Source organism: Stappia sp. MMSF_3263 (assembly GCF_030733745.1).
In the GTDB taxonomy this organism is placed as follows: Bacteria; Pseudomonadota; Alphaproteobacteria; order Rhizobiales; family Stappiaceae; genus Stappia.
Genome location: NZ_JASHIK010000001.1, coordinates 507,316 through 606,119, shown reverse-complemented (window position 1 = coordinate 606,119; position 98,804 = coordinate 507,316). Strand labels below are relative to the sequence as shown.

At 64.7% G+C, this 98,804-nt stretch carries 89 protein-coding genes, 1 tRNA gene and 1 pseudogene (1 of these 91 running past the window's edge); 42 read left to right on the top strand and 49 right to left on the bottom strand.

Annotated features, from left to right (window positions below):
* Window positions 1-51 precede the first annotated feature (51 nt).
* Entirely contained in the window at window positions 52-249 is a 198-nt protein-coding gene (locus tag RBB46_RS02845; RefSeq protein ID WP_306027328.1) for a CsbD family protein, read from the bottom strand.
* A 380-nt stretch (window positions 250-629) separates the two neighbouring features.
* On the opposite strand from RBB46_RS02845, the gene RBB46_RS02840 reads away from it, so the two are divergent.
* The gene (locus RBB46_RS02840) at window positions 630-1,691 is read left to right on the top strand and encodes an AI-2E family transporter (protein ID WP_306027327.1); all 1,062 of its coding nucleotides are present in this window, start codon (window positions 630-632) and stop codon (window positions 1,689-1,691) included.
* Between the two features lie 33 nt (window positions 1,692-1,724).
* Here RBB46_RS02840 and RBB46_RS02835 read toward each other — a convergent pair whose 3' ends face one another.
* On the bottom strand, window positions 1,725-2,681 hold the full coding sequence (locus RBB46_RS02835) for a LysR family transcriptional regulator (RefSeq protein ID WP_306027326.1): 957 nt from the start codon (window positions 2,679-2,681) through the stop codon (window positions 1,725-1,727).
* Window positions 2,682-2,847: 166 nt separating this feature from the next.
* Here RBB46_RS02835 and RBB46_RS02830 point away from each other — a divergent pair, with 166 nt between their 5' ends.
* The 5 genes from RBB46_RS02830 (at window position 2,848) to RBB46_RS02810 (ending at window position 7,138) form a co-directional block, all read left to right on the top strand.
* Window positions 2,848-3,399 carry a hypothetical protein gene (locus RBB46_RS02830; RefSeq protein ID WP_306027325.1) on the top strand — a complete coding sequence of 184 codons (552 nt, stop codon included), beginning with the start codon at window positions 2,848-2,850 and terminating at the stop codon, window positions 3,397-3,399.
* Window positions 3,399-4,193, top strand: coding sequence for an alpha/beta fold hydrolase (locus RBB46_RS02825; protein WP_306027324.1), 795 nt, complete (start codon window positions 3,399-3,401; stop codon window positions 4,191-4,193). Before RBB46_RS02830 ends, RBB46_RS02825 begins: the two co-directional genes overlap by 1 nt.
* A gap of 26 nt (window positions 4,194-4,219) precedes the next feature.
* Window positions 4,220-5,284 carry a TRAP transporter substrate-binding protein DctP gene (gene dctP, locus RBB46_RS02820; RefSeq protein WP_306027323.1) on the top strand — a complete coding sequence of 355 codons (1,065 nt, stop codon included), beginning with the start codon at window positions 4,220-4,222 and terminating at the stop codon, window positions 5,282-5,284.
* Between the two features lie 70 nt (window positions 5,285-5,354).
* Complete coding sequence (locus tag RBB46_RS02815; protein WP_306027322.1) at window positions 5,355-5,837, top strand: TRAP transporter small permease; 483 nt, start codon at window positions 5,355-5,357, stop codon at window positions 5,835-5,837.
* Window positions 5,834-7,138 carry a TRAP transporter large permease gene (locus RBB46_RS02810; RefSeq protein ID WP_306027321.1) on the top strand — a complete coding sequence of 435 codons (1,305 nt, stop codon included), beginning with the start codon at window positions 5,834-5,836 and terminating at the stop codon, window positions 7,136-7,138. Before RBB46_RS02815 ends, RBB46_RS02810 begins: the two co-directional genes overlap by 4 nt.
* A gap of 43 nt (window positions 7,139-7,181) precedes the next feature.
* Here RBB46_RS02810 and RBB46_RS02805 read toward each other — a convergent pair whose 3' ends face one another.
* The 7 genes from RBB46_RS02805 to RBB46_RS02775 form a co-directional block, all read right to left on the bottom strand.
* A complete protein-coding gene (locus tag RBB46_RS02805; protein ID WP_306027320.1) occupies window positions 7,182-7,994 on the bottom strand; it encodes an ABC transporter ATP-binding protein in 813 nt (270 codons plus the stop codon).
* The gene (locus RBB46_RS02800; RefSeq protein ID WP_306027319.1) at window positions 7,991-8,959 is read right to left on the bottom strand and encodes an iron chelate uptake ABC transporter family permease subunit; all 969 of its coding nucleotides are present in this window, start codon (window positions 8,957-8,959) and stop codon (window positions 7,991-7,993) included. The genes RBB46_RS02805 and RBB46_RS02800 overlap by 4 nt, the downstream gene beginning before the upstream one ends.
* A 22-nt stretch (window positions 8,960-8,981) precedes the next feature.
* Window positions 8,982-9,944: an ABC transporter permease gene (locus RBB46_RS02795; protein ID WP_306027357.1), complete on the bottom strand. Its 963-nt coding sequence runs from the start codon at window positions 9,942-9,944 to the stop codon at window positions 8,982-8,984.
* A 53-nt stretch (window positions 9,945-9,997) separates the two neighbouring features.
* Window positions 9,998-10,903 (bottom strand): siderophore ABC transporter substrate-binding protein, encoded by a 906-nt coding sequence (locus RBB46_RS02790; protein WP_306027356.1) that lies wholly within the window; start codon window positions 10,901-10,903, stop codon window positions 9,998-10,000.
* A 53-nt stretch (window positions 10,904-10,956) separates the two neighbouring features.
* Window positions 10,957-11,934, bottom strand: coding sequence for an alpha/beta hydrolase (locus RBB46_RS02785; protein WP_306027318.1), 978 nt, complete (start codon window positions 11,932-11,934; stop codon window positions 10,957-10,959).
* Complete coding sequence (locus tag RBB46_RS02780) at window positions 11,931-12,224, bottom strand: DUF2218 domain-containing protein (protein WP_306027317.1); 294 nt, start codon at window positions 12,222-12,224, stop codon at window positions 11,931-11,933. The genes RBB46_RS02785 and RBB46_RS02780 overlap by 4 nt, the downstream gene beginning before the upstream one ends.
* 86 nt (window positions 12,225-12,310) lie before the next feature.
* Entirely contained in the window at window positions 12,311-14,491 is a 2,181-nt protein-coding gene (locus tag RBB46_RS02775; protein ID WP_306027316.1) for a TonB-dependent siderophore receptor, read from the bottom strand.
* Between the two features lie 304 nt (window positions 14,492-14,795).
* Between RBB46_RS02775 and RBB46_RS02770 the strand changes: the two genes are divergently transcribed.
* Complete coding sequence (locus tag RBB46_RS02770; RefSeq protein WP_306027315.1) at window positions 14,796-15,659, top strand: AraC family transcriptional regulator; 864 nt, start codon at window positions 14,796-14,798, stop codon at window positions 15,657-15,659.
* Between the two features lie 560 nt (window positions 15,660-16,219).
* Window positions 16,220-17,914, top strand: a complete 1,695-nt coding sequence (locus RBB46_RS02765; protein WP_306027314.1) for a methyltransferase domain-containing protein — start codon at window positions 16,220-16,222, stop codon at window positions 17,912-17,914.
* A 69-nt stretch (window positions 17,915-17,983) separates the two neighbouring features.
* Here RBB46_RS02765 and RBB46_RS02760 read toward each other — a convergent pair whose 3' ends face one another.
* Both RBB46_RS02760 and RBB46_RS02755 read right to left on the bottom strand, forming a co-directional pair.
* Window positions 17,984-18,808 (bottom strand): IclR family transcriptional regulator, encoded by an 825-nt coding sequence (locus RBB46_RS02760; RefSeq protein ID WP_306027313.1) that lies wholly within the window; start codon window positions 18,806-18,808, stop codon window positions 17,984-17,986.
* A complete protein-coding gene (locus RBB46_RS02755) occupies window positions 18,798-19,244 on the bottom strand; it encodes a thioesterase family protein (protein ID WP_306027312.1) in 447 nt (148 codons plus the stop codon). The genes RBB46_RS02760 and RBB46_RS02755 overlap by 11 nt, the downstream gene beginning before the upstream one ends.
* A gap of 55 nt (window positions 19,245-19,299) precedes the next feature.
* Between RBB46_RS02755 and RBB46_RS02750 the strand changes: the two are divergent.
* The 8 genes and pseudogenes from RBB46_RS02750 to RBB46_RS02715 all read left to right on the top strand — a co-directional run.
* Window positions 19,300-20,256, top strand: a pseudogene (locus tag RBB46_RS02750) (FAD-dependent monooxygenase); the annotation flags it as partial.
* A gap of 147 nt (window positions 20,257-20,403) precedes the next feature.
* Window positions 20,404-22,035, top strand: a complete 1,632-nt coding sequence (locus RBB46_RS02745; RefSeq protein ID WP_306027355.1) for a benzoate-CoA ligase family protein — start codon at window positions 20,404-20,406, stop codon at window positions 22,033-22,035.
* A 95-nt stretch (window positions 22,036-22,130) separates the two neighbouring features.
* A complete protein-coding gene (locus RBB46_RS02740; protein WP_306027311.1) occupies window positions 22,131-23,111 on the top strand; it encodes a TAXI family TRAP transporter solute-binding subunit in 981 nt (326 codons plus the stop codon).
* Window positions 23,112-23,181: 70 nt separating this feature from the next.
* A complete protein-coding gene (locus RBB46_RS02735) occupies window positions 23,182-25,143 on the top strand; it encodes a TRAP transporter fused permease subunit (protein ID WP_306027310.1) in 1,962 nt (653 codons plus the stop codon).
* Between the two features lie 47 nt (window positions 25,144-25,190).
* Window positions 25,191-25,886 carry a fumarylacetoacetate hydrolase family protein gene (locus RBB46_RS02730; RefSeq protein WP_306027309.1) on the top strand — a complete coding sequence of 232 codons (696 nt, stop codon included), beginning with the start codon at window positions 25,191-25,193 and terminating at the stop codon, window positions 25,884-25,886.
* Between the two features lie 4 nt (window positions 25,887-25,890).
* Window positions 25,891-26,538 carry a maleylacetoacetate isomerase gene (gene maiA, locus RBB46_RS02725; protein WP_306027308.1) on the top strand — a complete coding sequence of 216 codons (648 nt, stop codon included), beginning with the start codon at window positions 25,891-25,893 and terminating at the stop codon, window positions 26,536-26,538.
* Between the two features lie 33 nt (window positions 26,539-26,571).
* Window positions 26,572-27,678 (top strand): cupin domain-containing protein, encoded by a 1,107-nt coding sequence (locus RBB46_RS02720; protein WP_306027307.1) that lies wholly within the window; start codon window positions 26,572-26,574, stop codon window positions 27,676-27,678.
* Window positions 27,675-28,352, top strand: a complete 678-nt coding sequence (locus RBB46_RS02715) for a maleylpyruvate isomerase N-terminal domain-containing protein (RefSeq protein WP_306027306.1) — start codon at window positions 27,675-27,677, stop codon at window positions 28,350-28,352. The genes RBB46_RS02720 and RBB46_RS02715 overlap by 4 nt, the downstream gene beginning before the upstream one ends.
* 361 nt (window positions 28,353-28,713) lie before the next feature.
* Here the strand turns inward: RBB46_RS02715 and RBB46_RS02710 are convergent, their stop codons facing one another.
* Entirely contained in the window at window positions 28,714-30,087 is a 1,374-nt protein-coding gene (locus RBB46_RS02710; RefSeq protein ID WP_306027305.1) for a TonB-dependent receptor, read from the bottom strand.
* A gap of 179 nt (window positions 30,088-30,266) precedes the next feature.
* Here RBB46_RS02710 and RBB46_RS02705 point away from each other — a divergent pair, with 179 nt between their 5' ends.
* The 4 genes from RBB46_RS02705 (at window position 30,267) to RBB46_RS02690 (ending at window position 34,487) form a co-directional block, all read left to right on the top strand.
* Window positions 30,267-31,340 (top strand): hypothetical protein, encoded by a 1,074-nt coding sequence (locus RBB46_RS02705; protein WP_306027303.1) that lies wholly within the window; start codon window positions 30,267-30,269, stop codon window positions 31,338-31,340.
* A gap of 18 nt (window positions 31,341-31,358) precedes the next feature.
* A complete protein-coding gene (locus RBB46_RS02700; protein WP_306027301.1) occupies window positions 31,359-33,341 on the top strand; it encodes a VWA domain-containing protein in 1,983 nt (660 codons plus the stop codon).
* Window positions 33,338-33,973, top strand: a complete 636-nt coding sequence (locus tag RBB46_RS02695; protein WP_306027300.1) for a hypothetical protein — start codon at window positions 33,338-33,340, stop codon at window positions 33,971-33,973. The genes RBB46_RS02700 and RBB46_RS02695 overlap by 4 nt, the downstream gene beginning before the upstream one ends.
* 82 nt (window positions 33,974-34,055) lie before the next feature.
* Window positions 34,056-34,487, top strand: coding sequence for a hypothetical protein (locus RBB46_RS02690; protein WP_306027299.1), 432 nt, complete (start codon window positions 34,056-34,058; stop codon window positions 34,485-34,487).
* Window positions 34,488-34,492: 5 nt separating this feature from the next.
* Here the strand turns inward: RBB46_RS02690 and RBB46_RS02685 are convergent, their stop codons facing one another.
* From RBB46_RS02685 to RBB46_RS02675, 3 genes are all read right to left on the bottom strand, one after another.
* A complete protein-coding gene (locus RBB46_RS02685; protein WP_306027354.1) occupies window positions 34,493-36,235 on the bottom strand; it encodes an alpha/beta hydrolase in 1,743 nt (580 codons plus the stop codon).
* Window positions 36,236-36,455: 220 nt separating this feature from the next.
* Window positions 36,456-37,469 carry a hypothetical protein gene (locus RBB46_RS02680; RefSeq protein WP_306027298.1) on the bottom strand — a complete coding sequence of 338 codons (1,014 nt, stop codon included), beginning with the start codon at window positions 37,467-37,469 and terminating at the stop codon, window positions 36,456-36,458.
* 201 nt (window positions 37,470-37,670) lie between these two features.
* Window positions 37,671-38,381 carry a LuxR family transcriptional regulator gene (locus RBB46_RS02675; RefSeq protein WP_306027297.1) on the bottom strand — a complete coding sequence of 237 codons (711 nt, stop codon included), beginning with the start codon at window positions 38,379-38,381 and terminating at the stop codon, window positions 37,671-37,673.
* A 193-nt stretch (window positions 38,382-38,574) separates the two neighbouring features.
* Between RBB46_RS02675 and RBB46_RS02670 the strand changes: the two genes are divergently transcribed.
* The 3 genes from RBB46_RS02670 to RBB46_RS02660 all read left to right on the top strand — a co-directional run bounded on the left by RBB46_RS02670 (window position 38,575) and on the right by RBB46_RS02660 (window position 42,197).
* Window positions 38,575-39,858 carry a hypothetical protein gene (locus RBB46_RS02670; RefSeq protein ID WP_306027296.1) on the top strand — a complete coding sequence of 428 codons (1,284 nt, stop codon included), beginning with the start codon at window positions 38,575-38,577 and terminating at the stop codon, window positions 39,856-39,858.
* A 114-nt stretch (window positions 39,859-39,972) separates the two neighbouring features.
* Window positions 39,973-40,434, top strand: coding sequence for a hypothetical protein (locus RBB46_RS02665; protein WP_306027295.1), 462 nt, complete (start codon window positions 39,973-39,975; stop codon window positions 40,432-40,434).
* A 1,061-nt stretch (window positions 40,435-41,495) separates the two neighbouring features.
* Window positions 41,496-42,197, top strand: a complete 702-nt coding sequence (locus RBB46_RS02660; protein ID WP_306027294.1) for a hypothetical protein — start codon at window positions 41,496-41,498, stop codon at window positions 42,195-42,197.
* Between the two features lie 167 nt (window positions 42,198-42,364).
* On the opposite strand, the gene RBB46_RS02655 is transcribed toward RBB46_RS02660, so the two are convergent.
* Window positions 42,365-42,439 (bottom strand) — tRNA-Thr (locus tag RBB46_RS02655).
* Between the two features lie 35 nt (window positions 42,440-42,474).
* Window positions 42,475-42,642 carry a hypothetical protein gene (locus tag RBB46_RS02650; protein ID WP_306027293.1) on the bottom strand — a complete coding sequence of 56 codons (168 nt, stop codon included), beginning with the start codon at window positions 42,640-42,642 and terminating at the stop codon, window positions 42,475-42,477.
* Between RBB46_RS02650 and RBB46_RS02645 the strand changes: the two genes are divergently transcribed.
* On the top strand, window positions 42,641-42,862 hold the full coding sequence (locus RBB46_RS02645) for a hypothetical protein (RefSeq protein WP_306027292.1): 222 nt from the start codon (window positions 42,641-42,643) through the stop codon (window positions 42,860-42,862). The genes RBB46_RS02650 and RBB46_RS02645 overlap by 2 nt on opposite strands.
* Before the next feature lie 81 nt (window positions 42,863-42,943).
* On the opposite strand, the gene RBB46_RS02640 is transcribed toward RBB46_RS02645, so the two are convergent.
* Window positions 42,944-43,423, bottom strand: a complete 480-nt coding sequence (locus tag RBB46_RS02640; RefSeq protein WP_306027291.1) for a protoglobin domain-containing protein — start codon at window positions 43,421-43,423, stop codon at window positions 42,944-42,946.
* A 205-nt stretch (window positions 43,424-43,628) separates the two neighbouring features.
* Here RBB46_RS02640 and RBB46_RS02635 point away from each other — a divergent pair, with 205 nt between their 5' ends.
* A complete protein-coding gene (locus RBB46_RS02635) occupies window positions 43,629-44,168 on the top strand; it encodes an Rrf2 family transcriptional regulator (RefSeq protein WP_306027289.1) in 540 nt (179 codons plus the stop codon).
* Here RBB46_RS02635 and RBB46_RS02630 read toward each other — a convergent pair.
* The 6 genes from RBB46_RS02630 to RBB46_RS02605 form a co-directional block, all read right to left on the bottom strand.
* The gene (locus RBB46_RS02630) at window positions 44,117-44,617 is read right to left on the bottom strand and encodes a response regulator (protein WP_306027288.1); all 501 of its coding nucleotides are present in this window, start codon (window positions 44,615-44,617) and stop codon (window positions 44,117-44,119) included. The two genes, RBB46_RS02635 and RBB46_RS02630, sit on opposite strands and share 52 nt — an antisense overlap.
* A 50-nt stretch (window positions 44,618-44,667) precedes the next feature.
* Entirely contained in the window at window positions 44,668-44,844 is a 177-nt protein-coding gene (gene ccoS, locus RBB46_RS02625) for a cbb3-type cytochrome oxidase assembly protein CcoS (protein ID WP_306027287.1), read from the bottom strand.
* Window positions 44,844-47,066, bottom strand: a complete 2,223-nt coding sequence (locus RBB46_RS02620) for a heavy metal translocating P-type ATPase (RefSeq protein ID WP_306027286.1) — start codon at window positions 47,064-47,066, stop codon at window positions 44,844-44,846. Before RBB46_RS02620 ends, ccoS begins: the two co-directional genes overlap by 1 nt.
* 51 nt (window positions 47,067-47,117) lie before the next feature.
* The gene (locus RBB46_RS02615) at window positions 47,118-47,642 is read right to left on the bottom strand and encodes a FixH family protein (RefSeq protein ID WP_306027285.1); all 525 of its coding nucleotides are present in this window, start codon (window positions 47,640-47,642) and stop codon (window positions 47,118-47,120) included.
* Window positions 47,643-47,759: 117 nt separating this feature from the next.
* Complete coding sequence (ccoG, locus tag RBB46_RS02610; protein WP_306027284.1) at window positions 47,760-49,217, bottom strand: cytochrome c oxidase accessory protein CcoG; 1,458 nt, start codon at window positions 49,215-49,217, stop codon at window positions 47,760-47,762.
* 434 nt (window positions 49,218-49,651) lie between these two features.
* Complete coding sequence (locus RBB46_RS02605; protein WP_306027283.1) at window positions 49,652-51,535, bottom strand: amidohydrolase; 1,884 nt, start codon at window positions 51,533-51,535, stop codon at window positions 49,652-49,654.
* Between the two features lie 380 nt (window positions 51,536-51,915).
* On the opposite strand from RBB46_RS02605, the gene RBB46_RS02600 reads away from it, so the two are divergent.
* Both RBB46_RS02600 and RBB46_RS02595 read left to right on the top strand, forming a co-directional pair.
* Window positions 51,916-53,931, top strand: coding sequence for a tyramine oxidase (locus RBB46_RS02600; RefSeq protein WP_306027282.1), 2,016 nt, complete (start codon window positions 51,916-51,918; stop codon window positions 53,929-53,931).
* A gap of 115 nt (window positions 53,932-54,046) precedes the next feature.
* Window positions 54,047-55,096: an AraC family transcriptional regulator gene (locus RBB46_RS02595; protein ID WP_306027280.1), complete on the top strand. Its 1,050-nt coding sequence runs from the start codon at window positions 54,047-54,049 to the stop codon at window positions 55,094-55,096.
* A 19-nt stretch (window positions 55,097-55,115) separates the two neighbouring features.
* On the opposite strand, the gene RBB46_RS02590 is transcribed toward RBB46_RS02595, so the two are convergent.
* The 7 genes from RBB46_RS02590 to ccoN all read right to left on the bottom strand — a co-directional run bounded on the left by RBB46_RS02590 (window position 55,116) and on the right by ccoN (window position 61,468).
* On the bottom strand, window positions 55,116-56,903 hold the full coding sequence (locus tag RBB46_RS02590; RefSeq protein ID WP_306027279.1) for a peptidoglycan-binding protein: 1,788 nt from the start codon (window positions 56,901-56,903) through the stop codon (window positions 55,116-55,118).
* A complete protein-coding gene (locus RBB46_RS02585) occupies window positions 56,872-57,294 on the bottom strand; it encodes an SH3 domain-containing protein (protein WP_306027278.1) in 423 nt (140 codons plus the stop codon). Before RBB46_RS02585 ends, RBB46_RS02590 begins: the two co-directional genes overlap by 32 nt.
* Before the next feature lie 7 nt (window positions 57,295-57,301).
* Window positions 57,302-57,799, bottom strand: coding sequence for a hypothetical protein (locus RBB46_RS02580; RefSeq protein WP_306027277.1), 498 nt, complete (start codon window positions 57,797-57,799; stop codon window positions 57,302-57,304).
* 212 nt (window positions 57,800-58,011) lie between these two features.
* A complete protein-coding gene (ccoP, locus tag RBB46_RS02575) occupies window positions 58,012-58,890 on the bottom strand; it encodes a cytochrome-c oxidase, cbb3-type subunit III (protein ID WP_306027276.1) in 879 nt (292 codons plus the stop codon).
* A 4-nt stretch (window positions 58,891-58,894) separates the two neighbouring features.
* A complete protein-coding gene (locus RBB46_RS02570) occupies window positions 58,895-59,050 on the bottom strand; it encodes a cbb3-type cytochrome c oxidase subunit 3 (protein ID WP_306027275.1) in 156 nt (51 codons plus the stop codon).
* Window positions 59,051-59,066: 16 nt separating this feature from the next.
* Entirely contained in the window at window positions 59,067-59,801 is a 735-nt protein-coding gene (ccoO, locus tag RBB46_RS02565) for a cytochrome-c oxidase, cbb3-type subunit II (RefSeq protein WP_306027274.1), read from the bottom strand.
* A 14-nt stretch (window positions 59,802-59,815) separates the two neighbouring features.
* The gene (ccoN, locus tag RBB46_RS02560; RefSeq protein ID WP_306027273.1) at window positions 59,816-61,468 is read right to left on the bottom strand and encodes a cytochrome-c oxidase, cbb3-type subunit I; all 1,653 of its coding nucleotides are present in this window, start codon (window positions 61,466-61,468) and stop codon (window positions 59,816-59,818) included.
* 357 nt (window positions 61,469-61,825) lie between these two features.
* On the opposite strand from ccoN, the gene RBB46_RS02555 reads away from it, so the two are divergent.
* Complete coding sequence (locus tag RBB46_RS02555; protein WP_306027272.1) at window positions 61,826-62,392, top strand: GNAT family N-acetyltransferase; 567 nt, start codon at window positions 61,826-61,828, stop codon at window positions 62,390-62,392.
* A 38-nt stretch (window positions 62,393-62,430) separates the two neighbouring features.
* Here RBB46_RS02555 and RBB46_RS02550 read toward each other — a convergent pair whose 3' ends face one another.
* Entirely contained in the window at window positions 62,431-63,525 is a 1,095-nt protein-coding gene (locus RBB46_RS02550) for an AbrB family transcriptional regulator (protein WP_306027271.1), read from the bottom strand.
* 131 nt (window positions 63,526-63,656) lie between these two features.
* Here RBB46_RS02550 and hemN point away from each other — a divergent pair, with 131 nt between their 5' ends.
* Window positions 63,657-65,006 (top strand): oxygen-independent coproporphyrinogen III oxidase, encoded by a 1,350-nt coding sequence (hemN, locus tag RBB46_RS02545; RefSeq protein ID WP_306027270.1) that lies wholly within the window; start codon window positions 63,657-63,659, stop codon window positions 65,004-65,006.
* A gap of 104 nt (window positions 65,007-65,110) precedes the next feature.
* On the opposite strand, the gene RBB46_RS02540 is transcribed toward hemN, so the two are convergent.
* The 7 genes from RBB46_RS02540 to RBB46_RS02510 all read right to left on the bottom strand — a co-directional run bounded on the left by RBB46_RS02540 (window position 65,111) and on the right by RBB46_RS02510 (window position 70,932).
* Window positions 65,111-65,824, bottom strand: a complete 714-nt coding sequence (locus RBB46_RS02540; protein ID WP_306027269.1) for a Crp/Fnr family transcriptional regulator — start codon at window positions 65,822-65,824, stop codon at window positions 65,111-65,113.
* A 228-nt stretch (window positions 65,825-66,052) separates the two neighbouring features.
* Window positions 66,053-66,391: a response regulator gene (locus RBB46_RS02535; RefSeq protein WP_306027268.1), complete on the bottom strand. Its 339-nt coding sequence runs from the start codon at window positions 66,389-66,391 to the stop codon at window positions 66,053-66,055.
* Between the two features lie 184 nt (window positions 66,392-66,575).
* Window positions 66,576-67,187 carry a response regulator transcription factor gene (locus RBB46_RS02530; RefSeq protein ID WP_306027267.1) on the bottom strand — a complete coding sequence of 204 codons (612 nt, stop codon included), beginning with the start codon at window positions 67,185-67,187 and terminating at the stop codon, window positions 66,576-66,578.
* Window positions 67,184-68,371 carry a nitrogen regulation protein NR(II) gene (locus RBB46_RS02525; RefSeq protein WP_306027266.1) on the bottom strand — a complete coding sequence of 396 codons (1,188 nt, stop codon included), beginning with the start codon at window positions 68,369-68,371 and terminating at the stop codon, window positions 67,184-67,186. The genes RBB46_RS02530 and RBB46_RS02525 overlap by 4 nt, the downstream gene beginning before the upstream one ends.
* A gap of 125 nt (window positions 68,372-68,496) precedes the next feature.
* Window positions 68,497-69,666, bottom strand: coding sequence for a pyridoxal phosphate-dependent aminotransferase (locus RBB46_RS02520; protein WP_306027265.1), 1,170 nt, complete (start codon window positions 69,664-69,666; stop codon window positions 68,497-68,499).
* Window positions 69,667-69,749: 83 nt separating this feature from the next.
* A complete protein-coding gene (gene mscL / locus RBB46_RS02515) occupies window positions 69,750-70,178 on the bottom strand; it encodes a large-conductance mechanosensitive channel protein MscL (RefSeq protein WP_306027264.1) in 429 nt (142 codons plus the stop codon).
* A gap of 73 nt (window positions 70,179-70,251) precedes the next feature.
* Window positions 70,252-70,932 carry a hypothetical protein gene (locus RBB46_RS02510; RefSeq protein WP_306027263.1) on the bottom strand — a complete coding sequence of 227 codons (681 nt, stop codon included), beginning with the start codon at window positions 70,930-70,932 and terminating at the stop codon, window positions 70,252-70,254.
* A gap of 109 nt (window positions 70,933-71,041) precedes the next feature.
* Here RBB46_RS02510 and RBB46_RS02505 point away from each other — a divergent pair, with 109 nt between their 5' ends.
* Together RBB46_RS02505 and RBB46_RS02500 are read left to right on the top strand one after the other, a co-directional pair.
* Window positions 71,042-74,566 carry a PAS domain-containing hybrid sensor histidine kinase/response regulator gene (locus tag RBB46_RS02505; RefSeq protein ID WP_306027262.1) on the top strand — a complete coding sequence of 1,175 codons (3,525 nt, stop codon included), beginning with the start codon at window positions 71,042-71,044 and terminating at the stop codon, window positions 74,564-74,566.
* 132 nt (window positions 74,567-74,698) lie between these two features.
* Window positions 74,699-75,298 (top strand): cytochrome P460 family protein, encoded by a 600-nt coding sequence (locus RBB46_RS02500; RefSeq protein ID WP_306027261.1) that lies wholly within the window; start codon window positions 74,699-74,701, stop codon window positions 75,296-75,298.
* Between the two features lie 28 nt (window positions 75,299-75,326).
* On the opposite strand, the gene RBB46_RS02495 is transcribed toward RBB46_RS02500, so the two are convergent.
* Window positions 75,327-76,010, bottom strand: a complete 684-nt coding sequence (locus RBB46_RS02495; RefSeq protein WP_306027353.1) for a response regulator transcription factor — start codon at window positions 76,008-76,010, stop codon at window positions 75,327-75,329.
* 364 nt (window positions 76,011-76,374) lie between these two features.
* On the opposite strand from RBB46_RS02495, the gene RBB46_RS02490 reads away from it, so the two are divergent.
* Genes RBB46_RS02490 through pip form a run of 5 tightly spaced genes read left to right on the top strand, consistent with a single transcriptional unit; the run spans window position 76,375 to window position 80,170 of the window.
* Entirely contained in the window at window positions 76,375-76,674 is a 300-nt protein-coding gene (locus RBB46_RS02490; protein ID WP_306027260.1) for a DUF4212 domain-containing protein, read from the top strand.
* A complete protein-coding gene (locus RBB46_RS02485; protein WP_306027259.1) occupies window positions 76,671-78,506 on the top strand; it encodes a sodium:solute symporter family protein in 1,836 nt (611 codons plus the stop codon). The genes RBB46_RS02490 and RBB46_RS02485 overlap by 4 nt, the downstream gene beginning before the upstream one ends.
* 29 nt (window positions 78,507-78,535) lie before the next feature.
* Window positions 78,536-78,832 carry a hypothetical protein gene (locus RBB46_RS02480; protein ID WP_306027258.1) on the top strand — a complete coding sequence of 99 codons (297 nt, stop codon included), beginning with the start codon at window positions 78,536-78,538 and terminating at the stop codon, window positions 78,830-78,832.
* 4 nt (window positions 78,833-78,836) lie between these two features.
* The gene (locus tag RBB46_RS02475; protein ID WP_306027257.1) at window positions 78,837-79,166 is read left to right on the top strand and encodes a hypothetical protein; all 330 of its coding nucleotides are present in this window, start codon (window positions 78,837-78,839) and stop codon (window positions 79,164-79,166) included.
* A gap of 53 nt (window positions 79,167-79,219) precedes the next feature.
* Entirely contained in the window at window positions 79,220-80,170 is a 951-nt protein-coding gene (pip, locus tag RBB46_RS02470; protein WP_306027256.1) for a prolyl aminopeptidase, read from the top strand.
* 13 nt (window positions 80,171-80,183) lie between these two features.
* Here pip and RBB46_RS02465 read toward each other — a convergent pair whose 3' ends face one another.
* The gene (locus tag RBB46_RS02465) at window positions 80,184-80,576 is read right to left on the bottom strand and encodes a secondary thiamine-phosphate synthase enzyme YjbQ (protein ID WP_306027352.1); all 393 of its coding nucleotides are present in this window, start codon (window positions 80,574-80,576) and stop codon (window positions 80,184-80,186) included.
* A 302-nt stretch (window positions 80,577-80,878) separates the two neighbouring features.
* Between RBB46_RS02465 and RBB46_RS02460 the strand changes: the two genes are divergently transcribed.
* Together RBB46_RS02460 and RBB46_RS02455 are read left to right on the top strand one after the other, a co-directional pair.
* Window positions 80,879-81,847, top strand: coding sequence for an alpha/beta hydrolase (locus tag RBB46_RS02460; protein WP_306027255.1), 969 nt, complete (start codon window positions 80,879-80,881; stop codon window positions 81,845-81,847).
* Window positions 81,848-81,891: 44 nt separating this feature from the next.
* On the top strand, window positions 81,892-82,764 hold the full coding sequence (locus RBB46_RS02455; protein WP_306027254.1) for a thioesterase family protein: 873 nt from the start codon (window positions 81,892-81,894) through the stop codon (window positions 82,762-82,764).
* A gap of 3 nt (window positions 82,765-82,767) precedes the next feature.
* Here the strand turns inward: RBB46_RS02455 and RBB46_RS02450 are convergent, their stop codons facing one another.
* The 5 genes from RBB46_RS02450 to RBB46_RS02430 all read right to left on the bottom strand — a co-directional run bounded on the left by RBB46_RS02450 (window position 82,768) and on the right by RBB46_RS02430 (window position 87,266).
* Window positions 82,768-83,271 carry a hypothetical protein gene (locus RBB46_RS02450; RefSeq protein WP_306027253.1) on the bottom strand — a complete coding sequence of 168 codons (504 nt, stop codon included), beginning with the start codon at window positions 83,269-83,271 and terminating at the stop codon, window positions 82,768-82,770.
* A 108-nt stretch (window positions 83,272-83,379) separates the two neighbouring features.
* Window positions 83,380-84,000 (bottom strand): 2-hydroxychromene-2-carboxylate isomerase, encoded by a 621-nt coding sequence (locus tag RBB46_RS02445; protein WP_306027252.1) that lies wholly within the window; start codon window positions 83,998-84,000, stop codon window positions 83,380-83,382.
* 59 nt (window positions 84,001-84,059) lie between these two features.
* On the bottom strand, window positions 84,060-85,715 hold the full coding sequence (locus RBB46_RS02440; RefSeq protein ID WP_306027251.1) for a cisplatin damage response ATP-dependent DNA ligase: 1,656 nt from the start codon (window positions 85,713-85,715) through the stop codon (window positions 84,060-84,062).
* Between the two features lie 13 nt (window positions 85,716-85,728).
* Window positions 85,729-86,151 carry a DUF4440 domain-containing protein gene (locus RBB46_RS02435; protein ID WP_306027250.1) on the bottom strand — a complete coding sequence of 141 codons (423 nt, stop codon included), beginning with the start codon at window positions 86,149-86,151 and terminating at the stop codon, window positions 85,729-85,731.
* The gene (locus RBB46_RS02430) at window positions 86,148-87,266 is read right to left on the bottom strand and encodes a ligase-associated DNA damage response exonuclease (protein ID WP_306027351.1); all 1,119 of its coding nucleotides are present in this window, start codon (window positions 87,264-87,266) and stop codon (window positions 86,148-86,150) included. The genes RBB46_RS02435 and RBB46_RS02430 overlap by 4 nt, the downstream gene beginning before the upstream one ends.
* A gap of 102 nt (window positions 87,267-87,368) precedes the next feature.
* Here RBB46_RS02430 and RBB46_RS02425 point away from each other — a divergent pair, with 102 nt between their 5' ends.
* Both RBB46_RS02425 and pdeM read left to right on the top strand, forming a co-directional pair.
* A complete protein-coding gene (locus RBB46_RS02425) occupies window positions 87,369-89,930 on the top strand; it encodes a ligase-associated DNA damage response DEXH box helicase (RefSeq protein WP_306027349.1) in 2,562 nt (853 codons plus the stop codon).
* Window positions 89,927-90,652, top strand: coding sequence for a ligase-associated DNA damage response endonuclease PdeM (pdeM, locus tag RBB46_RS02420; RefSeq protein ID WP_306027249.1), 726 nt, complete (start codon window positions 89,927-89,929; stop codon window positions 90,650-90,652). The genes RBB46_RS02425 and pdeM overlap by 4 nt, the downstream gene beginning before the upstream one ends.
* A gap of 58 nt (window positions 90,653-90,710) precedes the next feature.
* On the opposite strand, the gene RBB46_RS02415 is transcribed toward pdeM, so the two are convergent.
* From RBB46_RS02415 to RBB46_RS02405, 3 genes are all read right to left on the bottom strand, one after another.
* Window positions 90,711-91,517 (bottom strand): TIGR02186 family protein, encoded by an 807-nt coding sequence (locus tag RBB46_RS02415; RefSeq protein WP_306027248.1) that lies wholly within the window; start codon window positions 91,515-91,517, stop codon window positions 90,711-90,713.
* On the bottom strand, window positions 91,514-92,449 hold the full coding sequence (locus RBB46_RS02410) for a sulfite exporter TauE/SafE family protein (RefSeq protein ID WP_306027247.1): 936 nt from the start codon (window positions 92,447-92,449) through the stop codon (window positions 91,514-91,516). The genes RBB46_RS02415 and RBB46_RS02410 overlap by 4 nt, the downstream gene beginning before the upstream one ends.
* Before the next feature lie 218 nt (window positions 92,450-92,667).
* A complete protein-coding gene (locus tag RBB46_RS02405) occupies window positions 92,668-96,945 on the bottom strand; it encodes a peptidoglycan-binding protein (RefSeq protein ID WP_306027246.1) in 4,278 nt (1,425 codons plus the stop codon).
* A 373-nt stretch (window positions 96,946-97,318) separates the two neighbouring features.
* Here RBB46_RS02405 and RBB46_RS02400 point away from each other — a divergent pair, with 373 nt between their 5' ends.
* Window positions 97,319-97,777 carry a MerR family DNA-binding transcriptional regulator gene (locus tag RBB46_RS02400; RefSeq protein WP_306027245.1) on the top strand — a complete coding sequence of 153 codons (459 nt, stop codon included), beginning with the start codon at window positions 97,319-97,321 and terminating at the stop codon, window positions 97,775-97,777.
* Window positions 97,778-98,144: 367 nt separating this feature from the next.
* Window positions 98,145-98,804: the start of an acyl-CoA dehydrogenase C-terminal domain-containing protein gene (locus RBB46_RS02395; protein WP_306027244.1), read on the top strand. The gene runs 1,137 nt beyond the window's last position; the window shows 660 of its 1,797 coding nt (coding positions 1-660); the start codon lies at window positions 98,145-98,147; the stop codon falls past the right edge of the window.

Here is a 98,804-nt window from a genome sequence, read left to right as displayed (position 1 = left end):
CTCCGGCCCGGTCTTTTGCGTGCAAATCATTCCAATCGGATCGCTGCCACGTCAATTGCGTGTCAGCCAGTCGTCAATCTCCCGCTCGGCAGTTTCCTGGGCCCGGCCGTAGCGCTCCTGAATCTTCCCGGCGAGCTGTTTGCGGTCCCCCCGGATCACGTCGAGATCGTCGCCGGTGAGGCGACCCCACTCGGTCTGGACCTTGCCCTTGAATTGTTCCCAGCTTCCTTCAACCTGGTTCCAGTTCATGAAAATCTCCTTCGTTCTGGCAGAGCCATCCTTTGCGGCTCCATAAAGGCAACGCATTGCCGGGCGAGAAGTTCCCGGAGTTGTCCGGAGCCGATCACGTGCGCTTCGAACGCCTCGTCGACGGTGCAGTCGATCGCGGCGTCGGCCGGACGCGGGTGTTCTCCGCGCATGCCTTCCGGCGAGCTCGGAGGCATGCTTGAGTGGATAGTCCCGCTAGAAGGCATGCGCTTCACCATGATCACTCCTGCCAGGCAGTCCTGACCTCGCGATCACATGACCGCCACGGCGCGGGGGAACTTTCGCGTTCCAACTGCGTTCTGTCCTGACGAGCACCGGCAAGTGGCCGGAGCTCATCCATCCTTCAGGAGACATGGATCCCCTTGCAAACCGTCGATTTCGAAGCCCTCCTCGCCAACACATCGCGACTTGCGATTATCGCGATAGGCATCGTCACGGTGATCGCGGCGCTTGAATACGCGCAGATGATCCTGGCGCCGATCTTCCTGGCCATTGTCATCGGCCTGATGTTCGGCCCCTTGTCCGACCGGATCGAGCAGATGGGCATCCCGGGCTGGATTTCGGCGCTTGGCGTGGTGGCAACCTTCCTCACGCTCATCGCCGTGGCCGGAACCGCCTTCGCGGTTCCCCTGTCCGGCTGGATGGACAGGCTGCCCTCCATCTGGGACCGCCTGCAATCGGAGCTGACAAGCTGGAAGGGCGTGGTTGCATCCATCGGCGGCATCCAGGAAAACCTGCGAACGGCGATGGGTCAGGGAGCAAGCATGAAGGTCGACGTGGAGGACACGTCCGCGGTCGAGAGTGTCGTCTTCTTCGCACCCGCCTTCATGGCGCAGATCATCCTGTTCCTGGCCAGCATGTATTTCTTCATCGCGACGCGTAACGACATTCGCGAGGCAGCGCTTTCGCTTTGTGTGAACCCCAGGCTGCGCCACAGCGCCCGGCGCATCTTCGTAGACGTCGAAGCGCGCGTATCACGCTATCTTCTGTCGATCACCGCAGTGAACATTGTCCTGGGTCTCGCGGTGTCGGCCACACTGTTCGCGCTGGGTGTTCCCTCGCCATTGCTGTGGGGCATGTTGGCGGGTGCGCTCAACTATGTGATCTATATAGGCCCTGCGGTGATGGCACTGATCCTGACGGGTGTCGGGCTTGCAACGTCCGACAGCACGCTGGGCATCCTGCTGCCCCCGGCGGCCTATCTCGGCCTCAACCTGCTCGAAGCCCAGTTCCTGACGCCAACCGTGCTGGGCCGCACCATGACGCTGAATCCCTTTGTCGTGCTTCTGTCGATCGCAACATGGATATGGCTCTGGGGACCGGTCGGCGGCTTCATCGCCGTTCCCTCGCTGCTGATCTTCGACGTCGTCCTGAGAAACATCATGCCGAAGCTGCCTGAAGACACCTTGCAGCTTCGCGTGTGAGCGTAGCTCGACGACAAGGGTTGCCTGCCTGCGTCAGTCCTGCCCTGCGGACTGCGATGCCATATCGTCCGCATCAGGGGACTGGCGGCGACAGACCTCCAGCACCTGTTCACGCAGCCAGACATGCGCCGGCGACAGGTGCGTGCTCTTGTGCCACATCATCTGGATGTCGAGCGGAGGCAGGTCGATGGGCGGCGAGAAAGTGATCAGGTCGAAACGCGCGGTGAACAGTTTTGCAAGCCGTTCCGGCATCGTCGCGACGAGATCCGAGCGCTCGAGCAGAAACGGCACGCCGACGAAATCGGGTTTCGAGATGGCCACGCGGCGGATCAGATTCATCTTTGCAAGCGCCTCGTCGAGCACGGCCCGATACATGGTCGCCTCAGCCGGCTCGATCGCGACATGGTCGAGGTCGCAGAAGCCGGCAAGCGTCAACGGGCCGGCGATGGCCGGGTTGCCTCTGCGCGCAAGGCAGACCATCCGGTCGGAAAAAACCCGTCTGGAGATGAGGTCGCCCGGAGCATCGGGAAAATAGGACACCGTCAGATCGACGCTGCCTTCGCCGAAAACGCGGGCCAGTCGGAACGGATCCGGCCCGACGACACGCAACTTCACATGCGGCGCAAGCTCGCGAAATCTTTGTTGCAGCGACGGAATGAGAATCGCGTCGATATAGTCGGTCAGGATCAGCGTGAAGGTTCGCCGCGAATGGCGCGGATCGAACCCGCCACTGTCATCCACGAGCCCCTCCATTTCGCGAATGAGGATCTGGACACGCTCACGCAAGCCCCGCGCCAAGTCGGTCAGCACATGCTTGTTGCCCTGCCGTATCAGCAACGGATCGTCGAACACGTCGCGCAACCGCTTCAAGGTCATGCTCATGGCCGGTTGGCTCATTCCCAGCCGCGCCGCGGCCTGGCTGACATGCCGCTCGCGCAGGAGCGCTTCCAAGGCTCGCAGGTCCTTCAGGCTGTAGTCGACGCCAACCATTTCATACTCTTCAATTATTCGATTTTCGAATAGAAGCTATCAAAGCCAGCCAGTTGCCGCAAACATTCCTCGTCCTCCATTGTCCTTCCTGATAGCTCTCCGCATTTCTCCGGAGGGCTTGGCCGGTTGAATGCCGGATATGAAGGAACCGTACAAGGAGAGCAGAATGGCTCTGAAGACCATCCGGGTGAGCCGGGAAGAAATGCGCAAGCGCGTTGCGCTGTTTTCGGAACTGAAGGGGTTCGACGGCGGCCTGCCGGACAGCGATCATCCCGACTGCAAGCGTACGCTTTACAATGTCGTCGGCTTCCAACCGCCCGAGGGCGCGGACGTCGCAACGACATCGCCCGTGGGTGCGCAGGCAGCCGAGAATGCCTCGATCAAGATCTCCGAGGGATTCAATCTGGGTTATTGCCATGCCAAGCCGGGCAAGGGCCCGATGATGCACAATCACGACACCAACGAGACTTTCATTCCGATGACGGGCCGTTGGCGGTGTTCATGGGAGATCGACGGCCAGGTCGAGGCATTCGAGCTCGGGCCGCATGACGTGATCTCGTTCCCCCCCGGCGTGCAGCGCCGCTTCCAGAACATCACGTTCGACGAGCCGGACAAGGAACACCTCCTGATGTTCGTGATCAGCGGCAACCAGCCGAAGGCGGAGTTCTCACCAGGCTCCATGGACGAGTTGCGCGACCGCGGTCTTCTGAACACCTGATGGCCAGCGAAGCGATGTCGACGCACGAAGAGCAACTGGCCGCACTCGACGCGGCTTTCCCCAGGATGCAATTGCCGGAAAGCCCGCTGTCATTTCGTCGCGGGTCATCGGCGAGCGGGCGCGCCGTGCTGCTCCTGCCGGGTGCAAGCGGGACCTCGGAGTTCTTCTGCCTTGTCGCACCGCTTCTGCGCGACGGCGGCTGCGATCCGGTTCTCGTCGACTATCCCGGAACGCTCGAACCTCGCGCCCTGGCGCGGGAAACGGGAAAGCTGGCCGTCCGGCTCGGTCTTGCCTCGCCACTCGCCGTGGGATGTTCCTACAGCGCCTGGTGGCTGCAATATGTGGCGACGGCGGATCCTTTCGCCGCCCTGATCCTGTGCAACGGCTTCGTCGAAGCGGAGGACCTGAAAGGAAATCCGCTGTTCGACCACGCCGCGATCGCGGCCACGCCGGCGGCGGAGTTGCGCGAGCAATGGCGCGACCGCGCCGCCGGCGGACCGTCGACACCGCTTTCCGCCTTTCTGCTCAAGGCCATGACGGGATGGCTTGCGGCGGAGGACCTGAAAGGACGCCTGCTGCAGGTCACCACCTCGCGACCGGTTCCCGGTCCGGAGCGTTTTGCCGGGCCGGTCACGGTCATCGACTGTCCCGACGACCCGATCGTCACGGCTCCGGCACGGGCACGGTTCCGGAGAACATGGAAAGAGGCCGGTCACCGACAGGTGCCCGGCGGCCACTACCCTTATGTCAACGCACCGGAAGACTTCGCACGCGCCGTGCTGGCGTCTGTCTGACGGAAACAATCACCTGGGAGGGAAACATGAAACTGGGCACGTGGATCACGGGGTTTTGCGGCGTGGCGCTTCTGGCGGCCACCGCGATGGAGGCACAGGCGGACACGTTCCTGCTGCGCATGGGCGGAGGTCATACGACCGGCCTCACCTATGTGGCGACCTATGACACCTTCTTCGCCGACGAGGTGACGAAGCGGGTGAAGGAGAAGGCCGGACACGACATCCGCTTCATCAAGGCCTGGGGAGGCAGCGTCGCCAAGGTCGACGGCGCCATCGAGGCGGTTCAGCGCGGCACGCTCGATATCGGGCTTTCGCCGATCGGCTTCGAGCAATCGCGGGCGGCACTCCTCAACTACAGCGCCATGGTGCCGTTCACCACCGCCGACCCGGTGCTCCAGGGCCGGGTCGCGACCCGCATGCTCGACGAGGTGCCGAGCCTCCAGAAGAGCATGAAGCCCTACAACGCCCATATCCTGTCGATGATGGTCACCGAGGCCTATGGCCTTGCCACGAATTTCGACTGGACGTCCATCGACGAGCTCAAGGGCCGGCGCATCGCCATGGCGGGAACCAACGCACCGCTTTTCGTTCCCATCGAGGCCGTTCCGGTGAACCTTGGCATCGGCGAGCACTACCAGGCCATGCAGACGGGCCTGGCGGAAGGCAGCCTCTTCTTCATCTCTGGCATGGAGGCCTTCCGGCTCAAGGAGGTTGCCTCGACCTTCACCCGCACGGGCTTCGGGTCGCTCTCCACCTTCGTCGCCTTCATGAACGAGGACACGCGCGCGCGCCTGCCCGAAGAGGTGGTGAAGATCATCGACGAGGTGGCCGCCGAAGCCGCGATCATGGTGGCCGCGCGCAGCGCCGAACGGGACAAGGCGGTGGCCGAGCGGCTTGAGGCCGAAGGCATCACCGTGCGCGACCTTTCCGACGAGGAGCGAGCCCGCTGGGCCAAGGCCGTTGCCGGCATCCCGGCGAACTCGGTCGCCGGCCTCGCCGACAGGGAATACCCGACCGCCGATGTCCTGAAAGCCTATATCCGAATTCTTGCGGAAGAAGGCTACAGTTTCCCCACGGACTACACCTTCTGAGCCGAGGGAACCGGCCGGGTCCCTGCCCGGCCGGAAATCCGTTCGAGCCATTCGTCCAACGGGGAAAAACATGGAACGCTTCATCCACCGGGCGGCGGGCCTGCTGGCAGATGCCGGCAGCCTCGTCGTCTATCTTTGCGCGGCGCTGATCGTCTACGACGTGGTGGCAAGGCTTGCCTTCGGCCAGCCTTTCGCCGGAACCGCCGACCTCGTGGCCATCGCCCTTGTGCTTGTCACGTTCCTGCAGGCCATGAAAGCCCTGCTGCGGGACCGGCTTCTGCAGATGACGCTGCTTCTGGACAAGCTTCCGGGCCGGCTGCTCGCCATCGCGATGGCCGCGGCGAACGTGATCGGCGCCGCACTGTTCCTGTGCCTCGCAGCCTTTGCCGTGGAACCGATACTGCAGGCCTACCGCACCCATGAATTCTTCGGCACCGACGCCTTTCGCGTCACTGCCTGGCCGGTTCGCCTTGCGGTCGCCGTTCTGTGGTGCCTGCTCGCCATCGCCTTCCTGACGAAGGCGCGCGTGTCCCTGCAAAGGACTTCCCTATGATCGAACAAACTGCGGTGATCGCGCTTGGCCTCATCTTCGTGCTCTCGCTGGCGGGCGTCCATATCGCGCTCTCCTTCCTGATCGGCTCCACCGTCGGCCTCTATCTGCTGTTCCAGGACTGGTGGATGACACTGGGTCTGCTGCAGCAGACCGCCTTCGACGGCATCCGCGACTACAACCTGATGGTGATCCCGCTGTTTGCGGTGATGGGCCTTTTGATCGCCCGCTCGGGTGCGGCGACCGATCTGTTCACGGCCGCCAACCGCACCTTCAGCCGTGTTCCGGCCCGGCTCGCAGTGGCAACCGTGGCCGGCAACGCGCTCTTCGCGGCCGTCACCGGCGTCGGCGTAGCCGCGGCCGCCACGTTCAGCCACATCGCCTATCCCTCGATGCAGGCGGCAGGCTACAAACGCAGCTTCGCCGCCGGCTGCATCGCCGGCTCGTCGGTGCTCGGCCTGCTGATCCCGCCTTCAGTGTTCATGATCGTCTGGGCAATCCTGACGGAACAGTCGATCGGCAGGCTTTTCGCCGCCGGTGTCCTGCCTGGCATCGCCCTTGCCGTTCTCTTCGGCCTTTACTGTGTCGTGCGCGCGATCCGCAATCCGGAGATGGTCAGATCGGAGACGGCGGTGGCTGACGCCACGGCGACGCGGCCCGACCCGGTCGGCATCGGCGGCGTGCTGCTGATCATTCTGGTGACGCTCGGCGGCATCTGGGGCGGGTTCTTCACACCGACGGAAGGCAGCGCGGTCGGTCTTGCCGGCGCCTTGCTGCTGGCCCTGGCAAAGGGAATGAGCCGCACCGCCATCGTCGAGGCGACCCGCGAGGCAGGCATGGTCGTCACCCCGATCATGCTCCTGCTGCTGGGCGCGGCGATGTATTCCAAGCTGCTGGCGCTTGCCGGCATCCCGCAGCTCGTCGGCATGCTGTTCGAGACGATGGAGCTTGGTCCGACAGGGACAATCCTCGTCATGGCGGCGATCTGGCTGGTGCTCGGCTGTTTCGTCGACAGCATCTCGATCATGCTGCTGACGGTGCCGCTGTTCTGGCCAATCGCACAGGCCATGGGCATCGACCCGATGGTGTTTGCGATCGTCGGCATCCTGGTCATCGAGGCGGGCGTCCTGACACCTCCCTTCGGGATCGGCGCGTTTGTCGTCCTGGCCGCGATACCGGACAAGGAGCTGCGGCTTTCCGAAGTCTTTCGCGGGCTTGCGCCCTACTGGACCATGATCCTCGCCATCGCCGTGCTGGTCTATGTGTTTCCGGCGCTTGCGACCCTGGTACCCTCACTGCTCTAGAGGCGCGCGGCCGGACGTGAACGGGTCTGCGCCGGGTCGCGGATCAATCGCCAGCCACCAGGACCGGATCCTCGCCCGCTCCCCCTTCGGGCCCGCCCGGCAACGCGTAGGTGGTCACGTATTGCCCCTCCAGGCGGTGAACCCTGATCGGGATGTCGTAGATGCTGCTGAGGAAGGCACCGGTCATGACGTCCGCAGTGTCGCCGTGAAAGGCGACCCGGCCATCCTTCATGCCAATGATCCTGTCGGCGAAATTGGCGGCGATGTTGATATCGTGCAGCACGACGACCACCGCCTTGCCGAACGACCGCGAGGCGTTGCGCAGAAGATGCATCATCGAGACGGCATGGCGAATGTCAAGGCTGCTCAGAGGCTCGTCGAAGAGCATGTAGTCGGTGTCCTGCGACAGCACCATCGCCACATAGGCCCGCTGCCTCTGGCCACCGGAAAGCTCGTCGAGAAAGCTGCCTGAGATCGGCTGCAGGTCGAGGAAAGCCAGTGCCTTTTCCACATGCGCCCACTCGCTGGAGGACAGGCGTCCGCGCGAATGGGGGTAGCGGCCGAAGGCGACGAGATCGCGCACCGTCAGCCGTGCGGCGACCCGGTTTTCCTGTTTGAGAACGGAGAGCCGCCTTGCAAGAAGTTCGCCGGATGCGCGCGCGACATCGAGCCCGTCGACCGTGACGGTTCCCCGGTCTGCAGCAAGCAGGCGCGAGGCAAGGCCCAGCAGCGTCGACTTGCCGGCCCCGTTAGGCCCGATGATCCCCGTCAACCCGCCGCGCGGGATGGTCAGGCTGACGCCGTCGACGACGATGCGCCTCCCGTAGGACTTTGTCAGTCCGTCGATCTCGATCAACGCGCCATTCCCCTCAGCAGCATGATGATGAACATCGTCCCGCCGACGAACTCGGTGACGATGCCGACCGCCGAGCCCAGACCGAAAACCTGCTCGAGCACCAACTGGCCGCCGAGCAGGAGCAGGATGCCAACGAGCACCGCCCCGGTCAGTACCTGACCATGCCGAAAGCCGGGTATCAGCAGGTAAGTAACATTGGCAACGAGCAGCCCGAAGAAGCTGATGGGCTCGAACCCGTTGAGCGGGCCGACCAGTGCTGTCGCCACGGACACCTGGAGCGAGACCAGGATGAGGATCAGCGACACCATGCGGCGGTAGTCCAGTCCCAGGTTGATCGCCTGGTCTCGACCAAGGAGCAGGACATCGAGCCTGTCCCGCATTCGCCAGACGAGCAGGCAGACGCCGCCCGTCACGAGCGTCGCCACGAGAAGGAGGTCGGGTGCGACCCCGTTGAAACTGGCGAAGAGCCGGTCTTGCAGGACAACGAACTCGTTGGGGTCGATCACCCGCTGCAGAAGCACCATCAAGCCGCGAAAGAAAAGTCCGAAGACCACACCGACCAGCAACAACAGATGGAGGTTCTGCCGCGCGCCCAGAAACAGCCAACGATAGAGCAGCACGGAAAACAGGAGCATCGCGCCCGCCTCGACGGCGAAGAGCAACCTCGGATCGACGGAAGACAGGCGCGCGGTGCCCAGGACGAACACGAAAACCGTCTGTAGCAATGCATAGAGCGCATCGAAGCCCATGATGGACGGGGTGAGGATGCGGTTGCCGGCGATCGTCTGGAAGACCACGGTCGAGACCGCGATCGCCGTCGCCACAACACAAATCGCCAGCAGCTTGCGGGCGCGAAGCGCCAGCACATAGTCCCAGTTGCCCCGCACATCGAGCGTCATGAAGATAACGGCCACCGCAACGACCGTGCAGGCGAGCACCAGCAGAACCGTTCGCGGCCTCGTCACCGGGCCCGCCCCTGCCACCTCGTCACGCCGCACGGGTCGAGCGCCCCAGCAGCAGATAGAGGAAGACGGCGCTGCCAAGCACCCCGAAGACTGTGCCCGCCGGGATCTCGTAAGGTGCCACGATCAAACGCCCGACCATGTCGCAGACAAGGACGACCGCGGCTCCGGAAATCGCCATCCAGGGCAGCGTTCGACGCAGGTTGTCCCCGGCCGCCAGGCTGACGAGGTTGGGAACCACAAGGCCCAGGAACGGGATCGATCCGACCGTGGTCACGACCAGGGCCGAAACCAGCGATACGATAACGAGGCCGACCGCCATGGTCTTCCCGTAGTCGAGGCCCAGGTTTCGGCTCATGTCGCCGCCCAGCCCGGCGATGGTGAACCGGTCGGCCGCAAGATAGGCCGCGACACTCAGGACCAAGGTGAGCCAGAGCAGTTCATACCGCCCGGAGATCACGACGGAGAAGTCTCCGTTACGCCATGCGCCAAGCGACTGCATCAGCCCGTAGCGATGGGCAATGAAGGCAGTCACCGACCCGACGATCCCGCCGAACATGATGCCTGTGAGCGGAACCAGCAGTGGCGCACCTGGCGGCACCGCCCGCAGCAGGCGCAGGAACACGGCCGTGCCGGCGCAGGCAAAGCCTGCCGCGACCAGTGACTTGATCACCACCGGCGCCCCGGGGAACAGAAGCAGCATCACCAGCATGCCGAAACCGGCCGCCTCGGTGGTACCGGCAGTTGTCGGTTCGACGAAGCGGTTGCGTGTCAGCATCTGCATGATGACGCCGGCAATCGCCAGACAGGAGCCGGACAAAAGCAAGGCCATCGTGCGCGGCAGACGACTGTCCATCAGCGTCGACATCGCGGCCTCGCGCGTTGCAGGGTCGGCAAGACGGGCCGGCGTGAGGTCCGCAACGCCGATGAAAAGGCTCGCAGCCGCCAGGGCCCCCAGCACCAGAAGACCGGCCGTCAGGCCGCCGATTGTCGAGCGAAGTGTTCTTGCTTGCATTTGGGATGCCACGGGCACCTGCTGCCCTATTGGATTGCCTTGGCAATCTCTTCGACCATCGCCTGCATGGCGGTGAGGCCGGTGCCGCTGAGATACCAGTTATCGGGATCCAGATAGACCACTCGGCCGGCTTCCCAGACCCGTGTCTTGCGGACGATGTCGTTGTCGAGAAGAGCCTCGGCCGCCTGCCCTTTCTGTCCGGTGGCGGCATCGCGGTCAATGACAAACAGGTAGTCCGGGTCGGCCTTGAGGATGAACTCAAAGGATATGGCCTGTCCGTGCGTCGCCACCGTCAGGTCCGGAGCGGCCGGCCTGATGCCGAGTTCCGTGTGAATGACACCGAAGCGTGACCCGGGCCCGTAGGCACTCATGCGCCCGCCCGTCGTCATGATGACAAGCGCCGTGCCGACACCGCCGGCCTGCTCCTTCAGCTTTGCAACGGATGCCTCCAGCGCCTCAAGCCGCGAGGCCGCCTCCGGCTCCTTGTCCAGAATACGCGCCATGGACAGGATCTTCGCGGCTGCGTCCTTGAAGTAGTTGCCGGTGTCGACCGTCATATCGATTGTCGGAGCGATCTTCGAGAGTTCGCGGTACTGGGCCGCCGATCGCCCGCCGACAATGACCAGGTCCGGGGCGGCGGCGGCCACGGCTTCGAAATCCGGCTCGAACAGCGAACCGATCTTTGCGTAGCGATCCGCATCGTACTTCCTCAGATAGGCGGGCTTCACGCCCTCCGGCACGCCGGCCGGTTCGACGCCCAGCGCGTCGAGCGTGTCAAGTGCGGCCAGATCGAAGACGAGCAGGGTCTGCGGCAGGCGCGGCACCTCGGTAACACCCTGCGTATGTTCGATGCGCAGTGTTTCGGCATGCGCATGCGGGGCAAGGAGAAGCATCGGCCCCGCAGCCAATGCCAGCACCGGCAACAGAAGCATTTGGGCAAGAGCGATATAGGACATGTCTTCCATCCGTTGGATGTGTGGAACTGCTAACGGCCGGCACATTCAAGCGCGAGTCCGATCGCATCGAGGGCGGCGTCGACCTTGGCTGGCTGATGGGCGCGCGCCTCATATTCACGGTAGGCGAAGGCCACGGCGCGCCCCTTTCCCGCTTCGGCAACCCTTGCAAGGGAGCGGGCGTTGGTGACCATGGCGTTGTTGGCGATCCAGCGGCGGCGCGCCTCGAGCTCTTTCCCCTGAACCGGATCGAAGGGGCCGAGGTCTTCCTCCGCGCTGCCAACCGACACCTGCAGGCGCGGCCTGCGGCCTTCCTTCGGCGACGACGCCAGGAACGCGGCCATGTCAGCAAGCATCCGGCGATCGTCGACCCATAGCGAGGGACTGCTCGCGGCATAGCAGTCGAAAGCAGTCGGATCCGTAACGAGGCGGCGCAACACCATCAGACCGCCAAGCGAATGGCCGAACAGTGTTTGAGCGGCCGTCTCGACGCCCAGCGCTGAACGCACGCGCGGCTTCACCTCGCTTTCCAGCATGTCAAGAAAGGCGTCGCCGCCGCCAAGCTTCGGCCAGGGCTTTCCGTTCGGCCGCTCCGGCATCCGGTGGCTCCCCGTCGCGGAAGCGGCGGGAGGGGTCAGGTCGAAGACCCGGCGGTCGGGGCTCGCCCTGCCCGGCGGGTAGGCGATGGCGGCGACCGCGACCGGAGCGACGCCAACCCTGGTGGCAGCCGGATTGAGCATGCGGGCGATGTCGGTCAGAAGAGCGAAACTGTCCTCGCCGTCGAAGCTGTAGAGCACCGGATACCCGCCCTTCGGAGCCGGCCCGTCCGGACGCCACAGGAGCAGGCGGAACGCCTCTCCCGAGGCCTCGGAGACGAAGGGTATCTCCACTGCCCCCTCGATTGCCACAGGCCGCGAGACCTCTTCCGCCTGCGCACCACGCACGACAGCCGCCGCGAGAAGCGCGACGGCCGCAATCAACCATCCGGACCGGATCACGTTGCGCGTCATGCCTGGACCTTCGGCTCCCAGACGATGTCCGGCTTCTCCCGCCAGGAAAAGCGGGTCAGGTGGTCATGAACGACGAAATGCGTCCGCGCCAGCGTCTCCTGTGTTTCGGACACGCACTCGATTCTCAGAGCACCATCGTCCGCCCACATGCGGCAGTCGCCGAAGGGAAAGTCGACCTTGCCCGTCTGTGCGTCAAAGCTGACCTCGACCTTGTGGGCAAAGTGCTTGCACAGTTGCTGCAGGTAGCGCGAAGCATTGGCGGTCGCGACCGTTGTCTGGATGCCCGGCATGAATGAACCTGTCCGCTCTCGAGTTGTACCCGAATGGGGCGGATCATCCGCCCCGTTGCTGTGGTGTATCCGCGGCGCGGACGAGATCAGAACTTTGCCGACAGACGGAAGGTCGCGCTGCGCGGCTCGCCATAGAAGTTGAACACCGAGGTGCCGCCGACCCGCGAGTAGTACTTCTGGTCGAAGACATTGTTGACGTTCAGCGTGGCGGTGAAGTTGTCGTTGATCTTGTAGCCGGCCATCAGGTCGGCGGTGACGTAGCCCGGCGCCTTGATGGTGACGCCCTGCGACACGCTGGAGAACGAGCTGAAGGCAGTGACGCCGCCGCCAACGAAAACGCCCTCGAACGCACCCGCGGTCTCGTCGAATGTGTATTTGGTCCAGAACTGGAACATGTGCTGCGGCGTGTACGTGCTGAAGGTCTGCCCGGCCTGCGCAGAGTTCAGGAAACGACTGTCGGTATAGGTGTAGCCGCCGGCAACCTCCCAGCCCGGCAGCGGCGAGCCGGAGGCTTCCAGCTCGATGCCCTGCACCTCGACCTCGCCCTGCGCGACCGACGCGCCGGGAACCAGCGGATCGGCGATCGCCCGGTTGGTGTCGCGCAGGTTGAAATAGGCAAGCGAAGCGTTGACGCCGCTGTCGAAGAGCTCGGCCTTGAGGCCGACCTCGTACTGCCGGCCCTCGCGCGGGTCGAGGATGTTGCCGGCCGCGTCCGTTGCCGTCTGCGGCTGGAAGATCTCGGTGTAGCTCGAATAGGCCGAGAGCCAGTCGGTCACGTCGAAGACGACGCCGGCATAGGGCGTCACCTTGGCGTTGACCTGCTGCTTGCTGGTGATCGCACCGCTGACCAGGTTGGTCGTCGTGGCGTTGTACCAGCTGAGGCGGCCGCCGCCGATCAGGGTGAGCCGGTCGATCGGCTTGACGCGGAGCTGGCCGTAGATGCCGAAACGGTCGGTCTTCGTGCCCTGCTGAACCGTGTAGTTCACCGTCGGCTCGGGCAGCGCCGAGTTCCAGCCGTAGATGTTCTGGTTGCCGGCGATCACACCGGCGCCCTGCAGCATGGTGATGTCCTGGTTCTGGTAGTCAGCACCCAGGATGATGTTGTGCTCCTGGCCGAACAGCTCGAACGGTTTGCTGACATGCGCATCGATGGCGAGCGAACCCGCCTCGTAGTCGCGCGCCAGCCAGCGCGTGTCGGACGTGTCGCCGCCGCCGGAGATGATGTCGCCGTTCGGCGCAGCGTAGCCGTTCGCCCAAGCATAGAGGAAGTCGGCATCCGTGGCCTGATAGCGTGCGGAGAGCTTGGCGTGGCCACCGTCGTCGAACTTGTGTTCCAGTTCACCGATATAGTCGGTGACGCTGTTGTCGAAGCGGTTCCAGTCGGCGCCGGTGAAGGTGGAGCGCGGAAGATCGATCAGCGTGCCGTCCTGGAAGGTCGGAAGGCCGTTGAACGGCGTGATGTCGCGCACCTGGTGACTGACCGAGAAAGTCGCCGTGGTGCTGTCGCCAATATCGGCCTGGATGGTGCCATAGGCGACGCCGACACCGTTCTCGACACTGTCGACGAAGCCGTTCTCATGCTGCAAGACACCAACGAAACGACCGCGCACGGAGCCGGATTCGTTCAACCGGCCGGTGACGTCCACCTCGCCGCGCTTGTGCTCCCAGGAACCGAACGCTCCCTCGAAGCGGGCCTCGAACTCGCTCTTGGCCTGCTTCAGCCGCATGTTGATGGCACCGGCCGGCTCGCCGGCGCCGCCGAACAGGCCGGCCGGGCCGCGCAGGATCTCAACATGGTCGATGATCGCCATGTCGGGCTGTGTGCCGTAGACGCTGGAAAGCGGCGCCGGCAACCCGTTGAAATAGAGGTTGTCGAACTCGAAACCGCGCGAGAACAGACTGGACCGACCATTGTCGTTGTTCAGCACGACGATGCCGGGGGTCTCGCGCAGGGCCGTGTCGAGCGAGGTGTAGCCGCCGTCCTCGAGCCGCTCGCGCGTCAGCACCGTCGTCGACTGCGGGATCTCCCGGACGGAAAGCACATCCTTCTCGCCGACGCTGATCAGATTGGTCGTGTAGCTGTCGCTATCGTCGGTCTCGTAGCTCGCGCCCTCGATGACGATCCTGTCCAGAACCGTCGGTTCCGCGCCCTGCGCGAACGCCGCACTCTCAAGCACGAGGCTGACGGCCGTCGTTGCGAGCAGCATACCGCTCATCCGAATGGCGAAACCGCCAGCGACCATCCCGTGGCCCATCTTCGTAGCCATGCTCACCCCCATACACCGCCCGGGCGCATTTGCCGAGCGCAAACTTGATAAAAACACTCATGTTTGTTAGAGGAAGGCCTCGACGAATGCCACCGCCCTACCTTTGCGCAAACGTCAAAGATGTTTGCGCGTCTCGCGGTGCGCGCATGAAAGGCGGCCAGAGATGGCAACCGGTTGTAATATCAGAGACAACGACGTTCTCGCGACAGATCTGGATGACTGTGCCGCCGTGACCGGACCGGGATTCCGTCTGCTTCGGCCACTGACCTCCTCCAGCGGCGCGGTGTTGCACGGTGATCACCGCATGACCCGGCTGCGACGGGGTCTGAATGTTCACACCTCCGACACCGTGACGCTGCAGGATCTGGTGACAGCAATCGAGCAACCGCCCGGTCTGACGATCATGATCTTCCTCAGTGGCGGCGTGGATGCCACGATCGGCGGCGTCCCCCTCGACGTTGGCCGGCGCGGCGATGAACCCGTGCGCGGCGTAATGATTTCGCGGGCCCGGCCGGATCGCTTTGTCCGCCACGCCCACAAGGGCGATCACATGCGCAAGGTGATCGTCACCATGTCTCCGGAATGGATCGCCGAAAGCGGCTTCGAGGGCATTGCCGGGCATGAAATCGTCCAGGCATTCTGCAAGACGCATCTGGCTCGCTTCGATTGGGCTGCCAGCCCGGCACTGATTGCCATCGCCGAGCAGATGCTGCATCCCCCGCACAACGGAACCTATCCGGAAGGCCTCTATCTGGAGAGCCGGGCGCTGGATCTCGTGGCGGAGGCCTTCACGGCACTGGCAAGCGAGGGGCGGGTCATGACGCGCGGCCAACTCTCCCCCGTCGAGCAGAAGCGCCTGCAGTCGATCAAGGACGTCATGGCAAGGCCGGACGCCGAAGGTCTCCCGCTCGACCAGATCGCCAGGCTTTGCGGTGTCAGCGTCAGCAAGATGCAGCGACTGTTCCGCATCGCGCACGACAGCACCGTCTCCGAATACACCCGTCGAACCCAGCTCGTGCGGGCGCGGCAGTTGCTGGAGCGGGAAGGCATACCGGTTTCCGAAGCGGCTCATGCGGCCGGCTACACAAGCGCGGCCAATTTCGCCACCGCCTTCAAACGCGAGTTCGGACTGTCGCCGCGCGATGCGCGCCGAAGCGCCAGGGCCTGAATTCCACCGAACTGCGCCACCTCCCCGGAGCGCGGCCGAGCGCCGGGATGCGTGTCTTTCTTTCATCTATTCCAGATTAAAAATCTTGTAGATCGTTGTTAAAAGCCGCTCATTAAAATATCCCACAAAGCTGCACGTAATCGCTTGTCATAAATCTTTCATTTCGACGAAACTATAAAAATAACAAGGACGTGTATTTCATACGCTGAGGCCGCCTCGTCAATCTCCGCCCAGGACTTGCATCGTCCCTGACCGTCGTTATAGTGCGGTTCAAATCAGAGTTGCGCAGCTTCATCCACTGGCGCTTGGGCCCGACGAGGGTTCGTGCGCGCAACCTGTCGGCATGCGTGCCGCTCCTGTGACGGAGTGGCATCCAGCAGCGTGTGCCGGCGTCGCGATTGTCCCTGCATCTCACGATGCCGCCCCGGACCGACGGCGCTAGCAGCTATCGAACCGCGCGTGGCGTCCCCTCGTTCACGCGCCCAGGACACGCGCCTTGCGGGCTGCGGCAGCCATGTCGTGCCCACTTGATAAGCCGTGCCCACTTGAAGGAGATCAAGATGAGCTATGTCGCCCGAAAACCCGTCAATTCCGACCTTCAGCCCCGGGAACAGGTCTATGGCGAGAACCCGCTGGAAGACAGGGAGACCGATCTTTATCGCGGCGAGTATGTGATGTCCTTCGTCGAGAAGTGGGACGAGTTGATCGACTGGGACGCACGGGCCCAGAGCGAGGGGCAGTTCTTCATCGACGTGCTGCGCGCCCGGGGCAAGGAAACGGTTCTCGACGTCGCCACCGGCACGGGCTTCCACTCGGTGCGCCTGACCGAAGCCGGTTTCAACGTCACCTCCGCCGACGGGTCGGCGGCGATGCTGGCCAAGGCCTTCAACAACAGCCAGCAACGAGGCCTGATCCTCAAGACCGTTCACGCCGACTGGCGCTGGCTGAACCGCGACATCAACGGCAAGTATGACGCGATCATTTGCCTTGGCAATTCCTTCACGCATCTGCACGACGAAGCCGACCGCCGTCGCGCATTGGCGGAATTCTATGCCGCCCTCAAGCATGACGGCATCCTGATCCTCGACCAGCGCAATTACGACATGATGCTGGACCAGGGCTTTCAGTCCAAGCATAAATATTATTATTGCGGCGACAAGGTTACTGCCGAGCCCGAGCACATCGACGACAGTCTGGCTCGATTCAAATACAGCTTTCCGGATGGCTCCGATTACACGTTGAACATGTTTCCTATTCGCAAGAACTACATGCGAAAATTGCTCTCCGAAGCCGGATTCGCGCGTGTTCGCACCTATGGTGACTTTCAGGAGACCTATGCGGAGAGCGAGCCGGACTTTTTCGTCCATGTCGCCGAGAAATCGACGGTTCATCTGGTTCGCTGGGGAGGCGGCACGCGCGACAACGACGAAACCGACGTTCGCGACGTCGCCGAGGATTACTACGACAGCAATGACGCCGACACGTTCTACAGCACGATCTGGGGCGGCGAGGACCTGCATATCGGCCTCTATGACGAAACGAGCGAAATCCGCGAGGCGAGCAATGCCACGATCGAACGGATGGTCGAGCAATTGCCTGCGCTGAATGCCGACACGCGCCTGCTCGACCTGGGCGCGGGCTATGGCGGCGCGATGCGAAAACTGGTCGAACGAACCGGCTGCTCTGCAACGTGTCTCAATATTTCCGAGACGCAGAACGACACCAACAGGTATCGCAATCGCCGCGCAGGCGTCGCCGACAGGATCAAGGTCGTTCACGGCGTGTTCGAGGACATCCCGGAGGCGGACGCCAGCTACGACGTGCTGTGGAGCCAGGATGCCATCCTTCATTCCGACCAGCGCCAGACCGTGCTGCAGGAGGCCTGGCGCGTTCTCAAGCCCGGAGGCCACTTCATCTTCACCGACCCGATGCAGGCGGACGACGTGCCCGAAGGCGTGTTGCAGCCGGTCTATGACCGCCTCAACCTGACGAGCCTTGGTTCATTCCGCTTCTATCGCGAGGCGGCGCGCTCGCTCGGTTTCGAGATCCTCGCCCAGGAAGATTTGACCGGTCAGTTGCGCACCCATTACGCACGTGTCCGGGAAGAGCTCTTGGCCAATTACGACGCGCTCCGCGCGAACGAGGCTTCGGCGGAGTATCTCGACAAGATGGCCGTGGGACTGGAGAACTGGGTCAAGGCCGCGGATGCCGGGCATCTGGCCTGGGGCATCCAGCTTTTCCGCAAGCCGGAATAAAACCAAGCCTGCCGCGCGGACCGGTTCTTGCCGGAGCCGGCCCGCGCGGGCCTCACCCCATATCGCGAGTCAGCCGTCCTCTTGCGTGCCCGCCAGCGACTGTTTCCTTGCAAACTCCATCAGGCTGGCGACCGCGTCCGATTGTGGACGGGTGACGCCCTGATCGGTTCCGATCAGGGTCACGACCGCCTGTGCCTCGTTCTGCCAGTCGAGGACCGGGGCGGCGATCGCCACCAGACCGGGGATGAACCGTCCGTCGACGGTGGCATATCCGGCATTGCGAATCTCCTCGCGCAAGCTCGCCACCCCCTGCGCCGTTGCCGTGAGGTCCGAAATCAGCTCCGGGTTGCGCCTTGCATGACGCAGTTCGATGTCCAGCATCGGACGGATGACGCCGGGTGGCGCCCAGGCGAGAAACGCGCGGCCGGTTGCCGAATTGAGCAACGGCAAGGTGGTTCCAAGCCCCATTGACGTGATGGTCGGCGACGCGGTCCGTTCCCACCGGATGACGGTAGCCCCCTGATTGCCCCAGACCGACAGCAGTCCGGTCAGGCCCGTGTCGGCACACAGTTCCGGCAATTCCTCGGCAGTCCGGTTGACGAAGTCGTGGCGACCAAGGGCGGCGAGCCCGAGACGGACCGCCCCCGTTCCCAGATCGTACTTCCCCGACCGGCCGGCCTGCTCGACAAGGCCGGCATGGATGAAGGATGCCAGGTAGCGGTGCGCCTTGCTGAGCGGCATGTCGCAGTCGCGTGCAAGCTCCGACAGCGACACCGCCCGACCGTATCCGGACATCACCCGCAGCAATCTAAGAGCCGCGTCCAGCGACTGGATGCCGCCGGAGGGCTCGCCGGCAGGTTCAGTGTCCGGCGCTTCGTTCTTTTTATTTTTCATGACCTTCGAGTATCCGGCGCAAGGGGTCGAGTCTTGCCGCCATCATACCGGCCGCGCCTTGCGCGAACAGTCCCCTTGTTTCGCGGCCCCGCGCCATCAGGCTTTCGCCGGAACGCAGCTCATAGGCCAGGCGCAGCGCCTTTTCCCCCCATTCCTCGACGCTCATTTCGACGATCAGCCTGTCGCCGTTCCGTAGCGGCTTAAGGAACCGCGCCGACACATCCATCAAGCCGATCCCGAGCGCGCCCACCCGTTCGCACAACGCGTCGTGTCCGCCGAAATCCCACAGCCAGTCGTGAAAGGCGCGGTCGAGCCAGCCAAGGATATTGGGGTAGTAGGCAATGCCCGCCGGGTCACAGTCGCCGAAGCTGACACGTAGGGAAAAGCTGTGTTTTTGCTCGCTCATTCTTTCATAATCCAAAATCAGTTGCATCATGTGAAATTATACGTATCTTCCCGCGTCAAGCTTGTCGACAGGAAAGGGGAGGAACATGAGCGGACTTTCAAAGGTCGAGGTGCTGGGCGCAGGCCCCGCAGGGCTCTACACGGCGATCCTGCTGCGCCGGCTGATGCCGCATGTGCATGTGCGCGTGAGCGAGCAGAACCCGGAAGGTGCGACGTTCGGCTTCGGCGTGGTGTTCTCCGATCAGGCGCTCGATTTCCTGAAGGCCGACGACCCCGACATCCACGAACTCGTCACGCCCCACATGGAGCGCTGGCAGAACATGACGCTGAACCTGCCGAGCGAGCGGATCACTCTGGACGGGGTCGGCTTTTCAGCGATCGGACGGCTGGAGCTGATCGAGATCCTCCGCCGCCAGGCGGCGTCGCTGGGTGTCGAGTTGCGCTTCGCACATGCGGTCTCGTCGCTGGACGCGTTCGATGCGGACCTGATCGTCGGTGCGGACGGCCTCAACTCGCTCGTGCGGCAGGAGCTTCAGGCCGCGTTCGAGCCGAGGCTGGATCATTTCGACAACCACTTCGCCTGGTTCGGCACGCCGCGCGCCTTCGACACGCTGACCCAGAGCTTCGTCCGGACCGGCAAGGGCGCGCTCAACGCGCATCACTACCGCTACGCTCCCGACCGCAGCACCTTCATCGTCGAATGCGACGACCAGACCTACCGCGCCTATGGCTTTTCAGAGATGAGCGAGGCGGAAAGCGCCCGGATCTGCGGTGAGATATTCGCCGAGACGCTGCAGGGCGCGCCGCTCGTCACCAACCGCTCGCTGTGGCGGCAGTTCCCGCGGCTGTGGTGCAGGAACTGGGTCGCCGGCCGAAACGTCCTGCTCGGCGACGCCGCCCATACAGCACATTTCTCCATCGGCTCGGGCACGCGGCTTGCCATGGAGGACGCGATCGCGCTGGTCCGTGCGCTTGCCTCGCATGAAGATGTCGACGCGGCGCTGGCCTCCTACCAGAACGAGCGCCAGCCGGTCGCCCGCAAGATTGTCGATGCCGCCAACACCTCGGCCGCCTGGTACGAGACCTTTGCGGAAAAGATGGATCTGGCCCCGCTCGACTTCGCCTTCGACTACATGACCCGCTCCGGACGGGTCGACATGGAACGCCTGCGCGGCCTCGCGCCGCGTTTCATGACGCGCTACGAGGCCTTCAAGGCGACGGCTGCCGACCAGCAGGTCACCGATGCCGTTGGCGACGACGCACCGGGCGCCACGGAGATCGGTTTCGACAAGACCGCTCACCCGAACTGCTCGGCCATCCTTTGGGACAATCTCGGGCGCAACCCGGACAAGGCCGCCGTGACCGGCCCCGGCGGCACCCTCAGCTACCGGGAGCTGATCGCCGAGGCATCGCGCTGGGGTCATGCCTTCATCGCCGCCGGCCTGGAGCGCGGCGCACGCATCCCCTTCTTCCTCGACGACACGCCGACCTATCCGGCAGCCTTCTTCGGCGCGGTGCGCGCCGGCTTCGTGCCGGTGCTGCTGAACATCCAGACCACGCCGGACGTGCTGAACTTCTTCCTCAAGGACACAGGCGCACGCATTGCCTTGTGCGAGGCCTCGCTCGCCGACCGGTTCGAGGGCGAGACGCTGAAAGGCACGGCGCTGGAAAAGGTGATTGTCGCGAACGGCCCGGCCGAGCGCGACAGTCACGTTCCGGCTGCCGATTTCCTATCGGACCAGCCGGACAGCCTCGTCTGCGCCGATACCGGCCCGGACGACATGGCCTTCTGGATGTACTCCTCCGGCTCGACCGGTCGGCCGAAGGGCGTTGTCCACCTGCACCACGACATGGCCTACACGCAGGCATCCTTCGGCACCCATGTCCTGAAGCTAGCGCCCGGCGACATCTGTTTCTCCGTGCCGAAAATCTACTTCGCCTACGGCTTCGGCAACGCCATCACCTTCCCGTTCTCGGTCGGCGCGACAACCTTGCTGATGCCGGGACAACCGCGCCCCGACGATGTCCTCGCCCTGATCGAGACATGGCGGCCGACGGTCCTGTTCGGCCTGCCGACGCTCTATACGGCGCTGACCCGGGCCGGAACGCTCGAGGCCCGCGACCTTTCCTCGCTGCGCCAGTCGATGTCGGCGGCGGAAATCCTCTCGCAGGAGGTCTACGATGCCTGGAAGGCGAGAACCGGACACGGCCCGACCGAGGGCCTCGGTTCGACCGAGCTGCTGCACATCTACCTCTCCAACAGCACCGACGATCACCGCATCGGGGCGGCCGGCAAGCGCGTGCCGGGCTACGAGATCCGCCTTGAGACGGCGGAGGGAAAGCCGGCGGTGCCTGGTGAGGAAGGCGTCATGTTCGTGCGCGGCCATTCTTCCGCGCCCTGCTACTGGAACCGGCCGGACAAGACCCGCGACACAATGCGCGGTGGCTGGATCCATACCGGCGACCGCTTCATCGAGAGGGATGGCCACTACTATTTCCAGGGCCGCGCCGATGACCTGATCAAGGTTTCCGGCCAGTGGGTCTGGCCGCTGGAAGTGGAACGCTGCCTCAACGAACACCCCGACGTGCACGAATGCGCCGTCATGGCCCATGAACTGCCCGACCGGCGCATGACGTTGCGGGCGATCGTGCGGCTGCGCGACACGGCAAGACAGGGCGAGGATCAGAGCGCCCGGCTGCGCGACTACGTCAAGTCGCAGCTGCAGCCTTTCAAGTACCCCCGCGTCATCGACTACATCGACGAGTTGCCGAAGACCGGCACGGGCAAGATCGATCGTCAGGCGCTGCAACAGGCACCCTGAACACGCACACGGGAGGCCTCATGGTCTCGCGCATCGCAGGACGGCGCACGCGAGACCGACAGGCATCGATACGATTTTTCAAAGGGAGGGAAGACATGAAATCGAAGCAACACACGCTGACACGATACGTGCTGGCTGCCGGGATGACGCTCGTCCTGAATGCAACCGCCGCCGCTCAGGTCGCGTCGATCTCCACGCCGCCGCAAGGATCGGTGTGGAACACGATGGCCTCGGTCATCGCCGGCCAGGCGCGCGAAAGCGCGAACATGCGCATGGTCGTGCAGCCCTACGGCGGCAATGCGCAGATGATGCAGTCGGTCAACGAGGGGCTCGCCGAGTTCTCGCTCAACGACGTCAACGACGTGATCTCCGCCTTTCAGGGCAGCGGCGAATACGACGCGGCGATGCCGAACCTGCGCGTCGTCGCACGGATCAACCCGTTCCCCGTCGGCCTCTATGTCAAGGAGAGCTCCGGCATGACGGCGGTCGCCGAACTGAAGGGCAAGAGCGTGCCCTCCGGTTGGGATGCCTTCCCGATTGCCCGCTCGCACATCTCGGCCATCCTGGCCGCTGGCGGGCTCACCTGGGACGACGTTCGCCAGGTGCCGGTGCCCGAGTTGATCCGCGGATCGGACGACATGGCCTCGGGCCGCGTCGACAGCGCCTTCTTCGCCGTCGGCGGCCCCAAGGTCGCCGAGGTCGATGCATCGGTCGGCGGCGTGCGGTTCCTGACCGTCGAGGCCAATGACGACACATTGGCAAAGATCCGGCAGGTCCGCCCGGCCTTCTACTTCTCGCAGGTTGCGCCGGCCCCGCCGCGCGTCGGCGTCAAGGAACCGATGGCCTTCGTGACCTGGGACAACATCCTGGTTGCCGGGACGCATGTCTCCGACGCGCAGGTGGAGACCCTGCTGACGGTGCTGTTCGACGAGGCGGAAGCGATCGGCACCGCCTATCCCCCACTCCGCGCGCTCGATCTGGCAAGCGCCTACAAGGAGTATCCCGGGCTTGAATACCATCCGGCGGCGGCGGCCTTCTTCAAGGCGCGCGGTGTGGAACTGACCCCGGTCGAGTGACCGGACGCATGGCCGGGCGGCTACAGCAGCCGTCCGGCCCAATCCCCCGCTGCATCCGTCAGGACACATGATGGCGATCAACGAGATTTCGAAAAACTCCGGCACTGCCGGAGATGGCGACGCGCGCGCGCCTCTCGGACTAAAGGCCCTGCTCGGCGGCACGCTGACGCTGCTTTCCCTGGCGCAGGCTGCCGATATCGGCTCAAGGCTCGGTTATTCCTATTATACCGAGCAGTTCCTGGCCATGGTGCTGGGCCTGAGCCTCGGCCTCGTCTTTCTCGGCAAGGGCGCGGCAGGACGGCGGCGCGCCGGCCGCTTGCAGCAGATGCTCGACCCTGTCCTCGGCCTCGTCGGCCTGGCCCTGTCCTTCTACGTGGCCTGGGCCTATCCATCGCTGGTCGGGCGCGCCATGATGCTGCCCTGGGATGCGCTGGTTGCGGGAAGCCTGCTCTTTCTGCTCGTGCTCGAAGCCTTGCGCCGCTGCGTCGGCTGGGTGCTCGTCATCGTCGTGCTGGCGATCTGCGGCTACGGCCTGATCGGCCATCTGGTGCCGGGCGTTCTGCAGACACGGGAAGTCGCGCCGGCGCGCATGGCGGTTTATCTGGCCTTCGACCCGAACGGGCTGCTCGGGTTGACGCTGAATGTCGCCGCCACCGTCGTCATCGCCTTCGTCTTTTTCGGACAGATCCTGCTGTATTCGGGCGGCGCCGGATTCTTCAACGACATCGCCATGGCGACGATGGGCCGCCGCCGGGGCGGGGCGGCCAAGATCTCCATCGTCGCCTCGGGCCTGTTCGGCTCGATTTCCGGCGTCGTCGTGTCGAACATCGTCGCCACCGGCGTCGTCACCATCCGCCTTATGGTCAATTCCGGCTTCCGCCGGACCACAGCCGCCGCTGTCGAGGCCGTCGCCTCGACGGGTGGGCAGATCGCGCCGCCGGTGATGGGCGCCGTCGCCTTCCTGATGGCCGATATCCTGCAAAAACCCTATTCGGAAATCGTCGTCGCGGCCATCGTGCCGGCCCTCCTCTACTATGTCTCGCTCTTCGCCCAGGCTGACCTCCTGGCGGCCAAGCAGGACATCCGGCCGATCGAGGGCGAGGAGATTCCGTCCGTATCGCAAGTGATGGCGCGCGGATGGGTCTTCCTTATTCCCTTCGCGGCTATCGTCGCGGCGTTGTTCTGGTTCAACCAGCGGGCGGAAACGTCAGCGCTTTGGGGCGCCCTCGCGGCGCTGGCGATCGGTCTCACCTGCGGCTACGGCCCGGCGCGGATGAGCCTGCGCAACCTGTGGGACTGCATGGCGGAGACCGGCGGGGCAATCACCGACATCGTCATGATCTCGGCTGCCGCCGGCTTCATCATCGGCGTGCTCAACGTCACCGGCCTCGGCTTCGCCGTCACCTATGCGCTGGTGGATCTGGGCCAGGGCAACCTCTTCATCCTGCTTTTGATCTCCGCCGCCGTCTGTCTCGTTCTCGGCATGGGCATGCCGACGGTCGGGGTCTATCTGCTGCTTGCCGTGCTGGTCGCCCCGTCGCTGATCGAATCCGGTGTCGAGCCCATCGCCGCCCATCTCTTCATCTTCTACCTCGGCATGATGTCGATGGTGACGCCGCCGGTGGGCATTGGCGCCTTTTTCGCCGCCTCCATCGCCAAGGCACCGCCCATGGCAACCGCCATCGAATCCATGCGCTTCGGCTGGACCGCCTACATCATTCCGTTCCTGTTCGTCTTCTCGCCCGCCCTGCTGCTGATCGGCGACCCGCTCGACAGTCTCCTGGCCGTCGTGACGGCAGTGCTCGGGGTCTACGCGATCTCGGCGGCCTTCATCGGCTGGCTGCACGGGCCGGCCGGCCCGTTGCTGCGGCTGGCGATCGCCGCCGCCGGCATCGCGCTGCTGTTGCCGCCGGGGATCGGCGGCGAGGCGACGCTCTGGGTCAACGGCGCGGGTTTTCTCGCCCTCGCCCTGCTGTGGCACGCGGGACGCAACGTCTCGAGACGCCGGATGGCCGAAGCTCCCGGCCGCTAGAACCGCGCCCATCCTCCCCGAACACAATGTCAGCGAAGGAAACACCGATGTCCTACATATTTCCGCCCGCTCCTGTCCCCACCGTACCGATCGCAGCCAGCGAGGCGCTGCTGCCGGTCCGCCGGATCTTCTGCGTCGGGCGCAACTACGCCGCCCATGCCCGCGAGATGGGCAAGGACCCGGACCGCGAGCCGCCCTTCTTCTTCACCAAGCCGGCCGATGCCGTGGTGATGAGCGGCGAGACGGTCGCCTATCCGCCGGAGACGGAGAACTTTCACTACGAGGCCGAACTGGTCGCGGTCATCGGCACGGCAGGCCGCGAGATATCCCGCGAAACCGCCCTTTCGCATGTCTTTGGCTATGCGATCGGCAACGACCTGACCCGCCGCGACCTGCAGCTCGCCGCCCGCGACAAGGGGCGGCCCTGGGATTTCGGCAAGGCGTTCGACCGCTCGGCCGTGATCGGCCCGGTCCATCCGGCGGAAGCCATCGGCCATCCGCACAAGGGCTTCATCCGGCTCGCCGTCAACGGGACGGTCAAGCAGGAGGCCGACCTTGCCGAGCTGATCTGGTCGGTGCCGGAAGTCGTCTCGATCCTGTCGCATTCCATCGTGCTGCGACCGGGCGACCTGATCATGACGGGCACGCCGGCGGGTGTAGGGCCTCTCGTTGCGGGAGACATCTGCACCGTTGCAATCGAGGGGCTCGGCGAGATCGTCACCACCATCGGCCCGCGCGAGTGACACGATGACCCTGACCCTGCACAACTTCTTCCGCTCCTCCACCTCGACGCGGCTGCGCGCCGCGTTGAACCTGAAGGGGCTGGACTACGGCTATGTCGCCTACGCGCTGCGCAAGGGCGAGACGCGCACGCCTCGGTTTCTCGCCCTCAACCCGCAAGGGCTCGTTCCCGCGCTCGAGCGCGAGGACGGACGCGTGCTGACGCAGTCAATGGCGATCATCGAGTGGCTCGACGAAACCTGCCCGCAGTCCCCCCTGCTGCCGGCCGATGCGGACGGGCGGGCGCGGGTTCGCGCGCTTGCCCAGATGATCGCCTGCGAAGTCCATCCGCTCAACAACCTGCGGGTGCTGGGGTATCTCGCCGAGCATTTCGACGCCGACGAGGCCGCGCAGAAGGCGTGGTTCACCCATTGGGTCACAGCGACGTTCGACGCGCTTGAAGCCACGTTGGTCCGGGACCGGGACACCGGGACCTTCTGCCATGGCGATACACCAGGCCTTGCCGATATCTGCCTCTATGCACAGGTCTGGAACAACCGGCGCTTCCAGATTGACACGAGCGCCTGGCCGACCATTGCCGGCATTTTCGACAGGCTAGACGGCATCGCGGCCTTCCGTGACGCAGCCCCGCCGAACCAGCCCGACGCGGCCTGACCCCGACCTTTCCAGACAGGAACGAGGATTGCCATGAACGACGCCATGACGCACGAAACCGTCGAGCACGCCATGCAGCCCGAAGACACGCCCGAGTTGCGTGCGCTGTATCGGGGCTTCGAGGAGAACCACCTCATCCCGCTGTGGACGCAGCTCGGCGACCTGATGCCGGTCCATCCGAAGCCGCGTGCGCTCGCCCATGTCTGGAAATGGTCGGACCTGTTGCCGCTGGCCGAAAAATCCGGAGAGCTGGTTCCGGTCGGGCGCGGTGGCGAAAGGCGGGCAATCGGCCTCGCCAATCCCGGCCTTGGCGGCAATGCCTATGTCAGCCCGACCTTGTGGGCGGCGATCCAGTATCTGGGGCCACGCGAAACGGCGCCCGAACATCGCCACTCGCAGAACGCGTTCCGCTTCGTCGTCGAGGGCGAAGGCGTGTGGACGGTCGTCAACGGCGACCCGGTACGCATGAGCCGGGGCGACCTGCTGCTGACCCCGGGCTGGAATTTCCACGGCCATCACAACGACACCGACCGGCCGATGGCCTGGATCGACGGGCTCGACATCCCGTTCTCGCAACATAATGACGTGGGCTTCTTCGAGTTCGGCTCCGACCGCGTCACCGACTATGCAACGCCCCGCTTCTCCCGCGGCGAGCGACTGTGGTGCCATCCCGGCCTGCGCCCCCTGTCAGGATTGCAGGACACCGTCAACACGCCGATCGGCGCCTATCGCTGGGAGTTCACCGACCGAGCGCTGAGCGAGCAACTTCTGCTGGAGGAGGAAGGCCAGCCGGCGACGGTGGAACAGGGGCATGCAGCTGTGCGCTACATCAATCCGACGACCGGCGGCGACGTGATGCCGACGATCCGCTGCGAGTTCCACCGGCTCCGGGCGGGCTGCGAGACGCCGACCCGGCGCGAGGTCGGGTCCACGGTCTTCCAGGTCTTCGAGGGGCGCGGCGCCGTGGTGCTCGACGGCAAGGAGCACAGGCTCGACGTCGGCGACATGTTCGTCATTCCCTCCTGGATCTCCTGGTCGCTGCAGGCGGAGACGCAGTTCGATCTCTTCCGCTTTTCCGACGCACCGATCATGGAGCGCCTGCACTTTGCCCGCACCCATGTCGAGACGGCCAGGCGATGAGCGCCGTGCCGGTGACCGACGGGCTCGAGGCGGCACGCGCGGCGCTACGCCAGCGGCAGGGAGCCGGCGCGCGCTACGACGCGGCGAACGCTCCGGTCCGCGAGCTTTCCTGGGCACGGCGCGGCACGGCATATTTTGCAAGGCTGCTGAACACGCTGAGCGACGCCGATCTCGATGCGCCCTCGGCGATCGAAGGTGTGCCCCGCCGCGAGATCGTCGCCCATGTCGGTTATCATGCGCGTGCACTCGGCGAGATCATCGCCTGGGCACGCCAGCACCCGGGTCTCTCCCTGCCGGTCAAAGCCTCCCTTGAGACAGGCGACATCCGCCGCAAGGCGACCCAGCCGGCACGGGCGCTGCGCAATCTCTTCGCCCATGCCGAAATTCATCTCAACGTCGAATGGCGGGATCTCGACGAAACCCAGTGGGATGCAATCGCGGAAGACGCGGGTGGACAGCGCTTCGCCATCCGGGAAACGCCCCGGATGCGCGCCCGCGTGATCTGGCTTCACGCGCTCGATCTCGACGCCGGTGGCCGGCTTGCAGACGTTCCGCCCGGCCTTGCCGAGCACATGGCGCAGCTGTTGCCCGCGCGATACGACGGCCGCCCCGACATGGTCGGCGCCACAACCTGCGAGACGCCGCCAGCACGCCCCGGCACAATCAACCTGTAGGCTTTTCCCGTCGCGCTCCCCTGCCCGACGGCAGCCAACCAAAACTTATTGGCGGGCTTACCACGGGGACAAGATGCGGAACCCAACTGCAACAGACATGACCTGTACCATCCTGATGGTGGCGCTGATCGCGTAGATATCGGGAGAGCTGCGTGCGCAGGACGCGCCGGACGAGGCCGGCACACTCCCGGCGACGATTGACCTGAGCGGGCCACGCGCCTAGAAGATTGCCCCGAACCAGCACCCTTCCATGTCGCAGGCATTGACCCCGGCTCCGCGGGCAAAGAAGACGGGTGCCGTTCAGGATGCCGAGACCACCGTCAGGTACGGGGAGAGGTGCCAGACATCGATCGGCAGGCCCTCAGTCAGCGCCGCAAGCGACTGGTCCGGAGCACCGAGGTCCAGAACGGCATTCACCCTGAGCGAGCGGACCGCACCGCCGCGCGCAACGATCCAGCCGGGCCGGTAGGCGTTGATGGCGGCCAGCACCTCGTCGAGCCGCCGGTCCTCGGCAATGTAAAAGCCTGAACGCCAAGCCTTCGTCACGTCCGCCGACCTCGACGAACTGCGGCCAGGTCGTGCACCAGCCGAAGGAGTTGCAGACCTGTGTCGGGCCACCGACATAGGGCGCCGCCGCCGGTCCGTTCTCGCCGGCATGGTAATTGCCACGCTTGCGGTGCGCGTAGCCGAGGACGACGTCGAGGTTCTCCTGCTGGTAGCCGGCGACGATGCTGCCAAACCCGTTGGTCGGCTCCAGCAGGCCGGGACGGTCCATTCCCGAGGCGGACGGTACCGCGACCGGAGGAGCGGAGGGCGATGTCGGGAAGGCGTAACCGCCCTTGGCGCCGGCCGTCGGGCTCGACGAGTTGGTTCCGAAGCCGCCCTTGATCCGCACGCCGAAGCTTCTGCCCGGATCGACGATGTCCCTGGCGTCGAGGGTACGCATCGAGACCGTGCCGGCAATGCCGTTGGAGGCGGCGTCCGACCCCTTGGTGATGTCGATGCCGGCGATGAAGTCGGGATCGACGAAGGTCCGGTTCCCGTGACCCTGATAGCCTTGCGGCACCACCACGGAATTGGTGCTGCCGTCGATTTTCGTGGTGACGCGGCCCATCCCCTGCAGGCCGCGAATGTTGATGTCGACACTGCCGCCGCTGTTGCGCGCGTGACCCGAAAGAACACCCGGCGTGCCGGCGAACATGTCGGAGGGGTCTGCGCCGCGATAGCGCTCGATGGTGGTCTGGTCGATATGCGCGACCGGCGCCGCCGTCTCATAAGGCGTGTAGACTCCCTCGGCGGCGGCGCCTCCGGTGACCTGGATCACGTCCAGCATCGTCGCGTCCTCGCCGGCGAGGGTCGAATGCGCGCCGGAAACGCGGTCCGAGACGGTCACCGTTCCGGATGCACCGAAGTGATAGGAAAGACCCGTGCCCGCCAGCAGGCGCTGCAGCGCCTCGGCGGTGGAGAGGTTTCCACGAACCGGCCGGGCGGAGCGGCCCGCGGCAAGCGAGGCCGGGTAGGCGATCTTCACGCCAGCCTGGCTGGCGAATGTGCTGAGTGCGGTGGCGAGAGGCTGCGCAGGGATGTTGAAGGCGGTTGTCTGGGCGAGGGTCTGCGCCTGGGCGGCAACGCCGGTTGCGGACGTTGCAAGGGCGGTCGACGCGATCAGAAGCGCCTTAGAGAATGGAAAAATGGCCTGCTGCTGCCGGCATGAACTCGGTCTCCGTTTACCCACCTGAGGGGTTGCGGCCGAACGGCCCGCAACGGTCCTCACTGGGTAAGACCGAATTCCTGAGAATAATCCTCAACAATAAATCGAAAAAATGATCGAAAGATCCACGGCCGGCGGGCCCGTCACCGAGTTGAGCAGCGGCAGGGTCGTGCCGGTCCCGCCATGGTGATGGCGGGCACGCCGTGCGCCCGCAGAGCGCGACCCTGGCATCATGGTTGCCCCGGACCGATAAGAGGCTGGTGATCTGCAATGGGCGTCTCCCCCATTTGAGGGAGGGCCGATCCTCCGCCTCCCGATATGCTTCAACTCGTCGACCACTGTTGGAGCATTTTCAAATGGCGGAGAGCACCAAGAGGCCGTCACTCTTGCGGAAGCTGCTGCGGAGTTCCGGGGCGCCGGGACACTCGCTTTTTCAGGCAGGTACGTTTCTTCTTCTGAGCACGCTTCCGCTGCTGGCCCAGACGGAAATGTCCGCCGAAGAGCAGGCCCGGCTGGCTGCCGCCGACAGTGACAAGGGAACGCTCGCAAGGCCGGTCGACCTGCCCTTTGAAGAGCCCTTTGACGGCAAGGGTCTGGCCGGGCACTGGAAAAACCTGAATGAGGACAAGGCTTCCTTTGTCATTGAGGACGGGATCCTGCTCGCACTCACAAGCGGCGGCAAGAACAGTCTCCTGAACCCTGAATCCAACAATGTCTTCGAGCTTCAATCATTGCCCCCGGACGGGGATTTCGACCTGTCGATCAAGGGCAAGATCGATCCGAAGACCGGTTACGACGAGGTCTGGCTCGGACTTCGAGACAGCCCGGACAATTTCATCGCGGCGCATCTCTATGTCCTGACCAGGGGGTGCGGGCCTGCGCTGTTCCTGAGGACGGTGGCCAACCAGCCGGTGATGCCGGATGGCGAACCGGTCACGACCGCCGCCAATCACAGCCTCTTCAACGGCCCTCTCATCAAAACCATCTGCGACAAGGCAGGAGCCCCTCTTGGCAAGCAGATCCTGTCCGATCTCTACGCCCGGGGTTTCGTCCTGACCCTGTCCAGGAAAGGCCTGCGCTACCGGACGTCGCTTTCGCTGACGGTGCCCGGCAGAGGCGCGGACAAGCCCGCGGGCGTCGAGACCGTCCACACGGATTGGCTTGCCCGCATGGCGCCCTTCGGCAAGCCCGTGTTTCTGCTTGGCCAGGGCAGCCGCGCCGGCGGCGGTGAAACGCTGGCCGAGTTCGACCACTTCAGCATCCGCCGTCCGCAATAGTGAGCCCGGAGGTTCCTTATGACTGCTCATTCTTTCAAGGCGTATGCGCTGCGGTTCGTGCTGCCCATCACGCTGGCTCTGGGCACCGCACTCCCGTCCCGGGCACAGGAAGCCGATCTCGGAGCGGCTGAAAACCTGGTGCGCCTGTTCTTTGCCGAGCATTCCAGCCGGTTCAATGACGGCGGCACCCCGCTTTTGAACGATGTCCCCGCCGCGAAGGAGTTTCTCGTCGACGGTCTGGTGCAGCAGGACCTGCAGGGCCTTCTGCAATTCGACCCGGTCTATGATGCCCAGGACGCAAGCATCTCGGATCTGAGCATTCGGCGGGATCCGGACATGCCGCTGCTTCAGGGCGCGGCCCAGATCCGGGTGACCTTCAACAATCTCGGTGCTCCGATCAGCCATGTCTATACACTCGTCACCGTTCCGGACGGTTCCTGGCAGATCAGCGACATCTACTCGGAGACCAACAACTGGTCGCTGGCCGATCTGCTGCAATCGAGCGGTGTCGATATCAGGTCGGATTCCGGCACCGAGGTCACGCTTCAGGATACCGCCGCTGGCGGCGGGGAACCGACGCAGGTGGTGGATGTCGGCCAGACCGGTTCGGACGACGTCGTCCCCGGCATGGAGCAGGGCGACCTGCCCGGCAACGGTCTGTCGCCCCGGGGCAGCGATCTCCTGTTTGTCCTCGATGGCTCCGGCTCGATGTGGGGCCAGGTCGACGGCGTTGCCAAGATCACCACCGCGAAACAGGCGCTCAAGGGCCTCGTCAGCGACCTGCCGCCGGAAACGAATGTCGGCCTGATGGCCTATGGCCATCGTCGCGAAGGCGATTGCAGCGACACGGAAATTCTCTACCCGGTCTCGAACTTCGACACCGAGCTCCTGAAGCCGGTCATCGAGGCGGTCACGCCGCGCGGGAAAACCCCCATTGCAGCCGCCCTGCAACAGGCGGCATCCGCCATGCCCGCGTCCGATCGGCCGGCGAATGTGCTGCTGATTTCGGACGGGCTGGAAACCTGCGGAGGCGATCCCTGCGCCACCGCCAAGGCCCTGGCGGAGCAGGGTATCAACACCCGCGTCCATGTGGTCGGCTTCGACCTGACGCAGGAAGAAAACGAGGCGCTTCAGTGCATCGCCGACAATGGCGGCGGCAACTACTATGCCGCCAACGACGCCGAGAGCTTCACCAAGGCGGTCAAGCAGGCAGTCGCGGACACCGCCGAAGCGGTCGAGCCTCCGGCCCCGGCGCCCGAACCAGAAGAGACGCCGGCCAGCACCATCGTGTTCGAGGAAACCTTCGACGGTCCGCAGCTCGCACCCGGCTGGCAGACGCTGAACGCGACCGACCGTCTCACCCGGTTCACCGGCAACGGCACGCTGTTCGTCTCCGCCCTGGAAGGCGAGACGCTCTATGACAACAGCAACGCGCTCAATCGCCTTGTCCTTGACGAGGCGCTGCCCGACGGCGATTTCGACCTGAGCCTGACATTCAAGCTGCATCAGCAAAGCGGACGGGAAAGTGTGATGCTGTCGCTCTTTGAGGATCCGAACAACCAGCTCGTTGCCATGGCCTGGATCTGGACCAAGGGCTGCGGCTCCTACCTGAACCTGTCGCTGATCCGCGTCTCGGGCGAGACCGGGGGCAAACCCGAGGAGTCCAGGTTCGACGTCAATCTTTTTAACAAGCAGATCGTCAAGCGCCTGTGCGACAAGGCAGGCCGCGCCTATGGCGACCTGGTTCTGGAAAGCCTTGCGACGGAAGGCGCGGTCCTGCGCCTGAAGCGGCGTGGCCGCGCCATCTCCGCGGCCCTCGAACTGGATCTGCCGGCCGCGGAAGGGCATGACGGCGGTGCCTATGTCCACGAGACCGATCCGCTCACGGTGCTGCGCCTTTCCGGCAAGCCGAGCGTGCTCGCCGGTCAGTGGAGCAAGGCGAAACCTGCGGAAAGCCATTTCGAGCTCGACAGGTTTGCAATCGAGGCCACACCGGAATGAGACGCGTCGTCGGCCGTACGCTCCTGATCCTGCTTGCCACGGGGCTCCTGTCCAAGGCCCCGGCCGCGCAGCAGGACGTCGGCGTTGAAGATCTCAGATGCGCGGCGGGCTACGGCTGTCAGGACGTCGGCACGTTGCAATGCGACGTCCTGGCAAGACTGGGGATCGCGAACGCGCGCGAGGCAAGGGACCTGTTTGCCCAGACCTATCCCGCGGCCTTTGTCGAGGTGGCCAGAAACACGGCTTCGCCGCCGGCTGAATGCCTCAGGGCATCAGGCTCGGGCGGTGGCACGTCGGCTGGCGGAACCACGCCGGAAGAGGATGGCGAGCCTGTCTTGCCTGACTTCGCCGGCCTTGATGGCTATGCCGAGACGCCGTGCCCGGGAAATGTCTCCGTAGATCCGATCTTCGTGCCCGGCCGGCCGGACATCCGCGTTCTTGCCTGTTTCAAGGGCTCGGACAATCTCTACCGGGAATGCGGCAAGGCCCCTGCGCGGGCCTATTGCCTGAAATTCGGCAAACCGGACGTTGCCTGTTTCGGCGACATCAAGCGGGTCGGCAAGGCTGCCACCGTCGATGCCTATTGCGAGACCGGTGAATGTCCGGCTTTCGGTTTCATCGTCTGCAAATAGGCGCAGCAACCGTGGCGACGCTCACCCAAATGGGGGAGGCCGCCACCCGGCTGAACCGTCAGTCTGCTGTCCACGAGATCTCTTGCCAACGATACTGGAGACTGACATGCGGACAATTTGGACGATTTTGCTGCTGGCGCTGGGAACGACGTTCCTGCTGCCCGCCCTTTCGGCCGAGGCCAAGACAATCTGCACGATCAAGGCCCAGAGTGCCTTCAGCAGCAACCACAAGACGCGGGCCGGGGCCGAAGCGCGCGCCTGGGTCAACTGGCAGGGCAAGATGCGCAACAGCCATGGCCGGCGGTTTTCGGTTGCCTTGGCACGTGTGACCAAGGGCTACCCGAAATTCGAAGGTACGAGGTTCAAGCACCGGGTCGTCGTTCGTGCCCAAGGCTGCTACGTGAAAGGTGTATCCTGCGTCACCGGATCGGGCATCACGCCCACCTGCGAATGCCAGAGCAATCGCCGTGCAGCCCTTCAGCAAGGATGCTCGGTCTATGCGGCAGGCCGCTGAGAACGCTATTTCAACCAGCCGACCGGTCCGGCCATCAGCCGGGCCGCCAGCTCCGACTGGCTGTGAACACCGATCTTCTGGAAACTCTTCTTCAAATGCCCGCGCGCAGTGCTGACCAGGATCCCCTGGGCGTCGGCAATCTGGTCCAGCGACCGTCCGCTGGCGATTTCCAGGACGATCTCCGCTTCCTTGCCCGTCAGGCCATAAGCCAGTTCAATCAGCGTCTTCCGCGTTTCGGACATGTCTTCGCCGGGTTGCACCCTCAAGAGAAGAAGGCTGGCGGGCCCGTGCCTCTGCAGGCCGGTCTGCCTGAGAGCCTCGGGGAAAAACTGGAAGCCGACCGGCTTGCCGTCCTGGACGATCAGTCGCTCACCGCCATCCCGAACACTTTCGGCCGCTTCATTGTCGGCAAGAAGCCTGTGGACGCGGGCCTTGCGGGAGACGGACTGTTCCGCCGACGTCCCGTCCTGGGGGAACAGGCCTGAAAGCGATGCTTCGAAGGCGCCATTGCAATGCAGGAGATCGTTTTGCCTGTCCAGAAGGGCAACCCCGATCTGCAGCCGCTCGATGACACTTTCCAAAAGGACGCCGAGCGTGGCGCTCATCATGACCTGCTTGTTCAGATTGAACGCCCGCTCCCAGTGCGGCATCAGCCTGCTGATGCGCTCGTGTAGTTCCTCCTCGTTGACATCACCGGAGCGCTCGGCATCGTGGATCATCCGGTAGATGATCTCGGTCCAGCGGCTGTCGTCGTCGATGGCGTTGTAACAGAGTTCGACCAGTTCATCCGGTTTCAGCTGGCGCGCGCCGGTCTCGCTGATCCGGTTGAGAATGTCGGAGGCCAGCTCCTCGATGCCGACCTCGCTGAAATCCGCCTCGTCACGCCGGACCTGCTGAATCCAATCCAGGATGCGCCGGCTGATCGCGAATTTTTCCTCTTCCAGGAAGAGCGCCGACCGGGCGCCGTCGACGCGTTCCGAGGCGACGTCTTCGATACCGATCCCGGACAGGAACCTCTGGATGGGGGGCAGGAAGCCGCCGTCGCGAAGCATGGCATCCTCGCCGCCGAACACGACCAGGCAACGCGTTCCCGGCTTCATGCGCGCGTCGCGCGGCCAGGCCCAGGAACTGAGCATGCCTTCGAAGATCTGTTTCCAGTAGGCGGGCGTCGGGGTCGGCCAGCCGTACGGGTCCTCGAGCACCTGCTGGATGACACGGTGATCCGTACTCATGACATCGGCAAGGTGCCTGCGGTCCTTCAGATGGGCCCCGAGGAAGGAATAGAGATGATGCAGGATCTGTTCGTCAGGCGTATCCGCCCCTTTCAGCCGGATCCGAACCTCGGCAAAGGTCTTGCCGAACAGGGCGAGCGTCTTCTGGTTGGGCGGCGGCGAGATGAACACGATGTGCCGGGCAAGATCCGGCCAGGTCTTCATCACCTCCAGCGTCAGAAGCGCGGTGATGTTGGGCACCACGATCAGGCGGTCCTGCCAGGGCGTTTCGGCAAAGCTTTGTCCAAGCAGGTGGCGCATGTCCTCGACAGCCGATTTCCAGCCGTTGCGAGGATCGAGGTGGCCTGCGACAGCGTTCTTGTCGAAACTCCGCCCGTGTCCCCGGATGTCTCCGGAGTGAACGTCCCAGCCGGAGGCCCGGAACCCGGCGGCGAGCGACTGAAGCATTCCCGAATGCGTCGGCTGGCTGTGTCCCAGGAAAACGGTTTTCTTTCCGGAAGTGAGGCGGCGCGTCATGTTGACGGGCCAATGCCGGTAATAAAGCGGCGGCCCGTCCGGTCTCGGTAGATATTTTGCTTCCATGCGCAGATCTCGTCTCAGAACCACATCTGCCCAATGTGTCAGAAGTCCCCTTGCCAACGCCCGTTGCGAGACTGCAGCAGAAACACGCCGCTGCAAACCTATGAAAACCCATAGGGTCCGGTCCAAGACGCGGCGGCGCATGCGTATCGCCCCCCTATTCGACACTGTCCTTGAGTGCGAATTTCGCTTTCTCGAAATCGGTCAGCACGCCAGCGAAAAGCACGTCGACCCGGTCAGGATGCGCGTTGGCGCCGACGAGCTTGTCCTGGGCCATGAAGAACAGGACATCGTCATCCACCACGAAGCCGACGGTGTGGTAACGCTCCCGCAGATCGAGCAGGACGGCCTGGGTCGCCGGTGTCAAAACCCTCAGGACGGTGAGCTCGGGATCCGCGGTTCCCGTGCCGGAGACGTGAAAAGCCTCGTTGAAGGCCACGGTTCCGGTTTTGATGTCCCGGTCCAACAGGCCCTTGTTGAAGAGGCTTTCCGGCCGGATGACCGCCCTGGTGCCGATGCTGCGGCCGATCCTGTAGGCTCCGAGCAAGGAGTAGAAAAAACCGAAACCGCCGATACCGCCGCTTGCGTCCCGCCGCAGGACGGGATTGGCGGCCAGTCCGGCCTCCATTTCCATCACCCTGATCGCGAGCCAGAACGGCAGTCCGTCCTCGCTGCTCGTTCCCCAGAACTCTCCATCGAACTGCGCGCCGACAAACGATCCCACCTGGAGTTTCGTCAGTTCCGGCACACGTTGCTCGACGGCCAGTGCCCTTTCGGATTTCACCAGATGCGTGCGCCGGTCCGCACCATCCGACGTCATGACCGTGCCGAGCTGGCGCATGCGTTCCATGAACTTGCCGGTATAGCTCCAACCCTTCCTTCGGGCGAATTCGACCCGGCGCTTTGTCTGCCTGCCATCCCTGTTCTCAAGCTCGCCGGCCAGGAAAAACAGCGCAAACATCACCGTGGTGACCGCAACCGGGACGAACGGAAAGGCATCCGTCCAGATCGCCTGCACCATGGTCCAGAGCAGCGCCAGGATCGCCCCGATCGGCAGGAAGCGGCGGACAGGTGCCGGCAGGACAACACCTGTCCGGATATCGGAAACATCCGGGGTTTCCACGGAGATTTCGCCCTGGATGGGATCCCAGTGTGTGGCCCGCGCACTCATGAGCCGGCTCCCGGCAGGCGGTTCTGCAGGTAGATGAAACCGCCTAGCCCGACGATCACAAGGACGAATAGCGTGGTCATGCACGTCTCCGGAAACCTGAAACCCCGGAGACAACAGAACAGGTGATGCGCGGCGCTCCCTCTCCCATTTAAGGGAGCAGGCGTCCGGCGAGGGAAGCGGACGCCGACACTGCCGTGCCTTCTACGGGAAGATCAGACCGTTGAGCAACGCGATGGCAATGGCGTGTTCTCGGGTGGAGGCTCCAAGCTTGGTACGCGCGTTCTTCAGATGGAGCTCGACAGTAACCGGCCTGAGGCCGAGTTTCTCGGCGATCTGCTTGCTGCGCAGGCCCTGCGCCACCCAGAGAAGACATTCCCTTTCCCTGGGGCTGAGCGTGACATACCGTTGTTCCTCGTCCAGGGCGGATTGCAGGCGCTCATGGGCAAAGAAGGCTGCCAGCCGGAGCAGATCGGAATGCTCGGAAAATATCTTCTCGATGTCGTGACGAGGCAGGCTGGAGCCGAGGTTCCAGCCACCGGCGCCAATGGGGCCCGCCTGCCGCACGATGCATGACATGCCCGCGCGCATGCCCGTTTCCCCGGCTTCCTGGATGAGCCGGCGCTGGACGGCGGACAGAAAGGGATAGTCCGAAAGATAGTCGACGCCCGTACCCATGGGCTCCGCCGTTGCGCAGCAATAGGCAAAGAACGGGTCGATCCGGTCATACGCGGCTGCGCGGTAATGCGAGGTCCAGCTTTCCGGAAAGGTCGTGAACATCGACAGCCCGGCCAACGTGCGGTCGACATAGATGAGCTTGTCGAAGCCGAAAGCCTCGAAAAACTGCGCACTGGCGGTCCAGGCACTGCCGGAAGAAATTCCTTCAGGCAATTTCTCAATCAGGCTGAGCGGCACTGCGTCGATCCAAGCACGAGACTATGGATTTCCATATATTGGAGATCATAGGGTGCCGGGTTACATCGGACAACGGTTAGAGTTCGGGGGAATTTTTTCAGGATCAGGTCCTTGCTGACCGAAAAACGGCATGGGGGGGGCCGGTTACAGCGTGCCAGGCACCGGATCACAGACAGTCATTCTCGGAACGCTCTTGCTTGGGCCCCTGATCTACGCTTTTTGGCGCAGCCGCGGCGGGACGCGGGCCGACTATATCTACAACTCGGGCCGCACGGGTCTGATCGCCTCGGTAGCCGGCATCATCTGCGGCAATATCGGCATCGGCACCTTCGTCGCCCTTGTGCTCTTTTCCGCGGCGAGCCCGGTCATAGGCCTGTCTCTGGCGCTGGCCTACGGCGCCGGGCTGATGATCTGTGCCTTCGTGGCACCCAGCGTGCACCGGCTGTCTCAAGAGCATGGCGTCAGGGGATTGATCGACCTCATCGTGATCACGCACAAGGTGCGCCATCCGCTGTTGATCTGGGGCCCGGTCGCCTTTGTCTTTCTTCTGCGTGCCTCCGTTCAACTGGTTGCACTTGCGGTCATCCTCGCCGCCATCCTGCCCGTTTCGCCGATGGTCACCGTCGTGCTCGCAACCTTTCTGGCAGGTGCTTACACGGCGGTCGGGGGCTATCGGGTTGCAACGGAAACGGACATTCCGCAGGCGGCCGTGATCCTTGTCGGCATCGGTGCTCTGGCGCTGGCGAACATGGAGATGCTTCCCGGCGGCTTCGTGTTCTTCGATCTCGGGCCCTACCGGTTCCCGATCCTGATCGGCATCTGGCTGTTCATACCGGCCAGCGCCGTGCTGGCTGTCGACAACTGGCAGCGGATGGCGACCGCGCGGGACCCGTCGGTTGCAAGGCGCGCATTTCTGGCCGGGGCTCCGCTGTGCCTTGCCGGGTACCTGGTCATTGTCTGGCTCGGACTTCACAGCCCGCCGGGCGGCGACGTGATGCAGATCCTGCATGCCTCCGTGCCGCCGTCCTGGGCATGGCTCGTCGACTTGATGCTGGTCGCGGTGGTGATGTCGACAATGGACACCTTCGTGATGCCGCTGATGGCAGGGCTGGAGCGGACCGACCTGTCGCTGCGAAGACTGCAGTTGATGGTCGCCGCACTCTTCACCCTGCTCGGCCTGTCCGCGGCCCTGTTCGCGGATATCCTGAACTCGATCATTTCCGCGTTCAGTTCGCTGGCCGTTTTCCTTCCGGTCGTCTGGGCGTCGGTGCGCGGCCGCAGGGTCAGTGCGCCGGCGGCGATCGTGTCCCTGAATGCCGGGATCGCGGTCACCATACTGCTGACGACCGTGGACGTGAATTCAGCGGCTCTGCTTGGATGTCTCCTGTCCTGGCTTCTTTATGAAGCGGTGTCACGCCTTGCGCCTGCAGGCTCCGTCGCCACCCGCAAGGGTGCCGAAAGAAGCGCAAGCGTCTGAGACGGTGCAGGCTGCAAAGCCATTTTCCCCGAATACGCTCTCCCATATGGGGCATCCGCGTCCGGCACCCTCCATCTAGGCTTCTCCGAGTTTCGGCTCAAAGGAGATGATCTGATGAAACATGCTGCCCCCTTCGTCGTTGGCCTTCTTCTCGGCTTGACGGCAAATGTTGCTTTTGCGCAATCCTCTAGCGGTGGAACCGGTCAGCCGCAGGCATGTTCTTTCAACCATCCCATCGGGTGCTTCATCAAGACGGACACCACGGGGCCAGTAAAGTCCGTCTATTTTTTCAATGATTACAAAAAGAACAGATGCGGATCGCATACGCAGATTTGCCCTCAGGGTCGCAAATGCTTCACTCGCACGGAAAAACTGTCCCTGGACGGCGCGACGGGAGAATTCTATTCGCACCGGATCAATGGCTCGGTGACTGTGACGACGAGCTACGGTTTTTCCAGAAAGACATCCGGTGGCGGGGTCCCTGCGTTCATGCGCGCCAAAGTCAAATACGTTGGCAAGAACGGCAAGGCGAGAAACAGCACAATATCCTTCAAGGCCTCCCCCGAAGGATGCTGACAGTATACTACGGTGCGTTGTTTATCTCGGTCGATATGCGCGTCGCCTTTCCAAGCGGCGCGCACTGGCTCGACAGGCCGGATGGTCGGCTGCCCAACCACCTTCTTTGAGGAGCCCCTGGATTGTAGAAGTGGTCTGCCCAGACTTCGGGGCAAGGTGGCCGCCATGGCCAAAGCCGATTGGCCTGCTCCGCCACGTGGACCGGCTCCATCATCGGCACAGGTGATGGCTGAAAAGCCGATCATGCATTAAGGCTGAAACCGGACCATCTCATAGGGACAGACCACTTTTCGGACTGGATCATGGGGTGGCCTGTCGGTTGGACAGATCCGATGCGGCCGGCAACGGAGTGGCCAGTCTGGCTGCTGCGCATGCGTGGCGAACTCTCAAAACTGCCCACCTCAATTCACGGCGGTGACCAAGTCGCTTGACGAAAGCGGCGAAGGCGCTGTGAAGCACCTTCGAACATCCGGCAGGGTTGAACGCTCGACGCGCCGCGTGCACTGTGACGCCATTGCAAGCGGCGTGCTGTTCAGCCGAGGATTGAGAGCACAACGAATTGCCGAACCTGGACCACATCCGTCCTAGCCAGCCTGCTGATCACATGGCCCGCATCGGCAATGCCCGATGCCACGACGATGAAGCGACTGGAGACGGCCGCTTTCTATCTGGGAGCAGCCGACCATTGCCGGATCGAGATCGAGACGCAACGGCTCGAAGCCTATTCTCACCGGAACAGCGCGTTGGCCCCGGTGACGTGTGGCGCGATTAAACGTGTTGTCTCACAGGGGCGATGTTTCGCCATCAACCCGGCAGCTCGCATTGCGTTCTGACCGAGCGCATCATGCGCGAAGAAGGGATCATCGATTGAGGGGCGGGTTGTGAGAACATTCTTTCGATGGTTCGGGCTAGTTGTCCTGGTACTGCTCACCCTCGCCTGGTTGGGACTGGCGCTTCATTTTCTTTTTCTGTCGGCAGGTCCTGGCGCATCGTCTCCGCTTGGGGAGACCATCGGAGGTTGGCTGCGGTTGCCATGCTTCAAGCCCGCAGAACCGGCTGCCATGTACGTGATTGGATGCCTGGAAGCGAATGAAGCCGGCGACTATCTCGCAGGGTTCTTCGCGCCACTCGCGTTCTTGTGGCTCGCGGCGGCGGTGTTCATCCAGTCGAGCGAACTCAGAGAGCAGCGCCGCGAACTGGCCCTGACGCGTAACGAGTTTGCCTTGAATAGACAAGTTGCGACCGAGCAGGCCGAAGCGGCGAAAGCTCAAGCCGATGCTGCGCGAAAAGCTGCCGAAATGGCTGCTGAGCAGACCAGCATATTGCGGGATGAGTATGAAAGTCGCTTGCAGTATCGCGCGCTTGAGATGTTTCAGATCAAGTTAAAGGCAGCGGAAAACGCGCTGCGAGCTGCACGGTTCCCTCTAAAAGGGCAGTCCGCCAATGTTCCTGCCACTTTTGATCTCGACAACCTCAAGCCATGGTTGAACGAAGCAAAAAACGAGATCGACAAGAATGGGGTGCTCGTCGCTCCAACGCGCTGGCCTGAGCCTGCACCGATTGAGAAGGCGATGAGGGCGATTAGGGCGCTACTTGACGAAGCAATCCGGCATTTCAAGAGCGTCTCTGAGGTCGAACAGGCGCGGCATAACGCAGATCTTCAGAAACTTCAGGAACGTGTCGAGAGAGCAGAAGCTGGCATAGGCGAACTAGCCCGACTGGGGTGGTCGGCCGACCGCGAGGCCGGCTCCGCGGAGGCCTAAACTGATCCCGGGAGTTTGATTATTCTGTTGCCATTTGATTTTGCGCGCAGTGCCATTTGATTTGGCGCGCTACACCATGACGTGCCCATGTGTATGCGTCTTTGTAGGCGCAGCATGTATGCAAGCGACTGAAAAGCAAGGATGAATAACGATTTCAAGGGGATGGATGGTGCTGCCGGAGAGATTTGAACTCTCGACCTCTCCCTTACCAAGGGAGTGCTCTACCCCTGAGCTACGGCAGCGATGAGCGCGGGTTTATGCGCAAATTCCGGCATGGTCAAGGGGTCTTCACGGCATTTGCCGCCGCAATCCACGCGACAATCGCGACCCATGACAAAACCTGTGCCTTGTCATCGCCGCCGCTTTTCCGGCATATCGGCACAAGCGGCCGGAACGCCTGCTGCGTGCCCGGACGATCAACAGCAAAGACCTTGGATACGCGCATGCCAGATCGCCCGCAAAAGCCCGACAACAATCCCTCCGGCAACCGGGACCAGAACGGACAGGCGGCCGCGCGTGAGGCACGGCTGGCAGCCGCCTTGCGCGCCAACCTTCGCCGCCGCAAGACGGCAGGCCGGCAGGCCGGCGCGGACGACAACGCCGGAAACACCGCTGCACCGGAAACACCCGCCTCCCCGCAAGAGAGTGGCAGCGACAACAGCTGATACCGCCCGAGGCACCGGTCGCGGGTCGGCACCCGCCGAACCGCCCTCCCCTCTCGGCACCAAGGAGAAGCGCTTCGTTCCTCAATCCACATAGACGATGTAGTAGCTCGATGCAGCGATCGTCATGTCGAGAAAGACAAGGCGGCGCAACGCGGCCATCATCTCCGCGCGTCGCCCGGCACACCCGACCTCGGCAATCAGCACCTGCTCGAAAGCGTTCAAAAACCAGCCATACGAGGCGATGTAATCCGTCATGGTCACGCCGTGCCGGTGATGCTCCACGGCAATCGAGCGTACCTGTGTGCGGTAGACCTCGTCGATCACTCCGGTGAACAGCTTCCCCCAATACGAAAGCTGCTTGCCTTTCAGCTGCCCGATGTCGATTCCCTTCAGCTTCCAGCGTTCCTCGGACATGATCCTGTTGCTGTAGAAGTCGTCGAGAACCATCTGCATATGGGGAGCCAAGATCCCCCAAGCCTCCGCAGTATTGACCATGTCCTGCCGCGACACCTCGATAAAATCGACGAGATCGTGAACCTTGGCCCAATATTCCGCCTGCATGCCACCAGCCAGTCATTTTTTTGTTTCAATTTTTCATATCTATAAACAACGCACCCCCTCCGGCAAGTTGTTTTTGCATTCCTGCCACAAAATTTTTCGCTCATAAAACACATACTCAATATATATGATTACTTAAAAATTGCACTTCGGCAAATACCAGAATATTGTTTCGATTTAAACGGCTTGCAGAAAAAGGCCTGTCTGAATGAAGCTGACGAACAGAACCGATATCGCATTGAGAACACTAATATACTTAGCCATAAACGATGAAAGAATAGTTCCAATTGACGAAATAGTAGAGAAGAGCGCAAGTCATCGGTCTCAAGTCGTCTCGGCAGTGCAGACCATGCGCAAAAATGGCTATCTCAGATCGGTCGTGGGGCGTAGTGGCGGCATCGCCCTGGCCCGCACCCCGTCCGACATTTCGGTTTCGGAGATCGTAAAGCTTATCGAGCCCGATTTTTACCTTACGGAGTGTCATCTCAGAGGATGCCGCGTGCGCTGCACCTTCTATATGGCGTGCCGGCTCAAGGAGGAGTTCGATACCGCGCTCGCGCGCTTCTTCGACCATCTGGAAGGTGTCACCCTGGCCGACCTGGCCGGCAACCGTGAAGCCCTGCTCGCCGAGGTGGCGAAATCCCCCGCAGCCCGAGGCGAACCTTGCATGAACCCGGCGGTTGCAGGACCTGCCGATCAGGCGGCCTGGCCGTCCTCGTTGCCGTCCATGCTCTGCCAGATCTTCTGACGATTGCGGATCTCTCGCGGCGCCGGGCCGAAATAGCTCGGGGTCTTGACGAAATCGCGCGGCTGCATGATCACGCTGTTGACCCGCTGGTACAGCGCCTTGGCCGAAATCGGCTTGGAAAGCAACTCGTGCACGCCGAGGCGCCGCGCCTCGATGATGCGGCTGCGCTCGGTATGCCCCGTGACCATGATAATCGGAATATAGGCGAAGGGATTGTGCGGGTTACGGATCATCCGCACCATGTCGGCGCCATCGAGAATCGGCATCACCCAGTCCAGGATGAGAATATCCGGATTGGCGCGCTCCATGGCTTCCAGCCCGGATGCGCCGTCTTCGGCCTCGACGATACGCCTGGCGCCGAAACCCTGCAGCATCGTGCGCAGGATCGTACGCATATAGGCGCTGTCCTCGACAAGGAGAAATGTCAGGGATGCCAGATCAAGCGACACGTTGGACCTCCAGTGATCCTCCTTATGGCACGCGAAATCTGAAATAACGGTTAGCCGCCGCGATCATTCCCGTCTTTCTCGTCGGGCAGGTCGTCATCTTCCAGTATCCGGTACTTCGCTCCTTCCAGGTCGTCGTACTGACCTGCCTTGAGCGACCAGAGGAACCCCGCCAGCCCCATGAGGCCGAGCGCCAGCGCGACGGGAATAAGATAGATCAGCACATCCATCAGTTCCCCTCCCCAGGAAGGGCCCGGCTTCGCGCGCCATCAAGGCGCAACCGCAAGGCGTTGAGGGTAACAACGACGGATGACGAGGACATGGCCAGCGCCGCGAAAAGCGGTGTGACCAGACCGGCAACGGCAAAAGGCACTGCAACCAGATTGTACGCCGTCGAGAACCACAGGTTCTGGACCATGGCGGCGCGGGCACGCCGGGCATGACAAAGGGCATCGGCGACCGGCATCAGCCTGTCGCCGAGGAAAACCGCATCGGCGGCGGCCTGGGCGACATGCACCGCCGTCACCGGCGACATGGACACATGGGCGGCGGCGAGAGACGGGGCATCGTTGAGCCCGTCACCGACCATCAGAACCCGGGCGCCGTCCGCCGCGAGTTCGCCAATCCGCGCGATCTTGTCGGCCGGCTTCATGCCGGCCCGCCAATCGGCAATGCCAAGCCGTTCGGCAATGTCGGCCACGGGCGCGGCGCGGTCCCCAGACAGGATCTCCAGCCGGTATCCAAGCCCCCGCAGGCGGGCGACGGTCTCGATAGCGTCAGGCCGCAGTTTCTGGGCGATCGCGAAGGGCACGGGTGCCGCATCACCATCCCGGAAGAGGATCAGCGAGGCACCGGGATGGCTTGCAAGCGCAGCGCGCGCCGCCGTTTCGGGCAGGCCGCAGAAGCCGGCGCTGCCGAGCCGTAACTCCCGTCCGCCCAACTCGGCCACGACCCCCTCGCCCGGGCACTCGCGCGCACCCTCCACCGGCACGCTGGCGCTCGTGGCACGGGCAAGCGCCCCCGCCAGCGGGTGACGGCTCGCCAGTGCCAGCCGTCCGGCAAGCTCGCGCACAGCAACGGGCACCTCTGCGGCGTTGACAAGATCGGGTATCGCCAGTGTCAAGGTGCCGGTCTTGTCGAAGACGATCGTGTCGGCTTCAGCCAGCCGCTCCACCGCGTCGCCCGCATGGAGCAGCACCCCGGCGCGGAACAACAGGCCCGAGGTCACCACCTGGACGGCCGGCACGGCCAGTCCCAGCGCGCAGGGGCAGGTAATGATCAACACCGAGATCGCCACCACCAGCGCCTGCTGCCAGTCGCCGCCAAGGACAAACCAGCCGATGAAAGTCATGAGCGCGGCCAGATGCACAAGCGGGGAGTAGAGCGATGCCGCCCGGTCGGCGAGTTGCACATGGCGCGACTTCGCCTGGGAGGCCGCCTCCAGAAGACGGGTCACCTCATCCAGCAGTGTCGCGCCGGAAGCCGTCGTCACACGCACCGTCAGGTTGGCCGCGGCATTCAACGTTCCCGCATAGACGACATCGCCCGGCCCGGCGGCGGCAAGCGCGGTTTCGCCCGTCACCAGGCTCTGGTCGATTTCCGAGAGTCCCGTCTCGACCCTGCCATCCAGCGGCACGCGCTCACCGGCGCGTACATGGATCAGATCGCCCGGCGCCACCTTCGACAGCGGCACCTCCCGCAAGGAACCGTCCGGGCGCAGGAGAGCCGCCGTCTCGGCTTTCAGCGCCGCGATATTCTCCGCGAAGGCCCGCGTGCGACGGCGCATCATGTGGTCGAGATAGCGGCCGATCAGCAGGAAGAACAAGAGCATCACGGCGGATTCGAAATAGGCGTGATGCGCCGACTGAAGCGTCTGCATGACGGACAGGAACAACGCCAGGGACACGCCGATGACGATCGGCACGTCCATGTTGAGGCGCCGGGCGGAGATGGCCGAAAGGGCCGAGCGCAGGAAGGGGCGGCCGGCATAGACGGCGGCGGGAAGAGCGATCAGTGCCGAAAGCCAGTGAAAGAAGTCGCGGGTCTCGGTGTCGATACCCGACGCGTTGCCCGACCAGACGGACACCGACAAAAGCATGATGTTCATCATGGCGAAACCGGCGACCGCCAACGAGCGCAGCAATTCGCGCCCCGTCGCGTCGGCACGTTCGCGCATCTGCGCCGGATCGAAAGGGTGAGCGCGATAGCCGAGCCGAGACAATGTCGACACGACCTGCTCGGCGGATGTCTCGCCATCCCGCCAGTCCACCGCAAGACGGTGGCTGGTGAGGTTGAGGCGGGCTTTCTCGATGCCGGGCTGAGCGCCGAGGCCACGCTCGATCTCGACCATGCAGGCGGCGCAGGTGACGCCCTCCACCGCGAGATCCATGTGGGCGTGCCCCTCGGGCGTCAACGTGACAAAGGCATCCCAGTCGCGCTCATGCGCCGTCATTGCCGCGAAAACCCTCTTGCGCGCGCCGGCCGAGAACGGACGGCGCCTGCCTCACTGGTCGAGAAAGATGCGGTTGCGGGAAAGAAACTGCTCTCCCTCCCCGCCGGACTGCGCATCGAGATCGAGGATCCATCTGCCGGCTGCCACCGCATCGACCCGGCCAGAATAGCTGCCGGTCTCGCCTTCCTGAAGAGACACGCTACGGGCCGGCTCCGGGCTGGCCGGTCGCAGAAGCATGGCCGTCACCGCCAACCCCGTCAGTGGAGCACCGGCCGCGTCGCGCGCTGTCACCGATATCCGGGCCATGCCGTCGGCATCGCGCCAGACCTTGCCGGAGACATCCCAGTTAAGCTTGACCTGGGCACGCGAGGCAGCGATGCGGCCATTATAGGCCAACCCGTCCTCATACGCCTGCTCCGTCACCACGCCGGGGAAGGACGACAGGGCGAAGTAGACGAAAAACGCGTTGGCGACCAGCATCGCCGAGAAGAACCCGGCAAGCCAGAAGAACACCGTACGGCCGGTCACCGGCCTGATGTCGTCGCTGCGAAAGGTATGCTCTGTAAGATGTGCCATGTCTCGATCCTAGCGAACTCGGCGAAGCCGCAACAGCCGCAAGCCTCCGATCGGGATTACTACTCAGGCGTGTCATGACCGGCCCGCACGGGCCGGTCCCGGTTCAAGATTCAAGTCTCAGGGAGCCTTGAAGAAATCCTCGGCCCGGGCGACCGCGCCCATCACCGTCTCGGTGATGCGGAATGTCACCGGCGTCGATTTCTGCAGTTCCGCGGCGGCCGGCGAGAATACCAGGACACGCACTTCCCGGGTCGTATCCGGGCCGACGCCGACGACGGGCTTGCCCAGCACGTTTTCGGTGATGCCCACCGCCTCGATCCGGGTGCCCGCGGGCATGCCCTCGACCGACAGGATGAACTCGCGCGCCATCTGCCGCTTGTTGAGAAGACGGATCGTGTAACCGTTGCGGACCGAACCGTCGGACAGTTCCACATAGATAGGATTGCGGTCATGCAGGACACTTATGCCCTCGAAGGAGCGGGTGGCCAGCGCATAGGCCATGATCGCACCGACCAGGGCGATGATAACGGCGTAGGTGACCGTACGCGGCCGCACGATGTGCACGACGGCTTCCTTGCCCTCGCTGCGCCGCTTGATGTTTTCATCGGTGTCGTAGGCGATCAGTCCGCGCGGCTTGCCCACCTTGTCCATCACCGTGTCGCAGGCGTCGATGCACAGCCCGCACTGGATGCAGCCGAGCTGGGTGCCGTTGCGGATGTCGACACCGGTCGGACAGGCATGGAAGCACTGGTTGCAGTCGACGCAGTCTCCTGCCGGCTGGCCTTCCTCCTCCAGCTTGCGGTTGTGTTTCAGCGATCCGCGCGGCTCGCCCCGATCGTAGCGATAGGTGACATTGAGGGCTTCTTCGTCTGTCAGGGCCGCCTGGATGCGCGGCCACGGACACAGGAAGATGCAGACCTGCTCGCGCATATGCCCGGCGAGCGCATAGGTGGAGAAGGTCAGGATGCCGATCCAAAGATAGGCGGAGAACGGCGCGCTGCCGGTCGCCAGATCCTTCATAAGGGTTGGCGCATCCGAGAAATAGAGCACCCAGGCGCCGCCGGTCCACCAGGCGATCATCAGCCACAGCGTATGCTTGGCAAGCTTTTGCGTCACCTTCTGAACCGACCAGGGCTGGTCGGCCAGTTTCATGCGCTCGCGGCGGTCTCCCTCGGTGTAGCGCTCGACCCACAGGAACAGGTCCGTCCACACGGTTTGCGGGCAAAGATAGCCACACCAGACGCGCCCGGCGACGGCATTCATCAGGAACAGTGCCATCGCCGCCAGGATCAGCAGGCCGGTCAGGTAGTAGACCTCCTGCGGCCAGATCTCGATGAAGAAGAAATAGGCGCGCCGGCCGGCCAGATCGATGAGCACGGCCTGATCGGGCGCGTCCGGTCCCCGGTCCCAGCGGATGAAGGGCAGGAAATAGTAGATGCCGAGCGTAATGAAGAGCACGGTCCACTTGATGTTGCGGAACCGGCCATGCACCGCCATCGGATAGATCTTCTTCGCCGAGGCGAACCAGTCGTCCGGGTGGGATCCGCCGCCGGCGGGATCGGTTTCTGCACGCATTGTTCCGTCCATTTGTTCGGCCCTTTGTCCCGCCCCACGAGACACTTGCGAAACAGGTTCGCGAAGGACAGTCGCAGGTGAGTGCCAACGGTTTGCCGGTTCGTCAGCCCGGCCAATCTATCGCGGCACGCAGGCCCGCAGATTGCGACACGTCAACACCGCGACAATCCGTCACCGCGCCCCGGATCATTGCCGAGGCCGCCCCTCTTCCGGACGAGTAGCAGCTTTGCTCCGGACCGGCCTTGATCCGCGTCAAGCCGCGCCGCTCGTCAGCGCATCCGGCGGCCGGCAACAGCCTGCCGCTCCCAGCATGCGCCATCCCGGACGGAAATGCACATGCTCGCCTTTGCGGACCGAACACTCGACCGCCGCAAACGTAAAACGCCCGGGGTCTGCGGCCCCGGGCGACTGTAACGACCGTTGTCGGCAATGCGTCAGCGAGTGACGCCGGGCGTCTTGCTGGCAAAGCCCGAAGCGAAAGCATCGTAAAGGAGATCGGGCCCATGCGCATGGCTACCGGACGCTTCCACGCTGGCGGATGCGTGACGCAGGAAGTTGCCGAGCGCGTCGCTTCCATCCGGTCCCGGACGCATCTGCAGGCTACCCTGTTTCCCGCCGTCCTTGCGGGTATAGATGGTCTGCCCCCGCTTGATCGTCTCCTGGACCTTGAGCGTCTCGATCGTCTCCGGGTCGATGGCTGTCGGATCGGCGCTCAGCACGATCAGATCGGCGACCTTGCCGACCTCGATGGATCCCTTATCGGCTTCCTCGAAGTGCTGATAGGCCGGCCAGATGGTCATCGCCTTCAGCGCGGTCATCACATCCACGCGCTGGTGGGGCCCAAGAATGTCGCCGGACCGCGTCCGTCTCGTCACCGTGGCGTCGAGGATTCGCATGCTGTCGGGAAAGGCCACAGGCGCATCATGGTGGGAGGAAAACATCATGCCGCGCTCGCGCACCCAGCCCGTCGGGGAAATATTGTCGGCGTTCACCGGGCCGACGGTGCGATCACGGTGCCAGTCACCCCAGTAGAACGTATGCATCGGAAAGAGCGAGGGAAACACCTCGAGCTCATCGATCGCGGCAACCTGGTCCTTGCGCATGAACTGCCCATGGATCAGAACCGGCCGGCGATCGGCAACGCCGTGCTTTTCCCTCGCCGTTCCGACAGCCGCAATCAGCATGTCCGAAGCGCCTTCGCCATTGGCATGGGTGATGATCTGGATGTCATTCTCGAACGCCCAGTCAATGGCGCCGAACACCTGATCGGCGCTGGCGGCCGCATAACCGGCATAATCCCGGCGATACTGAGCCGGCGGATTGTAGTAGGGCCGGTCGCGCAGTGCCGTGAACCCCTGGGGCGAACCGTCGATGGTCAGCTTGGCGCCGGCGACGCGGAGGCCGTTCTTGTAGGTCCGGGAAACGGTCTGGGCGATATAGTCGCGGTCGACCAGCACGTCGGGATAGGTCACCACGTCAATCTTGATCCGGCCGGCATCGGCCGCAGCCCGCATCAGCTTGACGACATTCGTTGTCGAACGTCCTTCCTGGCCGGTGGTATAGCCGTAGCTCGCCAACAGCTCGGTTCCCGCAACGAAGAGTTCCTGACCGCCTTCCTGGTCGAGACCGGACAACAGCTTCATCAAGGCAGGAAAGAAGGCCGCTTCCTCAAGCACTCCGTTCGGTTCGCTGCCGCCCTCTTCCCGGCGGATCACGCCGCCGTCCGGGTCCTTGGTCCCGGCCGAGATGCCGGCCACTTCAAGCGCCTTCGAATTGAAGACGCCGATGTGACCGGACTGGTGAATGATCACCACCGGCACGTCCGCAGAGACCGCGTCAAGATCAGCGCGCGTGGGATGACGCTGTTCCTTCAGCTGCGCATCGTCATAACCGAAGCCGAGCACGGTTCCGAGCCGTTCGATCCGCTCCGGATAGGCCTTCCGCCACTCGCCAAGCGTCTGCTGCAAAGCGGGAATGTCGTTCACCTTGCCATCGGGCGCAGGCTGGGTGTTGGCCGATACCGCCTGCACGCCAATCATGAAGGCGTGGCCATGTGCATCAACGAAGCCGGGCAGCATCGCGCGCCCCTTCAGGTCGACGAGTTCGGTGCCCTCTCCCTTGTGCTTCATCACCTCGTCCGCAGGGCCAACCGCGATGATCTTGCCGTCCTTTTCCGCAACTGCCTCTGCGCGCGGCTCAAGGTCGTTCATGGTCAGGATCGGACCGCCGGACCAGATCCGATCGGCGACCCTTTCGGCGGCGAAAGCTGGCAACGTGCTGAACCCGGCGAGCAACATCGCCAGGAGAGACTTGGACATACTCTTCACAATCATCTCCAATTGCCCCCTCGCCCGGTTCGTCCGGGAAGCGCACCATGACGGGGTCAGAAGCCAAGGGTGCTCAGACACGGTGACGCCCAGATCGTTTCGGAAATGTGAAAAAATACGGCCGTTCGCCCGCCGCCGAGGGGCAATCCATTCGTGACCCGCAGCGGACGTCGCGCACCCGTAGCGTCAAGAGAATGCCAGGCAATTTCGCCGAACGACACTTTTCGGGTGCCCGCGGAGGAGACACGTTCTGGCCGGAAATGCACAACCTGACCGCGCCGACGCGCCTATCCTGCCGGACGCGGAAAAGACCGGCCAAACGATCCGGCGCCGCACACCAGACGGGTTCATATCGAGGAGGGGCAATCCCCATGACATCTCACCACTCGAGGTGCGCGGTCCGCGCGCCGCTGCTCGCCGGCACGCTGCTGGCAGCCGCTCTGTCGGCGCTGCCGGCGTCCGCCCACCCGCTCGACGCGCTCACGGAGGCGGAGATCAGCGAGGCGGTGGCGCTTCTGGCCGATGGCGACCACACCGGAGCCGGCACGCTCTATCCATATATCTCCTTGAAGGAGCCGGAAAAATCCGTGGTCCTGGCGTGGCAGGAAGGCAATCCGGAACCTCGCACGGTCGAGGTCCACTTCAAGAACGACAAGGGAGCCTTCGTCGCGGAAGTCGACCTTGCCGGCGACCGGGTGGTGACAGTGGAGCCGGCGGGCGGCGAGACGATGATCCTGCTGGCCGAGTTCATGACGGCGATGGAGCTTGCCACCGGCGACCCGGCTTTCGTCGCCGGTCTTGAAAAGCGCGGCCTCAAGCCCGATCAGGTCTTCTGCCTGCCGCTGACGGCCGGACGCTTCGGCCTCGCCGAGGAAGACGGTCGGCGCCTGATGAAGGTTCCCTGCTACGTGCTGCCGGAAGGCACGAATTTCTACGCCAAGCCGGTCGAAGGGCTTTACGCGGTGGTCGACCTGAACGCTCGCGATGTCGTCGAGGTCTTCGATACCGGCGCGCGCGCCGTGCCTGAAGACGGCTGGGGCTACAGCGAGGCCGAGGTCAAGGCGCGCACCGGCGCCCTGCGCCCGCAGGCCAGTCCCGCCGCGCTGTCGCAACCAGGCGGTTCCAATGTCACCATCGAGAATGGCCTGATCTCCTGGGACATCTGGCGTTTCCGGGCACGGGTCGACAAGCGGCCTGGCGTGGTTCTCTCCAACATCGACGTGCGCGAAGGCGAACGCTGGCGCAGCGTCCTCTACCAGGTCCATCTGTCGGAAGTCTTCGTGCCCTACATGGACCCGGACGATGGCTGGTACTGGCGCACCTACATGGACAGCGGCGAATACGGCTTCGGCATCTTCCTGACGCCACTCCGGCCCGGCGTCGATTGTCCGGCCTACGCCACCTTCCTGCCTGCCACGGTCCATACCGACGAGGGTGCGCCGCTCGCGATTCCCGACGCGATCTGCATCTTCGAGCGCAACATCGGCGATCCCGCCTGGCGGCATTTCGAGATCTTCGCCCAGTCGGAGACCGAACAGGTTCCGGCCGAGGGACGCCCGGCGACGCAACTTGTCGTGCGCTCGGCCTCGGAGGTGGGCAATTACGACTATCTCGTCGACTACGTCTTCCACCAGGACGGGCGCATCGACGTGATGGTCGGTTCGACCGGCCTCGATGCGGTCAAGGGCGCGGCGGTGAAGTCGATGAGCGACGCGGGAGCGGCGGAGGAAACCCGCTACGGGACGTTGATCGCGCCAAACCTCGTCGCGCCCAATCACGACCACTACTTCAACTTCAAGCTCGACTTCGACGTCGATGGCCAGGCGAACAGCTTCATGCGCACCGCGCTGGTCGCCGGAACGCCGGAAGACGGCGCCCCGCGCCGCTCGTTCTGGGTGACGGAAACGACGATGGCAAAGACGGAAACGGCCGGGCGCTACAAGGTCAATCCGAACACGCCCGCCATGTACCATGTGATGAACATGGGCGCGGACGGGCCGCTCGGCCACAAGCCCGGCTACATGATAGTGCCCGGAAACTCGGTCGCCTACGGCCCCTTCGACTTTGCCGGCGACGCTCCGTTCAAGCGCAATGCCTATATCGAGTACACGCTGTGGAACACGCCCTACAATGTGAATGAGCGCTATGCGGGTGGGCGCTTCGCCTTCCAAAGCGACGGTTCCGACACGTTGGCCGCCTGGACCGAACGCGACCGGCCGATCGCCAACACCGACATCGTCACCTGGTACACGATGGGTTTCCACCATGTACCGCACACGGAGGACTGGCCGGTGATGTCGACGATGTGGAAGGGCTTCACACTGCGTCCCTTCAACTTCTTCGCCCACAACCCGGCACTGACCATCCCGTTGCCCACCGAGAACTGACCACACAGCCCAGGCGGGCCGGACAGGTTCCGCCCCGCCACTCTCCGCACCCGTTCCCGCCGATTGACAGCGTCGCCGCCCGCGCCCACGATCAGGGCAGCGATCGGATCCGGCCATGCCTGCCCTGCCCCTTCCTCCTGCGACGATTTCCACCTCGGCATTGCCGCTGATTGCGGAGGCGATGCAGGCCAGCGGCGTCGATGCCACCCGCGCGTTCGCCGAAAGCGGGCTCGCACGACCGGATCGCATCAGGCGAGGTGCTGCAACCGCTGCCGTCGACCTGCCGCTTGCCCAGTTCACCGACCTGATGCAGGCCGGCGGCTCGCAGGCACCCGACGAGGGCCGCATGTGGCGCTGCGGACAGGCGATCGCCGCCCCGGCACTGGCCGAGCTGTTCCCGGCAGGCCTTGCGGCACGCCGGCTCGACGGCCTTCTCGACGGACTGCTCGCCGATCTCCAGTCGCTGCAGCACGGTACTGCGTTCAAGCGCAGCGTCGCGGACGACACCTGCATTCTCACCTATCGCATCATCGACCCGGCAATCTGGCCCCGCTCACGCGATGCGGAATTCACCCTCGCCTTCCTGGATGCCGTGGTGCGCCGTTTCGCCGGAGATACGGGCAATGACGCCTTCCCAGTGGCCCTTTCCTTCGAGCATGAGCGCGACACCGGGGCTCCGCTCGCACGCCTTGCAGGTTCCGCACCGCTCTATGGTCAGCCCAGCAACATGCTTGCCTTCCCGGCGCGGCTTCTCGAAACACCCGTGCACCCGACACCGGCCGATCCGGGCCTGCGGCGCGCAAGCGATCGGCGGCCTCCGGCCGCCCCTTTGGCCATCACGGAGCCGTGCTGCACGCAGATCATCGAGGCAATCTATTGGCGGCTCGGCCAGGGGCAGCTGAACCAGAGTAGGATCGCGGAAGATTGCGGCCTGTCGGAACGCAGCCTGCGCCGCCAGCTCGACCGCAGGGGCCAGTCGTTCCGCTCGCTGGTCGACGATGCCCGCACCGCCTATGCCCTGTGGGCACTTCGGGAGACGCACCTGCCGGTCGGCGAGATTGCCTGGCGGCTTGGCTATGACGACCAGGGCGCCTTCGCCCGGGCCTTCCGCCGCGCCGCCGGCACCTCCCCTTCCCGTTTCCGCCAGCAGAGTGGGCGCGATTGACGGCAGATCGGGCGGTCACTCAGTCCCAGTCTTCCGTTATCTCGGCGACACGGCGGCTATAGCCGCTGATGGTCAGGCTGCCGAGTACCGGATTGACAACGCCGTCGTGATCGATCGTCTCGCCTTCGGCGATGGCATGCATCGTCAGTATCTCGCCGGTCTTACCGGCAACATTTCCGGCAAGCAGGCGAATGCGCCATTCTGTCGTTTTCCAGTCCTGCGGGTTTGCCCCGGCAAGGCGGGCATTCTGCAGGCGCAGCACGCCGGAGCCGGAGATTTCGCCGTTTTGCGAAACGCGCAGGTCCAAGTCCCCCGATCCGGTGCCATTGCCGGTTTCGGTGTTTGTGAGCGTCACCTTGCCAACACCGCCGGTGAAGACGGCCTTGCCCTCGAAGGAGACATAAGGCGTCTCGCTGGCGGAACGTGGCGTGTTGTACTTGCGCTTGTCATGCGCGCGCAGGTCATTGCCGCTTATGTGAATCTTGAACTCGCCGTTTTCCGTCAGTCCCTGTCCGCCATACTGCTTGAAAAGCGTGCCATGGAGATGGGCCCTGGCGTTGCCGAAGCGGCGGCTGTAGCGCGCGACCGGCCATCCGCCGGGCGAGCTGTATCCGAAATTGACCCAGCCCGTTGCGAACGGCCCCTCATCGTCGTAGCGGCCCACGTTGGCCGTGGCGCGCTCGTAGGATTTCTCCCCCGTCTCGATCACCTCGTAGAATTCCGTGCTCCCCTCGCGCCTGACGAGTTGCAGCTTGTCTTCCCATTCCGATCCGCTCAGCTTTCCGGTTTCCCGGTTGAAGCAGACATCGGTCATTTCCAGAACGCGGCGCGTCCCCTGTCCGGTGAAATTGTACCAGGCGATCGCGCGGCCGGTTTCCCCCTCGCAGCCGGTCAGCCGATGATAGAGATAGGGTTCGCCCTCCCCGGCCGTTACCACGGTGGCCTCTTGCGCCGGCACTGCAGACGCCGGCGGCGTTTCCACACTGGGAGTACTGGCAACGGGAGCGCTGACAATGGGAGCGCTGGCAACGGGAGCGGGTGACGTTGGCGCACTGACGGCTCCCGCCTTGGCAAGAGCCTCCAGAACCGCGAAATGGGATGCTGGCAGTTCCGCGTTCACGACGAGGCCATGGCGTACCTGGAAGCGGTTGATCGCTGCGCGGGTGTTCGCATCGCTGACCCCGTCGACCGTTCCCGGGTCGAAGCCGAGGGCCACCAGGTAACGCTCCGCCAGCAGCGCCTTGCTGGGGCGCGCCTGCACCGCTTCAACCGCAGCAGGCGTGCTTGGGGCGGAAGCCCCAAGGCTCGCTGCCGGGGGGCATACGGAAAGCGCCCGAGAGGACCCTGCGAGCGACAACCGGGCATGGCTGCCATCGACCGCCGACAGCACCACCACGCCGCCCTTCGCGAGTTGGTCCATCAGATTGCGCACCAATCCCGCCTGCGCCCCGTTCCGCGGCTCAAAGCGTCCGTTCGTGAAAACGAAGCCGAACGGCCTGCCACCATCGATCGTGACCGACGCGGGGCCGGTCGGAGCGATACCGGCAATGGTGATCTCCAGGGAGGGAAACGCGCGACCGCAGGAAACCAACAGTCCGTTGCCACCGGCATCGACGCCGACAAGCGTATCTCCAGCAAGGCGCTCGGTGAACCAGCCTTGCGCCGCCGCGGAACCGCAGAGCCCCCAAAGAACGGCGGGCAACAAGGCAAGACATGACAGAAGGCGCATGCGGAACGGTCCTTCGATAAGTTCAGGATCGGCGAACAGGTAGATGTCAGCCAGCGAGGTCCGCCAACCAGTTGCCATGCACCCAGCCCTTCCTGCCGCGATAGGGCAGAAGCCGCTTCTTGACTGGTGAGGTGCAACCCGGTTCCGAACCGCCGAAGACGACGCCGAACCATTTGCCGCTCTTGTCGAAAGTGAAGACCTTGTCGCCATTCTTCAGCCGGCCGATCTCGCGGTACTGCGAGCCCGGACCGGAGCGCACCGCCAGAAAGCCGTCCCCGCCCGCCTTCAGGCCCGACACGACGCTCGTCGCGCAGGTCGGCAGGTCATCGCCGCCATATTCGTGGATCGGCACGTCGAGATCGTCGGCATGGACGGAGTATGCAGCGAGCACAGGCCCGAGCAACAGGCCAAGCGCAACGGCGGCAATGCCGCTGCGTAAACGAGAGGAAACGTGTGTCGAGATTTTCACTGTCGTGTCACTTTCTCAAGATCGTTCGTTCGCCAAGCAACTGGATGCCCCAGTCGAAGAGCCGGACCCGGATCGTCAGGTCCTGTTCGGGGAAAGCCCCATGAACGCCGAGTTGATGGTGGGATCCGTCATCAAGCGGCACCGACCCGCCCGTCGCCGTCAGCCCCTGTTCGCGCAACCAGGCAAGCACCTTGGGAAACAGCACGGCCGCGTCGAATGCTCCGTACTCCTCGCGGTACACGGCGCAACTCCGCAGTTCCCTGTCCGGAAGCGTATCGATGTAGATCGACAGATAGTCCGGTGTGGAGCCGGCGGATATCGCCATCGCCGTGCCGTCCGCGCTGATTTTCCGGCGCATGGGACGACGATCAAAGTCGTCCGAAAGGTGATCGTCGTTTCCGGAGAAAACCCTGCTGCACTGGGCGACATAGGTGCGCCACTGCTCCTGGAAGACCGCGAACTGGTCCGCTGCCTGCGACTGCCCCGCCAGGGCAGGCACCACCATTGCCGCAAGTCCGGCACACCAATACCGCATCAGTTCCCCACCCCGCTGTCCCGCCTGACGGAAATTGTGGTAGCGGGACACCTGCCATGTTGGGCGAAGATGCAAGCCGGGTGCAACCCTGCAGGCGCGAAAAAGATCAAGCGCGCGCACGAATGAAAAAGGCGCCCCGGAGGGCGCCTTCTGTCTCTTGGTCTGGAGAGAATGGTGAGGGCCTATTCGCCGCCGCCCAGCGCATGGACATAAACGGCAAGCGATTTGACCGTTGCCGGGTCGAGGCGCGGCGCCCAGGCCGGCATGACACCGTTGCGGGCGTTGGTGACCTGTGCCTTGATCGCCTCAACGGATTTTCCATAAAGGTAATTGTTCGACATCAGGCTCGGCGCGCCGACTTCCTTCATTCCCTTCAGGTCGTCGCCATGACAGGCGGCGCAGTTCTCGACATAGACCTGCTCGCCGGCGGCAAGGTCGGCACCGTCGTCAGGCGTCGCCCCGGCACGGCTTGCCACGAAGTTCGCCACCTGGGCGATCTGCTCCTTGTCGAGCATCTCGTCGCGGCCGAATGCGGGCATCTCGCCGAAACGGGCTTCGTCATGCCCGGAGCGGATGCCGTATTGCAGCGTCAGGTGGATATCCTCGAGCGTGCCGCCCCAGATCCAGTTGTCATCCTGCAGGTTGGGATAGCCCTCGGCACCCGTGGCGCCGCTGCCATGGCAGCCTGCGCAATTGTCGCCGAAGGCGGCGCGGCCGTTGGCCATCGCAAATTCCATCAGGGACTGGGTCGACTGGATTTCCTCGAGCGAGGCATTGATCAGCTGCTCGCCGATCTGCGCACGCTCCGCCATGCCCGCCTCGTAGGCGGCCAGCGCATTGGCACGCTGGCTGTCGCCGAGAACACCGGAGGTGTAGCCGGAAACCAGCGGCCAGGCGGGATAAACAACCCAGTAGCCGATGGCCCACACGATCGTGGCATAGAAGATGTAGAGCCACCACTTCGGCAGCGGGTTGTTCAGTTCCTTGAGGCCGTCCCATTCATGACCGGTCGTCTCGACGCCGGAAATATGGTCGACTTCCCTTGTTTTCATGTCAGCCATGTTCTCAATCCTCCCGCAAGGGGATTTGCGCGGCGTCGTCGAAGCGCTTGGCGTTTTTCGGCCACAGCGCATAGGCAAGGACGCCGGCAAACAGAACCACGAAGTAGACCAGGCCCCAGGTCTGGGCGAAGCCGGCGACGGTTTCGTATGTCTCGTTCATCACACGCTCCTTGCCGTCAGCGCAGGTTGGCCTTGTTGTCGTAGATCGAGAAGTCGACCAGCGTTCCGAGCATCTGCAGATAGGCCACCAGGGCATCCATCTCGCTCACCCGCTTCGGGTCGCCGTCGAAATCCCGGACGATGGCGTTGGGATAACGTTCCAGGAACGCGTCGACATTGTCGCTGTCGGGGTTGGCCTGGGCGACAAGGTCGCGGGCCGCCTCCCCGATCTGCTCCTCGCTATAAGGCACGCCGACCACGGCGTTGGCCTTCAGGTGATCGGCGATGTCCCGCGTCTCGACCTTGGCGTTGAGGAGGAAGGGATAGCCGGGCATGATCGATTCCGGCACCACCGAACGCGGGTTCGCGAGATGGTCGCGATGCCATTCGTCGGAGTACTTTCCGCCCACGCGGGCAAGATCGGGACCCGTGCGCTTCGATCCCCACTGGAAGGGGTGGTCGTACATGCTCTCCGCCGCGAGGCTGAAATGGCCGTAGCGCTCCAGTTCGTCGCGCATCGGACGGATCATCTGCGAATGGCACAGATAACAGCCCTCGCGGATATAGACGTTGCGTCCGGCCAGCTCGAGCGGGGTGTAGGGTCGCATACCCTCCACCTTCTCGATGGTGCTCTTCAGGTAGAAGAGCGGGGCAATCTCGACCAGGCCGCCGATCGCGACGACGACGAGAATGCCGATGACCAGCACAATCGAGTGCTTTTCGAAGACTTCGTGCTTGTTCCAAAGGGACATGATTGCCTCTCCCCTTATTCAGCAGGGGCCATGGAACCGGCCGGAACGGTGTCGGCTTCCTCAGCCTCGCCATGCCGGACGGTCATCCAGAGATTGTAGGCCATGATCAGCGAGCCGATGACGAACAGGGCACCGCCGAGTGCACGGATCACGTAGAAGGGATGCATCGCCTCGACGGTCTCGATGAACGAGTATTCGAGGAAGCCGAGCTGATCATAGGCCCGCCACATCAGACCCTGCATGATGCCCGAGACCCACATCGCGCAGATGTAGAGCACGATGCCGATGGTCGAGATCCAGAAGTGCCAGTTCACCAGCTTCAGCGAGTAGACCTGCTTCTTGTTCCACAACCAGGGGATCAGGCAGTAGAGCGCGCCGAAGGAGATGTAGCCGACCCAGCCGAGCGCACCGGAATGCACGTGACCGATGGTCCAGTCGGTGTAGTGCGACAGCGAGTTGACCGAACGCAGGCTCATCAAGGGGCCCTCGAAGGTCGACATGCCGTAGAAGGCGATCGAGACCACCATCATCCGCAACACCGGATCGGTGCGCAGCTTGTCCCAGGCCCCCGACAGGGTCATCAGGCCGTTGATCATGCCGCCCCACGAGGGCATCCAGAGGATGATCGAGAAGGTTGCACCCAGCGTCGAGGCCCATTGCGGCAGGGCCGTGTAATGCAGGTGGTGAGGACCGGCCCAGATGTAGAGGAAGATCAGCGCCCAGAAGTGCACGATGGACAGGCGGTAGGAATAGACCGGCCGCTCGGCCCGCTTGGGCACGAAGTAATACATGATGGCGAGGAAGCCGGCGGTCAGGAAGAAGCCGACCGCGTTATGGCCGTACCACCACTGCACCATGGCATCCTGCACGCCTGCCCAGACGATGTAGGACTTGGTTCCGAACACGGAGACCGGGATCGTCAGGTTGTTGGTGATGTGCAGCAGCGCGATCGTGACGATGAAGGCGAGGTAAAACCAGTTCGCCACGTAGATATGCGGCTCCTTGCGCTTCCACAGCGTGCCGAGGAAGACGAGCAGATAGGCGACCCAGACGATGGTCAGCCACAGATCTGCGTACCATTCCGGCTCGGCATATTCCTTCGACTGCGTGGCGCCGAGCAGATAGCCCGTGCCGGCAATGACGATGAAGATGTTGTAGCCAAGGATCACGAACCAGGGGGCAATGGTGCCAGGCATCCGCGCGCGGCTGGTGCGCTGGACCACGTAGAAGGAGGTCGCGAGCAGCACGTTGCCGCCGAAGGCGAAGATCACCGCGGACGTGTGCAGCGGCCGCAACCGGCCGAAGCTCGTCCAGGGCAGGTCCAGGTTCAGCACCGGGTAGGCGAGCTGCAGGGCGATGATCAGGCCGACAGTGAAGCCTGCAACGCCCCAGAACACCGCCGCCCAGGCACCGAACTTGATCGGGCCGAGGCTATAGTTTGGCTTGCCGTCGACTTCCTGTGGAGCCGGTGCACGACCGTCGAAATAGTGCTTAAAGATGACGAACGCGCCGGCTGCCGCCGCCAGCGAACCGATCGACATGTGAAACGCCATGACCTGATCGTAGGTCTTGCCCGCAATGATCAGGCAGGCGAAGGCAATCGCGACGAGGAACGCGGCAAAGAAGCCCTCCTCCATCGTGATGTATTTGGCTTGTGCTTGAGCCATTTTGCGCCCCGAGTATCTTGATGATCCAACCCCAGCGGGTCGAGACGGACGGTATGACCTGCACACCGGTTTCCGCCTTGATCCAGGTCAACCGACCTTGAGACAAACGCCCGGCAATTACATCAGCAAAAGCCCGGGTGCGACGAATTGTTTCTGAAATTCTTTCATTCCGAACAACGAACTAGGTACTATCACCTAAGATATTCGGCGGGTCTGCCCGACAGCAACACGCCAGGCGGCCCCGTCCCTTGACGGAGCATCATGCGGCGACCACATCGCGGTCGAACCACCTGCCGGGCAAAGGCCCGGCGTTCCCCGCCCTTTCCGGCATGCCCCAACAGATCGGAACACCCGTCCATGGTACCAGACGTCTCCATGCTGACATGCAGCACGGCTCGCCTTGTCCTGCGCCCCTTCAGGCTCGAGGACTTCGACGCCTACAGCTTTTACCATCAGCGCGAGGACGTCTATCGCTTTCTGTACAGCACGCCCCCCGCAGTAGAGGCGTTGCGGGCCAATTTCGAGGCCGCGATGCAGCCCGGGCTTGCTCGTGCCGGCGACGCGCTGCACCTGGCCGTCGAGCGCATGGAGGACGCGGCCGTCATCGGCGAGGTCTTGCTGAAACTGGCCGACGGCGCGGCGATGCAGGCCGAGATCGGCTACATCTTCAATCCGCGCTACGGCGGGTCAGGCTATGCGACCGAGGCCGTCGAGGCGATGATCGGCATCGGCTTTCGCGTATTCGGTTTCCACCGGATATTCGCCCGGATCGACACGCTGAACCATGGCTCGGTCGGGATCGTCGAGCGGCTGGGTCTCAGGCGCGAGGCGCATTTCATCGAGAACGACCGCTTCGATGGCGTCTGGGGCGATGAATTCGTCTATGCCACGCTTGCAAGGGAATGGCAGGCATCGCGCGCCTGACGAACCGGGAAAGCAGGACAGGAATGTCCCGCCCTTTCTCAGTTCGGTTTTTCCGGCGGCCCGAGCAACCGCCGCGTGATCAGTGGCAGCAGCAGCACCATGCCGACATAGCGTGCGAGCTGATGAGCGGCAACGAAGGCCGGGTCCAGATTGAGCAGGAAGGCGAGCAGCGTCATCGCCTCCAGCCCGCCCGGTGCAAAGGCGAGCAGGAGCTGGCCGAACGGCAGGCCGAAGAATGCCCAGATCAGGCCCGAGATCGCGGTCGCGATGCTCATGCCGACGATGAACGCGCCGAGCGACACCCCGATCATGCGCGCGAACTCGCGCGGCGAAAGATTGGTGAAGCGACAGCCGATGACGCAGCCAAGGCCGACAAGCGCCGGCAGACTGAGCCATTGCGGCATCTCCACCTGCATCCAGCCGGCGGCGTTGACAATCGCACTCAGAAAGAACGGACCGGTCAACCAGCCGGCGGGCACACCCGCGCGGTTGAAGACATAACCCGCGGCAAGACCGGCAGCGGCAAGCAGCGCCAGCATTTCGGGTGACAGCGGGTCGACCTGTGGCGGCAGACCCAATCCGTGCGTATCGCTGCCGACAATGACGGCAGGCAGCACCGCGACCAGCACGAAGACGCGAAAGCTCTGCGCCATCACCACCCGCATGGCATCAGCCTTCGGGTAGGAAAGCGTCAGGATCATCACATAGGACAGAGCGCCGGGGATCGCGGCGAAATAAGCGGTCGGCTTGTCCCAACCGGCAACCCTGCGCTGAAAGAGATATGTTGCCCCGAGGATCGCAACGACGGACACGACCAGCAGCGCCATGGTCACGGGCCACTCGCCGATGCGTGCAACCGTTTCCGGCTTCACGCCGGAGCCCATCGTCAGCCCCAGAACGACAAAGAGCGTATCGCGCAGGCCATTCGGCATGGCGCAGGGAACTCCGGACAGCACGGCCACGGCAACCAGCACCATGGCTCCGGAAAGCCAGGCCGCCGGAAGGCCGAGAACATGGAACATGGCGCCACCCAGCGCGCCGAGCGCGAGCGTCGTGGCAGTCTTCAGGACGAGGGAGGCTTGCGGTGAAATGATCGTGATCCGGAAAGCTGACGTGAATCGAAGGCATTTCATATTACGAATATCCGCTCGCCAGCGCATGCCTGAATTCCGCAACCAACCCCTGCGCCACGCGCAAGGCGGATCCGCAGGCCGGCTTGAGCCAGATCAAGGCAACGCGACCACGACGGGGCAATTGTCGGCCCATGACAGATCTCGACCACCGCTACGCGACCCGCTCGGTTCCCCGCTACACCAGCTATCCGACCGCGCCGCATTTTCATGCCGGAGTGACCGGCGCGACCTATGGCGACTGGCTCGCGGCGCTTGCGCCATCGAACGCGTTGTCGCTCTACCTTCACGTTCCCTTCTGCCGCAACATCTGCACCTATTGCGGCTGCCATACGAAGGCTGCGCGCAAGGACGGACCGCTGCACGACTACGCTGAGACACTGCTGTCGGAAATCGACCTCGTCGCGGCGCGGCTCGGCAGCGGGCGTCCAGTTACCCACATTCACTGGGGCGGCGGCACACCGAGCCTGATGCCGCGCGAGCCCTTCCTAGCCATCACCGCAGCGCTTCGCCGGCATTTCGACATCGGGGACGCCTGTGAACATGCCATCGAGCTGGATCCCAGGACGGTAACGCCAGAACTCGCCGAAACCCTGCGCGAGGCCGGCATCACCCGGGCCAGCCTCGGCGTACAGGATTTCGACCTGACGGTGCAAAAGGCGATCGGCCGGGTGCAACCCTTCTCGCAGGTGGCGCGTGCCGTCGACCGGCTGCGCGCGGTCGGTATCACGCAGATCAACTTCGACCTGATGTACGGCCTGCCGCACCAGGACGTCGACACGATCGCCGAGACCGTGCGATTGACCCGTGAGCTTGCTCCCGGCCGCATCGCCCTGTTCGGCTATGCCCATGTGCCCTGGATGAAGAAGCACCAGCGGCTGATCGACGAGACGGCCCTGCCCGACACCCGGGCACGGCTGGCCATGGCCGACTTCGCCCGCCGGGAGCTGGTCGACGCCGGTTACGAGGCGATCGGGCTCGATCATTTCGCCCTGCCCACCGACAGCATGGCCCTTGCTCTGCGCGCCGGCACGCTGCGCCGCAACTTCCAGGGCTACACCACAGATACCGCCGATACGCTGATCGGCTTCGGCTGTTCCTCCATCGGCCGACTGCCGCAGGGCCATGTCCAGAACATGTCGGACACGGGCGGCTGGTCGCGGGCGGTGCGTGACGGTCTTCTGCCGGTGGCGCGGGGATTCGCGCTGTCAAACGAGGACCGCGCGCGCGCCGCGATCATCGAGCGACTGATGACCGGCCATATGGCTGACCTGGCAGAGATCGCCCGCGCTCACGGCTTTGCCGAAGAGCATTTCGCCGGGGACCTCGTCTCGCTTGAGGAGATGATCGACGACGGTCTGGTCGAGGTCAGCGGCTCCCGGGTTACGATAACCGAACCGGGCCAGCAATATGCCCGCGTCGCGGCCGCCGCCTTCGACGCCTATCTGGAGCGGGGCACCGCGCGCCATTCGCTCGCCGTTTGAGGCCCGAACGCGTATCGAGACGCCGACAAAAAGAAACCCGGATACGAAGGTATCCGGGTCAGCCCGCGTGGAGGGAGCGGGCAAAGTCGAGTGCAGATCGTGTTTCAGTGAATGCCGGTGAGCTGGCAAAGACCGCAGACGCGATTGACGTGAATACGGTCCTGACGCTCGAGACGGATCACACCGCGCCGCTTCAACTCGGAGATCACCCGGCTGACCGTCTCGATTGTCAGGCCGAGATAGTCGGCAATTTCCTGCCGCGTCATGCTCAGCGCCAGGTCGTGGCCGTCGCATTCCGCGTCTCGCGGACCGATGCAATCCTCCCCGCCGCGGTTCGGCACCATGCGCAGCAGGTAACTGGCGACGCGTTCCAAGGCGGACTTGCGGCCAAGTAGCATGGCGTGTTCGTGCATCTTCTCCATCTGCGAGATCAGGCATTTGGAGACGTGACGCTGCAGCGTGTTGCAGCCATCGATCTCTTTCCGGTCGAAAGCGGAGACCCGGGCGGGCGTCAGCGTTTCCGCCGAGCAATCGTAGCGCGTGCCGGCGGCGATGCCGAAGATCATGCCCGGATTGAGAATCTCGACAACCTGCCGGCGCCCGTCCGGAAGCAGCTTGTAGAGCATGACGATGCCATCATCGAGTTCAAAGACCCGGTCAGCCTGATCCCCCTCGTAGAAGATAATGGAATGCTGCGCATGGCGCTGGGAGCGTGACTGGAGGCCTCGGCCGGCGTCGCCATCGGACCTGCGATCAACACCGGGCGGCACGACGGAGATCTGCGGGATACCGTCGCCGGTGCGTTCCAGATAAGCCATCGTCGTCCTCCTGAGACTGTTTGCACGGCTGCCGGAAAACCTACCAAGAGCGGCCCGTCCGCCTGCTCCGTGCTGTGCCTGTGTCCCGTCCGACACAGACGCTCCGTCAACCTGTCGTTATTCTAGGAGGAAGTCGTGATGACTGTAATTCGGTCGTTTTCGTACGACGTATTACCTAGAGCGACATTTGGGCGCAGTTTGGGAATACGTCTGAAACGCAAACTTTCATCAAAGATGGGCAACGAGCGCTTCTTCGGTCAGGGGCTTGCGCAACAGGATCGCCGGGATGTTCGTACCGAACAAATCGGCGATTGCACGGCTCGATTGCCCGGTGATCGCGATCACCTTGGGCGGACGCTTCATGGAATCTAGCCAGCGGATAAGCTGCATACCGCTGACACCGGGCAGGCCGAGATCCACAATCACCGTGTCCTCCTGGCGCGGGGGCTTGCTTTCGAAGAAGCTTTCGGCGTCGGGATAGATGATGGACTTGTGCCCGATCTGGTCGAGCAGGAGGCCGAGGGAGTCCCCCACTCCAGGGTCGTCCTCGACAATATGGATGATCACCGACCCTTGTCCCTGCCAGCTGGCGGCAAGCGGCAAAAAGCCCCGCCGACCGCACAATGCAATGGACCGGAGGTAGTGTACTCATCCGGTCACCAGACAGGGAATATAGTCCCTTCCTCTCCCCTCAAAAATCAGGAGGAACACGCAAGGCGGGGACTTCGCAACAACGGTCACGATAGGGCGTTCACTCGCGGGAAAGAACGATCCGAACCAGATCGGCAGCGTTGCGCGCGCCCAGCTTTTCCATGATCCGGGCACGATGAACCTCGATCGTGCGGGGGCTGATGCCAAGCGTGCGGCCCGCCTCCTTGTTGGATGCGCCGGCTGTAATTTCCTCAAGCACCTCGCGCTCGCGCGGCGTTAGCGTGTCGGCCCCGGGGAACGTGCGTTCCGGCAGCGTCTCGCCCGCCGCCTTCTGTGTCGCTGCGATGGCATCGCGCACGCGCGTCACCACCGTCTCCGCGTCGAAGGGCTTCTCGATGAAGTCGTGAGCGCCCTGCTTGATCGCCTCCACCGCCATCGGGATATCGCCCTGGCCGGAGATGACGAACACCGGTGTCCGGAAGCCGTCCTGCTGCAGCTTGCGCAGAATCTCGATGCCGGATTGCCCCGGCATGTGGACGTCGAGAATGACGCAGTCGCCGGGCGCTCCCCCGGTTCCCACAAAATCGAGAAAGGCCTCTCCGGTTTCGAACGAGGCCACGTCATAGCCTTCAAGATCGAGCACCAGCGTCAGGGCATCGCGGATCGCGGGGTCATCATCGACAATATGAATTGTCTGCGCGCTCTCGCTCATGCGGTAGGTCCTTTCATGGTTGGGACGGTGTCGGCGGACGCGCCGTTCTGTGCCGGCCTGCCGAGCGGCAGCCGCAGCACGAACGCGGCCCCTCCCTCGCCCCCGTTTGGCTCAACGGCGAGATCGCCGCCATGATTTTGTGCAATCGAGCGCGAAATCGTCAGGCCGAGGCCGAGCCCGCCCTTCTTGACGCTGGAAAATGCACTGAAAAGCGTCGGAACCACCTCGGCCGGCACACCGCCACCCGAATCGGTAATGCGGATGAACATGTCGTCACCCAGGACCGCGGCCGACATCCCAACGCGTTTGACAGGTGTGTTGCGCACGGCTTCGAGTGCGTTCCTGACCAGGTTGATCAGGATCTGCTGAACCTGGACCGGGTCGACACTGATAGGCGGCAACCCGTCCGCGACGGAATTCGTGATGTCGATGCCGCTGCAATCCGTGCCCAGCGTCACCAGTTCAAGGCATTCATGCACGAGCTGGGCGATGTCGACCTGCCGGCGCTCGGGGTCGCGCTTCTCGACGAAACGGCGCATGCGCTGGATGATGTTGCTCGCCCGCTCGGCCTCGCGCACGCCCTTGTCGACGATCTCGACGAGCTTCCCGTCGGGATGGTCGTCGCTGACCTTCCGCTTGGCGGCCTGCAGGTAAAGCATGATCGCGGTGAGCGGCTGGTTGAGTTCGTGCGCGATCGCGGCACCCAACTCGTCGAGCGCGCTGATCCGGGTCATGCTGACGAGCTGTCCCTGCACCTCGGCAAGGCGCCGTTCGACGACCTTGCGCTGGCGAAGATCTCGCAAGATGCCGATGAACTGACGCCCTTCCGGCGTTGCCGCCTCACCGACCGACAGCTCGAGGGGGAATTCCGTTCCGTCACGATGGCGGCCGCGAACCTCGCGTCCGATACCGATGATACGCTTCTCTCCGGTATCGAGGTAGTGCCGCACATACCCGTCATGCGCCTGGGCATAATCCGAAGGCATGAGGAGCTTGACGTTCTGGCCCCGCACCTCTTCGGCTGAAAAACCGAACAGTGTTTCACAGGCCTTGTTGAAGAGGATGATCCGGGCACGGTCATCCATCACGACAATTCCGTCGACGGCTGTTTCAAGCACGCTCTCGAGACGCGCCTCTGAGACACTCGGAGGAACAGGCGAACCCTGACTGTTGTCTTCGCGCATGACTGGCCCAATCCAACCCGGTTCCGTTACCCGACCGCCAGGGGCCCGCTTCCGGAAATGTCTTCAACAGTCCGAAATTTTTTCACGTGTACGCAAAAATCCGTAACGCAATTACGTGTGCGTCGTCAACGCGCCAGCCAAGCGGAAAGCCGCTGCGATGCCCGCTCCAGATCGTGCCGCGAACGGGCGAAGCACAGGCGCAGGAACCCCTCGCCGCCCTCGCCGAACGCGCTTCCCGGAGCAAGGCCAACGCCCGTCTCCGCCACGATGCGCTTTGCGGTCTCGCGGCAGTCGGCATGGCCATCTATGCCGAAAAAGACGTAGAAGGCGCCTTGCGGCTGCGCGAACCGTACCCGATTGCTCCCTCCGAGCGCTTCGCGGATGACCGCAAGGCCCTCGTCGGCACGACGAACCTGCTCGGTGACGAAGTCTTCGCCCTCGCCCAGCGCGGCCACCGCCGCGCGCTGCATGAACTCGGCAACGCCGGATGTCGAATACTGGATGAGGTTCTCGACCACCTGCCCCATGGCCGGCGGCGCCGCCAGCCAGCCGACGCGCCAGCCGGTCATCGCCCAGTTCTTGGAAAACGTGTTCACGTAGAGAATCAGGTCGTCCGGCTCCGAAACATCGAGGAACGAGGGTGCGCGCGCCTTCCCTCCTGGAACAAAGCGGCTGTAGACCTCGTCCGAGATGATCCACAGGCCCCGGCGGCGCGCCTCATTCAGAATAGCCGCCAGGGTCTCGCGGTCGGCCATCCAGCCGGTCGGATTCGAAGGCGAATTGAGATAGATGGCGCGGGTGCGCGGCGTCACCGCGTCGAACAGGCGCTGCACGTCGAGCGTCCAGCCCTCCGGCGAGAATCCCAGCGGAACGGCGACGGCCCGCGCGCCCATCACACCGATCGCGGCGGGGAAATTCGGCCATGCGGGCGATGGATAGACGACCTCGTCGCCGGCGCCGGCAACCGCCTGGACGGCGATCTGGATCGCCTGCATGCCGGACCCGGTGACGAAAAAGCGCTCGCTGCCCCAGTCCCGGCCGAAATGACGCAAGTGATAACCGGCAAGCGCCTCGCGCAGCGCCGGGATGCCCCGCTGGTAGGTGTAGAAGGTCTCGCCGCGAGCCAGCGATTCCTCCGCAGCCCGGCGAATGAAACCCGGCGTGGGAATGTCGCCCTCGCCAACCCAGAGCGGGATCAGGTCTTCGCGCTCGCGCGCGAAATTCACCACTTCGACAATACCGCTTTCGGGCGCGGAACGCGCCTCCGGCCTCAGGGCCGCAATCACATCAGGCATGGGTCAGGCTCTTGGCGGGAGTGGCGGAGCACCCGGCGCTCGGAACGCGGTCCCGCGTTGCCGCCGCCGGGCGCGAGCCGCAATCAGCGGGATTTCAACAAGTCGCGGATCTCGGCGAGGAGTTCCTGGTCCTTGGTCGGTGCGGGCGGTGCGGAGGGCGCCGCCTTTTCCTTTTCGCGCAGTCGGTTGACCCCCTTGACCACGACGAACAGGGCGAAGGCGACGATCAGGAACTTGATGATGGCATTGATGAACAGGCCGATGTTCCACGTCACCGCGCCGGCATCCTTCGCCGCCTCGATGGTGAGGTAGGGACCAGGCGTCGCGCCTTCGCTCAGGATCACGAAAAGCTGGGAAAAATCGATACCGCCGATGATCAGGCCGATCGGCGGCATGATCACGTCGTCGACCAGCGACGAGACGATGGCGCCGAACGCCGCGCCGATGATGATGCCCACGGCCATGTCGACCATGTTGCCCTTGACGGCAAACGCCTTGAATTCCTTCAGCATGATGGTTCCGTCCGTTGCTGTTCGAGGTCGTGACCGGCGCCGTGTGCGCGCGCCCGGTCCTGCCAGTCGTCATTTAGCATGGCACCGGCGATCCTGAAATTGGAGAGTTTTCGGGGGCACCCGCGATCCCTACCGCGTCGATTTCCCGGGCAAACCGCGCGTGGATGCCGGCGAGCACCAGTCGCAAAAGGTTGCGCAGAACCTCTTCTTCGCCTTGCCGGCGATCCGGGTCGTTGATCGGATCGAGCGGCAGCAATGCGTGAAACCGGGCAGCCCCCGGCCGCGAGATCATCGCGCGCAGGTCCGCAGGCGGCCGCTCCGCGAGCCGCTCGATCGCCGCACGGACGTCCTCCTCCGCCTCGCCCTCTGTTGTCGTCAGCCGGTCGAGCGCGGCCAGCGCCTCGTGCCGCAGGATCACATCGAAACGTGCGGCCAGGTCCCGTCGTGCCGCGAGAGCAGCGCCCGGCGTGTCGTGGGCCGCCAGCAGGTCATGGGCGGCAAGGCGCGCCGCCCGCGTCACCCAGACAAGGCAAAGCGGCGCCGCGCGGTGCCGCGCCGCATCGAGCCTGTCCTGAAATCCAGGGGAAGAGAAGAGCGCCGGCCAGCCGCGTCCGGTCCGCATCCTCGCATAGTCCTGCATGACCCGGTTGCCAAGGTAGCCCGCCTCCAGGGCAAGCGCGCCGGCGAGATCGCCACGCTCGGCAAGCGCGACCGCGCGATCCCCGCGCAGCCAGCGCCGAAATCGTTCCAGCACCTGCATCTCCTATCGCCGTCCGGCCAATGGACAGCACCGGGCAACTGTGCTCCGATCGGCGAAAGCTGGCAAGGAGGGGCCGGCAGGCAGCGCGGGAGGAACGGCACGGATGCTGGAGGGATGGGTCGTCGTCGTCGCGGCGCTCGGCTACGTGCTGCTGTTGTTCGCCATCGCCAGCTATGGCGACAGGACGGCACGCTGGACAACGTCCGGGCACGGCCGCCCGCTCATCTATGCCCTCTCCATTTCCGTCTACTGCACCTCCTGGACCTTCTTCGGCTCGGTCGGCACGGCGACGCGCAGCGGCCTTGAGTTCCTGACAATCTATATCGGCCCGATCCTGGTCTTCGCGCTCGGCTATCCCTTGTTGCGCCGGATCATCCGCCTTGCCAAGAGCGAGCGGATCACCTCGGTGGCCGACTTCATCGGCGCGCGCTACGGCAAGAGCCAGCCGGTCGCGGCTGTCGTGGCGATCATCGCCGTCGTCGGCATCGTCCCCTACATCGCACTGCAATTGAAGGCTGTGTCGCTGTCCGTGACCACGATGATCGGCCGCGTCGACCTGTCCGGAGGCTCTCCGGGCCTGCCTTACCTTGACGATGTCACCTTGATGATCGCCATCGGCATGGTCGTCTTCGCCTGGCTCTTCGGCACTCGCCACATCGATGCGACCGAGCACCAGGAAGGGCTGATGCTGGCGATCGCCGCCGAAGCGGTGGTCAAGCTCTTCGCCTTTCTCGCGATCGGCATCTGGGTCACCTATTTTCTCTATGACGGGCCGGGCGACCTCTTTTCGGCGATGGCCGCCGACACCCGCGTGGTCGATGCGATGGCGGGCGAGTTGTCCGGCGGCAACTGGGTGGTAATGACGCTCCTGTCGGGCATCGCGGTCATCCTGCTGCCGCGTCAGTTCCATGTCACGGTGACGGAGAACAATTCAGGCGCGGAACTGCGCCGCGCCACCTGGTTGTTTCCGCTCTATCTCGTTGCCATCAATCTCTTCGTCGTACCGATCGCGGCGGCCGGAATGATCATCCTCGGCCCCTCCACCAACCCGGACACCTATGTGCTGGCGCTGCCGATCGCCGCCGACAATCCGTGGCTGGCGCTGATCGCCTTCGTCGGCGGTCTTTCGGCCGCGACCGCCATGGTGATCGTTGCCAGCGTCGCACTGGCCATCATGATCTCCAATGACCTGGTCATGCCGCTGGTGCTCCGCCGCTCCAGCGAGGACGCCATCATCTCCTCCAAGGGCGAGGACATGAGCCGTCTCCTGCTGCTGACGCGGCGGGCGGCCATCTTCGTCACGCTGCTGCTGGCCTATGCCTATTACCGCGCCGCCGGCGACACCGCCGCGCTGACATCCATCGGCCTGTTGTCCTTCGCCGCCATCGCACAGTTCGCGCCCGCCTTCTTCGGCGGCCTGGTCTGGCGGCGGGGCACGGCGCGCGGCGCCATCGCAGGCATGCTGTCGGGCTTTGCAATCTGGGTCTACACGCTGTTGCTTCCGACCTTCGCCCAGTCGGGCCTGATGTCCGACGGTTTCATGGAGAACGGTCCGTTCGGCATCTGGCTGCTGCGGCCACAGGCACTGTTCACGCTGGCCTTCGACCCGCTCACGCATGGCGTCTTCTGGAGCCTGGCAATCAATGTCGGCGCCTATGTGCTGGTCTCGCTGTCGCGTGCGCCGGAGCCGATCGAGCGCCTGCAGGCCAATATCTTCGTGCCGGCGGAACTGTCGCCCGCGCCAGGGCTGCGGCTGTGGCGGACATCGGTCACCGTCGGCGACCTGCAGGCGACCATCGCCCGCTATCTCGGCGAGGAACGCACCGAGCGCTCCTTCCAGCGCTTCACCCGCGAGCGGGGGCGCGATTCCGATCCGGCCGCGCTCGCCGACGCCCAGATATTGCGGTTTTCCGAGCAACTGCTCGCCAGCGCCATCGGCGCCGCCTCCTCGCGGCTGGTGCTGTCGCTTCTGGTCAAGCGGCGCGATGCCTCCAGCAAGGGCGCGCTGAAACTACTCGACGATGCGACCGTTGCCATCCAGTACAATCGCGACCTCCTGCAAACCGCGCTCGATCAGGTGCGGCAGGGCATTTCCGTGTTCGACCGCGATCTGCGACTGATCTGCTGGAACCGCCAGTTCCGCGAATTGCTCGGGTTGCCGGCGGAATACGGCCAGGTCGGAACACCGCTCGACGCTATCCTGCGCTACAACGCCAAGCGGGGCGAATTCGGCAATGATTCCGTCGAGGCGACTGTCGGCGACCGTATCGACAAGCTCGCCGTGCGCCACGAGACGTTCCAGGAACACATGATCAACGGCGGCCTCGTTCTTGAGGTGCGCACCAGCCCGATGCCCGATGGCGGCATCGTCACCACCTACACCGACATCACCGAGCGCGTGCTCGGCGAGGAGGCGCTTGCGCGCGCCAACGAAACGCTGGAACGACGGGTGCGCGAGCGGACGCTGGAGCTGACGCGCGTCAACGAGGAACTGACGGAAGCCACGGCGCTCGCCGACGAGGCCAATCTCGGCAAGACCCGCTTCCTCGCAGCCGCGGGCCACGACATCCTGCAGCCGCTCAACGCCGCGCGCCTGTATGCCTCCAGCCTGATCGAGCGCTTCTCCGAAGGCGAACTGAAGCATCTGGTGCAGAATGTCGGCGCCTCGCTGGAATCGGTGGAGGAGATCATCGGCGCCGTTCTCGATATCTCGCGGCTCGACACCGGCGCGTTGAAGCCGGAGGTCACGGTGTTCCGCCTGGAGGAGATTCTCAATCCGTTGCGCACAGAGTTCGAGCCGGTCGCGCGCGAAAAGGCGCTCGACCTGCGCATCCTGCCGACCAGCATCAGTGTACGGTCCGACCGGCGGCTGCTGCGCCGCCTGCTTCAGAACCTGGTCTCCAACGCCATCAAGTATACCCGCTCGGGCCGGGTCCTGGTGGGGGTGCGCCGGCGGCGCGGCAAGGTCGTCGTCGAGGTGTTCGACACGGGCATCGGCATTCCCGAATCGAAGCAGAAGCTGATTTTCCTGGAGTTCCACCGCCTTGATGACGGCGCACGCGAGGCGCGCGGCCTCGGCCTTGGCCTGTCCATCGTCGAGCGCATCGCCCGCGTCCTGGATCATCCGGTCGAACTCGTCTCGCGCGCGGGCCACGGCTCGCGCTTTTCCATCGAACTGCCGGCCGCCGCCTCGGTACCGGTGGTCCTGGAGCCCCCTGCCCCGCTGGCCAACGCTTCCGCGCTGCGCGGCCTGCACGTGCTCGTCATCGACAACGAACCCCAGATACTCGACGGCATGCGGGTGCTGCTCAGCGGCTGGGGATGCCGTGTGACAACCGCGCTGGATCCTCGTGAAGCGGCGCGCAAGGCCAGCGAGAACAGCGACCGACCGGATGTCCTGGTGGTCGACTACCATCTCGACGAAGGCACCGGAGTGGAAGCCGTTGTCCAGCTTCGCTGGCGTTTCGGCGTCGAGATTCCGGCGATACTGGTCACCGCCGACCGAAGCCAGGCGGTCCGGGCCGAGGCCGCGGCGAAAGGCATGGATATGCTCAACAAGCCGCTCAAGCCCGCCGCCCTTCGCGCCTATCTTTCCCGGCTTCGCGGCGCGGCGACCGCCGCGGAGTGACGCAGGTCACAATTTCCTTCAAACGACCGTGTAAAGGCTTGCATTGTCCGTGACCGGCGAACCACGGAACGTGTTGACGCGCGGCCTCATTTCGCGATGCCTGCGTCTCTGGATCGCTGCGGGGAACACCACATGAAACGACGTCTGCAACTGGTTCTGGCCGGCCTGGCGCTTGCCCTGTCCGCCCACGCCGCACAAGCGGCCTGCGAAGCCGGCAAGGCGGGCTACGAGCTGACACCGGCGGAAGCGACTGCCGTCTATGACTGCCTCAAGGCCGACCTTCTTGATGGCTACCTGCAGGGGGACAAGCGCTGGATTCCCGCGGACTACGTCGCCTCCTACCGCTCCTGGACGCCCGCCAGCGCCTTTCCGGCCGCACCCGGTTTCCACGGCGAGCGGCTCCTGATGACTTATGTCAACGAGATCGGCGCCGACACCTATCTTGAATACAAGGACGAGGGCGTCATCGTTCCCGCCGGCACGGTGATCGCCAAGGAAAGTTTCGCGGTCGACGAGCAAGGCAAGGTGCAGCCCGGTCCACTGTTCATCATGGAGAAGGTGGAGGCCGGCCGATCCCCGCAGACCGACGACTGGTTCTACATGGCGGTCGCGCCGAACGGATCGCCGATGGCAATGGACGTGATCTCCGCCTGCAGCGAATGCCACCAGCAGAATTTCGGCGCCCAGGGTGGTCTCGGCTATCCGGTTCCCGGCGCGCGGATCGCACGCTGATCCCGCCGCCGGCGGGCGAAGGAGCGGCTCAGCGGGCGACTGCTGCCTGCCACTGGCCCAGTTCGATCCTGGAGGCCGCGATCACGGCCTGCGTCCGGCTTTCGACGCCGAGCTTCTGCAGGATCGCCGAGACATGCGCCTTGACGGTCGCCTCCGAGACGCTGAGTTCATAGGCGATCTGCTTGTTCAGCAGTCCCTCCGACAGCATCATCAGCACCCGCACCTGCTGCGGCGTCAGCGTCGCAAGACGGTGAACCATGTCGAGAAGCTCGTCGTCATCCTCGCTGAGATCCACGTCCGGCGGCGTCCAGACCCCGCCCGCCATGACGTTGAGGACAGCATCGCGAATCACCTCGATCCCAAGCGATTTGGGAATGAAGCCGGACGAACCGAGCTCCATGCAGCGGCGGATCGTCGAGACGTCCTCGGTCGCCGAGACGATGACGACCGGTACGCTCTGGTATTGGGCACGCAGATACATCAGCCCGGAAAACCCCCGCATGCCCGGCATCGACAGGTCGAGCAGAAGCAGGTCCACCTCTTCATGCTTCTCAAGTCGCGTCGCCGCATCCTCAAGTGTTCCCACCTCGGATATCCCGGCTTGCGGATAGAGCGTCTCGAGCGCCTGTCGCAACGCGCCGCGAAACAGCGGATGATCGTCGGCAATCACGAAATGATAGCTTGCGTTGTCCGACACGCCGGCTTCCTCCATCGACGTCGGCCGAGACACGCCGCGCGCGAGTTGTCGCGCCGCCCCCTCGTACCTTTCCTTGACCGGCGCGCCCGCAGGCAGGCCCGCAAAGGCCAGCGCCGGTCTCCCCCCAGAACCGACCCTTCCGGCTCCCCCCCGTCTGGATCAGTTTCGTTTTGCATTATCGTCACTGGCCGCGGCGGCTTCAAGCGGTAGCAGGCCGCCAGCATGGCCGGATCGGTATAGCCAGTCTGTCACGGCCATGTCCTTGCACAATTTTCCACGGTGGCACAGTCGTATATGTGTCGAATGCCGGGCCATACTGGTTGCGATGCGAATCACGCATCGCAAGGGCAACATGGTTCCCGTCGGGAGATTCTGGCGAATGACGCAGCTTTCGGAACAGCCGCCCGCGAACGCGCGGCGATGGTGGCAGCAGACGATGCGGCTCGCCTTGCTGACCCTGGCTGCCCTGGCCGTCTTCGCATTCGCGGTCCATGCCTTCGTCGGCGCGCTCGACACGCTGGTCTTCTTCGGCTTCCCGCTCGGCTACTACATGGCGGCACAAGGATCGGTCATAGCCTTCGTCGTCCTTGTGTTCTGGTTCGTCGCCTGGCAGGAGCGCATCGACCGGAAGGCCGGCGTGGCGGAGCCCTCCCCCCGCGATCCGGAGGGCAGCCTGTGAACCCGCCTGGCGCACCGGATCCGTTCCTCGACAATCTCGGCCGCATCTACGGAACGTTCATCGGCGGTCTCCTCGCCATTGTCGGCACGCTGGCGATCCTTGAGCAGCTTGGCCTTCCGGACCAGATCATCGGCTATGTCTTTGTCTTCGTGACGCTTGCCATCTATGCCGGCATCGGCATCGCGGCCCGCACCATGCGCGTCTCTCAATACTATGTCGCGGGACGCCAGGTGCCGGCGGTCTACAACGGCATGGCGACCGCAGCCGACTGGATGTCGGGCGCCTCCTTCGTCGGAATGGCCGGAACGCTCTACGTGCTCGGTTATGACGGGCTGGCCTATGTGATCGGCTGGACCGGCGGGTTCGTCCTCGTCGCCGTGCTGATCGCGCCGTTCCTGCGCAAATTCGGCGCCTTCACCGTGCCGGACTTCCTTGGCGCCCGCTTTGGCGGGAACCTGGCGCGGATGATCGGCATTCTCGTCCTTTTCGCCTGTTCCTTCACCTATGTGGTGGCGCAGATCTACGCCACCGGCCTGATCGCTTCCCGCTTCCTCGGCTTCGCTTTCGAAACCGCGGTCTATGTCGGGCTCGGCGGCATCCTGCTGTGCTCGATGCTCGGCGGCATGCGCGCCGTCACCTGGACACAGGTTGCGCAATATCTTGTGCTGATACTTGCCTATCTGCTGCCGGTCGCCATCCTGTCCGCACAGGAATTCGGCTTCCCCCTGGCCCAGGCGACGTATGGCGGCGTCCTCCAGCGGATTGCCGAGCTCGAGCAGCAGATGCTCGCCTCCGGCCTTGCCGACCCGGCGACGCTGGTGCCGCATCTGCAACCTTTCACAACGCTCGATCCGCTCAATTTCTTCGCGCTGATCGGCTGCCTGATGATCGGCACCGCCTCCCTTCCGCATATCCTGATGCGCTACTTCACGGCGGCAAGCGTGCGCGACGCCCGGCGTTCGGTTGCCTGGACCCTGCTCTTCGTCGCCATCCTCTATGTCACAGCGCCGGCCTATGCCGCCTTTGCCAAGCTGGAGGTCTATCAGAACGTCATCGGCGCCGGGCTCGATGCATTGCCGCAGTGGATCTACACCTATGGCAAGCTCGGGCTTGTCGACATCTGCGGGCAGAGCGCGGCCTCGGCCGACGCGGTGCGCGAGGCCTGCTCGGCGCAACCCGGCAACACCGGCGTTCTGCGCCTCCCCGATCTCGCCATAGACCGCGACGTGATCGTTATCGCGATGCCCGAGATTGCCGGACTGCCCTATGTGATCGCCGGGCTCGTGGCCGCGGGCGGTCTCGCCGCATCCCTGTCCACTGCCGACGGGCTGCTGCTTGCAATCGCCAACGCGCTCAGCCACGACGTTTATTACCGCATGGTCGACACCCGCGCGCCGGCAAGCCGGCGGCTGTTCATCGCCCGCCTGCTGCTGCTGGGCGCGGCGATCCTTGCCGCCTATGTCGCTTCCCTGCGCCCTTCCGATATCCTGTCGATGGTCGCCTGGGCCTTTTCGCTTGCGGCAGCCGGCCTGTTCCCTGCGCTGGTGCTCGGCATCTGGTGGCGGCGCTGCACCGCAGCTGGCGCCATTTGCGGCATGATCGCCGGCTTCGGCATCACCTTCTACTATCTCGCGATGACCCAGTTCGGCGGCATGGAAGAGTGGTACGGGGTGAAGAATGTCTCGGCGGGCCTGTTCGGCGTTCCGCTCGGCTTCGCTGTCGCGATACTTGTCAGCCTGGTCACCCCGGCGCCGTCGCGCCACGTGCAGGCACTGGTTCTGGAAATCCGCAAACCCTCGGGCGAGCCCGTCCTGCGCGACGGCGCTTCATGACGACACCTGGAAACGAGGGCTGAGGCCGGATGAGCCTGTCGGTCTTCATGATCGTGAATTTCCTGCTGGCGACGCTCATGTATCTGCTGCTCGGGCGGCTGGTGCTGCGCCTGCTGCTCGGATCGCAGGAAGACGGCATCGTCCAGCGCGCTTTCGCGCGCGGCACCGATCCCCTCGCCGCCGCCGTCCGCCTGGTCACGCCCCGGCGCGTACCCGACACGTTGCTGCTTCTGTTTGCCGCCGTCTGGCTCATTGTCCTGCGCGTCGCGCTGGTTGTCGGGTTTTCCGCGGCCGGCCTTCTGGCCGGCGCCGGCACGGGGGGCTAACGGAGTGGCACGCGATCACGGTCTTCTTGCCGCAACCGCTCTGCTTGCGCTTGCCAACGGCTTTTTCAATCCGCTGCTCGCGCCCCAGACGATGGCTGCCGTCATCCTGCTCGCCCCGCAGCCCGTCGCCGCCCTGCCGCAGGCGCTGGCGTTTCTCTCCATCGTCCTCGGCGCCCTGCTGACGCTCGTTGCCGGCGGCGTTCCGGCCGCCCTTTACGAACGCGTCCTCGGCCGGCAGCCCGGCGACCCCGGCACGGCGCTGGTGTGGCTCTGCGCGACCGGGCTGCTCGCCCTGCCTGCAATCGCCATGGCCGGCAGCCTGTTTTTGCGTTAGTTGAATCCCGTCCAGCCGAAGGCCGAAACCGGCCGCCTCAAGGAACGCATCCGATGACCGACGCGCTGTTTCCCCCGCTGCAGCCCTACGCCACAGGCCACCTTCCCGTCAGCGAGTTGCACACGCTCTACTACGAGGAGTGTGGCAACCCGCAGGGCATCCCGGCAGTGCTGCTGCATGGCGGGCCGGGCGGCGGAGCGGGCGAGATCATGCGCCGCTTCCACGACCCCGAGCGCTACCGGATCATCCTCTTCGACCAGCGCGGTTGCGGCCGCTCGACACCCCATTCGGAACTGCGCGAGAACACCACCTGGGACCTGGTTGCCGATATCGAGCGGCTGCGGGAGCACCTTCGCATCGACCGCTGGCAGGTCTTCGGCGGGTCCTGGGGGTCGACACTGGCGCTCGCCTATGCCCAGACCCATCCCGGGCGGGTGTCCTCGCTGGTCCTGCGCGGCATCTTCCTGCTGCGCCGCGCCGAGCTCCTCTGGTTCTACCAGGAAGGCGCGAGCTGGCTCTACCCGGATCTCTTCGCGCCCTACCGGGACTTCATCCCGCAAGCCGAGCGCGGCGACCTGATCGCCGCCTATCATCGCCGGCTGACCGGACCGGACGAGGCGATGCAGGTGGCGGCCGCGCAACGCTGGGCGGTTTGGGAAGGCTCGACGCTTTCGGTCCTGCGCGATCCGGCGCGCGAGGCCGCCTTTGGGGAAGCGCGCTACGCCCATGCCTTCGCCCGCATCGAGGCGCATTACTTCGTCAATGGCGGTTTCTTCACCCATGACGACCAGTTGCTGCGCGGCGTCGATGCGATCCGCGACATTCCCGCCGTGATCGTCCATGGTCGTCATGACGCGGTCACGCCGCTGAAGAATGCCGTGGATCTTGCCCTCGCCTGGCCGGAAGCGGTGTTGCGCATCATCGAGGATGCGGGCCACGCGGCGAGCGAGCCCGGCATCGTCGCGGCACTGGTCGGCGCCACGACCGCCTTCGCCAAGGGCTGACGAAGGGCCGCTTTCAGGTCCCCAGATAGCGCAGCGTCAGGCTGCGCTGATGCGGTTCGCGCCGGTGCTCGATCAGGTAGACCTCCTGCCAGGTGCCCAGATCGAGCCGCCCGGCCACCACGGGCACCTGCAGGCTGACGCCGGTCAGCGCGCTTTTCACGTGGGCCGGCATGTCGTCGGGTCCCTCCGTGGTATGCCGCCAGCCCGCGTCTTCAGGCGCCAGCCGCGACAGGGCGTCGGCCAGATCGGCCTGCACGTCGGGGTCGGCATTTTCCTGGATCGTCAGCGATGCGGAGGTGTGGCGCAGGAAGACCGACAGTTCCCCGTCGCGCGCGCCCTGCTCGGCAAGCCAGGCATCGAGCCCCCGGCCGATCCCGTAGAAACGGGGGCCTTTGGTCGCCACCATCAGCCGGCCCATGCGCTGGCGCAGGTCGAGCCCGTCATCCTCGAAGGTCCAGCACTCATAGGGTTGCGGATAGCGGGTCTGGCGCATGGTTCGGCTTGCCTCCTGGAGGAGGCAGAGTATGCGATTGCGCGCAAGCCAGCGCAAGCCGATGGGCGGCCGGAGGGCAAGGATCGCTCAGTGCCGGGTCAGGCCTGCAACGTCAATCGGTTAACTTGGGTTGCAGGGCTTGGCATCGCCCCCCGCAGCCATTAGCCTGCACCCGCTTATCCCTTATTCGAGCAAGGCAACGGGGCGGTGGCCGCATGGCTGCATACGATTTCACCAACACGTCTTTCGGCCAGGCGACCGAGGAAACGCGCGACTTCAATCGCGACCTGCTGCGACGCCTGACGCTGCTGCCGGACCAGTGGTCCTATCCGCCATCCGTGATCCGCGAACGAAGGGCGGAAGGGCTCGGTCCGTTCCCGCGGCCGCCGCGCTCGCCCGATGCCCGTGAAATCGAGATCGACGGCCCGCACGGCAAGGTGCGCCTGCGCCTTCTTGCACCGAAAAACCGCCCTTCCACCGGCGCCTATCTCCACATCCACGGAGGTGGCTGGACGTTGGGCGCGGCCGATGAACAGGATCCCCGCCTTGCCGAACTTGCCGAGGCGACAGGGCTCACGGTGGTTTCGTGCGACTACCGGCTGGCACCCGAGCATCCCTATCCGCAAGGTCCCGACGACTGCGAGGCGACAGCCCTGTGGCTGCAGCGCGAGGGGGCCGCTCTTTTCGGCGGCACGCGCTTTGCCATCGGCGGCGAGTCTGCTGGCGCCAATCTTGCCGTCGTGACGGTGCTGCGCCTGCGCGACAGGCACGGCATCTCCGGCCTGTTCGGCGCCGCGGTGCTGGTCTGCGGCTGTTACGACCTTCGCCTGACGCCCAGCGCCCGCAACTGGGGCGATGCAAAACTGGTTCTCAACACCCGCGACCTGACCATGTTCGCGCGCCACTATCTTGCCCACGGCCACGATCCGGCGACACCCGACGTCTCGCCCCTGCTGGCCGATCTTGCCGGGCTCATGCCGGCGCATTTCGTTGTCGGCAGCGAGGACCCCCTGCTCGACGACACGCTTTTCATGGAAGCCCGCTGGCGCGCCGCCGGCAACAGCGCGGATCTTGCCGTCCATCCGGGCGGCTGCCACGTGTTCCAGCATTTCGACCTCGAGATTGCCCGTGCCAGCAACCTGGCCATCGACCGGTTCCTGAACGCAACGCTTTCTCCCGCCTGAACTTCACCCTCCAAACCATTCGACACGCTCCCGGGGAGCCGACCATGCCTGCATTCGAAACATTGTTTTCCTTCGTGAATTGCTGGGAGTGCGACGAGAACGATCATCTCAACGTGCAATTCTACCTCGCCCGCTTCGAGGAGGCCGACCGGCAATTCCGACTGATGACCGGCCTCAGCGACGCGGTCGCCGGGGCCCGGCGTGCCCGCCACATCCGCTATCATGCCGAGCTCTATGCCGGCGACACGCTGATGGCGACCAGCCACATCGCCTTCGACGGTCCCTACATGCTGACCGTGGTCCACGAGTTGCGACGCACGGTCGACGGTGTTCTGGCCGCCACCGCCATCGACGGGTATGCGCCCTCCGACGGCATGGCCCGGGAACTGCGCCGCCGGTTCCAGGAAGCCAGCGCCCCGATGCCCGACAAGGCGCAGCCGCGCAGCCTGTCCTCGGCGCCCGAGGCAACCGGCGTCACCGCCCGCCAGGTGGAGGCAGCCGGTGCCAATGTCGTCCACCGGGCCACGGTGCTGCCGCGCAACACCGGTCCGGATGGCCGGGCCGACGATGCTTTCGCGCTCACCTGCTTCACCGAAGGCGCGCCGCATGTGTGGAACCGCACGCCGATGACCGACGGCTGGCTGACCAAGCGTGGCCTGGGCCGTGTCGCTGTGGAAATGAAGCTTGTCTGGGCAAGCCCGCTGAAACAGGGCGAGCCGGTCCTGACCTTGAGCGGACTGACCGGCGCGAGCCGGACGACCTTCACCTTCCGCCACTATCTCTACGAGGCGCGGACCCACCGTCTCGCGGCGATCTGCGACGTGGTCGCGCTTACCATGAATCTTGAAAGCCGCAAGGCGGTGCCGTTGCAGGAGGAGATTCGCTCGGCGATCCTCAAGGGCCTGTTGAAGCGCTGAGCGCTACTTGCCCATCCCTTCGTATTCGTCGCGCAGGGTCTTCATCAATCCGAAGAAGCGGCGCATCGCCTGCTCTGTGAAGTCGAGCGCCTTGTCCAGCTCGGCTTCCTCTTCGGGGCTGAAGCGCGGACGCCCGTCCTCCGTGCTCGGCGGCGTGCCGGGTGCCGTTTCCGGCAAGGTGCGGGGCGACGTTCCGGGACGGTCGCTGTCCGTCCCTCCCGACAGCCTGGCGTTTTCCGCGCGCAACGATGCCACTTCCCCGGCAAGGCGCGCGATCTCCGCCTCGAGAGCAAGCTGCGCGTCGGGAACGGGCACGCATCGCCAGCTATCGTTGCGAAGGCTGCATTCGGCCACCCGGCCGTTCTGCCGGTCGAGCCGGAGGTATCCCTCTCCGGCAGGGGCCAGCACGTAGCGGTCGTCCGCCTGCGGCCGGTCCGCCGTTTGTGCCACGGCAGGCCAGGCAGCCGCGCCGAGCATGGCAACAAGCACCAGGGTCGCAATCCGCATGACGTGTTTTCCTCGTCTGGCCGGCACGACGCGCTGCCGCTCGCCGTCCCGTGATCATGGCGCCTCGCCGTGGCAAAAGCACGACCATGCGTGCGTTCGAATGACGGTTCAGGGTTGCCCGTAAGGGCCACGGCCACTGGAAAGCGCCGCCTCCAGCAGCTCCAGCCGGTCCTGCCCCCAGAAGATCTCGCCGTTCAGCACATAACTCGGCGATCCGAAAACCCCCTCGGCGATCGCCTCGGACTGGTTCTCCATGTAGCGTTCGACAATCTGCTTCTCGCCGGCGTGGGAGATCACGGCGGTCGCATCCAGCCCGAGCTTGCCGAGAATAGATTTGTGCGTGTCTTCCTCGGCGATGTTCTGCTCCGCCACCCAAAGAGCCTCGAACACGGCCTGCGTGTAGGCAGCCACCGGTCCGCCATCGACGGCGATCGCCAGCGCGATGCGGTCGGCAAGATCCGGATTGACCGGGAAATAGGCCGGCTGCAGGGTCAATGGCAGGTTGCGGAACTCGCGCCAGCGCTGCAGTTCGACCAACCGGTAGGCCTGGCGCACCGGATGGCGCTTGGCCAGCGGCAGTCCGCCGGTTTCGGCGAAGACCGTGGTCAGCGACACCGGGCGGAAGCGCACCGCGTAGCCCTGCTTGTCGGCCATGGCGAGAAATGCCGTATGGCCGAGATAGGCCCAGGGTGAGGCATGCGTGTAGAAATAGTCGATGACGCGCTGCATTCAGGCTGTTCCTTGCTCAGCTTTTTCCGCCGGCACCCTGCGACGGGACGCGCCGGCGATCAAGCGCCGTCTGTCGCGCCATCCATGATCAGCGCCAGCAAGGTGTCGATCCGGTCTGCCTCGACCGGCGGCTTGTCCCAGCGCAGGCGCGAAATGCGCGGAAACCGCATCGCCAGGCCCGACTTGTGGCGACCGGATCGGTTCAGCCCTTCGAACGCGACTTCCAGCACCAGTCCGGCCTGCGCCTCGTGCCGCACCTCGCGCACCGGACCGAAGCGGTTGACCGTGTTGTTGCGCACGAAGCGGTCGATCTCCAGCAGTTCCTCGTCGGTGAAGCCGAAATAGGCCTTTCCGACGGGTACGAGTTCCTCGCCGCCGTCCTCGCGCGGTCGCCAGACGCCGAACGTGTAGTCGGAATAATAGGAGGAGCGCTTGCCGTGGCCGCGCTGTGCATACATCAGCACGGCATCGACCCGAAAAGGATTGCGCTTCCACTTGAACCACTGTCCTTTGGGCCGGCCGGGCAGATAAGGCGCCTCCCAGCGCTTCAGCATGAGGCCCTCGATCGCCGCGGCGTCGCCGCCGGCATGAAACGCGGACGGGTCGGAACGTGCCTTTCCGAGCGCCTCCCAACCGTCGGCCGCGACCAGCGGCGAGAGGTCGATGCGCGGATGGTCAAGTGCAACGAGGAACCGTTCCAGCATTCTCCGCCGTTCACGAAAGGGACGCTGGCGCAGATCCTCGCCATCGAGCGCCAGAAGATCGTAGGCCCGGATCGTCGCCGGGTGATCGCGCATCATCTTCGCCGTCACCGTCTTGCGATTGAGGCGCTGCTGCAACGTGTTGAAGCTCTGTGCCAGTCCGTCGATCACGACCAGCAACTCGCCGTCTATGGCGGCCTCGAAGGTGAGCGTTTCGACAAGATCGGGAAAGGCCGCGGAAATGTCCTCGCCGGTTCGCGTGTAGAGCCGGCGACGCAAGGCGCCCGTCCGGTCCCGCCCGGCAGCAGCCTGTACGCGGATGCCGTCCCACTTCCACTCGGCCGCGAAATCGCCCGCATCAAGCGTCCCGGTCTCCCGCACTTCCAGCGGATGGGCGAGCATCGCCGGGCGAAACGGCACCGGATCATCGGTTTCCGGCCGCTCGCCCTTGCCGGTCGCCCAGGCGAAAAGGGCCTCGTAGGGTGGGGCGAGCCCGTGCCAGACTTCCTCGACATCGTCGGGCGAGAGCGGGCCCAGGTTCGCCACGGCGGTCTTGGCGAGCCGCGCGGAGGCGCCGACGCGAAGCCCGCCGGTGACCAGTTTCAGCAGCGCCCAGCGGCCGGTCTCGTCCAGCGTGTCAAGCCAGGCGGCGATCAGCCCGGGCACCTCGCCGCGGCCCGCCCTTTCCAGCCGTTCCACCACCTCGCCGAGCGGCGGCGACCTGCCGGATCCGGCCGCCTCGGAGTGAGGCCAGATCAGCGCGATCGTCTCCGACAGGTCGCCGACGAAGTCGTAGGAGAGCGCGAAGAGATGCGCATCGACACGCTCGGCGGCAAGCGCGCGCAAGGTCGCCGGCTTGGCGTTGCGGAACCTCAGATTGCCGGTCAGCGCGGCAAGCGCGTAACCACGCGCCGGATCGCTCTCGCGCGAGAAGTAGTCCCCAAGCAGCGCCAGCTTCGCCGAGCGGCGCGGCTCGAAGGACAACCTGTCCAGCAGGGTGGCGAAGCGGTGCATCCCGGCGGACCGGTCAGGGTTCGTTGACGATCATCGCGATGCGCCAGGTGTCGCCGTCATAGATCAGGTGATAGTGGCAGGTGAACTCGATCACCGGCTCGCCCTCGGCATCCGATTGCACCCAGGCAAGCGTTGCCATGCCCGCGTCTCCCTCGACATGGGTCGAAAGCACGTCGAAGGCGGAACTCACCACGCCCTCCTTGTCGAGTGCGGCGAACAGCTTCTCGATGTTCTCGAGCAGTTCCTCGTCGTCCTGGAAGACATTGCCCTTGCCGAATTGCCAGATCACCGCCGGGTACGCGAAACAGTCGGCGACGCTTTCCGCGTCGAAATCCTCGAACGCCTCGCGGTAATCGTCGAAGAGGTCGAGCAGACCCTCGTCGAACCCCTCGTCAGGCTCCTGCAGGCCCTCGGGCCCTGAAATCTCGTCACTCATGTGGCACTCCCGGTCCCGGCGGTCGCATCCGCCCGTATCTCGGCCAAAGTCCCGGCCTCTCGCTCGACGGCATCCGTCGTGTCGCCCTCATCGCCATAGCCGATCAGGTTGAGCGGCCGGGCGTCCAGGCCCTGGCTACCGCACCAGTGCACCAGGGCCTCCTCCGCTCCGTGCGTCACCCATATCTCGCGCGCGCCCGTCTCGACAATCGTCTTCCTGAGATCGTCCCAGTCGGCGTGATCCGATATCACCAGCGGCAGTTCCGCACCGCGCTGGCGCGCCCTCGCCCTGACCCGCACCCAGCCGCTAGCGACCGCCGTGACGGGATCGCCGAAGCGCCGCGCCCAGCGGTCGGCAAGCTGGCCCGGCGGGCAGAGCACGATTTCACCCGCCAGGTCCCTCGCCCGCTCGCCCACCGGCTCCAGCGGGCCGAGACCGACCCCCTGCTCGGCATAATAGGCGCAGAGCCGCACCAGTGCACCGTGCAGATAGATCATCCGCCCATAGCCGCGTGCCCTGAGTTCGGCGATCAGCCGCTGCGCCTTGCCGAGCGAATAGGCGCCGACGAGATGTGTCCTCTGGTCAAACAGCCTGTGGCTCGCCAGCAGCTTGTCGATCTCGCCGGCCACCGGCGGATGGCGGAAAACGGGAAGCCCGAAGGTCGCCTCGGTGATGAAGACATCGCACTCGATCAGCTCGAAAGGCGCGCAGGTCGGGTCCGCCTGGCGCTTGTAGTCGCCGGAGATGGCGATGCGTCGACCGCCTGCCTCGATCAGAACCTGCATCGACCCGAGCACATGGCCGGCCGGATGAAAAGAGACCGTGACCTCGCCCAGCCGAATCCGTTCACCAGGCAAGGCCACCTGGGTGCTGCCCGCGAAATCCTCGCCGTAGCGGATCGCCATGATGTCGAGCGTCTGGCGCGAGGCGAGCACCGCACCGTGGCCGGCACGTGCGTGGTCGGCGTGGCCATGGGTGATCAGCGCCCTTGCGACGGGGCGCACCGGATCGACATGAAAGTCGCCGCGCGGGCAGTAGAGCCCGGCCGGCGTCAGCGTCAGAATGTCGCCGCCCGTTGTAACTGTCGGGGTCGGCTTCGTGGTGGCTGGCCGCATCATGACTGCAAATGTAGGCATGCGGCGAGAGATTGGAAATGCATGTGTCGGCCCATGGTTTTCGATCCGCGTCTCGACGCACTCTCCGCAAGAGCCTATCTCTTGGCGACGATGGATGCCGCTGCTTCGCCCCTGCTGCCTGAAAGCTTCCTCCGCTGGTTCGAGAGCCGCGGCTGGCAGCCGCGCGCCCACCAGATCGAGTTGCTGGAGATGGCAAGGCAGCGCGACTCGGTGCTGCTCGTCGCCCCGACCGGCGCCGGCAAGACGCTGGCCGGCTTCCTGCCGAGCCTCGTCGCGCTCGCCGCGCGCGGAAAGCGCAAGCCGGGGTCGGCCGGCCGGCGCGGAGTGCACACGCTCTATATCTCGCCGCTGAAGGCGCTGGCCGTCGACATCGCCCGCAACCTCGAGGCGCCGGTCGCAGGGATCGGGCTCGACATCCGCATCGAGACGCGCACCGGCGATACGCCCTCGCACAAGCGCCAGCGACAGAAGCATGTTCCCCCCGACATCCTGCTGACGACGCCGGAACAGATCGCCCTGCTGCTGTCGGACGCGCAAGGGCGGCAGATGCTGAGCGGGGTCGACACGATCATCCTCGACGAGTTGCACGCACTCGTCACCTCCAAGCGCGGCGACCTTCTGTCGCTCGGCCTCGCCGCGCTGCGCCGCCTGTCGCCGGGCCTGCGCAGCATCGGACTTTCGGCAACGGTTGCCGAACCGGACGACCTGCGCGCCTATCTCGTCGGCCAAACGCCGGATGAGACACCGGATGAGACGCCTGACGAGATACCTGGAACCGAACGCGCGCTGGCGGGACTGGTGACGGTGGCCGGAGGGGCGGAGCCGGATATCACCATCCTCGACACGGCCGAACGGTTGCCCTGGTCCGGCCATTCCGCCCGCCATGCCGTCGGCGAGATCTACCGGATCATCAAGGACCACCGTACCAGCCTCGTCTTCGTCAACACCCGCTCGCAGGCCGAGGCGCTGTTCCAGGCGCTGTGGCATGCCAATGACGAGAACCTGCCGATCGCGCTGCATCACGGCTCGCTCGATGTCGGCCAGCGGCGCAAGGTCGAGGCGGCAATGGCGGCGGGCACCCTGCGCGCCATCGTCTGCACCTCCTCGCTTGATCTTGGCATCGACTGGGGCGACGTCGATCTCGTCGTCAATGTCGGTGCGCCGAAGGGCGCCAGCCGGCTGGCCCAGCGCATCGGCCGCGCCAACCACCGCATGGACGAGCCCTCGCGCGCGATCCTGGTGCCGGCCAACCGGTTCGAAGTGCTGGAGTGCCAGGCCGCGCTCGCCGCCTCGCGCGCCGGACACCAGGACACGCCGCCCTTGCGCACCGGCGGGCTCGACGTCCTTGCCCAGCATGTGCTCGGCTGCGCCTGCGCAGGACCGTTCGACCCGCTTGAGCTCTATCGCGAGATCCGTTCGGCTGAGCCCTATCGCGGCCTTGCCTGGGAGCAGTTCGAGCAGGTCGTCGACTTCGTCGCCACCGGCGGCTACGCGCTGCGCACCTATGAGCGCTATTCGCGCCTGAAGCGCGAGGAGGACGGCCGCTTCCGCCTGTCGCACCCGAAGATCGCGCAGCAATACCGGCTCAATGTCGGGACGATCGTCGAGGCGCCGATGCTGAAGGTCCGCCTGGTACGCTCGAAGGCGGACGGCCGGCGCACGCCTGTCGGCCGGGGCGGCCGCTGGCTCGGCGAAATAGAGGAATGGTTCGTCGAACAGCTCTCGCTGGGCGACACGTTTCTCTTCGCCGGCGAGATCCTGCGCTTCGAAGGCCTGCGGGAGAACGAGGCCTACGTCTCGCGCGGACGGGCGGAGGCGCCGAAAATCCCCTCCTACCAGGGCGGCAAGTTTCCGCTGTCCACCTATCTGGCGGCGAGCGTGCGGGCGATGGTCGCCGATCCGCGAAGCTGGACAGCCCTGCCCGACCAGGTGCGCGAATGGCTGGAGATCCAGCAATTGCGCTCCGCCCTGCCTGCTCCCGACGGCTTGCTGGTGGAGACGTTCCCCAGGGCCAACAAGCACTATCTCGTCTGCTACCCGTTCGACGGCCGCCTCGCCCACCAGACACTCGGCATGCTGCTTACCCGCCGGCTGGAGCGACTGGGTGCGCGGCCGATGGGTTTCGTCGCCAACGACTATGCGCTAGCCGTTTGGTGCCTGGCCGATCTCGGCGAAATGATCGGCTGCGGCCGGTTGTCGCTGGCCGAGCTGTTCGACGAGGACATGCTGGGCGACGATCTCGACGCGTGGCTGGCGGAATCCAGCCTGATGAAGCGCACTTTCCGGAACTGCGCGGTGATTGCCGGCCTGATCGAGCGCCGCCACCCGGGACAGGAAAAAAGTGGCCGGCAGGTGACAATTTCCTCCGACCTGATCTATGACGTGCTGCATCGGCACGAGCCGGACCACATCCTTCTCCAGGCGACATGGCAGGATGCGGCCACAGGACTTCTGGATATCTCCAGATTGGGCGAACTTCTCCGCCGAATTCGCGAGCGAATCACGCATACTCCGCTCGCACGGGTGTCGCCGCTTGCCGTTCCGGTGATGCTGGAGATCGGCAAGGAGCCTGTGTACGGAGAAGCGCAGGAAGCGCTCCTCGCGGATGCCGCCGACGATCTGGTCAGGGAGGCCATGGGGTGAGGCCGTTCACAGCCCGTATCGAAACGCGCCGATATGCGCCTGTCTGCCACGACATCTCCATTGCCGGAGAACTTGTCGGCCTGCATGACAGCGGCGCGCTCTGGTGGCCGGACCAGAACACGCTCGTCGTCGCCGACCTGCATTTCGAGAAAGGCTCATCCTTCGCCCGCAAGGGCGTGATGCTGCCGCCCTACGACACCGCCGCGACACTGGAAAAGCTTGCCGAGGCGATCGACGCCTTCCAGCCCACGCGCGTTGTCGCGCTCGGGGACAGCTTCCACGACGGGGAAGGATCGGACCGGCTGCCGGCCGCCTACCGGGCAATGCTCACCACCCTGCAGCTCGGCCGCGAATGGATCTGGGTCACCGGCAATCACGACCCGGTCGCCCCGGTCGGCCTGTGCGGCGAGACCGTCGACGAGGTCGCGCTCGGCCGCCTCGTCTTCCGGCACGAGCCCCTCGCCGGCGCCGATCCCGGGGAAATCGCAGGGCACCTGCATCCGGCGGCACGCATCCGCCGCTACGGCCGGAGCGTGCGTCGTCCCTGCTTCGCCACCGACGGCCACAGGCTGGTGATGCCGGCCTTCGGCGTGCTGACGGGTGGGCTCAACGTGCTCGACCAGGCCTGGAAGCCGTTTTTCACGCCCCGCGCCTTTTCGGTCTTCCTTCTGGGCGACGGCCGTCTTTATCCGTTCACGGCAAGCCGCCTCGTCGGCGACTGAACCCCAATCAAATTCCGGAAGCCCATCGCAGGCGGACGTCCCGTCCTCGCGTCGCGCTCTAGTCGCGGCGGAAGATCACGCCGGCCAGCCAGCCCGTGAAGATTGCCAGCAGGATCGCGATCAGCCCGTAGGCGGCCGAATACTGGTGCGCCAGCCAGAAGGTGAACTGTTCGAAGCCGGTTTTGGCGATACGCAGTTCCTGCTCGTCCTGGGCAAGCAGCGTCCCGCCGCGCAGCAGGTATGTCGATACGGTGTAGTCGCCGACCGGAACATTGGCGGGCAGCGGCACGGTCGTGCGGAACAAGGACTCGCTGAGGAAGGTCACCGCCCCGCTGCGCTCGGCGAACAGGCCGCTGGCCACCCTCAGGCGCAGCAGCGCCGCACGGAAATTGGCGCGATCGGTGATCGGCACGTCCGATGCATGAGCAATCGGCAGGTTCAGGAAATGCAGGCCGATGCGATGGCGTTCCAGCACCGAGCGGGGGGCCATTTCATGCGGCGGGCGCGAGGTATGAACGGCCAGAAAGCTCGGCACGTCGGAGAAGGTCTCGGCGTCGCGGTTGACCCAGATACCGAGGAACCGGCCCTTGCGCCTGGTGGTGACGTCGACTTCCGGTCCGGTGACCACGACGGCAATGTCATAAGGGTCCGGCCGCCCGACCGTCAGCGCGTCCCGGGCAATCTCACCGAAGACGACAATGCGGGTGCCGGTGAAATTCGACTCGATCCTGACCTCGTCCGCGGAGATATCGGCGACGAGGCTTTCCGCCCGCGCGGCGCCGGACGCCAGCAGAGCGGCAAGGCCGCCAGCCAGCGTGGCGACGACGACATGGCGGCAACGGGAAGAACGGCGAGACGTGTTCATCGTGTCGCCTCCACCAGCGGCGACACGGCGACGGAAAAGAGCTCGTCGGGCTGTACCAGCAGATTCACTGCGAACCGTACGCCCACGGAGAGCACCAGCAGCGCCAGCAGCAGGCGCAACTGGTCGCCGCGCAGCTTCTGGCCCATGCGCGCCCCGAACTGGGCGCCGATCACGCCGCCGATCATCAGCGTCAACGCCAGCACGACATCGACCGACTGGGTCGAGACCGCATGCAGGAAGGTCGCCGCCGCCATCGTGAACAGGATCTGCAGCAGCGACGTGCCGATGACGATGTTGGTCGGCACCCGCAACAGGTAGATCAGCGCCGGCACCATCATGAAGCCGCCGCCAATGCCCAGGATCGTGCCGAGAAAACCGATGATAGCGCCAAGGCCGACGATCGGTATCACGCTCACATAGAGACGCGAGCGGTAGAAGCGCATCTTCAGCGGCAGGCCGTGCACCCAGTTGTGCTTGCCGGGCTGGCGGGAGGGCACCCGCGCGCCGGCCCGCCGGCGGGCCATGGCACGCAGCGATTCGAACAGCATCAGGCCGCCGATGGCACTGAGGAACGTAACGTAGGAAAGCGAGATGACGAGGTCGAGCTGACCGAGCTTTTGCAGCAGGCCGAACAGCCACACGCCGACAGCCGAGCCGATCACGCCGCCGACCAGCAACACCCAGGCCAGCTTGAAGTCGATCATCTTGCGTCGCCAGTAGGCGACAACGCCGGAAGCGGACGAGGCAACGACCTGCGTCGTCACGGTCGCTACCGACACGGCCGGGGGAATGCCGGAGAAAATCAGGAGCGGGGTCAGCAGAAACCCGCCGCCAATGCCGAAAAGGCCCGAGAGAAAGCCCACGGCGCCGCCCATCCCGAACACCATGAACATGTTGACGGGCAACTCGGCGATGGGCAGGTAGATTTGCACGGCACACCGGCGGATTGGCCGCTTGCGCTCGTCAAGCGGGGTGATTGTTGATCAGGCGGCGCGCATTCGCCGGTTCCACGGCTTGCACCGCTTCACGGCGGTCCCCGGAAGCCCGCGCGTTTCCCCGATAAAGCGCGGGGAACGCTGTCATGTCAACGCACGAGCTGCGGCTTTTTCCGCTCTGCAGGCGACGTCCGGCCTGTCGTCCCGATTGCCTGTCAGATCGACTGGCCGATAAGCACCTTGACCAGGTCCTTCGAGATCGCGCCGGTGACGGGGAGACCGTTGGCTTCCTGGAAGGCACGCACGGCCTCCCGGGTGCGCGGACCGACCTGGCCGTCAGGCGTGCCGGGATCGAAACCGCGCTTGGCGAGCAGGCGCTGCACGCTCATCACGATCTCCTGCGGCTCGACCGAGACATTCGCGCGCGGAGCCGTTTCCGGCTGCACGGTCCAGGCCGGGCTCAGCTCGACCTCGTTCGCCGAGACCAGGCGCGGCGCTTCCTTCCAGGTCTCGACCGCAATCCGGGCTTCGGCCAGTTCTTCCTTCGACAGCATGTTGGCCAGTTCGTCGCGCTTGTTGCCCGCATCGCGGTCACCCTGACGGGCGGCAAGCGCGAACCACTTGTAGCTCTCGACCATGTTCTTCTCCAGGCCCAGGCCACGGGCGTAGAGGATACCGAGATTGTACTGGCTGTCGGCAAGGCCGAAATTCGCGGCCTTCTTGAACCAGTAGGCGGCATCGGGAAACTCGGGGCTGCCGGAAAAGCCCTCGGCATAGAGGACGGCCAGATTGTGCGAGGCCTTGGCGTTGCCCTGCTCGGCGGCGCGCCGGTACCAGTCACGCGCCGTCTCGAGGTTCTTCTCAACCCCGCGCCCCTTCTCGAAGAGGCTCCCGAGACGGTACTGGGCAGGTGCAAGACCGGCTTCCGCCGCCTTGGCGTAGTATTTTGCGGCCTCGGCGAGATCCGGCGTTGAGCCGACCCCTTCCGTATAGTTGACGGCAATGGCGAAATAGGCCGCCGGATCGCCGGTGGCCGCGGCCTGACGCAGTGCGATCGGGCCAGCCGCCTGGGGAATGCCGCCGATCGACATGTCCGGCGCGAGCGATGCCTCGGCGGTCGACGAGACGCCCTGCTGCGGCAGATCGAAGCCGGGAGCGCTTGTCGGCGTGCTGGCTGCGGTGTCGCTGGGTGCCTGGAACTGGCTGCCGGGGATGCCGGCCGGGTTCGAGGAGAACCCGCCATCGAACGGCGTCTGCGGGCCGAAGGCGACATCGGGACCAGGTTCCGCGGCGGCATCGCCGGTTGGCGAGATACCGGCAGGCGCCATTGCCGCCGGATCGCCGGAAGTGACAGGACCTGTCCCCTGCCCCTCACCCGGTGCGTGACCGGCCGATGCCATGGCGGCCGGCGCTTCGGACATGCTCTGCGGCTGGTGCTCGCGCGCTCCACCGGCGGAGCGCGCGACATCGCTTGAAGCCCCCGTCGATGCCCGGGTCCCGTTCATGTCGGCGGCGACAGGCGCACCGCCACCAACGCTGGTTTCGACGGCCGGAGGCGTCTGGAGCGATGCCATGTCGGTCTGCGACGGCGACACCTGCTTGAAGATCTGCAAGGCGCCCACGGCGATCACGACGGCGGCGGCGGCGAGCATCACGGCCCGGCGGCCTCCGGTCGAGAACAGCCTGCGGCCGCCCTTTTCGCCGGCCTCGGCCAGTTCGTCGCCACCTTCCGCAACCGGGCGCGTGTCGGCGCGCAGTTCGGCGGTCGCCGCCTCGGCCCGCTTGCGGGCGCTATCTGCCCGCGGGCCGTCCCGGCGGTCGCCGGCAAGCGGCATGTCGACCGGCGTATCGAGCGTCACGTCCGCTACGTCTGCCTGCTCGTCCTTACGCTTGCGGCCAAGCCGGGAGCGCAGCCACCCTTTCGCGGAGGCGGCCTTTTCCTCGACCTGGGCAGTGCCCATGAAGCCGAGCGGCGATTTCTGCTGGCCGGCCTCCTCGGCGGCGGCCTGGGCGGCGCGGCGCGCCGCCGCGATGAAGTCGGCCTTGCGGTCGCGGCCGTCCTGCGGCTGTCCGCCGGCGCGGCTTGCGGCGGGGTTGTGGCCCTGGGGCTGGGCCGGCCTTTGAGGGGCAGCGGCGGGACGCGCGGAGGCCGGCCGTGCGGGCGCCTGCGGAGCCGTATCGTCCGCGCGGGCGTTGCCATGAAGCTGCTGCTGCGAGGCATGGGCCGCCTGGCGGACACGCGGCTTGCCGGACCCCGGCTCCAGCGGCCGGTCGTCTTCAAGGCTGGGCATCGGCATGCCGGCCGCGCGGGCTTCCTGCTCCAGCGACATCAGCCGGGAATTGATCGAGGCGAGCACGTCCTGGACGCTGTCCATGGAATCGCGTGCACGCCGTTCGGAGCTGGTGGCGGCCTCCATCAGGCGATGCAGGTCGCCGCGCAGGGCCTGGGCGACGTCGCTGCCATCGTTTGAGGCACCCGACTGCAGCGCCGACTGGATTTCGCCGAGCCGGGCAAACCCGGTTTCGGCCGCGTCGAGCTTGCTTGCCAGCGCCGCGATCTTGTCCTCGACCTGCGCCAGGACGGCATTGTCCTCGCTTGACGCTCCCCGGTTCACTGCTTCGGCGAGATCGCGCAGCTGCGCTTCGAGTTCGGCCGTGACCACCGGGCGGGAGACGCTTTCGCGCAAGCCGGCGATCTCGCGGTGCAATGCATCGAGATCCCCGGTTTCCGTGGTTCCGCGTCCGGCCTCGAACCGCTCGTTGAGACGGGAAATGCCGTTTTCCAGGCGGGCGATCAGGTCGGCCTCGATGGTACCCTGCTGGCCCTCGGCCATCAGGGTCACGCCTTCGGGCCGGTCGAGCGCGTTGATCTTGCCGTCGATCGCGGCGAGACGCTTCTCCAGCAGCGTGAAGGCCGCATCGTAGCTCGGCGGCATCTGCCGCGCGTTCTCGATCCGCTTCAGCCGACCGGCGATCTCGCCCAGTTTCTCGTCGATCTGGGGATCGCGGCGCTCCGCCCGGTCATCCGCCAGCATGCCGGCGATCTGCTCCAGCCGGTCGTTCAGGCGATCGACGGCGCCGGCCTGGGGAAGGCGGTGCTCGATGGCGCCGACCCGGCCGGCAAGCTCGCGCTGGCCCTCGATCAGACGGTCGATCGCATCGAAACGGACCGACAGCGACGAAAGGCGCTCGTCGATACCGGCCAGAAGGTCGTTGACGTCGATCCGCTCGACAAGATCGCGCACGGCGCGGATCTCGCCGCGCAGCAGGGCCATGTCCTCGCCGCCGTTGCGGCGCACGAGTTCCTCGACCCGGTGGCCGATATCGGCGACCCGGTCGTCCAGGGCGACCAGTTGGTCGGCGCGGGGCACGATCCGGAACGCGTCCTCGATGTCGGACAGGCGCTGTCCGAGCTCGCTGACGAGGCGCGGCTCGAGCCGGTCCCGCGCCATCTCGTCGAGGCGCTGGACCAGATGCGCATAACCGCTTTCGAGCGACTGCAGCATGCCGTCGACGTTCGACTGGCCGATCATCGCGCGCAGGTCGGAAATCTCGGCGCGCACCTCGTGCACGAAACGGTTGTCCGAACGGTCGGCCCGCAGGCGCTCGACCGCTTCCGACAGGCGCCGCATCTCGCCGGTGTCCCGGCCGACAGGCCGCGTGCGCTCGGCGCGCAGGGATTCCATCAGCACCGCGCGCAACTCGCCGATCTCCCGGCGCATCACGTCAAGACGCTCATCGCGTGTGCCGTGGGCGCGCTCGACACGCTGCGCCAAGTCGTGGATCAGCGGACGCAGATCATCGTCGGAGCGCAGGGCGGGACGGGTCGCAGGGCGCGGATCCTCGCGCAGCGGTCGGTGCGACGGCGCGTAGTCGTCTGCATAGGCTTCGTAAGCCTCGGGGACATCATAACCGCCGGCGTAGCTGTCCCCGGCCTGCGAATAGCCGTCATAATCATGGCGGACGACGTCCTGCTCTTCCGGCTCGTAGGCGCGCGCCTCCATGGCCGGCCGTGCGCGGCGAGCGCCACGCGAGGCGTCGGGGACCTGCGACAGGTCCTCGACCCGGCGGTCAAGCCGGTCGAGAGCGCCCAGAACCGCCTCGATGCGGCTGGTGCGGGCGTCGACGGGCTGGGCGGGACGATCGGAGCGCGCGCGTGCGGCGGCGGCCCGGCGGGCATGGCGATTGGGTTCGGCCTGCGCCGGGGCCTGGGTCATTGCCTGGCGCGGTACGGCGCCGGCGGCGGGCGCATCCATCAACCGGCCGAGCGCGTCGGCGACATCGTTGAGCTGCTCGCGGGCCCGCGCCCTTTCGGGAGCGCGCGTCTGGGAACCGCGCGGATCGGCCGGCAGCGGCGCCGCACGCTCGCCGCTCCAGGCGGGCGCGCGCCGACGCGGCTCGTACCAGCTCTCCGCATCGCCGGCCGGGTCACGGCCATACCCCGCCTCGGGGTCCGTGCCGCCTTGAGTGCGATGTCGCGCGTTCCAGGACATATGAATGGCCTCTTCAACCCAGTTGGGCGCGCCGCTCGGCGCAAGACTTGTTCTTCTTCCGGACCAAAGACGGCTACACAGGATCCGGACGACCTTCGGCTAAACTGTCGCTGCTTATGGTAAACAGGCGGTTAAGCGGCGCGTTTACATGGTTAACCAAACATGAACGCGAGGTGCGGAACGCAACGACGAGCCTGTCAGGTTTGCCAAGGCGCTTGACGCTTACGTACACGGAATGTATTCCGAAGACAGGTGACGTTATGTCAGGTGCCGGGCGCGGATGCAGGTCCGCGCATTCGCGATGCCGGTCACGGCCCGCCCCGATCCGGATGGCGACCGCTCCCGGCACGTCAATACAGACAAGGAACAAGCCATGAGCGAAGCGCTCTCGGTCAACAACGACATCGTCGAGGCGGTTGCCGCCAAGGACGAATCCACGAAGAAGACGCTTTTCACGATCGGCGATCTCGCCAAGGAATTCGGCGTAACCTTGAGGACACTTCGTTTTTACGAGGACAAGGGGCTGATCAACCCGCGCCGTGACGGCATGAACCGTGTCTACACGCGCCGGGACAGGGCCCGCCTGAAGCTGGTCCTGATGGGCAAGCGGGTCGGCTTCTCACTGGCCGAGATCCTCGACATGCTCGATCTCTACGACCTGCGAGACGGCCAGGTGACGCAGTTGCGGGTCGCGCTGTCGCGCTTCCAGAGCCAGATCGACGTGCTGGTCGAGCAACGCCGCGACATCGACCAGGCGGTCGAGGAGCTCGGCCGCACCGTCGAGATCGTCTCCGGCATGCTGAAGGAAAAGGAGACCGAGGCGGCGGAGTAATCCCCGCCTCGTGAGAAACGGCGGGTGAGTCGCACGCGGCCGCCCGGACCGGCCTATCCCCGCCCCGCGCCCCGCCGCAACCTCCAGCGCGGGCATGCCAGGAAGCGGAAAACCGGCGCGCATTTCGTGCAAACGCGACAAATTTCGACAGAAATTTGCGCAAAATTGTCCAGATTTTTATCGAAATTGATTCAAACGCGATCAAATCGGAGCGCTTCCGCAAGGATATGTCTTGCCGGGGCCGGGGCGCCGCCATATAACGTGCTCAAGGTGACGTTTACGGAAACGTCAAGTTCACCCGGCTAGAGTGATCCTGCCGGGGCGAGACTTGAAACGAGACCGGCCCAGATCCGGGGAGGACAATTTCATGCCGAGCTACAAAGCGCCTGTGCAGGACGTGATGTTCCTGCTGAACGATGTCCTTGGCTATGAGCGCCACGGCAACCTGCCGGGATTCGCGGAAGCCACGCCCGACCTGGTCGAGGCGATCCTGAGCGAGGGTGCAAGGTTCTGCGAGGAGGTGCTGGCGCCGCTCAACCCGGTCGGCGACCGCGAGGGCTGCACCCGCGACGGCGAGGGCAAGGTCAGCACGCCGAAGGGCTTCAAGGAGGCCTACGAGACCTATCGCGAGAACGGCTGGATCGCGCTTTCGATGCCGGAGGAATTCGGCGGCCAGGGCCTGCCGACCACCCTCAACTCGATCATCCAGGAGTTCATGTCAGCGGCAAACCTGGCCTGGGGCATGTATCCGGGCCTGTCGCAGGGCGCCGCCGCCGCGCTCGCCGTGCACGGCTCGAAGGAGCAGAAGGCGCTCTACCTGAGCAAGCTCGCCTCCGGCGCCTGGTCGGGCACGATGAACCTGACCGAGCCGCATTGCGGCACCGATCTCGGCCTGATCAAGTCGAAGGCCGTGCCGCAGGGCGATGGCAGCTACAAGATCTCGGGCCAGAAGATCTTCATCTCGGCCGGCGAACACGACCTGACCGAAAACATCGTCCATCTGGTGCTGGCCCGGATCGAGGGCGCG

Bases quoted from the DNA above. Each gene is read 5' to 3' on its own strand.
- RBB46_RS02520 (WP_306027265.1), bottom strand. From the start codon at position 69,666: ATGCCTGATGTGATTGCGGCCCTGAGGCCGGAGGCGCGTTCCGCGCCC.
- RBB46_RS02600 (WP_306027282.1), top strand. From the start codon at position 51,916: ATGACATCTCACCACTCGAGGTGCGCGGTCCGCGCGCCGCTGCTCGCC.
- RBB46_RS02790 (WP_306027356.1), bottom strand. From the start codon at position 10,903: ATGCTTCTGTTGCCGGTGCTGGCATTGGCTGCGGGGCCGATGCTTCTC.
- RBB46_RS02660 (WP_306027294.1), top strand. From the start codon at position 41,496: ATGTACGTGATTGGATGCCTGGAAGCGAATGAAGCCGGCGACTATCTC.
- RBB46_RS02500 (WP_306027261.1), top strand. From the start codon at position 74,699: ATGAAACGACGTCTGCAACTGGTTCTGGCCGGCCTGGCGCTTGCCCTG.
- RBB46_RS02415 (WP_306027248.1), bottom strand. From the start codon at position 91,517: ATGAACACGTCTCGCCGTTCTTCCCGTTGCCGCCATGTCGTCGTCGCC.
- RBB46_RS02755 (WP_306027312.1), bottom strand. From the start codon at position 19,244: ATGATGCAACTGATTTTGGATTATGAAAGAATGAGCGAGCAAAAACAC.
- RBB46_RS02550 (WP_306027271.1), bottom strand. From the start codon at position 63,525: ATGAAATGCCTTCGATTCACGTCAGCTTTCCGGATCACGATCATTTCA.
- RBB46_RS02640 (WP_306027291.1), bottom strand. From the start codon at position 43,423: ATGCAGGCGGAATATTGGGCCAAGGTTCACGATCTCGTCGATTTTATC.
- RBB46_RS02760 (WP_306027313.1), bottom strand. From the start codon at position 18,808: ATGAAAAATAAAAAGAACGAAGCGCCGGACACTGAACCTGCCGGCGAG.
- RBB46_RS02440 (WP_306027251.1), bottom strand. From the start codon at position 85,715: ATGCACCGCTTCGCCACCCTGCTGGACAGGTTGTCCTTCGAGCCGCGC.
- RBB46_RS02540 (WP_306027269.1), bottom strand. From the start codon at position 65,824: ATGGCTTATCTGGAACGCACCGGCGACGGTATCCCGCAGATCTCCGTC.
- RBB46_RS02615 (WP_306027285.1), bottom strand. From the start codon at position 47,642: ATGGCACATCTTACAGAGCATACCTTTCGCAGCGACGACATCAGGCCG.
- RBB46_RS02745 (WP_306027355.1), top strand. From the start codon at position 20,404: ATGACGCGCTACGAGGCCTTCAAGGCGACGGCTGCCGACCAGCAGGTC.
- RBB46_RS02400 (WP_306027245.1), top strand. From the start codon at position 97,319: ATGAGCGAAGCGCTCTCGGTCAACAACGACATCGTCGAGGCGGTTGCC.
- RBB46_RS02765 (WP_306027314.1), top strand. From the start codon at position 16,220: ATGAGCTATGTCGCCCGAAAACCCGTCAATTCCGACCTTCAGCCCCGG.
- RBB46_RS02685 (WP_306027354.1), bottom strand. From the start codon at position 36,235: ATGACGCGCCGCCTCACTTCCGGAAAGAAAACCGTTTTCCTGGGACAC.
- RBB46_RS02735 (WP_306027310.1), top strand. From the start codon at position 23,182: ATGGCGATCAACGAGATTTCGAAAAACTCCGGCACTGCCGGAGATGGC.
- RBB46_RS02595 (WP_306027280.1), top strand. From the start codon at position 54,047: ATGCCTGCCCTGCCCCTTCCTCCTGCGACGATTTCCACCTCGGCATTG.
- RBB46_RS02445 (WP_306027252.1), bottom strand. From the start codon at position 84,000: ATGCAGCGCGTCATCGACTATTTCTACACGCATGCCTCACCCTGGGCC.
- RBB46_RS02555 (WP_306027272.1), top strand. From the start codon at position 61,826: ATGGTACCAGACGTCTCCATGCTGACATGCAGCACGGCTCGCCTTGTC.
- maiA (WP_306027308.1), top strand. From the start codon at position 25,891: ATGACCCTGACCCTGCACAACTTCTTCCGCTCCTCCACCTCGACGCGG.
- RBB46_RS02455 (WP_306027254.1), top strand. From the start codon at position 81,892: ATGCCTGCATTCGAAACATTGTTTTCCTTCGTGAATTGCTGGGAGTGC.
- RBB46_RS02465 (WP_306027352.1), bottom strand. From the start codon at position 80,576: ATGGTGGCGACCAAAGGCCCCCGTTTCTACGGGATCGGCCGGGGGCTC.
- ccoP (WP_306027276.1), bottom strand. From the start codon at position 58,890: ATGGCTGACATGAAAACAAGGGAAGTCGACCATATTTCCGGCGTCGAG.
- ccoO (WP_306027274.1), bottom strand. From the start codon at position 59,801: ATGTCCCTTTGGAACAAGCACGAAGTCTTCGAAAAGCACTCGATTGTG.
- RBB46_RS02525 (WP_306027266.1), bottom strand. From the start codon at position 68,371: ATGCGCGAAGACAACAGTCAGGGTTCGCCTGTTCCTCCGAGTGTCTCA.
- RBB46_RS02580 (WP_306027277.1), bottom strand. From the start codon at position 57,799: ATGGTGGTGCCTGCCCTGGCGGGGCAGTCGCAGGCAGCGGACCAGTTC.
- RBB46_RS02490 (WP_306027260.1), top strand. From the start codon at position 76,375: ATGACGCAGCTTTCGGAACAGCCGCCCGCGAACGCGCGGCGATGGTGG.
- RBB46_RS02780 (WP_306027317.1), bottom strand. From the start codon at position 12,224: ATGCCGGGCATCCAGACAACGGTCGCGACCGCCAATGCTTCGCGCTAC.
- RBB46_RS02505 (WP_306027262.1), top strand. From the start codon at position 71,042: ATGCTGGAGGGATGGGTCGTCGTCGTCGCGGCGCTCGGCTACGTGCTG.
- RBB46_RS02450 (WP_306027253.1), bottom strand. From the start codon at position 83,271: ATGCGGATTGCGACCCTGGTGCTTGTTGCCATGCTCGGCGCGGCTGCC.
- RBB46_RS02715 (WP_306027306.1), top strand. From the start codon at position 27,675: ATGAGCGCCGTGCCGGTGACCGACGGGCTCGAGGCGGCACGCGCGGCG.
- hemN (WP_306027270.1), top strand. From the start codon at position 63,657: ATGACAGATCTCGACCACCGCTACGCGACCCGCTCGGTTCCCCGCTAC.
- RBB46_RS02700 (WP_306027301.1), top strand. From the start codon at position 31,359: ATGACTGCTCATTCTTTCAAGGCGTATGCGCTGCGGTTCGTGCTGCCC.
- RBB46_RS02590 (WP_306027279.1), bottom strand. From the start codon at position 56,903: ATGGCAACTGGTTGGCGGACCTCGCTGGCTGACATCTACCTGTTCGCC.
- RBB46_RS02815 (WP_306027322.1), top strand. From the start codon at position 5,355: ATGGAACGCTTCATCCACCGGGCGGCGGGCCTGCTGGCAGATGCCGGC.
- RBB46_RS02495 (WP_306027353.1), bottom strand. From the start codon at position 76,010: ATGGAGGAAGCCGGCGTGTCGGACAACGCAAGCTATCATTTCGTGATT.
- ccoN (WP_306027273.1), bottom strand. From the start codon at position 61,468: ATGGCTCAAGCACAAGCCAAATACATCACGATGGAGGAGGGCTTCTTT.
- RBB46_RS02845 (WP_306027328.1), bottom strand. From the start codon at position 249: ATGAACTGGAACCAGGTTGAAGGAAGCTGGGAACAATTCAAGGGCAAG.
- dctP (WP_306027323.1), top strand. From the start codon at position 4,220: ATGAAACTGGGCACGTGGATCACGGGGTTTTGCGGCGTGGCGCTTCTG.
- RBB46_RS02645 (WP_306027292.1), top strand. From the start codon at position 42,641: ATGCCAGATCGCCCGCAAAAGCCCGACAACAATCCCTCCGGCAACCGG.
- RBB46_RS02835 (WP_306027326.1), bottom strand. From the start codon at position 2,681: ATGGTTGGCGTCGACTACAGCCTGAAGGACCTGCGAGCCTTGGAAGCG.
- RBB46_RS02825 (WP_306027324.1), top strand. From the start codon at position 3,399: ATGGCCAGCGAAGCGATGTCGACGCACGAAGAGCAACTGGCCGCACTC.
- RBB46_RS02810 (WP_306027321.1), top strand. From the start codon at position 5,834: ATGATCGAACAAACTGCGGTGATCGCGCTTGGCCTCATCTTCGTGCTC.
- ccoS (WP_306027287.1), bottom strand. From the start codon at position 44,844: ATGGATGTGCTGATCTATCTTATTCCCGTCGCGCTGGCGCTCGGCCTC.
- RBB46_RS02530 (WP_306027267.1), bottom strand. From the start codon at position 67,187: ATGAGCGAGAGCGCGCAGACAATTCATATTGTCGATGATGACCCCGCG.
- RBB46_RS02730 (WP_306027309.1), top strand. From the start codon at position 25,191: ATGTCCTACATATTTCCGCCCGCTCCTGTCCCCACCGTACCGATCGCA.
- RBB46_RS02480 (WP_306027258.1), top strand. From the start codon at position 78,536: ATGAGCCTGTCGGTCTTCATGATCGTGAATTTCCTGCTGGCGACGCTC.
- RBB46_RS02770 (WP_306027315.1), top strand. From the start codon at position 14,796: ATGACCCGGCTGCGACGGGGTCTGAATGTTCACACCTCCGACACCGTG.
- RBB46_RS02430 (WP_306027351.1), bottom strand. From the start codon at position 87,266: ATGCGGCCAGCCACCACGAAGCCGACCCCGACAGTTACAACGGGCGGC.
- RBB46_RS02830 (WP_306027325.1), top strand. From the start codon at position 2,848: ATGGCTCTGAAGACCATCCGGGTGAGCCGGGAAGAAATGCGCAAGCGC.
- RBB46_RS02635 (WP_306027289.1), top strand. From the start codon at position 43,629: ATGAAGCTGACGAACAGAACCGATATCGCATTGAGAACACTAATATAC.
- RBB46_RS02435 (WP_306027250.1), bottom strand. From the start codon at position 86,151: ATGAGTGACGAGATTTCAGGGCCCGAGGGCCTGCAGGAGCCTGACGAG.
- RBB46_RS02775 (WP_306027316.1), bottom strand. From the start codon at position 14,491: ATGGCTACGAAGATGGGCCACGGGATGGTCGCTGGCGGTTTCGCCATT.
- pip (WP_306027256.1), top strand. From the start codon at position 79,220: ATGACCGACGCGCTGTTTCCCCCGCTGCAGCCCTACGCCACAGGCCAC.
- RBB46_RS02740 (WP_306027311.1), top strand. From the start codon at position 22,131: ATGAAATCGAAGCAACACACGCTGACACGATACGTGCTGGCTGCCGGG.
- ccoG (WP_306027284.1), bottom strand. From the start codon at position 49,217: ATGCGTGCAGAAACCGATCCCGCCGGCGGCGGATCCCACCCGGACGAC.
- RBB46_RS02650 (WP_306027293.1), bottom strand. From the start codon at position 42,642: ATGCGCGTATCCAAGGTCTTTGCTGTTGATCGTCCGGGCACGCAGCAG.
- RBB46_RS02720 (WP_306027307.1), top strand. From the start codon at position 26,572: ATGAACGACGCCATGACGCACGAAACCGTCGAGCACGCCATGCAGCCC.
- RBB46_RS02680 (WP_306027298.1), bottom strand. From the start codon at position 37,469: ATGAGTGCGCGGGCCACACACTGGGATCCCATCCAGGGCGAAATCTCC.
- RBB46_RS02605 (WP_306027283.1), bottom strand. From the start codon at position 51,535: ATGTCCAAGTCTCTCCTGGCGATGTTGCTCGCCGGGTTCAGCACGTTG.
- RBB46_RS02665 (WP_306027295.1), top strand. From the start codon at position 39,973: ATGAAACATGCTGCCCCCTTCGTCGTTGGCCTTCTTCTCGGCTTGACG.
- RBB46_RS02405 (WP_306027246.1), bottom strand. From the start codon at position 96,945: ATGTCCTGGAACGCGCGACATCGCACTCAAGGCGGCACGGACCCCGAG.
- RBB46_RS02695 (WP_306027300.1), top strand. From the start codon at position 33,338: ATGAGACGCGTCGTCGGCCGTACGCTCCTGATCCTGCTTGCCACGGGG.
- RBB46_RS02785 (WP_306027318.1), bottom strand. From the start codon at position 11,934: ATGACGCGCAACGTGATCCGGTCCGGATGGTTGATTGCGGCCGTCGCG.
- RBB46_RS02620 (WP_306027286.1), bottom strand. From the start codon at position 47,066: ATGACGGCGCATGAGCGCGACTGGGATGCCTTTGTCACGTTGACGCCC.
- RBB46_RS02460 (WP_306027255.1), top strand. From the start codon at position 80,879: ATGGCTGCATACGATTTCACCAACACGTCTTTCGGCCAGGCGACCGAG.
- mscL (WP_306027264.1), bottom strand. From the start codon at position 70,178: ATGCTGAAGGAATTCAAGGCGTTTGCCGTCAAGGGCAACATGGTCGAC.
- RBB46_RS02570 (WP_306027275.1), bottom strand. From the start codon at position 59,050: ATGAACGAGACATACGAAACCGTCGCCGGCTTCGCCCAGACCTGGGGC.